This window comes from Faecalibacterium sp. Marseille-Q3530 (assembly GCF_017377625.1).
GTDB lineage: Bacteria > Bacillota > Clostridia > Oscillospirales > Ruminococcaceae > Faecalibacterium > Faecalibacterium prausnitzii_E.
Window position 1 is genome coordinate 230,687 of sequence record NZ_JAFREH010000001.1, and the last position, 115,343, is coordinate 346,029.

At 60.9% G+C, this 115,343-nt stretch carries 98 protein-coding genes and 1 riboswitch (2 of these 99 running past the window's edge); of the genes, 32 read left to right on the forward strand and 66 right to left on the reverse strand.

The window, feature by feature from the left end; translation table 11 throughout:
- A protein-coding gene (locus tag J3350_RS01010) for a hypothetical protein (protein ID WP_207685394.1) crosses the window boundary here: on the forward strand, positions 1 to 105 show its 3' portion. The gene continues 147 nt to the left of window position 1, outside the view; the window shows 105 of its 252 coding nt (coding positions 148-252); its start codon lies beyond the left edge, outside the window; it ends in the stop codon at positions 103 to 105.
- Between the two features lie 99 nt (positions 106 to 204).
- On the opposite strand, the gene J3350_RS01015 is transcribed toward J3350_RS01010, so the two are convergent.
- The 16 genes from J3350_RS01015 to J3350_RS01090 form a co-directional block, all read right to left on the reverse strand.
- Entirely contained in the window at positions 205 to 618 is a 414-nt protein-coding gene (locus tag J3350_RS01015; RefSeq protein WP_242700072.1) for a PH domain-containing protein, read from the reverse strand.
- Positions 619 to 767: 149 nt separating this feature from the next.
- A complete protein-coding gene (locus J3350_RS01020) occupies positions 768 to 3,122 on the reverse strand; it encodes a glycoside hydrolase family 3 protein (RefSeq protein WP_207685395.1) in 2,355 nt (784 codons plus the stop codon).
- A gap of 270 nt (positions 3,123 to 3,392) precedes the next feature.
- Positions 3,393 to 5,168, reverse strand: a complete 1,776-nt coding sequence (locus tag J3350_RS01025) for a bifunctional UDP-sugar hydrolase/5'-nucleotidase (RefSeq protein ID WP_207685396.1) — start codon at positions 5,166 to 5,168, stop codon at positions 3,393 to 3,395.
- A 334-nt stretch (positions 5,169 to 5,502) separates the two neighbouring features.
- On the reverse strand, positions 5,503 to 7,275 hold the full coding sequence (locus J3350_RS01030) for an oleate hydratase (RefSeq protein WP_118551962.1): 1,773 nt from the start codon (positions 7,273 to 7,275) through the stop codon (positions 5,503 to 5,505).
- 228 nt (positions 7,276 to 7,503) lie between these two features.
- Positions 7,504 to 9,624, reverse strand: a complete 2,121-nt coding sequence (gene rnr, locus J3350_RS01035) for a ribonuclease R (RefSeq protein ID WP_207685397.1) — start codon at positions 9,622 to 9,624, stop codon at positions 7,504 to 7,506.
- A 233-nt stretch (positions 9,625 to 9,857) separates the two neighbouring features.
- Positions 9,858 to 10,106, reverse strand: a complete 249-nt coding sequence (secG, locus tag J3350_RS01040; RefSeq protein WP_097792492.1) for a preprotein translocase subunit SecG — start codon at positions 10,104 to 10,106, stop codon at positions 9,858 to 9,860.
- Between the two features lie 109 nt (positions 10,107 to 10,215).
- On the reverse strand, positions 10,216 to 11,805 hold the full coding sequence (locus tag J3350_RS01045; protein WP_207685398.1) for a penicillin-binding protein 2: 1,590 nt from the start codon (positions 11,803 to 11,805) through the stop codon (positions 10,216 to 10,218).
- A 59-nt stretch (positions 11,806 to 11,864) separates the two neighbouring features.
- On the reverse strand, positions 11,865 to 13,070 hold the full coding sequence (locus tag J3350_RS01050) for a hypothetical protein (RefSeq protein WP_207685399.1): 1,206 nt from the start codon (positions 13,068 to 13,070) through the stop codon (positions 11,865 to 11,867).
- Entirely contained in the window at positions 13,067 to 14,179 is a 1,113-nt protein-coding gene (locus tag J3350_RS01055; RefSeq protein WP_207685400.1) for a DUF58 domain-containing protein, read from the reverse strand. Before J3350_RS01055 ends, J3350_RS01050 begins: the two co-directional genes overlap by 4 nt.
- Complete coding sequence (locus J3350_RS01060) at positions 14,179 to 15,123, reverse strand: MoxR family ATPase (RefSeq protein ID WP_207685401.1); 945 nt, start codon at positions 15,121 to 15,123, stop codon at positions 14,179 to 14,181. The genes J3350_RS01055 and J3350_RS01060 overlap by 1 nt, the downstream gene beginning before the upstream one ends.
- 372 nt (positions 15,124 to 15,495) lie before the next feature.
- Positions 15,496 to 15,960: a tyrosine-type recombinase/integrase gene (locus J3350_RS01065; RefSeq protein ID WP_207685402.1), complete on the reverse strand. Its 465-nt coding sequence runs from the start codon at positions 15,958 to 15,960 to the stop codon at positions 15,496 to 15,498.
- 127 nt (positions 15,961 to 16,087) lie between these two features.
- On the reverse strand, positions 16,088 to 16,375 hold the full coding sequence (locus J3350_RS01070; protein ID WP_015538067.1) for an excisionase: 288 nt from the start codon (positions 16,373 to 16,375) through the stop codon (positions 16,088 to 16,090).
- 212 nt (positions 16,376 to 16,587) lie between these two features.
- Positions 16,588 to 17,880 (reverse strand): virulence-associated E family protein, encoded by a 1,293-nt coding sequence (locus J3350_RS01075; protein ID WP_242700073.1) that lies wholly within the window; start codon positions 17,878 to 17,880, stop codon positions 16,588 to 16,590.
- Positions 17,881 to 17,956: 76 nt separating this feature from the next.
- The gene (locus tag J3350_RS01080) at positions 17,957 to 19,177 is read right to left on the reverse strand and encodes a hypothetical protein (protein WP_370569252.1); all 1,221 of its coding nucleotides are present in this window, start codon (positions 19,175 to 19,177) and stop codon (positions 17,957 to 17,959) included.
- A 916-nt stretch (positions 19,178 to 20,093) separates the two neighbouring features.
- On the reverse strand, positions 20,094 to 23,402 hold the full coding sequence (locus J3350_RS01085; RefSeq protein ID WP_207685403.1) for a DEAD/DEAH box helicase family protein: 3,309 nt from the start codon (positions 23,400 to 23,402) through the stop codon (positions 20,094 to 20,096).
- A complete protein-coding gene (locus J3350_RS01090; RefSeq protein ID WP_207685404.1) occupies positions 23,402 to 25,345 on the reverse strand; it encodes an Eco57I restriction-modification methylase domain-containing protein in 1,944 nt (647 codons plus the stop codon). Before J3350_RS01090 ends, J3350_RS01085 begins: the two co-directional genes overlap by 1 nt.
- Before the next feature lie 174 nt (positions 25,346 to 25,519).
- Here J3350_RS01090 and J3350_RS01095 point away from each other — a divergent pair, with 174 nt between their 5' ends.
- From J3350_RS01095 to J3350_RS01105, 3 genes are all read left to right on the forward strand, one after another.
- A complete protein-coding gene (locus tag J3350_RS01095) occupies positions 25,520 to 25,822 on the forward strand; it encodes a helix-turn-helix domain-containing protein (RefSeq protein ID WP_118657350.1) in 303 nt (100 codons plus the stop codon).
- Positions 25,823 to 25,934: 112 nt separating this feature from the next.
- A complete protein-coding gene (locus J3350_RS01100) occupies positions 25,935 to 26,126 on the forward strand; it encodes a type II toxin-antitoxin system HicA family toxin (RefSeq protein WP_112114942.1) in 192 nt (63 codons plus the stop codon).
- Between the two features lie 140 nt (positions 26,127 to 26,266).
- Entirely contained in the window at positions 26,267 to 26,644 is a 378-nt protein-coding gene (locus tag J3350_RS01105) for a type II toxin-antitoxin system HicB family antitoxin (RefSeq protein ID WP_015538062.1), read from the forward strand.
- Positions 26,645 to 26,785: 141 nt separating this feature from the next.
- On the opposite strand, the gene J3350_RS01110 is transcribed toward J3350_RS01105, so the two are convergent.
- The 14 genes from J3350_RS01110 to J3350_RS01175 form a co-directional block, all read right to left on the reverse strand.
- On the reverse strand, positions 26,786 to 30,337 hold the full coding sequence (locus J3350_RS01110; protein ID WP_207685405.1) for an SIR2 family protein: 3,552 nt from the start codon (positions 30,335 to 30,337) through the stop codon (positions 26,786 to 26,788).
- A gap of 51 nt (positions 30,338 to 30,388) precedes the next feature.
- Complete coding sequence (locus J3350_RS01115) at positions 30,389 to 30,610, reverse strand: hypothetical protein (protein WP_207685406.1); 222 nt, start codon at positions 30,608 to 30,610, stop codon at positions 30,389 to 30,391.
- A gap of 289 nt (positions 30,611 to 30,899) precedes the next feature.
- Entirely contained in the window at positions 30,900 to 32,543 is a 1,644-nt protein-coding gene (groL, locus tag J3350_RS01120) for a chaperonin GroEL (RefSeq protein WP_097792501.1), read from the reverse strand.
- Between the two features lie 50 nt (positions 32,544 to 32,593).
- Positions 32,594 to 32,881: a co-chaperone GroES gene (gene groES / locus J3350_RS01125; RefSeq protein ID WP_055187788.1), complete on the reverse strand. Its 288-nt coding sequence runs from the start codon at positions 32,879 to 32,881 to the stop codon at positions 32,594 to 32,596.
- Between the two features lie 246 nt (positions 32,882 to 33,127).
- Complete coding sequence (locus J3350_RS01130) at positions 33,128 to 34,123, reverse strand: diacylglycerol kinase family protein (RefSeq protein WP_207685407.1); 996 nt, start codon at positions 34,121 to 34,123, stop codon at positions 33,128 to 33,130.
- A gap of 85 nt (positions 34,124 to 34,208) precedes the next feature.
- Positions 34,209 to 36,521, reverse strand: a complete 2,313-nt coding sequence (locus J3350_RS01135) for an ATP-dependent Clp protease ATP-binding subunit (protein ID WP_207685408.1) — start codon at positions 36,519 to 36,521, stop codon at positions 34,209 to 34,211.
- A 121-nt stretch (positions 36,522 to 36,642) separates the two neighbouring features.
- Positions 36,643 to 36,903, reverse strand: coding sequence for a TIGR03905 family TSCPD domain-containing protein (locus J3350_RS01140; protein WP_097792504.1), 261 nt, complete (start codon positions 36,901 to 36,903; stop codon positions 36,643 to 36,645).
- Between the two features lie 47 nt (positions 36,904 to 36,950).
- On the reverse strand, positions 36,951 to 37,796 hold the full coding sequence (locus J3350_RS01145; protein ID WP_207685409.1) for a PHP domain-containing protein: 846 nt from the start codon (positions 37,794 to 37,796) through the stop codon (positions 36,951 to 36,953).
- A 75-nt stretch (positions 37,797 to 37,871) separates the two neighbouring features.
- The gene (locus tag J3350_RS01150; RefSeq protein ID WP_207685410.1) at positions 37,872 to 40,148 is read right to left on the reverse strand and encodes a hydratase; all 2,277 of its coding nucleotides are present in this window, start codon (positions 40,146 to 40,148) and stop codon (positions 37,872 to 37,874) included.
- A 103-nt stretch (positions 40,149 to 40,251) separates the two neighbouring features.
- The gene (locus tag J3350_RS01155) at positions 40,252 to 41,448 is read right to left on the reverse strand and encodes an aspartate kinase (RefSeq protein WP_097792507.1); all 1,197 of its coding nucleotides are present in this window, start codon (positions 41,446 to 41,448) and stop codon (positions 40,252 to 40,254) included.
- Between the two features lie 58 nt (positions 41,449 to 41,506).
- A complete protein-coding gene (thrB, locus tag J3350_RS01160; protein ID WP_207685411.1) occupies positions 41,507 to 42,412 on the reverse strand; it encodes a homoserine kinase in 906 nt (301 codons plus the stop codon).
- Between the two features lie 19 nt (positions 42,413 to 42,431).
- Entirely contained in the window at positions 42,432 to 43,667 is a 1,236-nt protein-coding gene (locus J3350_RS01165; protein WP_207685412.1) for a homoserine dehydrogenase, read from the reverse strand.
- Between the two features lie 30 nt (positions 43,668 to 43,697).
- On the reverse strand, positions 43,698 to 44,138 hold the full coding sequence (locus J3350_RS01170; protein WP_055187772.1) for an ACT domain-containing protein: 441 nt from the start codon (positions 44,136 to 44,138) through the stop codon (positions 43,698 to 43,700).
- 165 nt (positions 44,139 to 44,303) lie between these two features.
- Positions 44,304 to 46,739, reverse strand: coding sequence for a transglycosylase domain-containing protein (locus J3350_RS01175; protein WP_370569244.1), 2,436 nt, complete (start codon positions 46,737 to 46,739; stop codon positions 44,304 to 44,306).
- A gap of 306 nt (positions 46,740 to 47,045) precedes the next feature.
- On the opposite strand from J3350_RS01175, the gene J3350_RS01180 reads away from it, so the two are divergent.
- Positions 47,046 to 47,417, forward strand: coding sequence for a hypothetical protein (locus J3350_RS01180; RefSeq protein WP_207685413.1), 372 nt, complete (start codon positions 47,046 to 47,048; stop codon positions 47,415 to 47,417).
- Positions 47,418 to 47,461: 44 nt separating this feature from the next.
- Here J3350_RS01180 and J3350_RS01185 read toward each other — a convergent pair whose 3' ends face one another.
- Positions 47,462 to 49,240 (reverse strand): Na/Pi cotransporter family protein, encoded by a 1,779-nt coding sequence (locus J3350_RS01185; RefSeq protein WP_097792511.1) that lies wholly within the window; start codon positions 49,238 to 49,240, stop codon positions 47,462 to 47,464.
- Positions 49,241 to 49,462: 222 nt separating this feature from the next.
- Positions 49,463 to 49,924 (reverse strand): CBS domain-containing protein, encoded by a 462-nt coding sequence (locus J3350_RS01190; RefSeq protein ID WP_097792512.1) that lies wholly within the window; start codon positions 49,922 to 49,924, stop codon positions 49,463 to 49,465.
- 416 nt (positions 49,925 to 50,340) lie between these two features.
- On the opposite strand from J3350_RS01190, the gene J3350_RS01195 reads away from it, so the two are divergent.
- Together J3350_RS01195 and J3350_RS01200 are read left to right on the forward strand one after the other, a co-directional pair.
- Complete coding sequence (locus J3350_RS01195; RefSeq protein WP_055187762.1) at positions 50,341 to 50,691, forward strand: Asp23/Gls24 family envelope stress response protein; 351 nt, start codon at positions 50,341 to 50,343, stop codon at positions 50,689 to 50,691.
- Positions 50,692 to 50,720: 29 nt separating this feature from the next.
- Positions 50,721 to 52,415 (forward strand): DAK2 domain-containing protein, encoded by a 1,695-nt coding sequence (locus J3350_RS01200; RefSeq protein WP_207685414.1) that lies wholly within the window; start codon positions 50,721 to 50,723, stop codon positions 52,413 to 52,415.
- A gap of 83 nt (positions 52,416 to 52,498) precedes the next feature.
- Here J3350_RS01200 and J3350_RS01205 read toward each other — a convergent pair whose 3' ends face one another.
- The 4 genes from J3350_RS01205 to J3350_RS01220 form a co-directional block, all read right to left on the reverse strand.
- A complete protein-coding gene (locus J3350_RS01205; protein WP_118551922.1) occupies positions 52,499 to 52,861 on the reverse strand; it encodes a type II toxin-antitoxin system HicB family antitoxin in 363 nt (120 codons plus the stop codon).
- A complete protein-coding gene (locus J3350_RS01210; protein ID WP_207685415.1) occupies positions 52,845 to 53,102 on the reverse strand; it encodes a type II toxin-antitoxin system HicA family toxin in 258 nt (85 codons plus the stop codon). The genes J3350_RS01205 and J3350_RS01210 overlap by 17 nt, the downstream gene beginning before the upstream one ends.
- 54 nt (positions 53,103 to 53,156) lie before the next feature.
- Positions 53,157 to 53,294, reverse strand: coding sequence for a hypothetical protein (locus J3350_RS01215; protein WP_207685416.1), 138 nt, complete (start codon positions 53,292 to 53,294; stop codon positions 53,157 to 53,159).
- A gap of 70 nt (positions 53,295 to 53,364) precedes the next feature.
- Positions 53,365 to 56,577 (reverse strand): PAS domain-containing hybrid sensor histidine kinase/response regulator, encoded by a 3,213-nt coding sequence (locus tag J3350_RS01220; protein WP_207685417.1) that lies wholly within the window; start codon positions 56,575 to 56,577, stop codon positions 53,365 to 53,367.
- Between the two features lie 459 nt (positions 56,578 to 57,036).
- On the opposite strand from J3350_RS01220, the gene J3350_RS01225 reads away from it, so the two are divergent.
- The 23 genes from J3350_RS01225 (at position 57,037) to J3350_RS01335 (ending at position 83,175) form a co-directional block, all read left to right on the forward strand.
- Positions 57,037 to 58,902, forward strand: coding sequence for an ABC transporter substrate-binding protein (locus J3350_RS01225; RefSeq protein WP_207685418.1), 1,866 nt, complete (start codon positions 57,037 to 57,039; stop codon positions 58,900 to 58,902).
- Between the two features lie 5 nt (positions 58,903 to 58,907).
- Entirely contained in the window at positions 58,908 to 61,883 is a 2,976-nt protein-coding gene (locus tag J3350_RS01230; RefSeq protein WP_207685419.1) for a response regulator, read from the forward strand.
- A gap of 91 nt (positions 61,884 to 61,974) precedes the next feature.
- Complete coding sequence (locus tag J3350_RS01235; protein ID WP_207685420.1) at positions 61,975 to 63,096, forward strand: AI-2E family transporter; 1,122 nt, start codon at positions 61,975 to 61,977, stop codon at positions 63,094 to 63,096.
- Positions 63,097 to 63,214: 118 nt separating this feature from the next.
- A riboswitch (cobalamin riboswitch) is annotated at positions 63,215 to 63,435 on the forward strand.
- Positions 63,436 to 63,609: 174 nt separating this feature from the next.
- The gene (locus J3350_RS01240; RefSeq protein ID WP_207685421.1) at positions 63,610 to 64,848 is read left to right on the forward strand and encodes a sirohydrochlorin cobaltochelatase; all 1,239 of its coding nucleotides are present in this window, start codon (positions 63,610 to 63,612) and stop codon (positions 64,846 to 64,848) included.
- 135 nt (positions 64,849 to 64,983) lie between these two features.
- The gene (locus J3350_RS01245; RefSeq protein ID WP_207685422.1) at positions 64,984 to 65,838 is read left to right on the forward strand and encodes an iron transporter; all 855 of its coding nucleotides are present in this window, start codon (positions 64,984 to 64,986) and stop codon (positions 65,836 to 65,838) included.
- Between the two features lie 63 nt (positions 65,839 to 65,901).
- Positions 65,902 to 67,038: an ABC transporter substrate-binding protein gene (locus J3350_RS01250; RefSeq protein ID WP_207685423.1), complete on the forward strand. Its 1,137-nt coding sequence runs from the start codon at positions 65,902 to 65,904 to the stop codon at positions 67,036 to 67,038.
- Between the two features lie 20 nt (positions 67,039 to 67,058).
- The gene (locus tag J3350_RS01255; protein ID WP_097792522.1) at positions 67,059 to 68,075 is read left to right on the forward strand and encodes an iron ABC transporter permease; all 1,017 of its coding nucleotides are present in this window, start codon (positions 67,059 to 67,061) and stop codon (positions 68,073 to 68,075) included.
- The gene (gene cbiD / locus J3350_RS01260; RefSeq protein ID WP_207685424.1) at positions 68,072 to 70,000 is read left to right on the forward strand and encodes a cobalt-precorrin-5B (C(1))-methyltransferase CbiD; all 1,929 of its coding nucleotides are present in this window, start codon (positions 68,072 to 68,074) and stop codon (positions 69,998 to 70,000) included. Before J3350_RS01255 ends, cbiD begins: the two co-directional genes overlap by 4 nt.
- Position 70,001: 1 nt before the next feature.
- On the forward strand, positions 70,002 to 70,760 hold the full coding sequence (cobM, locus tag J3350_RS01265; RefSeq protein WP_097792524.1) for a precorrin-4 C(11)-methyltransferase: 759 nt from the start codon (positions 70,002 to 70,004) through the stop codon (positions 70,758 to 70,760).
- Positions 70,757 to 71,752, forward strand: a complete 996-nt coding sequence (locus J3350_RS01270; RefSeq protein WP_207685425.1) for a cobalt-precorrin 5A hydrolase — start codon at positions 70,757 to 70,759, stop codon at positions 71,750 to 71,752. Before cobM ends, J3350_RS01270 begins: the two co-directional genes overlap by 4 nt.
- Positions 71,749 to 72,483: a precorrin-3B C(17)-methyltransferase gene (gene cobJ, locus J3350_RS01275; protein ID WP_207685426.1), complete on the forward strand. Its 735-nt coding sequence runs from the start codon at positions 71,749 to 71,751 to the stop codon at positions 72,481 to 72,483. The genes J3350_RS01270 and cobJ overlap by 4 nt, the downstream gene beginning before the upstream one ends.
- Positions 72,480 to 73,226, forward strand: coding sequence for a precorrin-6A reductase (cobK, locus tag J3350_RS01280; protein ID WP_207685427.1), 747 nt, complete (start codon positions 72,480 to 72,482; stop codon positions 73,224 to 73,226). The genes cobJ and cobK overlap by 4 nt, the downstream gene beginning before the upstream one ends.
- The gene (cbiE, locus tag J3350_RS01285; protein ID WP_207685428.1) at positions 73,214 to 74,416 is read left to right on the forward strand and encodes a precorrin-6y C5,15-methyltransferase (decarboxylating) subunit CbiE; all 1,203 of its coding nucleotides are present in this window, start codon (positions 73,214 to 73,216) and stop codon (positions 74,414 to 74,416) included. Before cobK ends, cbiE begins: the two co-directional genes overlap by 13 nt.
- The gene (locus J3350_RS01290) at positions 74,413 to 75,759 is read left to right on the forward strand and encodes a cobyrinate a,c-diamide synthase (RefSeq protein ID WP_207685429.1); all 1,347 of its coding nucleotides are present in this window, start codon (positions 74,413 to 74,415) and stop codon (positions 75,757 to 75,759) included. The genes cbiE and J3350_RS01290 overlap by 4 nt, the downstream gene beginning before the upstream one ends.
- Complete coding sequence (gene cobT, locus J3350_RS01295) at positions 75,756 to 76,820, forward strand: nicotinate-nucleotide--dimethylbenzimidazole phosphoribosyltransferase (protein ID WP_207685430.1); 1,065 nt, start codon at positions 75,756 to 75,758, stop codon at positions 76,818 to 76,820. The genes J3350_RS01290 and cobT overlap by 4 nt, the downstream gene beginning before the upstream one ends.
- Complete coding sequence (locus tag J3350_RS01300) at positions 76,814 to 77,335, forward strand: bifunctional adenosylcobinamide kinase/adenosylcobinamide-phosphate guanylyltransferase (protein ID WP_207685431.1); 522 nt, start codon at positions 76,814 to 76,816, stop codon at positions 77,333 to 77,335. The genes cobT and J3350_RS01300 overlap by 7 nt, the downstream gene beginning before the upstream one ends.
- Positions 77,332 to 78,084 (forward strand): adenosylcobinamide-GDP ribazoletransferase, encoded by a 753-nt coding sequence (locus J3350_RS01305; RefSeq protein WP_207685432.1) that lies wholly within the window; start codon positions 77,332 to 77,334, stop codon positions 78,082 to 78,084. The genes J3350_RS01300 and J3350_RS01305 overlap by 4 nt, the downstream gene beginning before the upstream one ends.
- The gene (locus J3350_RS01310; protein WP_097792533.1) at positions 78,081 to 78,398 is read left to right on the forward strand and encodes a bifunctional adenosylcobinamide kinase/adenosylcobinamide-phosphate guanylyltransferase; all 318 of its coding nucleotides are present in this window, start codon (positions 78,081 to 78,083) and stop codon (positions 78,396 to 78,398) included. Before J3350_RS01305 ends, J3350_RS01310 begins: the two co-directional genes overlap by 4 nt.
- Complete coding sequence (locus J3350_RS01315) at positions 78,392 to 78,991, forward strand: histidine phosphatase family protein (RefSeq protein WP_207685433.1); 600 nt, start codon at positions 78,392 to 78,394, stop codon at positions 78,989 to 78,991. The genes J3350_RS01310 and J3350_RS01315 overlap by 7 nt, the downstream gene beginning before the upstream one ends.
- Entirely contained in the window at positions 78,988 to 79,950 is a 963-nt protein-coding gene (gene cbiB / locus J3350_RS01320) for an adenosylcobinamide-phosphate synthase CbiB (RefSeq protein ID WP_207685434.1), read from the forward strand. Before J3350_RS01315 ends, cbiB begins: the two co-directional genes overlap by 4 nt.
- Before the next feature lie 11 nt (positions 79,951 to 79,961).
- The gene (locus J3350_RS01325; protein WP_207685435.1) at positions 79,962 to 81,014 is read left to right on the forward strand and encodes a histidinol-phosphate transaminase; all 1,053 of its coding nucleotides are present in this window, start codon (positions 79,962 to 79,964) and stop codon (positions 81,012 to 81,014) included.
- Positions 81,011 to 82,507: a cobyric acid synthase gene (locus tag J3350_RS01330; protein ID WP_207685436.1), complete on the forward strand. Its 1,497-nt coding sequence runs from the start codon at positions 81,011 to 81,013 to the stop codon at positions 82,505 to 82,507. Before J3350_RS01325 ends, J3350_RS01330 begins: the two co-directional genes overlap by 4 nt.
- Positions 82,504 to 83,175: a precorrin-8X methylmutase gene (locus tag J3350_RS01335; protein WP_207685437.1), complete on the forward strand. Its 672-nt coding sequence runs from the start codon at positions 82,504 to 82,506 to the stop codon at positions 83,173 to 83,175. The genes J3350_RS01330 and J3350_RS01335 overlap by 4 nt, the downstream gene beginning before the upstream one ends.
- Positions 83,176 to 83,313: 138 nt before the next feature.
- On the opposite strand, the gene glmS is transcribed toward J3350_RS01335, so the two are convergent.
- The 25 genes from glmS to J3350_RS01460 form a co-directional block, all read right to left on the reverse strand.
- On the reverse strand, positions 83,314 to 85,134 hold the full coding sequence (gene glmS, locus J3350_RS01340; RefSeq protein ID WP_207685438.1) for a glutamine--fructose-6-phosphate transaminase (isomerizing): 1,821 nt from the start codon (positions 85,132 to 85,134) through the stop codon (positions 83,314 to 83,316).
- Between the two features lie 541 nt (positions 85,135 to 85,675).
- A complete protein-coding gene (locus J3350_RS01345; protein WP_207685439.1) occupies positions 85,676 to 86,224 on the reverse strand; it encodes a hypothetical protein in 549 nt (182 codons plus the stop codon).
- Complete coding sequence (locus J3350_RS01350; RefSeq protein WP_242700078.1) at positions 86,221 to 87,078, reverse strand: DUF5685 family protein; 858 nt, start codon at positions 87,076 to 87,078, stop codon at positions 86,221 to 86,223. The genes J3350_RS01345 and J3350_RS01350 overlap by 4 nt, the downstream gene beginning before the upstream one ends.
- 192 nt (positions 87,079 to 87,270) lie before the next feature.
- Positions 87,271 to 88,473, reverse strand: a complete 1,203-nt coding sequence (locus tag J3350_RS01355) for a class I SAM-dependent RNA methyltransferase (protein ID WP_097792543.1) — start codon at positions 88,471 to 88,473, stop codon at positions 87,271 to 87,273.
- Positions 88,474 to 88,557: 84 nt separating this feature from the next.
- A complete protein-coding gene (locus J3350_RS01360; protein ID WP_207685441.1) occupies positions 88,558 to 89,100 on the reverse strand; it encodes a S1 RNA-binding domain-containing protein in 543 nt (180 codons plus the stop codon).
- Between the two features lie 74 nt (positions 89,101 to 89,174).
- Positions 89,175 to 89,480 carry a septum formation initiator family protein gene (locus J3350_RS01365; protein WP_097792545.1) on the reverse strand — a complete coding sequence of 102 codons (306 nt, stop codon included), beginning with the start codon at positions 89,478 to 89,480 and terminating at the stop codon, positions 89,175 to 89,177.
- Positions 89,481 to 89,525: 45 nt separating this feature from the next.
- A complete protein-coding gene (locus J3350_RS01370) occupies positions 89,526 to 89,984 on the reverse strand; it encodes a hypothetical protein (RefSeq protein ID WP_242700079.1) in 459 nt (152 codons plus the stop codon).
- The gene (locus tag J3350_RS01375) at positions 89,984 to 90,265 is read right to left on the reverse strand and encodes a YabP/YqfC family sporulation protein (protein WP_097792547.1); all 282 of its coding nucleotides are present in this window, start codon (positions 90,263 to 90,265) and stop codon (positions 89,984 to 89,986) included. The genes J3350_RS01370 and J3350_RS01375 overlap by 1 nt, the downstream gene beginning before the upstream one ends.
- Positions 90,266 to 90,375: 110 nt before the next feature.
- On the reverse strand, positions 90,376 to 90,621 hold the full coding sequence (locus J3350_RS01380) for an RNA-binding S4 domain-containing protein (RefSeq protein ID WP_097792548.1): 246 nt from the start codon (positions 90,619 to 90,621) through the stop codon (positions 90,376 to 90,378).
- Positions 90,622 to 90,786: 165 nt separating this feature from the next.
- Positions 90,787 to 91,056 (reverse strand): HU family DNA-binding protein, encoded by a 270-nt coding sequence (locus J3350_RS01385; protein ID WP_097792549.1) that lies wholly within the window; start codon positions 91,054 to 91,056, stop codon positions 90,787 to 90,789.
- Between the two features lie 31 nt (positions 91,057 to 91,087).
- Entirely contained in the window at positions 91,088 to 91,834 is a 747-nt protein-coding gene (locus tag J3350_RS01390) for a MazG family protein (protein ID WP_207685442.1), read from the reverse strand.
- A 186-nt stretch (positions 91,835 to 92,020) separates the two neighbouring features.
- Positions 92,021 to 92,455 (reverse strand): zinc ribbon domain-containing protein, encoded by a 435-nt coding sequence (locus tag J3350_RS01395; protein ID WP_097792551.1) that lies wholly within the window; start codon positions 92,453 to 92,455, stop codon positions 92,021 to 92,023.
- A gap of 171 nt (positions 92,456 to 92,626) precedes the next feature.
- A complete protein-coding gene (locus J3350_RS01400) occupies positions 92,627 to 93,565 on the reverse strand; it encodes a uridine kinase (RefSeq protein WP_207685443.1) in 939 nt (312 codons plus the stop codon).
- Positions 93,516 to 94,991 (reverse strand): coproporphyrinogen dehydrogenase HemZ, encoded by a 1,476-nt coding sequence (gene hemZ / locus J3350_RS01405; protein ID WP_207685444.1) that lies wholly within the window; start codon positions 94,989 to 94,991, stop codon positions 93,516 to 93,518. Before hemZ ends, J3350_RS01400 begins: the two co-directional genes overlap by 50 nt.
- A 15-nt stretch (positions 94,992 to 95,006) precedes the next feature.
- Entirely contained in the window at positions 95,007 to 95,612 is a 606-nt protein-coding gene (locus J3350_RS01410) for an MBL fold metallo-hydrolase (RefSeq protein ID WP_207685445.1), read from the reverse strand.
- Positions 95,613 to 95,622: 10 nt separating this feature from the next.
- Positions 95,623 to 96,084 carry a D-aminoacyl-tRNA deacylase gene (gene dtd, locus J3350_RS01415; protein WP_097792555.1) on the reverse strand — a complete coding sequence of 154 codons (462 nt, stop codon included), beginning with the start codon at positions 96,082 to 96,084 and terminating at the stop codon, positions 95,623 to 95,625.
- A gap of 3 nt (positions 96,085 to 96,087) precedes the next feature.
- Complete coding sequence (locus tag J3350_RS01420; protein ID WP_207685446.1) at positions 96,088 to 98,415, reverse strand: bifunctional (p)ppGpp synthetase/guanosine-3',5'-bis(diphosphate) 3'-pyrophosphohydrolase; 2,328 nt, start codon at positions 98,413 to 98,415, stop codon at positions 96,088 to 96,090.
- Entirely contained in the window at positions 98,416 to 100,548 is a 2,133-nt protein-coding gene (gene recJ, locus J3350_RS01425) for a single-stranded-DNA-specific exonuclease RecJ (protein WP_207685447.1), read from the reverse strand.
- Positions 100,545 to 101,885 carry a 5-bromo-4-chloroindolyl phosphate hydrolysis family protein gene (locus J3350_RS01430; RefSeq protein ID WP_242700080.1) on the reverse strand — a complete coding sequence of 447 codons (1,341 nt, stop codon included), beginning with the start codon at positions 101,883 to 101,885 and terminating at the stop codon, positions 100,545 to 100,547. The genes recJ and J3350_RS01430 overlap by 4 nt, the downstream gene beginning before the upstream one ends.
- A 10-nt stretch (positions 101,886 to 101,895) precedes the next feature.
- On the reverse strand, positions 101,896 to 103,491 hold the full coding sequence (locus tag J3350_RS01435; RefSeq protein WP_207685448.1) for an NAD(P)/FAD-dependent oxidoreductase: 1,596 nt from the start codon (positions 103,489 to 103,491) through the stop codon (positions 101,896 to 101,898).
- A gap of 64 nt (positions 103,492 to 103,555) precedes the next feature.
- Positions 103,556 to 104,857: a YbbR-like domain-containing protein gene (locus J3350_RS01440; RefSeq protein ID WP_207685449.1), complete on the reverse strand. Its 1,302-nt coding sequence runs from the start codon at positions 104,855 to 104,857 to the stop codon at positions 103,556 to 103,558.
- Positions 104,854 to 105,753 (reverse strand): diadenylate cyclase CdaA, encoded by a 900-nt coding sequence (gene cdaA, locus J3350_RS01445; RefSeq protein WP_097792561.1) that lies wholly within the window; start codon positions 105,751 to 105,753, stop codon positions 104,854 to 104,856. Before cdaA ends, J3350_RS01440 begins: the two co-directional genes overlap by 4 nt.
- A 15-nt stretch (positions 105,754 to 105,768) precedes the next feature.
- Positions 105,769 to 106,944 carry a 2-C-methyl-D-erythritol 2,4-cyclodiphosphate synthase gene (gene ispF, locus J3350_RS01450; RefSeq protein WP_223381846.1) on the reverse strand — a complete coding sequence of 392 codons (1,176 nt, stop codon included), beginning with the start codon at positions 106,942 to 106,944 and terminating at the stop codon, positions 105,769 to 105,771.
- A gap of 273 nt (positions 106,945 to 107,217) precedes the next feature.
- Entirely contained in the window at positions 107,218 to 108,900 is a 1,683-nt protein-coding gene (locus J3350_RS01455) for a phospho-sugar mutase (RefSeq protein WP_097792562.1), read from the reverse strand.
- A 122-nt stretch (positions 108,901 to 109,022) separates the two neighbouring features.
- Positions 109,023 to 109,373: a hypothetical protein gene (locus J3350_RS01460; RefSeq protein ID WP_207685450.1), complete on the reverse strand. Its 351-nt coding sequence runs from the start codon at positions 109,371 to 109,373 to the stop codon at positions 109,023 to 109,025.
- Positions 109,374 to 109,538: 165 nt separating this feature from the next.
- Between J3350_RS01460 and J3350_RS01465 the strand changes: the two genes are divergently transcribed.
- On the forward strand, positions 109,539 to 111,083 hold the full coding sequence (locus J3350_RS01465) for a YifB family Mg chelatase-like AAA ATPase (RefSeq protein WP_207685451.1): 1,545 nt from the start codon (positions 109,539 to 109,541) through the stop codon (positions 111,081 to 111,083).
- A 67-nt stretch (positions 111,084 to 111,150) separates the two neighbouring features.
- On the opposite strand, the gene J3350_RS01470 is transcribed toward J3350_RS01465, so the two are convergent.
- From J3350_RS01470 to J3350_RS01490, 5 genes are all read right to left on the reverse strand, one after another.
- Entirely contained in the window at positions 111,151 to 111,399 is a 249-nt protein-coding gene (locus tag J3350_RS01470) for a type II toxin-antitoxin system RelE/ParE family toxin (RefSeq protein ID WP_118551835.1), read from the reverse strand.
- On the reverse strand, positions 111,396 to 111,623 hold the full coding sequence (locus J3350_RS01475; RefSeq protein ID WP_207685452.1) for a hypothetical protein: 228 nt from the start codon (positions 111,621 to 111,623) through the stop codon (positions 111,396 to 111,398). Before J3350_RS01475 ends, J3350_RS01470 begins: the two co-directional genes overlap by 4 nt.
- A gap of 49 nt (positions 111,624 to 111,672) precedes the next feature.
- The gene (locus tag J3350_RS01480) at positions 111,673 to 113,115 is read right to left on the reverse strand and encodes a TrkH family potassium uptake protein (protein WP_097792565.1); all 1,443 of its coding nucleotides are present in this window, start codon (positions 113,113 to 113,115) and stop codon (positions 111,673 to 111,675) included.
- A gap of 12 nt (positions 113,116 to 113,127) precedes the next feature.
- A complete protein-coding gene (gene trkA, locus J3350_RS01485; RefSeq protein ID WP_370569253.1) occupies positions 113,128 to 114,543 on the reverse strand; it encodes a Trk system potassium transporter TrkA in 1,416 nt (471 codons plus the stop codon).
- 184 nt (positions 114,544 to 114,727) lie between these two features.
- Positions 114,728 to 115,003: a hypothetical protein gene (locus J3350_RS01490; RefSeq protein WP_207685454.1), complete on the reverse strand. Its 276-nt coding sequence runs from the start codon at positions 115,001 to 115,003 to the stop codon at positions 114,728 to 114,730.
- A gap of 179 nt (positions 115,004 to 115,182) precedes the next feature.
- On the opposite strand from J3350_RS01490, the gene J3350_RS01495 reads away from it, so the two are divergent.
- On the forward strand, positions 115,183 to 115,343 hold the 5' portion of the coding sequence (locus J3350_RS01495) for an MFS transporter (RefSeq protein ID WP_207685455.1). It continues 1,033 nt past the right edge of the window; 161 of the gene's 1,194 nt are visible here — the first part of the coding sequence; it begins with the start codon at positions 115,183 to 115,185; the stop codon falls past the right edge of the window.

Consider the following 115,343-nt stretch of genomic DNA (forward strand, 5'->3'; position numbering starts at 1 on the left):
GCCCCCAGAAAGGGCTTTGACATCACCGTGACCGACCCCGCCGACGTGACCGGCTTCCTGCGCTACATGCTGGAGGCAGGCCGGATGGACCGTGTGGCCGGCTGATCGTTCGCCATTCTCCGTTATTCGCATATTACAGCAAACGCAGAGCGCCCGCTCCGGGGTCAGAAGCCGGAGCGGGCGCTCTGCGTTTTTGTAACGGTGTTACAGGATGCAGCGGCTGATGGCGCGGGCCACATTCAGCAGCTCGTCCTGCCCGATGAACCCGAACTTTGCCTCGTGCTCATCCGCGAAGCAGACCGTCAGCTCAGAGGTCTGGAGCGGGTCGCCGAAGCCTGCGGTCTGGACGCCGAAGTGCAGCACCTTGCGGTACGGCAGGACGAAGATCTCCTGCCGGGTGCCGGTGACCCCCTGCATATCCACCAGAAAGATGCGGTGCGAGGTAAAGACCGCCTGGTCGCGCACGGTCTTGTACGCGCCCACGATGGTCTCGCCGTCCAGCAAAAGCGCCTGCACATTCTTGCAGATCTCCTTCTCCTTGATGCGAACGAGGTTCTGCATGGGCTTGTCCCGAAATTCCATAGTTCTATCCCCTTTCAGCGTAGTCGTTGGTTCCATTGTAGCACCCCCGGCGGGCTTTGACAAGCGGCACGGAACTCCATTCTACTTGTGAGCGAAAAAACTTTGAGCGTCCAGCAGGAGCTACCCGACATGCCAAGGGCTCTCCCTTCGGGAGAGGTGGCATTGCGAAGCAATGACGGAGAGGGTCAGTAGTTCAGACCGAACCCGCTGCGGTAATAGTTGCCGTCGGCGTCGCAGTAAGCGTAGCTGCCGCCGCGCACCCCGGCGAGGATGGCCGGGTCGATGTACAGGTCCTTATCGTAGCCGGGCACATCGTTGGGCGATGCGCAGATCTCACGCACCACACCGTCGATCTCCTGCTCGGTGATGGCGATGACGGCGGGGTCGGACACCATGGTCAGGCTCAGCTTGCCGGTGGGGGCAAAGTCGCCGCTGATGACGTCCACCTGTGCGTTCAGGGCGTTGTTCAGCGCCACCGTGCTGACGGTGTACTGGATGGTCAGCGCGTCGCAGTAGGGTTCCAGCTTGTCCAGCAGCCAGGGGTTGTTCACCACACAGGTGCCCACGACCTTGCCGCCGCGCGCATGGATGGCATCGGCCAGCTCCCGGATCTTCTCGACGTCCTTCAGGGTGGTCACCGTGACCTGCTTGCCGGTCTTCTTCTGGCTCTTGTTGATCTCGCGCTCGTCGGTGACGATCTCACCCATCTCAATGACGGGCATGGCGAACTGGTAGAACACCACGCCGTTGCTGATGGGCCGCACATGGAGGTACAGCACATCGGCCTCCTCCGGGGTGGCGACGACGGTGTATCCCTTCTTCTCGAAGGCCTCCGCCAGTGTCTTGCGCAGCGCCTCGTCGGCATCGGCAGAGCCCAGACCGGCACCCATGGCCTGTGCCATTTTGGCAAAGCCGGAGTCCACGCCCTTGAAGGTGACAATGCAGACCTTCTTCTCTTTGGCCAGCGGCAGAACACCGCCGTGGTTCTTGACCAGCACCACCGCCTTCTGGTTGGCTTCGTAGGCCTTCTTCTTGGCACCATCGAAGTTGTCCTGCCGGGCCTGGTCGGCCTGGTCGGGGTCCAGATAGGGGTTGTCCACACGCTTGGTGCGGAACAGGCTCAGCAGACGATTGTAGCTGGCGCGGTCGAGGTCGGCCTTGGGCAGCAGACCGTCCTCCACTGCCTTGATGATGTTCTCCGGGTCGGTGTTGCCGCCGATGACATCGGTACCGGCGGAAATGGCCTTGGCGTAGCGCTGGGGCACCGTCAGGTCCTCCACGCCGTAGATCTGCACGCTGGTGATGCCGGAGTCGGAGTTGATGTAGCCGTCAAAGCCCATCTTGTTGCGGGCCAGGTCGGTGAGCAGCTCCTTGCTGTATGCGCTGGGCACCGCCTCGGTGCTGGTCACCTCTCCCCGGTAGGTCTGGGGCACGGCGCGGCCATCGGCGGCGATGCGGGAGTAGTCGGGCATGATGGAGGACGCCTTGTAGTCGAATGCCCGCTGGAACGGGGGCAGATGGTACTTTTCCATCGAGCCGGGGGTGCGGTAGATGCGCCACTGACCGATGGGCACATGCGGCTCGAAGCCGTTCTCGGAGGGGGCATCGCCGGGGAAGTGCTTGACCGTCAGGACGACCGAACCCTCGTTCAGGCCGTCGTCGCCGTTCTGGTAGCCCTTGATGAGGGCTTCGGTGATGTCGCTGGTCACATCGGTGCGCTCGCCGTAGGTGCCGTTGGTGCGGGGCCAGCGGGGGTCGGTGGCCACGTCCACCTGCGGGCCGTACATGATGTGCAGGCCCTCAGCCTTCATCATCTTCCGGTCAGTGTCGGCCATTTCATAGACGAAATCTGCGTTGCCGTCTCCCAGCACCGCTGCACCGATGCCCAGAGAGTCCGGGTAGCCGATGTTGATGGGGTTGGTGTGCAGAGAGTACGGAATCGCCACGCCGCCCTTGCAGGCTTCGTATTCCAGCATCTGGGTGCCCGCATTGTGGTACAGTGCCACCATACCGGCCTCGCAGTGCATATCGCCGCGGTAAACGCCCGCCGTGATGTGCTTGTCCAGCACATCGGCGTCATCAATGCTCATGGTCATGCCGGGCAGCGGGCCGGGGATGGGCTTTTCGTCTGGGTCGTGGTGCTTGTAGATCTTGGACATTTCCAGCTTGCCATCGGCCCCAGTCGCCGCAGCGCGGGTGGGGACCACCGGGGTGTTGAACAGGGTGTTCAGCACAAGGCCAGCCTGCTGGTCCAGGCGCAGATGGGCCACCATATCCTTTGCGCGCTCTTCGGGGCTGAGCCGCCAGTCCTTATAAGGGACCAGCTCGCCGCTGTTGTCCATATCCTTGAAGTACAGTCCGTCCCTGACGATGACGCCGCAGGTGGTCACACCGATGTCGGGGCCGTTTTCGTTGTGGAAGACCACCGGCTCCAGGTAACGGTCGGTGATGCTCTCCCCCGCTTCCAGAGCATAGGGTGCCGGAATGACGCCGTCGCGGGCGTCAGCCCACTGGGCAGCGCTGGTGTATCGAATCTCCATCTTGTTTCTCCTTTTTCGTGCGCGGGAATGCGCAGCTGATATATCACTTGTTCTTTTTTATTATATCCCACGGCCCGATTGTTCGCAAGCGAACAACCCGTGCTTTTCTGAATTTCAGCATTGCTCACAAGGAACGCTCCCGGAATCTATGCAATTCCCCGAATCAGCGCAGCGCGTTCCCGCGCTCGGTCTGCTCCGCCGGGCACAAAAAGAGACCGCTGGCTCCGTCGATAACGGAAGGAGCACAGCGGTCTCTCTCGGTTCAGGGCATTACCAAATCATCTGGATGCGGCCTGCGCCGTAGGGATCTTCGTAGTTGAGCAGATAGCCGGGGTAATCGGCCAGCGGGCTGTTGGCACTGGAAAGGTGCGGCAGACCGTTCGCATCCACGCCGCCGAACATGGCTGCGTAGCTGGACATGACGAGGTAATCCTCCGAGACATAGTCCTTGATCAGCTCTGCGCCGTCGAACATGGCGAAGCCGTCGCCCAGGTTGCGCAGGGTGTAGTTCATACCAGCCAGCGCATAGGTGGCGTTCGGGTCCAGAGGTTTGTATGTGCCGGTGGTCTTGTCGTAGATCTCCACATTCGAAACACGCGGGGTCGTAGCACTGCCGACCCAGACATTCTTGTCGTCGGTCTGGACGGTGTTGGGGACCATGGCGTGGATCTCATACTTGGCACCGGCGACCTGCAGGAAACCGCCGTTCTCCTTGCCCTCGGCACCGGCGAAGCGGGCACCAAATTCGAGGGCATCCAGGATCTGCTGGCCGGTGACGGACATCAGGCAGGCCACATTGCCGAAGGGGCTGACGGTCTTGCAGGTCTTGAAGCTCCAGGGGCCTGCGTCCACATTTGTACGGATGCCGCCGCCGTTCATGATGGCGATGTCGCAGTGGAGGTCTTCGATCTCATTGAAGTAGGTATAGATGCCGTCGGCCACGAAATCGCCCAGGTTGGTCTCGCCGGAGCGGATGCGGCGTTTGCCGGTGGCGGGGTCGGTGATGTAGAACTTGGAATCGCCCACGGCGATCTCCTCGCCCAGCATATCGTCCACTGCGCTCACCCACTCGCTGGTGGCAGCGGCCACAGCGGCGTCTGCGCCATCGTAGCTGGGCAGCAGCTCGGTGGTGATGGAGCCATCGGCACCGATGGTCATCTTGCCGACATTCTTGAAGTAGGAGCCGGTCTGGGTCAGGGTGACGGCCTTGCCGGAAGCATCGGTCACCTGCTTATTCTCCATCACGGTGTGCGAATGGCCGTCGATGAAGGCATCGAAACCGGTGGTGTGTGCGATGACCTCTTCGCTGGTCCAGGGGGCGGACGAGGGGTCTACGCCCAGATGGCCCAGACCAATGATAGTTGTTGCACCCAGCAGCTTTGCCTTGTCGATGGCCTTCTGGACGGCCTTGTACAGCTTCTGGCCATCGTCGCCGCCGAGGATGTCATAGATGTACTTGGTCTGGCTGGCGTTCATGAAGTAGGCCGGGGTGGACTTGGTAAAGGTCTCCGGGGTGGTAACGCCCACAAATGCGATGCGCGCGCCGCCGATGGTGAAGATCTTGATGCTGGGCAGCACCTTCAGGCCGGTGCGCAGGTCCACCCAGTTGCAGGAAACATAGGGGAAAGCGGCTTCCTTCATGGCTGCCTTTGCGCGGGCCATGCCGTAGTCGAACTCATGGTTGCCGGGGGTGGCCAGGTCGTAACCGGCCTCGCTCATCAGCTTGATGATGGTCTCGCCATCATCCATGGAGCCATAGGCCGTGCCCTGGATGTGGTCGCCAGCGTCCACCAGCAGGACGTTCTGGCCAGCGTCCACATAGCTCTGCTTCAGTGCAGCGATACCGGCATAGGTCAGTTCGGGGGATTTTTTGTCGATGTAGGTGTGCACATCGTTGGTGTAGAGGATGGTAACAGCCGACTTTTCGCCCAGGAAGCAATTGGTCTCTTCGGCCGATGCGGCGGGTGCGCCGAGGGAGACTGCGGTCAGTGCAGTGGCAGCTCCGGCAGCCTTGAGGAAGCTGCGGCGGGAAATGAACTGTTTCACAGGAAATGACCTCCTTCAATTTACGGTACTCTCTTTTTTGCGGCCTCTCTGCCGCCGCCCGCACAAAAGCTCCCCAACGGGGAGCCGTGGTATGCAGCGCAGCCGCAGCGAGGTCTGCATTTCTGGATTAAGCATATCACAGAATGCCGCTCCGGGCAAGAGAAAACTGTAAAATCCGCGCAAATCCTTTTCACGAAAGTCGTACTATTTTGGAAATTTTCCGTAAAATCATACGAAAAAGGGCCGGCCCCTGCATCCTGTCTCAGGGTGCAGAGCCCGGCCGCATTCAGGGGGAGGTCCAAACTGGATCGGAGGAGACGTTTGAGAAAACGCCTTAAATGGCGTTGTACTCCTTGAGGAACTTTTCAAGGTCGGTGCCCTCGATCTTCTTGAGCACTTCCTTGAGGGCCACCCTCTGGATGAAGGGCAGGTCCATATCGGTCAGCTTCTTGCCGTCGCGGAGCTTGACGGTGGCGTCGATCAGGCAGCGGACATCATAGGTGCTGCCCCAGACCTCCGGCACACCGCGGTCAATGTCCAGCAGGGTGTAAACAGCCTCCATGCCGGTGCGCATCGAATACTCGGTGGTGAAGATGGTGTCGCGGCCGGTCTCGGCAAACTGGCCCAGGAAGGCGAAGTTGACGGCACCCTTCGGCACGATGTCGGGGCGGTCGCCGAAGGCGCGCGGCATGAAGAAGGCGTCGATATACGGCATCATGACCGGCACGGTGTTGGCGCTGTGGTCGGCCAGCTCGGCGATGTCCTCCGTGGGAACGCCCAGATGGTACAGCCACTCCATACAGATCTCACGGCCGGTGCAGTCGCGCATGGGCTTCTTCACATAGTCGCCGGGCTTGTCGCTGAACAGGCCGTAGACCCAGACGCAGAGCTGGTTCTTGGGCTGGTCACGGAACTGCTGCTGGCGGTTCAGCGTCCAGCTGAGCAGCCAGCTGGAATCCTTGACCGTGACGATGCCGCCGGTGACGGTGTGGCCGGTGAATGGGTCGCGCTTGCAGATCTTCTTGATATACTGCGGGATCTTGTCGTCCAGGGTGGTGATGGTGGCACTCTCCCAGTTGGACAGTTCCGGCTGCGAGCAGAACTTCTCCGGATGGCCGAAGGAGGGGTCCTGTGCGGCGATCTTCTTCCACAGATCCCAGCCGTTGCCCGGCTTGATGGTGGGGTCGAAACCGGCTGCCTTGTCCTGTGCGCCGATGGTGCAGCTCTCGACGCAGCCGCCGTTGGTGATGAAGAGCAGGTCGTTCTCGGTCAGCGGCAGCACCTTTTCCTCACCCTTGTGCTCCACAGTGATGGAACTGGCCTGCTTTTTGCCGCCCTCGATCCGGAAGCGGACGTCGGTGACCTTGGTCTCATACCGGAACTCCACGCCGTGGTCCTTCAGGTAGGTGACCATGGGCAGGATGATGGACTCATACTGGTTGTAGCGGGTAAAGCGCAGGGCGGTGAAGTCGGGCAGACCTCCGATGTGGTGGATATAGCGCTTGAGGTAGAGCTTCATCTCCAGTGCGCTGTGCCAGTTCTCGAACGCGAACATGGTGCGCCAGTACATCCAGAAGTTGGAGCTGAAGACCTCGTCGTCGAAGATGTCGGTGATCTTCTTGTCCTGCAGCTGCTCGTCCGGGGTGAAAAAGAGCTTCATGATCTCCATCGCGCCCCGGTCGGAGATGCCGAACTTGCCGTCGGTGTGGGCATCCTGGCCGCGCTTTTCGGTGGCACGGCAGAGGGACTTGTTGGGGTCTTCCTTGTTCAGCCAGTAATACTCATCCAGAACGCTGGCCCCCTCCGTCTCCAGAGACGGGATGGAGCGCAGCAGATCCCACATGACTTCGAAGTGGTTGTCCATCTCGCGGCCACCGCGCATCACATAGCCGATGTCGTACTTGTAGCCGTCGCAGGCACCGCCGGGCAGCGGGTCCTTCTCGATCACATGGATGTGGTCGCCCTGCATCTGACCGTCGCGGACCAGATAGCAGGCAGCGGTCAGTGCCGCCAGACCCGAACCGATGATATAGGCCGATTTATTGTCAACGCCTTCCGGCTTTTTGGGGTGTGCAAACGCTTCGTAGTTGCCACTGGAATAATACATAACGCAGACCTCCTGAAGTTTTGGTTCTTTCCGGGCGGCATTCCCGCTCGCCCTTTCGTTGTGCTTAGTATATCCCATCCCCTGTGACAGAACAACATACAAAAGATGACCAGTGTATAAACTTTATACAAAACTCAACCTTTGTCGGAAATATGGCAAAAGTGTGAAGCGCAAAAAAACTCCCGCCTTCCTGTGACAGAAGACGGGAGCGGATGAAATCCGTTCGGGTTACTGTTTTGCCTCCGGGGCGACCTCAAAATCGATTTTGCCGAGGTTGACGTCGGCGCGGACGATGGTGATCATCATGCTGTCGCCCAGGTTCCAGTTCTTGCCGGAGACCGGGTCAGACAGGCGGATGCCCTCGGTGAGCATGGTGCCGGTGGGGGTCAGGCTGGAAGCGGGCACGAAGCCCTCCACGCCGTTCTCCAGTTCGATGAACAGGCCGCGCTGGGTCACGCCGGAGATGATGCCCTCGTAGCACTCGCCCAGATGGCGGCGGGCATACTCGGCCTTGTAGCAGTCCTCGGCCTTGCGCTCGATCTGCACCGCGATGACCTCGCGCTCGCTGGACTGCTTGGAGGCCTGGATCGCAAAATCGGTGTAGCGGATGGCCATGGTCTCCTTGTCGGTGCCGCCGAGCAGATCGGTCATGATGCGGTGGATGGCCAGGTCCGGGTAGCGGCGGATGGGGCTGGTGAAGTGGGCATAGTCCTTCAGCACCAGACCATAGTGGCCCTTGGGCTTTTCTTCGTAGCAGGCCTTGGACATGCAGCGGAGCATGCCGGTATTGACGATCTGTTCAAATGCCGTGCCGCGCACCCCTTCCAGAATGGCACTCAGCTCCTTGGGCGTGGGCACCTCCTTGGCAAAGTGGTCGTTGATGCCGCAGGCCTGCAGCAGTGCATGCAGGCGCTCCAGCTTTTCGCCGTTGGGCTCCTCGTGGACACGGTAGACGAAGGGGATCTGCTTGACGCGGGCAAAGTGGGCCGCGCACTGATTGGCCAGCAGCATGAACTCCTCGATCATGGCCTCGCTCTCGCCGGAGGTGCGCTTCTTGACGTCGATGCAGTGGCCGTCCTCGTCGAGGATGAGCTTCACTTCCCCGCTCTCGAAGTCGATGCAGCCGCGCTCGGTGCGCAGGCGGGCACGGTGGGCGTACAGTTCCTTCATGGCGGGCAGCTGGTCGGCCACCTCGGCGTACTTGGCCTGGATCTCGGCATCGGCCGTTCCGGCCAGCAGGGCATTGATCTCTGCGTAGACGCCCTTGACCCGGCTGCAGATGACCGACTTCACGAAGCGGTAATCGGTCAGGTTGCCGTCCTTGTCCAGCCGCATCAGGCAGGAGAAGGCCAGGCGCAGCTCCTTCTCGTTCAGGGAGCAGATGCCGTTGGACAGACTCTTGGGCAACATGGGCACGACCTGGTCGGCATAATAGACGGAAGTGGCGCGGTTGAACGCCTCTTCGTTCAGCTCAGAACCGGGCTTGACGTAGTTGGAGACGTCCGCAATGTGGACGCCCAGCTCAAAGCCGCCCTCCGGAGTGCGGGTCAGGCTGATGGCATCGTCGATGTCCTTGGTCTCGGCGCTGTCGATAGTGAAGATGGGCAGAGCGCGCAGGTCCATGCGGCCCTTGCAGTCCTCTTCCGAAACGGTCATGCCCTCAAACTTCTTGGCTTCCTCGCGGACTTTGTCCGGGAAGCGGGTGTGGATATCGCGGGCGTAGAGCAACGCCTTGGCGCAGCGCTTGGCTTCATCCGAGCTGCCGAACCGCATGGCCACGCCGACGCGGTGGTCTTCCTGGCGGCTGCCGCGCATCAGGATCTCGACCGCCACCTTGTCGCCGTCTTTCGCGCCGCCTTCGCAGTTCCGCATCAGCTGCATGGAGATGGCCGGGCAGTCGTCCGGCACGAACTTCAGACGGCCCTCGATCCGGCGGGCCGTGCCCACCAGGTCGTTCTTCTCGGTAAGCACCGCGAGGATGGCACCCTCGTCGCTGCCCTCCACACGGGGATGCTCGAACTTCTCGACGAGGACCTCGTCGCCGGGCATCGCGCCGCGGGTGAAGCGGCCGGGGATGAAGATATCGCTGGTCTCATCTTCCAGCATGACAAAGGCAAAGTTCTTGCCCAGTTTGACTACTTTGCACAGCAGGGCCTTCTCGGCGCGGCCGGAGCGCACGGTGAAGAACACGCCCGAACGCTGGCAGACCACGGCCTCGTGCACCAGAGCATCCAGTGCTTCCATCACCTTGCGGTCTGCCCCGCGGTCGCCGCCGAAGCGGGCCTTCAGGTCCTTGACGGTGCAGGGCTGGTTCTGGATGGCATGCTCGATCTTATCGCGTAATGACATAGATTTTACTCCTTAACAACATTCTCAAAATTCTCCAGCGGAATCCTGAGTTTCCCACCTTCTGCCGGAGGCATCCGCACCCGGCAGTGTTTGCCCATTGGGCTTTTCTCATCCGATGCAGACCCACCCGGCCTGTCAGAGGCTCCCCTCAGAAGAAGAGCTGTCCGCAGCGCAGACAGAGAAATTTCAGACAGAAAAACAGCCCCGCCTTACACGGGGCTGTGCGCGGGTCCTCAAGCCAGACGGCTGGCGAACACACAGGCCAGGACGGCCACCACGAAGAAGACGACACCGGCGATGCGGGTCACCTTGGCCAGCATCTGGTCGGCAGGGGTCAGCCGTGCGTTGTTTGCGCCGTATGCGCCGCCGTTGATCGCACCGGACAGGCCCTGACCGTGGGTGTGCTGCATCAGGGTGAGGACGATGATGACGACCGAGGCAGCAAGCAGGATGGCGCCGCCGACGATTTCAATAGCAGACATGGATGGAACGCTCCTTTTATTGTAAATTTGATTGAATTTGATTGAGACTGCATACAAATACAAGAATATGATAGCATACAACCGCGCAAATTGCAAGATGGACTCTGCCTCATCGAGCCAAATTTTCCAGCATTTCGGCCAGAGCGGCAAAGACTGCGGCGCTGGAATGGGCAGGTTCTGTCTGGGCGTCCTGCAGAACCACGATGGTATACCGGGGCTGTTCCGCCGGAAAAACGCCCGCAAACCAGCTGTTTTTCAGCTCTTCACCCGCTCGGAACTGGCCGGTCTGGGCCGTCCCGGTCTTCCCGGCGGCGGTGGTCTCCGGCAGGGCCGCCTCGCGGCCGGTGCCGTTTGCCACCACGCCCGCCAGCAGACCGCGCAGCGTTTGCGCCGTCTGTTCCGAGACGACCGGCTCCGCCCGCCGGTGGGCCAGCGTTTCCAGCGGCTCCCCGGTCGCCTCGTCCAGCGTGTTCCGCAAAAAGAGCGGCATCCGCCAGGTGTCGGTGACCAGCGCGTTCAGCATCCCGGCCACCTGCACCGGCGTTGCCAGCAGCTCCCCCTGCCCGAAGCAGAAATTTGCATAGGCCCCGGACGAGGTCAGGGCTTCCGCCGTTGGCAGGATGCCCGCCGCCGTGCGGAAGCGGTCCGTCAGTTCCGCGGCCTGCCCAAAGCCCACCTGCTCAGCCAGCGCACGGACCCGCTCGGCCCCCAGCACCTGCCCCAGCCGGATAAAGTATCCGTTGCAGCTTTTTTCCAGTGCGGCGGCAAGGTCTACCTCCCCATGCGGGATGCCGCCCGCACAGCGGAACACCTGCCCGTCCACCTCGCACCAGCCGGGGCAGGTGTAGACCAGACCGGTCTCCCCTGCTTCCAGCGCGGCGGCGGCCAGCACCGGCTTGAACACCGACCCCACTGCGTAGCTCTGGAAGGCCCGGTTCAGCATCGGGCTGTCCGCCGCATTCAGGCTGGCAGCCGGGTCTGCCGGGTCATACCCCGGCACACTGACACAGGCGCGGACTTCGGCGTTTGCGGCATCCAGCACCACGATGCAGCCGGTGGTCATCATCCGACCCGCAACGGCTTCCGCCGCCCGCTGGACCGACCGGGAAAGAGTCAGCTGGACCCCCACGGCCCCGCTGTCGGCGTGGGTCTGTTCCGGCTCGCTCCGCAGACGCCCCTGCGCATTGACAAGGCAGGTCAGCGTGTCGCCCTCTCCGGTGCCGGAAAGTGCCGCATCAAACGCGGCTTCCAGCCCGGCGGCTCCCCTGCCGTCGCCGTCCACATACCCGATGAGCTGCACAGCCAGCGGCGCGGCCGCATAGCGCACGGCCACCGGCCAGCAGGAAATGCCCAGCGGCGAAACATCGCGGTCCACCGTGAGCAGGAACGGAGAGGCTGCGTTTCGTTTCTGGTACAGCAGCGCCTGCCCAGCCGCATCGGTACAGGGAAAGAGCCGGGTATAGTTTCCCCCGCCGGGCACACAGAGCGCTGTCCACTTTGTGCCAAAGCCCGTCAGAAGATGGCCCTCGCAGTCGTAGAAATTGCCCCGCCGTGCCGGGAGCGCCAGCGTCACCACGCTCTGCGCCGCCGCGCGGGCTGCATAGTCCGTGTGGGAGCACAGCCAGTACAACCGGCAGACCACCGCCGCAAAACACCCCACCAGCAGCGCATACAGCGCCAGCACCCGCCGTCCGGACATGAAAACGCCCCCTTTGGCCTTTTGAAACAGTGTGGGCCAGTCAGGGGGTGTTGATGCGGTCATTCGCAGATCTTTTTCACGAGCTCTGCCGCGCGGGCAGCGTCCTCGGCGGTAGCCGTTTCCGCATAGCGGGCGCAGAGGTAAATTTCGCGCAGTTCGGCCTCGGCAGCGTAGTCCATGCCGGAGGCACGGCCCATGATGTCCAGGCTGGTATCTCCGCGCAGGATGGTCAGGCCGTGGGCCTCGCAGTAGTCGAGATAGGCCCGGTATTCCCGCCGGACACGGGCGTTCGGGCTAAGGAAGAGCCCCGGCCACCGACGGCGGGTGCGCAGGGAGGTCCGGCGTTTCGTCATCGGGGCAGCACCGGTCGGTTCCGCCGCGCGGCCCCGGCGCAGGATGTGCCGCACCGCTAAAATCAGCAGCACCGCCGAAAAGAGCACCGCCACTCCGGCCAGCACCCGTGGGCCGTCCATCAGCAGGCCGCTCTCCTCGCCGATGGCGTCCCGGACATCGCCCGCTCTGGATTCATACAAATCGCCCATTGCGACCTGCCGGTTTGCGAACAAGGCCAGCACCCACGCAATGGCATACCACAGCTTTTGGAACACCACGACGATGCCGTAGGCCACCACATTGTTCAGCACCAGTTGCAACACCGGCACCAGCAGCTTGAAATACACCGCTGCGGCCAGAGCTTTCACCCCGTTCATCACGGCGCTGCGGCTGAGCAGAAAGGCCGCGCCGCTCAGCGCCGCCAGAAGCCCGCCGGATATCAGCAGGTAGGATGGCGCACTATACACCTCCGGGTCCTGCCGGGTCGTCCGAGTAAACCAGACCAGCGCAAGCGCCGCCGTGATCGCCATGGGCAAGGCTGTGGTCAGCACCGCGTCTGCGTTCCACAGCAGCATCGCCGCACCGAACAGCGGCCAGATGCGCAGCAGCCAGCGGAACCGCTCCCCCTGCTGCACTGCGGAAAGGCCGAACTCTTCCCGCACCGCCAGCAGCGTCACATAGCACACCGCCGGGAGATAGACGAGCTGATCCGCCCGTGCAGGCAGAAACGGCAGCGCCGCCGCACTGGCCAGCGCCAGCACGGTGCGCAGGGAGGGATTTCCCCGGAAACAGGCCGCCGCCGCAAAACAGACAGCGGGCCAGAGAAGCGCCCAAATTGTGGGATGCCCGCCGAAGCCTGCCGCAAAAGAGCCTGCAAAGGCGTAGTAGAACGCGAGGTCGCCCAGGATGCGGAGTCCATGTAGTGCTATCATACCGGTCCCTCCTCTCCGCATTGTTGCACACATTCCGGCGTGAGGACCAACAACCGGACCCCTGGCATCGGGTTCAGGCAGGCGCGGGCCTCTGCTTCCGGCTCTGTGGTCAGGAAGATGCAGCTCGTCTGCTCCTGCGCGTGATAATACCGGGCGCAGAACTCCCGGCAGGGCTGGGCGGTCTGCCCGGTGGCGCGGCCCAGCATTTCCAGCATGCGGCGGAAATGTTCTGGTCCGTACCCCTGCGGCACTTCCAGCGGCTTTTTCCACTCGTCGCCCGCCGTCACGGTCGCGTTCATCAGCAGGTCGAACGTTGCATTCAGCGCAAAGCGGTAGGACACCGCCTTTTCTTCCAGCATCCGGCAGACCGTCCGGGCCATGGAGTAGCACCGCTCCACCCGCTCCGGCTGGGTATAGCGCGACGAATCCGCATGGACCAGCACCACGACCCGTGGTTCGGTCGTGTAATCAAACTTTTTCACCATCAAGCCCCGCCCACGGACGCTCTGCTTCCAGGAGATGGCCCGCATCGGGTCGCCGCTGGGGTACTCGCGATAGCCTGCCGTCAGGATGGGGTCTTCGTAGAGGTAGCGGTTCACCGAGATGCCGCCCAGAAAGCCGCCCATCAGGCCGTCCAGTTCCGGCAGGTCGCATTCCCTGGGTGGAACGACGAGCTCATGGAAGCCCCGCTCTGTGCGGGATTGCGTCTTCAGGCCCAGCAGGTCGCCGCCGATCAGCTGTAGCGGCTCCAATACATAGCGGCCCCGCTGCCCGACGCGGACCGCGACTTTGAACGAAGCCTCCTGCTGCGGACGCAGCCAGGCCGTGCACCGCACAGTGTGCCCCTGCCCGGCGCAGTCTCTGGTCAGGTGGTCCATGCTGCACGGGGTGAGCTCCCGCCCCAGATGGAGCCGCAGGGCTGCAAATGACTTCCAGTGGGGGCCGCTGTTCCGTACGGTCAGCCGCAGGTTCACCGGCTGGTCTGCCTCGGCAAGGAAGTCCTCCGTTTCCAGCAGCCCCTGCAAATCGTCCAGACTGTGGACACAAGACTCCTGTTCCAGCCAGAAGAGTAGCCCCGCCAGCACCAGCGCAAATACGACCGCCGCCATCAGTGGTTCTCCAGCGGAACTTCAACATCGGATAGCAGCTTCCGCAGCCGCTGGGTTGCAGCTTCCGTGTTCATGCTGCCGCCCAGGACCACACGATGGCAGAGCACCGCCGGGGCCAGCCCCTTGACGTCCTCCGGAACAACGTAGTCCCGGCCCTGCAGAGCCGCGTAGGCTTGCGCCGCCTGATACAGCGCCAGCGCACCACGGGTGGACACCCCGCTCACGAAACCGCCCTGCATGCGGGTGGCCTCCACGATGTCCATCAGGTAGTTCTTCACATCGTCGGAGACCTTCACCTCACGGTAAGCCGTGCGGACATAGGCCGTTTCCTCCGGCGTGACCACCGGGTTCAACTGGCTAAGCACCGCCTGCGCCGACGGGCGGGACAGCACTTCCATCTCCTGCTCCCGGTTCATGTACCCCAGTGACAACCGCATGAAAAAGCGGTCCATCTGGGCATCCGGCAGCGGGAAAGTGCCAAAGGATTCCAGCGGGTTCTGGGTCGCCAGCACCATGAACGGCTCAGCCAGGCGGCTCGTCACGCCGTCCACCGTGATCTGCTTTTCCTCCATGGCTTCCAGCAAGGCCGACTGGGTGCGTGGCGTGGCGCGGTTGATCTCGTCCGCCAGCACAAAGTTGGTGAAGAGCGGGCCGGGCCGGAACTCGAACTCGCCGGTCTTCTGGTTGTAGAAGTTGATGCCCGTCAGGTCCGACGGGAGCAGGTCGGGCGTGAACTGTACCCGCCGGAAATCCCCGCCCACAGTCCGGGCAAAAGCGCGCAGAAGCATGGTCTTGCCGGTGCCGGGCTTGTCTTCCAGCAGGACATGGCCTCCGCACAAGAAGCTGACGAGGACTTTTTCAATGATGTCGTCCTTGCCCACGATGACCCTGGCACAGTTGGTGACGACCTTGTCCCGATAGGCGGTAAAAGCTGTTCGTTCCATAACGATACCCCTCTTTATTTTGATGAAACAGGTCTATTATATCACATTTTGCATCAGAGGGGCAGTGATTTGAAAAAAAGGAGGCGGAGCCTCCCACATGGGAAACTCCGCCTCCTGCGGTGTATAAATTTGATTGCGCGCGAAGCGGCTTAGTACATGCCGCCCTTCCAAACCACACTTTTGGAGCCGAATCACGAATATCGGGAAACGTAGGCTTTTGTAGAATTATCAAGGCCACAAGCCGATTTTTCCAGATTCTCCGTTTTTGCACGATTCACGCTTTTCTACGCAAATCTACGCCACTTACCGGGTGATTGGCGTAAGTTTTGGCGTAAGTTTCGGCGTAAGGAATTCCGCTTCATGCGTCGAAAATCACAGGTTGCCGGCGATCTGTTCAAAGGCCCTTTCAACCGATTCAAAGCTGCTGTGCGTGTAGACATCCAACGTCACACTGGCATTGGAGTGTCCCATCAGGTATTGCAGGCTTTTTACATCCAGCCCGGCCTGCTGAACATTGGTGCAGAAGGTGTGTCGCAGCACATGAGGTGTAATGCGCGGAACAGGTTTGCTGTACGCCTTCTCAAACTTTCCCTGCACGCCACGCATATAGTTTTCCAAGTGCATTGCCACCTTCGGCATTCCGGACTTGTCCAGAAAGAGGAATCCGCTGCAACCATCCACCAGCGCTTCCACTTTCGTGGACGCTCTGGCTTTTACTACACGCAACAGCGCTGCTCGAACAGTATCGGTATAACGATAGTCGTAGGTGCCGTTTGCTCTTTGGCTTTCGCCATCCTTCAAAACACGACCCTTGCTATCTTTGCGCTTTTCAGACATTTAGAAACTCCTTTCTGTGAAAAGCGCATCTATAAGGTCAGTGTCAGTATAACACATCAACCATGCGATTTCCACCCGCAGCGAATGAGAAAAGGACGGTTTCACATTTGCAGCTTTTGGCAGCCTCTCAAATAGAATATGCTTGCTCGACAAAGCAATCGAACAGGCGACGTTTAATCAGACGCTTGTTTCCCACCCAAAGGACGAATTTGCATTTATCTTCATTCGTAATTTCACGCAGTTTGTTGATGCCAATGCCGGAGTAAGCCGCAGCTTCTTCCAGCGTCAGATTGCTCTTTTCCCAAATCGGAACTTGTCGGGACTTGGTCCCTCCATCTTGCTGATGCAAGACCGTTCCATCGCTTAAAGTCCCCACCGGGGATTTCATTGCTTCGCAAACGCGAACTTCCTTCATAGGCAGACCTCCAATTCCTTGTAACCGAACGCCTGTAACCGGCCAGGAAAGCTCTCTTTTTCTGTACGCAGGACATTCGGTGGGCTTTATACTTCTTCTTCTCTTTTTAAGGTTACATGGTTACAGAAAGAGAAAAACGCAGCAGTCATGCGGCTTTTGAGCTGTAACTGGGGCGTAACCGAATCTGTAACCAGACGTGTAACCGCCGTTCATCAGAAGGGAAAGCCCATCTGCTTGGCTTCCGCATCCGTTATTTCGGAGAAATCTTCAGCCCCGGTTTCGGGGCTGGTTACGCGCTCCCAGCCTTTCTGAACGCCGTACTTCGGGTAACGCTTGGCGGTCTTGTGTGCCTGCCAGCCTTGGATATCGCCGCGCGAAATGCCGGTGTTCATGATCTCGCAGATCGCACGGGTCTCCCACTCTGCCGGGATATTAGTGTTGCCCAGTGCTTCCGCATAGAGCTGCTTGGAACACACCCGGTCACCTGCGTAGTCCTCCAGAAAGGCGTAGATCATGCCAGCCTGTGCATCCTCCTGCATGAAGTCCTGCTGATGGACTTGCAGCGTTTCCTGCATGGCAGGGCTGAATGCCAGCTTGTAATTACCGCTGTTGTAAATGGTCATGGCTTCTGCCCAGAGCTGGTCGATATAGGCACGGGAATCTTCCTCGTTGTCCAGAATATGAGCTTCGGCCAGTTCCGCATCCACCGGGACGGGGATAAAACGGCGGTTGCCTGTGCGGTCACGGGGCAAAAAATCCTGCCGATTGGTTGTGCCAGCAAAGACGCACTGGCGCAGACGGTCGGCAGGATGGGTCTCGTAGGGAACTTTATAGGTTTCCTTCTGCTTGCTGAGAAAACTCTTAATCTCCTCGATGCTTTTGGCATTGGCGGTGGCAATCATCTCCGACATTTCAATGATCCAGTGCCCTTGCAGCTTGCGGTACACGTTGTCATCGTCCAGCCGCCGCAGGTCATCCGAAAACCATTCATCCTTGACTGCCAGCAACCGGAAGAAAGTAGACTTCCCAGCACCTTGCCCGCCCACCAGACAGAGCATGGTTTCAAATTTACATCCCGGCTGGAACACCCGCTTGATGGCTCCCAGCAGGAAGATCTTCATGGCTTCGCAAGTGTATTCGTCCTCCGCAGCACCGAGAAAATGGTGCAAGACGTGGGCTATCCGTTCTGTTCCATCCCATTTTAGGCCGTTCAGGTAGTCCCGGATGGGGTGGTAGCGGTTCTCGTTGGCAACGATGTGGATGGCAGATTCAATCTTCTTTTCGCTGGAGATGCCGTATTTCTCCATCCGACGCAGGATATACTTCATGTCGGTGTCGCTCAGCGTCTTGCCGGAGCGGGGCCAGCCCACAGGCTTTACGATGTCAATGCGCTCGCTCAACAGATTCAGTCGAATGGCATCGGCAAGCACATGGTCGTTCTGCAAAATCGTGATGCAGTTTTGGATCGTCCGCTGGATTTCGCCATTGGAATGTTTGGACAGCATCTCTTTCACATCTCCAACGGTTCGGGGAGCACGTTCTTCGTTGACTTCTTTGTTCAATAAACATCACCTCGTACTATTATTGAAAGCGATTTTCTGACTTTTCCGCAGTTGAAAGTACAGATGGATTCCGCTGCGCCTGTTCTGCCTGCAAACGGCTCAACAGTTGCAGAACGGAATCCCGTGCTTTCTCCTTGACCTGTTCCTTGCCTTTCTGCCGAGCCTCCGGCTTCAGGAGTTTCTCCTGCAAGCGGGCAGCGGTGGTCTGCATGGTCTTGAGGAACTTGTCCAGCACGGTGTCCAACCGATGGGCGGCGTATTCTCTCGTGGTTTGCGGAGCCTTGCGTTCCGGGGACAGCACCCACTTTTTCGTGTCCTCGATCATCCGCATATCTTCCTTGCGGGTCTCGGTGCGCACCACATCGGTCACGACCTCCACCGCCTTGTCGTAAGCCGCAGCCGATACCTCGTCGATCAGCGTTTCCATGTCGTTGACCTTGAGGGTCAATTCGTCCAGTTTGTTCTGCTGGGCGGCAAGCTGCTCCTTCTGCTTGGCAAGGATGAAATCCTGCTTTTCCAGATATTTGCGGTTTCCGTACTCCGCTTCTTCTTCAAGATCCAGCCCATGCCGCTTGGCGATTTCAAACAGCATTTTCCGGCAGGCGGCATCAAAGGTGATCTTGCGATTGTTGCGGCGGCTGAGGGGCTTGTCCGGGTCGGGCAGATCGAAGCCTAACGCTTCCAACGCCTTTTCCTGCTGGGGTGCCACCTCGCCGTACTTGTTCTCGCAGTCGAACACATGACGCTCATGGATGTGGGGTGTGCTTTCGTCCAGATGCAATGCCCAGTCCAGCACATGAACGTGTTCGCCAAACTTGGCCTTGAACTCCTCAATGAACTCGGTGACGATGTTCAGCAAGTCCTCTGCCGAGGCGTGTTCATCCAGCGTTCCCAGCTGATAGATGGTTTCTTCCGGGCAGGTTTTCTTACCTGCAAGCAAGTCCTCTATGGTTCGATTGCGCTCGGTGTGGCGAATCTTCGCATTGCGGGCGTTCTGGTTCTCCACAAAGTGAGCGTAATGGATTTCATAGAACATCTTCTCCACATCGCTGAATGCGGCAGTCTGTTTATCCTTGTCGGATGCAGAACGGATGCCATGATAGCAGTCCCAGTAGATGTTACCTTTAGCTCGTTCCGAGTCGATGTGTTCACTGTTGGCAAGGTTGAAACTCCGGTCATTGTGCTTTGGGTTATAGGTGCCGTGGGTTCCGGCTCGTCCGTTGTGTCGTGTTAATTTCAGATAGACATCCCTCTTTTCCTGTATTTTTGTGTACGGCCACTCATGCTATTAGATCACAAGAGTAATACAATTCTTCCAAGCTAAGGGTCTTGCATTTCAAGACCGTGTCTTGAAATCTTCTCTCGGAATCGAGAGGTAGTCCTTTCAGAAAAGGATTTATGTGGTTGTCATACTGCAAAGAAAGTGACCTATCGCTCCTTCCCTCAGTGGGAGATCATGGCGTTTGTCGCTTTCCGCTTAGAAGAGTTTGCTTTCGCTCTGCAAGAAAAGTATAGCAAAGAAACTCATACTCGAACAGGAACTGTGAGTTCCTAATTTTCGGTGAAAGTAGGAAGCATCGTTCCCATTTCTTGTTGCATCGCTATTCTTTCTTTGCGGGGAATCACTAAGATGCTGCATCTCTGCAATTATTATAGCACCTGAAATCACTAAAGTCGTGGGCCTCGTAGGTCTATTATTGGCTTCCTAAGCGAACCTGTTTTGATTACTTTTTCCTGATTTTGGTATAAGGTTTAGAGGAGGCTTCTTTCATTTCAACAGCTTGCCGGGAGAGTGCGCAGCAGCGGAGCTGCTGGATCTGCCGCCATTTTGCGCCAGATAATACCCAGTAGGATATGACGCACAGCATCATATCACTGGGCAAGGCGTTCCCCCTTGACTCCCTTCAAAGGGCTGCGGTCTCGCCTGTCGGCTCGGTCGGTGCTTCAAAATACCTGCGGCCTTTTGAGGTCGCCACTGGCGACCCGCACCTCTGCACTCTTGCTCCGGGCAAACTGTCCTGAACGGACAGCTCGTCCGGCTCCGATGTAACGAGAACTGACAAATTCGTCCGTTTTCGTAATCGTATAGCACAAAAAGGCGGCCATCTGCACCCATGCAGACAGCCGCCTTTGGTTTTACGCTGTATTCTATTTTCTCAGTCTCTAAAAATCTTATCCAGTTCCCTTTCCATAGTGCCCGCCTTGGCAAATTCCAGCGTATCCGCCTGACGGATATGGTGGGCGGTGATGCTGTGATTCTTTGCAAAGCCCAGAATGTAGCTGATGGCAATGCGGTAGATGATCTCTGTCGGCGCAAGCCCATAGACCTGCTTGGCAAAGATATGTTCCAGCCGGGCGTTATCGTCCGGGAAGGCTTGCCGCATCTTCTCGCTGCGGTAAAGGCGCTTGACGATTTCCGTAATGTACAGGCCGGACTTCATGTAGGGGTCCAGGAAGGTCTTGCCGGGGTCATCGAAGCAGCCGGGATTTTCCTGTTCCAGCAGGTTCACCATCTTTTTCACCACCCACTTGGGGGTAAAGATCTGGTTGGTTTTCTGGGGCGGGATGTAATCGAAGATATCCTCGGTGCGGCTCTCGTCAAAGTAATCCGCCAGCTTGACCTTCAGGTTCAGAAATTCCTTCACCGAATCGTCAAACACCACTGGGTCGAACAGGTGACCTGCAAAGTGTTCTTCCTGTCCGGTAGTCTGGTTGATGTACGGTCCGCCGTCCCGCAAAAAGCGGAACTGCTCCAGCGTGATGCTGGTGACCTCCTGAAAGACCTTGTCCGGGATGATCTGATCAAAGTTTGCCAGTGTCACGGTCTCGTCACCGTAGGCCATGAGGAAGGACGGAATGGTGCGGGAAAAGCCCCGGAGATGGTCGCGGACGGTGTCCTCGTAGCCCTTTTTCTCCTGCTCCTTCTGGTTGGTCTCCACGGTGCGCACGATGGTCTGCTGCATTTCCTGCGCCGTCTGCTGGATGGTGGATTGCAACGTCTCCATCAGGGCGGCGGTGCTCTGCTGCTGCTTTGCGTCAAACTCCCGGTTCACCTGCTGGCGCTGCTGGGCAGTGGTGCAGCTTTGCAGCTGCTGGGTGCGCTGGGTCTCCAGCTGGCTCTGGTCGATGCGGTAGTTGTCCACCACCTTGTTCACCGCCACGTTCATTTTGGCTTTGGCGGTGCTCTCAAACCGCTTCTGGTCGGACAGCTTCAGATCCCGACCATACTCCTGCTTTGCCTGCTCCACCATAGGGGTGATGATCTCCTTGGTGATGCTCTTTTTCAGGGGTTCCAGATGCTCTTCTTTGGTAGGAGCCGGAGCATCTGTCAGGTCTTGCAGGGCGGTGTCCAGCGCCGGGGTGCTCTCGTAAATTTTTTCCCCGAACACATCTGCTGCCTTGCCGATGACGTAGCCCTCGTCCAAATCCACCTCGCCCTTGTCGTTCAGGGAGAGGTCTGCGCCGGTCTCCGGGGTGATCTGGATGGGCTTTGCCTTAGCTTCGCTGATGGGCTGGAAGTTTTGCAGAATGTCCAGCACCTCCTGCGGGGCACTGAACACGTTGGAAATGTTCTGGAACAGGAAGTTGCTCTGGAAGCCCATCCGCACCACTTCCTTGGATTTGATCTTCCGGGGGATGCTGAGGACTTTTTCTGCATCCAGCGGGATCATCTCCCCTTCCTCGTCCTCGCCGATGACCGGGAAGAAGTTGAGCAGATTCTGGATGTGCGCCTTGCGCTCCTCGGTGTCGCCCTTGCCGCTGGCGGTGTCCTGTGAAAGGTCGTTGGCGAACTGCTCGTAAATCAGCAGAGTGCGGGCGGGGTCAAAATCGAACACATAGGCGTTCTCTTTGCGGCGGAAGGTGCCGTTTTCGTGGAAAAGGCAGGGGTTCTGGGCACGGAACGCCGCCTGCATATAAAGCGCCGGGCTTTTCAGGTTTGAGAGCATCAGCACCGCCGACCACTCCGGGATGGTGACACCGGTAGTGAGCTGCCCCACCGACAGGGTGATGGTCTTTTCGTGATGGGCGATGGCGGCTTTTACCCGGTCAAAGCTCTTCTGGTTCTCGTCCGTGTCGTCCAGCTTGCCGTCACCGGCGGCTAGGATCACCTCATAGTCCCGGAATACCGGGTGCGCCTGCAGCTTTTTCGCCAGCGCTCTGGCGCTGTCCACCCGGTTCAGCAGCCAGAAGGTGTGCTTCAGTTCGGCACGCAGCTCCGGGGTGGAAAACGGAAACTTGTTCTGGGTAGTCATGGCATCCAGAAAGCGGTCTACCTCGGCTTCGTGCTCAAAGCTGCCGTTTGGCTTCACCTTGAAGAACTCGTTCAGGTCAAAGGCAAATTCCTGCGTTTCGCCGTCGATCTCTACACCCTGCCGAATCTCGTCCCGGATGATCTCGGACATCTGGTAGGTGTAGAGGTTGAGCATGGGGAGGTTAGCGTAGGGGTTCTGCTGCCCCGGTGCGCCCTGCCAGTTCCGCTTGGCGGCTTGCTCGTCGGCGTAGGTCCAGTTGAAGATGGCATCCCCGGCAAACTTGTCGTTCGCCAGCGCCTTGAAGGGCGTGCCGGACAGGTGCAGCGTGAAGCGGCGGTGGATGCGGTCAAAAGCAAGGTCGGTCTTGTAGGTGTCCACACCCTCGTGGGCTTCGTCGATGACCAGCACATCCCAGTTCAGCTCGGTCAGGTGGCGCAGCTTGTCGTACTCGCCGCCGAAATACCTGGAGCCTTTCATGTCCTGCAGGCTGACGAACTCAATGCGCTTATACAGTTTCTCGCCCTGTGCGGCGGCATCCAGATAGCCCTGCTCGTCCAGCACATGGGGCTGCCCGGCAAGGGCATCCACATGGCTGACGAACAGATAGCCGGACTCCCTGCCCAGAAAGCGCACATAGTCGCTGTACCAGCTATTGGCGATGGCAGGACGGTTGGTGACGATGAGCACCGTCTGTGCATCGACCTGCTTGCAGAAATCGTAGACGGAAAGGGTCTTGCCAAAGCGGGGCTTGGCGTTCCAGAGGTATTCCCCGCCGGGGTGGCTCTGGTAATAGGTCTTGGTATCATGGACAGCCATCGCCTGCTCCTCCCGCAGGGTGTAGGCGATGGCGGCATCCAGCTGCACGCGGCCCCGGTTCATGCGGAAATCCTGAAAATACCGCCGGGACTGCTGCCCATCCAGATGGAACCACTCGTTTTTGCGGTCGTTCTCCACGTTCAGCTTGCGGAGATAGGCGTGGAAATCGTGGTCGGTGAACACCTCGCCGCTGCCGTCATCGTAGACGGCATTGCCCCGCCACTCCTCGTGGAACAGTACATCGGCGGTGTGGGTCTGCTGTTTCAGGCGTTTGTCCACCGACTGCTCGGTGTAGCCGATTTTTGTCCAGCCGTTGTGCCGGGCAATTTCCGGGGTGGTATAGGCGTAGATCATGGGCACCACCTGCCGGGCAGTGCGCAGGGTTATGCCAGCCATTATGCCATCTCCTTTATAATGCTTTGTATGAATGCCACTTCATCAGAAGTTAGTTTATACTTTGAAAACAGTTCTTCATCCGTCCACGCTCTTGAAAAATCTTGAACAGGAACAAAACTAAACATACCTTTGCTGATATGCTGTGTCATCGCCAAAATCGAAATCAAAAAACGCACAAATCGTGTTTTTAGGTATCTCATATAGTTATCTGCTTCAGCTTCTGTGTCAAATGCTCCTGCAACGAGATACGTTTCTGAACAAACTACTTTCGGCGGTTGCTTTTCCATTGTCGAGAGAATGCGGTATTGTCCGTTCTTGTCGGGCTGTCCTGCGTGTTCTGCCGTCAAATATGAAATAATGATTTTATAGCGGTCTATATTTTCTATACCCGTAGAAATCAAACTTCTTTTATATGGGCCTATCCCACCATTAAATCTCAGTTGAATATCTCCTGCTTTGAGCGGTTTCACATTTGTAGCAAGACCAAACGGCTTTCGGCTGGAAACTATCGTATCAAGCGTCTGCTCTCCTTTCAGACGCACCTTCTTAACTATCTCGGCAGCGATTGGATAACGAATAAATGTCGAAAACTCATTCAAATCACGGTATTCGGATGTCTTAACCCCATCTCGGTAATTTATGTAGTAGCATTTTCCCTCATGTGACTTGGCCCACACAAAATAGCATACACCACCAGCAACATCCACATTCGGAAAAACATCCAGCGAGTTAGGATAGTCAACGAGTACCGCCATTCGTTTGTCGTTTAACATCTGCTCTCGAAATTTATCCAACCCTTTACCACCAGAATACCATTTTGCTGGAATGATAAAAGACATTGCCGTTGGATTCAATGTCTTTGTTTCCTCAATGAATTTGTTATATACCGGCGTTGCGCTTGCGCCTGAACCTCCATCAACTTCCTGATACGGCGGGTTTCCGATGACATAATCAAACTTCATGCTGGTACTCCCTTCCTGAATGGTTTCAAAGTTCCGGGACGTTCCATGGCTGCCCTTACGCCAGTTTTTCACTTTGCAGGATACCGTGGGCGGCTGCGGCTCTGCCGCCCCGAACATGGAAAAGAGATCAAGCTGTTCTGTCTCCGGCTGGGGCTTGCCGCCGGGCACAGAGAGGTGCAAGCCGTCCATTTGCCACAGGTTCCAGCTGATGATGGTGGCGATAGGCTGTAACTCTTTTTTTGTGGGTTTGCGCTGCCAGCGTGCTTGCAGATGCTCTGCATAGGTCAGCAGAAGGTTGACCCGTGCCAGCAAAAGGTTATCGCCCTGATACTCGTAGCCGTAGGTGGACTGCACCGCATGGGTGGCATATTTGCGCCACTCGTCCTCTGTGGCAGCGTTCTCGCTTACCACACGCAGCTTGCGGTCCAGAATGCCAATGCGCCGGGCTACCGGGATCATCTCGCCGGTGGCGGCATCGTACCGGGACGCCAGAAAGGGGGCTTCGCCGCAGGTCACCTCCAAGCGGCGGCTCTGCACATACTGCACCCATGCCGGAGTCCTGCCCTTGCAAGCCGGGAACTGCACCGGCGTTTCCACCGTCTGCCAGCCTTGGGGCAACTCCACCGTGAACTGCCCGGCGCTCTCCCCTGCCCCCAGCCCACGGAACCAGTCGGCGTCCAGTGCGTTGTTCATCTTGTTGCAGACCCATGCCGGGCTGAACACCTCGCCTTTTTTGCGGGTGCGCTGCTGCTGGGTGTCGGTCTGCTTCATCATCCGGGGCAGCACCACCTCGTAGTGAGTCAGCCCAAGCTGCTGGGTGGTGATCTGGGATCTATCCGTCACCGGCTCGTACATCACCGTTTGCAGTTCTTCCGGCGGGTCGGTGGCCCAGATGATGTTTTTACCGGTGGAGCGGTCTTTTAGAAGTGTATCCAGCACCGCCTGCACTTCCGGTGCGTGAAAGTCGATCAGTTGTTCCAACGGGGATTCCCTCGCTTTGCCTTAGCGTTGCGGCGGAAGTAGCATCATTTCACTAGTTTCGCCCTATACTAGTATTATACTGCTACTTTCATTCATGTCTAGCATATTTACACCACTTTTTATAGAAAGTAGTAGTGCCACATATACTAGTAGGTAAAGAAGGGTGGGAAAACTATGTTCGGGGAACGGCTGGCTGAACTTCGCAAGTTAAATGATGACACACAGCAAATCCTTGCAGATAAGATTGGCTTTTCGGTCTGGGCTGTCCGTGCATGGGAGCAGGAAAAGAACTTGCCGCCAAGTGACGCACTGCTTGCCATCTGCAAGCTCTACGGCACCTCCGCCGACTACCTGCTGGGTCTGACCGACATCGACCCCTCGGACGAAGCCCGCAAACAGCGCCAGCGCCTGACCGAAGAAGAACAAAACGAGATGCACCGCTACGAAGAATATTTGCTCTGGAAACGCAAAAAATAAGCCGCCCAGCGAGACCGTAAGGTCGCTGGGCGGTTGTTTTTGCCTCTTGACAAATACGTAAAATACGTATACAATAAAGACGTAATCCTGAAAGAAAGGAGGGGCACCCGCCATGCCGATGACTCCCAAGCAAATGATTCGCTTGCTGGAGCAGAACGGCTTTGTTTTAGTCAGTGCAAATGGGTCACACTACAAGTACCATAACCCAACTACCAACAAAACCACTGTCGTTCCATTTCACGCAAAGGATCTGAAGCCCGGTACCGAGAAAAACATTCTCAAATTGGCCGGACTCAAAAAGTAAGAATATGATGATTGTAGACTTCATATTCTGAAACTGCAAAGCACTGCATAGACTATTCTACAATTTCCAACCAATAATGTAGGCCTGTTAAGTGAAGGTACATTGATTGTTTGTTGAATTATAAAAGGTGAGGTCACATTATGAACGCTATTTTCTATCCTGCAATTTTTCACCCGGAAGAAACCGGGTACTCTGTTGAGATTCCCGATATTGAGGGCTGCTTCACCCAAGGCGATACCATGGACGAAGCTGTCCGCATGGCACAGGATGCCATCGGCCTTATGCTGGAAGATTGCAAAGTCTGCCCGGAGCCTTCTGTCCCTTCTGCGCTTCACGTTGACCCGGAAGATTTTGTGGTGATGGTGCCTTTCGATATGGAAGAGTACGAAAAGCGGTACAGACCCGTAAAGAAAACCCTTTCCATTCCCGGCTGGCTCAACGATGCCGCCGAATCGGCACACATCAACTTTTCCGGTGTCCTTCAGGATGCGCTGAAAGAGAAACTCCATCTGGCGTAAGTATAGCTATAAGTACAACAACAGCCGCCCAGCAGTTGACCGCTATGGTCATGCTGGGCGGCTGTTGCCATTTAGAACAATCCCGCCATTTTAGAGTTCAGGTAAGAAATTCTCACATCCAGACATGGACACTTTGATTCATTATCGCTGGCCATTCCTGATTTCGGCGAACTCGTCCTTATCTTGGCTAACAGCACGCCAATCTTTTAAAATTTCTTGTCCATCTTTAGAAATTTTTCCAGTATCTATTTTTGTTGCAAGAATCACAGCCCATCGACGAATGTCGCCCTTCTCTGATGCCGTTGCCACTGTATCGTCCGAAGAAATTCGAGTTTGTTCCAATAGCTGAGAAAGACCTGTCAGTATAAGTTCCATCGAGTGTGTCGTTAATAGATCAGGACGATCTTCTGCTGCAAAGGAAACCGTTTGTAACGCAGCTGCCAGCTGCTTTGGAACGCCCCAGGCAATTTGCTGGGCAGCAATTTCTAATCCTGTGCAAAGTTCATCATCCGGAAGCAGCATTTTATCCGGATGACATATTGTTGTTGCAAGGACATTATAGCAGCTGTGCGCACGTTTGGTATCAGCAGATCGCAAAGACCGCTCTAAGTCTTTTTGGGATTCAAAATCCTGTTTCAGGAGTATTGACCAGTATCGTTTTATACCATGATGACTGATATGATGTGTGTCACATTGAGTTAGAATTGCTGTCAATACTGTACAGTCTTTTTCTGTCGGAGTCCATTGTGAACGAAGAGTAGTAAAAATCCAAAGAGCATGCAATATCTGATATATTTGAGAAACAAATGCCCCTTCATCGCCAAATGCATCAATTCCACGGCTGATATTGTCAGAAAGGTCAGCTATTCGTTCCTTACTAGCTTCAAGAATCCGGCTTGTTTCCTCTGACGTAAATGCATCTACACGAAAAAAAGAAACATTTACAAGTTCATTAAAAACATCGTTATCATCCGGAAAACAAATCACCCCAGGTGTGTTTTCCTCAATCTTATTTGTAATAGACTGACAAAGGTATTGAATTTCGTCTCTCTCATACTGGGATGGGAAATGCAAGCAAACAGTATCCAGCCAGTTTTCATGAAGATGTGGTTTTCCATCCTTCCAGATAAAATCTCCCAACCATTTTTTCTGCTCAGATGTCAACAGTCCCTGTTCTCCACAACAGAGCAAGCGGTTTAAAGCACTTAAACCTTTATCATTCGATTGAGACAAAACAATTAACTGTTCAATTTCTTGGCAGGACTTTTCCGACTCAGCTTTGAATCCTTTTGATTGTGTTGAAAGCACTCCAAATGGATCTAGCAAATCACGATGAATCCTAAGTCGTTCTAGATTAGGCAGAGGATAAGTTAGCAACTGCAAAAGCAGTTCATGATGCAACTCAACAGGATAAAAAGGAATCAGTCTTTTTACAAGTGATGCAGCCTGCAAATAATGATCTTTTTGAGGAGAACAGTACAATTTCTTCAAAAAGACCAGAAGTTGCACCATCATTTCATCCGAACATTTAGAACACAGTTCAGATAGTGCCTCCAAAAGAACTGTAGCTGCTTCTGTCACAAAAGTATTAACGCCAACAGTCTTATGGTTGGTAAATTCTAATTCCGTACGTAAAACTGCATCTATATAAAATTGGCAGCATTCATCTGTTTCTTTTGGGGTCCATGTACTGAGAACACCACGTGTAAGCGCATTTTCTATAAACTTTTCTTCACCAGCCCTTACAACGGTCAAAATAGCCCATAGCGGACAATATAACGCAATACGTTCAGCTGCTCCACAAGCTGCCTTTGCGCCGTCCACATAATTCTCAAGGCGAAATGGTATACCTGTTTCCTCACGGAATTGAAGAAAAGTAAAAGCAACTATTCTTTCTTTATCTTCTCCTCCATAGTGTGTCGTAGACGAATTCACTCCAAAGTCAAAACGCGGTTTGGTTTCATGTGTTTGAAAAGGAACCCAGTGTGCTTCTAACCTTGATGTAAAATATTTATTTTCATCAGCCCAATCTACCTCATACTGCCTATGGATTGTTCGGCGATGCTCATCTACGAATGTGATATTCCTTTCTTCTGCACCAGAAGGGCGAACCTTTGAAATATAGCTTTGCAATTTCATCATAGGGCTCTCTAATGATACAAGGAAAGCATCCGGTCGAGTCTGATGTGAAATACGCTGCCGCAAATTGGAAAGAGAATTTTGTAAAAGTGAAAGTGCCGCATCATACTCACCAACTTCGGCACACAATCCTGATTTGCGTAACGCCCATAAAGTTTGATCCGGTGAAACGCGCCATTTTTTCAATTGTTGTTTCAATTTCTGAAATTCGTAGCGAAAAAGCGAATGTAAGCATTCTTCCCATCGAATTTGTTCCTGTTGCTCTGCCGTAAAATATGCTTTCATAGCAACCAGCTCTGCATATTTTATATTCCAATTTTCTCCGTCACCATATTCTCGAAAAGAACGAAGCAACGAAAAAAGAATAGCGCATTTTTCCGAGCTACGCACATCAGAATTTCTGGCAAGAATTTTTTGATACAAATCAATATCCGAATCCAAAAGAGGCACTAAAGTCTTTTCGTTCAGCCAGTTATATTCATACAGATAAGTCATCTCATTTTCTGTACCAGCATCTTTTTGTGCGCAATGATGCGCCAAAATCGCATGAGCTGTAGAGAGAAGATGTCGTAGTTTTATTCTATTTGAAGCAGAAAGCGTCAAAACTTTTGGACAGCTATCATGATTTTTTCGTAACACCGGAAGGGCTTCTTTTATAGAAGACGTCCGATCTAACTTTTCATCAAAAAAATGATGTGTTTTCCAATTCTGACCAGTTACACGAAATTCACTATACTCATTCCAAAGATAATCCAAAGCCTGTTCATAAATAGCATAAGGAGACTCGGCAGAAAAAATCTCGGATAGATCAACGACAATAATATTCCGCCTATGCAACCACTCTCGCCGAACATCTGAAACAGATTCATGGCTTAAAAAGTACAGATACGGGGCATTTTCTGCGCCAAGATTATCACGAATCCAACCAATCCAATTATTGAAATTAGGATCATTTCCTGAGAATCCAATCATGCAGAGAGTATTTTCCAGCAATGACTGCTGCACGGTATTCACAAATGGGGCAAATTTTTGAGGGTATGTCCGATAATCCTCTGCCGTAATAATAAATGGGCGTTGCGAAGGAAACGAACCGTGAAGTTTAATAAGCCTTGTTGCACCAGAACTGCCAACAAGATCATCCTTGTTGGTTACCAGCGTAAATGTTTTCTCTACAAGAGTTTCTCCAGCACGCTCAAGAAGCGTATCGTAATTCGTTGTAAAAACATCGCTCCAAGGCAACCGCAAAAGTTTTTCATACAAAGGTGATGGACGATAATCGGCATCTTTTATACTATCTAGAAGAAGGTGATCTAATTCACTACGACCATACGCAATTTCCACACTCTCAGCCAATGCGAGAGGGTCGCTCTGATCGGAATCTCCCAGCTTTTCTCTGAATTTTTGGGCTAATCCATCCCACAATGGAATGTTTGGAACGTCAGATGTTACTTTATCAGCATTACGGCTAAATCCCGACCCAACAAAAAGAGCCGCATGGTGTTCCTGTAAATGCTGGCTAATAAGCTCAAGATAATGTTTAGCAGTTGCGCTCATCAAGATAACCTCCATTTTGTTTTTCACAATCTAGCCACTATAACGCTCCAATCATTGTGGCATGTTTGAATTACGGTATTGCTCTTCAATTTCTTTTATGTTGTAATCCATCAATCCGGGAACGCCCATCTCGCCGCCGCACTCGTTGCAGAATGCTACCGTGATTTCAAAAGTACACTCCTTTTCCCGGATGGTCTGGTTGATTTTGATTTTCTTCAAGGTGTAGCTCGTTTCTCTGCGGCATTCTGTGCAGAAGTCTCTCTGGTTTTCCATGGCGGCGCGCTCCCTTCCGGTTTTACATTCTTTTTTATTATTGTATCCCTACCTTTGTTTTTCGTCAACAATAAAGCCGCTGACAGTCTGCCGCTCGCAGAATCCATCAGTGGGTTTCATGAGTCTTCAAATCCCCTAGACACAAAAAATCGGCACCCGCTTTTCAGCGAGTGCCGATTTTGTTACCCTATCATGCGCTTTGATTTTTGGCGTAAGTGGCGTAAGTTTGGCGTAAATCCGCTTTTGCGCGCTCCAAAAATCAAGGATTCATGCGGTTTTCAGGCAGTTATTAGTACATGCCGCCCATACCGCCCATGTCGCCGCCGGCAGCTGCGGGAGCAGCCGGGGGTTCGGGCAGATCAGCGACCAGGCTCTCGGTGGTCAGCACCATCTCGGCGACGGATGCTGCGTTCTCCAGAGCGGAGCGGGTGACCTTGGTCGGGTCGACGATGCCAGCAGCGATCATGTCGTCCACGAAGACCTCGTTCTGTGCATCGAAGCCGTAGTTGGGCTTGTTGGCAGAGACGATCTTGTCGATGATGACACTGCCTTCCAGACCGGCGTTCTTTGCGATCTGGCGCAGAGGTGCTTCCAGAGCCTTCAGGACGATCTTTGCGCCGGTGCGCTCGTCGCCTTCCAGCGTCTCGCACAGCGCACGGACAGCGGGGATGGCATTGATGGGAGCGGTGCCGCCGCCGGCAACGACGCCTTCCTGAACGGCTGCCTTGGTAGCGTTCAGAGCGTCCTCGATGCGGAGCTTCTTGTCCTTCATCTCGACCTCGGTCGCAGCGCCGACCTTGATGACGGCCACGCCGCCGGCCAGCTTTGCCAGACGCTCCTGCAGCTTCTCGCGGTCAAAGTCGCTGGTCGCAGCCTCGATCTGGTTGCGGATCTGTGCGATGCGGGCTGCGATGGCGTCCTTATCACCTGCACCGCCAACGATGGTGGTGTTCTCCTTGGTGACCTTGACCTGGCGGGCATGGCCCAGCATCTGGACGGTTGCGTCCTTCAGCTCATAGCCCAGATCAGCGGACACGACGGTGCCGCCGGTCAGGGTCGCAATATCCTGCAGCATCTCCTTGCGGCGGTCGCCGAAGCCGGGGGCCTTGACGGCGCAGACGTTCAGGGTGCCGCGCAGGCGGTTGACGATCAGGGTGGACAGAGCCTCGCCCTCGATGTCCTCAGCCACGATCAGCAGCTTCATGCCGTTCTGCATGACCTGCTCCAGCAGGGGGACCAGATCCTGAATGACGCTGATCTTCTTATCGGTGATGAGGATGGCGGCGTTGTCCAGGTCGGCGACCATCTTGTCGGTATCGGTGACCATATACGGGGTCAGATAGCCGCGGTCGAACTGCATGCCTTCGACGATCTCGTTGTAGGTCTCAGCGGTGGTCTTGTTCTCCTCGATGGTGATGACGCCGTCGGAAGTGACCTTTTCCATTGCCTCTGCGATCAGGCGGCCGATCTCCGGGTCACCTGCAGAAATGGTGCCGACACGTGCGATGTCGTTGGCATCCTTGACCTTCTGGCTGTGGGCCTTGATGGTCTCAACGGCGGTGTTGACTGCCTTGCTCATGCCGCGGCGGATGTCCATCGGGTTTGCACCGGCAGTGACGTTCTTCATACCCTCGGTGACCATTGCCTGTGCCAGAACGGTTGCGGTGGTGGTGCCGTCGCCTGCTGCGTCGTTGGTCTTGGTTGCGACCTCACGCACCAGCTGTGCGCCCATGTTCTCGAACTCGTCCTTCAGCTCGATCTCCTTGGCGATGGTCACACCGTCGTTGGTGATGACGGGGGCACCGAACTTCTTGCTCAGCACCACGTTGCGGCCCTTGGGGCCCAGGGTGATCTTTACCGTATTTGCCAGCGTGTCAATGCCAGCGCACAGTGCCTTGCGGGCGTCCTCGCCCTGCTTGATCTGTTTAGCCATAATCCAATCGCTCCTTCAAAAGCTCAATTTCTTACAGTAGAGGGGGAAACTCAGTCTTCCACAACGGCCAGGATATCGCCCTGACGGACGATGGTGCACTCCTCGCCATCCACCTTCACTTCGGTGCCGGAATACTTGCTGGTGAGGACCTTGTCGCCGACCTTCACGGTCATCTTGACTTCCTTGCCGTCCACGACGCCGCCGGGGCCGACTGCGATGACCTCGCACACCTGGGGCTTTTCTTTGGCGCTGCCAGTCAGGATGAGGCCGCCCTTGGTGGTCTCCTCGACCTCAACAGTCTTGATAACAACACGGTCTGCAAGAGGAATGATCTTCATAGTTCTTGCCCTCCTATTATAAAAATAAAATGAAAACATCGTTGTGCCCGGAGGCTCTGGTTTACCGGCTTCCGGTTGTTTAGCACTCCTTTTCTCTGAGTGCTAAGTGTATTGTACTCATCTTGCCCGCAAAAATCAAGAGGTTTCGGAACTTTTTTTGTTAAATATTTATGACGATTTCAAAATCCCTCCGCACCACGTAAAAATCCCTGTGCGGAAGTCCATTCCGCACAGGGATCTTTGCAGTCATTCTGTCACATCGGCCGGTGTGCTGCGCGCTGCACAGAACCGCTCATAGGCAGGCTTCGGCAGCAGGATGCGGCCTGCCAGCGGCTGAAGCGAGGCCGTCACTTCGCCGCAGGGGGCGCACTCGCCGTCCGCCGTGGCCACGATGGGCCCGCGCCCGTCGGCCGGGCGGAGCGACACACGCTTTGCGCGGCGGTAGATGAAATACGGTTTTGCCGCCTCAGTCAGCTGGCCATTCACGAAGTGGCGTCCGTTTTTGTACATGCTCAGCAGCTTGGCAATGGTCAGCCGCCCGACCTTGCGGACGATGAAGACATCCAGCCAGCCGTCGTCGGGCACTGCCTCCGGCCCGGCCAGGAAGCCGCCGCCATACGCCTTGCCGTTGCAGATGGCGCACATCAGGCAGTCCACGGTCAGGGTTTCCTCGTCGATGGTGAAGGTCAGCGTCCGGCCGATGCGGCCGCACAGCTGCTCCACGATGGAGAGCAGATACGCCGCCTCTCCGCCGCACAGCGGGATGCGCCGGAACTTCGGGATCCCATAAGCCACCTGAGCGTCCAGGCCCGCCGCGCAGATGGTGGCGGACAGACCCAGGTTCGTCTGGAGCAGGTCGATGGTCACTTCCCCGCCTGCCAGCTGCGCGTCCAGGTCTGCAAACTCTTCCTTTGTGCCGTAAGTGCGCAGAAAGTCGTTGCCGCTGCCGTAGGGCAGGCATCCGACCGCCGCACCGGGGATGCCCTGCACCCCGGTCATCGCCTCCATAAAGGTGCCGTCGCCTCCGGCGGTATAGATGCGGAGGGGCACACTCTCCGCTGCGGCCTGCTGTGCTGCTGCGCGGGCCAGTTTCCGCGCGTGCCCGGCGTATTCTGTGACGTGGATCGTGACCTCTTCCGGGGCAAGGCCCGCCCGCCGGGCAGCGGCTTCGATCTGCGGAATGAGCTGGGACGTACAGTCCTGCTTGCCCGCAGCGGGGTTCAGTAAAAATAAGGTGCGCATGGCGTCCTCCTGCAATTTCGATTACCTCTATGATAACAGAAATCGCAGGAGTTTCAAGGGGGTCTTTCGGCAGAGCAGCGGATCGTCAGCCGGTGGTCTGCCCCACGGCTGCTGTTTCCGTTTGGAGCAGCGTCACCTGCCCATCGGCTGTGCAGTCGGCCGTCCAGTGCTGGCCGGTGTGGGCGGCACCGGCGGCGATCTGGTCGGCCAGGGCCTGTTCGACGGCGCGGTCCACCTGCCGCCGCAGTTCGCGTGCCCCATAGGGCGAACGCGCCCGCGCTGCCAGTGCCGGGCCTACGCGGGACGTATGGCTCAGCTGATAGCCGCTGTGGGCTGCCCGCTCTTCCAGCTGGCCCAGCAGCTTTTCGGCGATGGCACACAGGCTGTCCTCGGCCAGCGGGCGGAAGACGATCAGCTCATCCAGCCGCCCGACCAGCTCCGGCCGGAACCACTTTTTCGCCTCTTCAATGGCCTGTGCCGACTGCTTTTCGAACACGGCCTCGCTGCCCGCTGCAAAGCCCAGCGGCGCGTTCTGCCCCGCCAGAAAGCGCGCGCCCAGATTGGACGTCAGCAGCACGATGGTGTTGCGGAAATCCGCCTTGCGGCCCATGGCATCGGTGAGCTGGCCGTCCTCCAGAATTTGCAGCAGGATGTTCTGGATGTCCGGGTGTGCCTTTTCGATCTCGTCAAACAGCACGACGCTGTAAGGACGGCGGCGGACGGCCTCGGTCAGCTGCCCGCCCTCATCGTGGCCGAGATAGCCCGGCGGCGCACCCAGCAGTCGGGCCGTGGTGTGCTGCTCCTGATATTCCGACATATCGAACTTGAGCAGGGCTTTCTCACTGCCGAACCAGCTGCGGGCCAGCGCCTTGGCGAGGGCCGTCTTCCCCACACCGGTCGGCCCCAGGAAGAGCAGCGCTCCGATGGGCCGCCCCGGCTCCCCCAGCCCGGTGCGGCTGCGCCGAATGGCACCGGCCACCGCCGCCACCGCTTTCTGCTGGCCGACGATCTCCGCGTTGAGGCGCTCTTCCAGCCGGTCGAGCCGCTCCCGCTCCTTCTCCCCCACCCGCTCGGCGGGGACGCCGCTGGCCTGCGCCACCACGCGGGCGATCTCCTCCCGCGTCAGTTCCGGGTCCCGGATGCCCTCCCGCTCGGCGCGGATGCGGGCGGCGGCACAGGCCTCGTCCACCAGGTCGATGGCCTTATCGGGCAGGCACCGCCCCGGCAGATACCGCACCGAAAGCTCCACGGCCTCCTGCAGGGTCTCCAGCGGCAGGCGCACATTGTGGTAGCGCTCGTAGCGAGGGGCCAGCCCTTCGAGGATGGCCACTGCCTGCTCCGGCGCAGGCTCTTCGATCTGCACCCGGCCAAAGCGGCGTTCCAGCGCGGCATCCTTCTGGATGTGGGTGCGGAACTCCTGATTCGTGGTCGCACCGATGAGCTGCAGCTCCCCGCGGGCCAGCACCGGTTTGAGGATGCTGGCCGCGTCAATGGCACCTTCCGCCGCACCGGCCCCGACAATGGTGTGGAACTCGTCCACGAACAGGATGGCCGTGCCGTCCCGCACCAGTTCTTCCAGCAGGTTCTTGAAGCGCTCTTCAAAGTCGCCGCGGTATTTTGTGCCCGCCACAAGGCTGGCCATATCCAGCGCCAGCAGGCGGCGGCCCTGCAGCATCCGGGGCACCTCGCGGGCTGCAATGCGCTGGGCCAGCCCTTCGGCCAGCGCCGTTTTGCCCACGCCCGGCTCCCCCACCAAACAGGGGTTGTTCTTCTGGCGGCGGCACAGGATCTCCACCATTCGGTCCAGTTCCTTTTCCCGGCAGAACACCGGGTCCAGCTCGCCATCGGCGGCGCGGCGGGTCAGGTCGCGGCAGTATTTGTCGCTGGCGCGGCTCCCGCGCGGCATGGCCGAGGCGCGGGGCTGGCTGGGCAGGATGAACTGCCCCGAAAGCTGGCGGCACTCCCGCACGGCATCCGTCAGCTGGACGCCCATCGATGCCAGCAGCACCCCGGCAGCGCAGTCGGTATCCTCCAGCATAGCGCAGAGCAGGTGTTCCGGCTCAGCGCGGGGCTGGTGGGCATTCTGCGCCCCGATGAGGGCATAATCCATGGCCCGGCGGAGGTCCGGTGCCAGCGCACGGCGGTCCAGATGCTGCACCGGGCCGGGGCGGTCCTCGGCCAGCTGCCGCCGGACGGCCAGCTCGGTGATGTTCTTTCCGGCCAGGAACCGCCCTGCCGCGCCCCGGTCTGTCTGGAGCATGGCGAGGAGAAGGTGGCCGGTATCTGCCTTTTTGCAGCCAAAGCCGCCCGCCAACTCCACTGCCTCGTCCAGCAGCAGCCCCGCCTCCCGCGAAAAGCCCTTGTATCTGCCCATGCCGAATGCTTCCCAAATGCTCATTTGCCTGCTCCCTGTCGTTTGATATGACTCAGCAGAAGTATAGCCCCATCGGGCCGGAAAAAATCAGCAAAAAAGGCCGAACCGCACAAAACATGCAGTTCGGCCTTTGGAACACGGCAGATTACAGCTCTGCCAGCGCCTTTTTCAGGTTCTTTGCGATCTGGTCGGGGCAGCTGGTGGGGCGGGGGCCGCAGGTGGTGCCCTCCATCCGCTCGATGGCGTCCTCTGCCTTCATGCCCTTCAGCAGGCGGCTGATGCCCTTCAGGTTGCCGTTGCAGCCGCCAACGACCTCGATGGACTCGATGGTGTGGTCGTCGTTCAGGACGATCTTGGTCAGCTTGGAGCAGGTGCCCACATTGGGGAACTCGAACGATTTGCTCATATCGGAAACATCCTCTCTTTTTACATTTGGGTGTTTTTATTATACTATTATTTCCGCTTCTGCGCAAGCGCTTCGATCCGGGCGATCTGGTCGTCCGGGGTCGTGCAGGTGCCGACCGGGTGGGGGTGCTTGTGGTTCGAGCCGTGAAAATCTGTGCCGCCGGTGCGGATCAGGCCGTACTGCGCACACAGGGCGATGCACTCGGCGCGGTCTTCCGGGCTGTTGCGGGGGTGGTCCACCTCGATGCCGTCCACCATCCCCTCTTTGACCAGCTCCCGCAGCAGCGGCATGCTCTTGTAGACGGTCGGGTGGGCAAACACCACGACGGCTCCCGCCGCTCTGGCCGTGGCCAGCACCTCCTGCACCGGCGGATACTCCGGCGAGTGCAGCACGATGCCGCGCGGTTCCCAGCCGAACAGCCGGTGGTACTCCTCGCCGTAGATGCCCTCGGCCAGACCCAGCTCACACAGCGCCTGCATGATGCCGCTCTTGAACAGCACCCCGCTGTCCTTTGCATATTCCAGCGCCTGCTCGGTGCGGAACTGCGGGTAGATCTGCTCGATCTCCCGCGCACTTTGCAGGCAGCACTCGTTCCGGCGCTGGCGCATGATGTCGCAGTGGCGGATGAGCTCCGGGCTTTCCGGGTCGGGCCAGAAGGTCAGCAGGTGCACCCGGTGGTGCCGCTCGTAGTCGTAACCGGTCAGCTCAGTGGCCGGGATGAGCCGGACGCCGTCCTGGGTGGGGTGTTCGTAACAGTACCGGACGCTCAGGAGCGTGTCGTGGTCGGAGATGGCCATGGTGTCCAGCCCCACCCGCGCTGCCATCTGGGGCAGGCGTTGGATGGGGACGGAGCCGTCCGAACAGGTGGAATGATTGTGAAGATCGCCGGGCATTGTGTTTCCTCCCATGAAAGCCCAAAAAGCACCCGTCCCAAAAGGGCGAATGCTTTTTCGGCATCGTATCAATACTTAGTGCTTATAGAAATTGATGAGGCAGCCGTCGGCCAGGATCGGGCGTTCGTCCGCAGTCAGCGGAGCCATATACAGGGTGAACGGCTTGACGGCCCCGCCCAGCACATAGGCGGGGATGTTCTGCAAGTCGCCCTTGAGGGCCTCGCGGATGTTGGGGATGAGGATGTAGTCCCCCAGCCCGAACGGGGTGGCCCCGGCCAGCTGGAAGGGCAGCATGCCCCAGTTGATAAGGTTGGAGCGGTAGCGCTTGGTGGCATATTCCACCGCAATGTTCGCCCCGGCCCCCAGCACACGCTGGCAGGACGCCGCCTGCTCACGGGCCGAACCGTCGCCGGGCTTGACGGCGAAGATGGTAGACGAGAGCTGCACATCCTCCCAGGTCAGCTGCTCACAGCCGGGCACGGCGCGGATCTGTTCCAGCAGGGCCGCATCCCCCTGCCCGGCGCGGCGGGCGGCTTCTTCGGCCTGCACGGCCTTGGCGCGGCCCACATAGGCGGGGTCCTTGCGGCTGAGGGTGAACTCCGCCAGACCCAGCGGGTTGGAGCGGTAGGACGAAGTCTCGCCGGAGGGGATGAGCTCATCGGTGGTGGTCACCGGGTCGGTGATATAGGAAGCCACCTTGAGCAGCAGGTTCTCGCCCAGCGGGGCGATCTCCGGCCAGTCCTTGATGTTTGGGCCGAACTTGAGCAGTGCGTCGTAATCGCCGTGGCCGAAGCCCTGATAGACTCTGGTCTCGTAGCTGGACGGGTCGTAGTGGTACTCCGGCACGGTAGGGTCGTAGTCGATCTCAGTGGCCGGTGTCAGGATGCCGCCGTTGACCGTAGTGGCCGCGATGCTGCGGGCATCCATCAGCGCCACCCCGGCCAGCTGCCCGCTGCCGGGCTTGGAGCCCTCGCGGCTGGGGAAGTTGCGGGTGGTATGGCGGATGGACAGTGCCCCGTTGGCGGGCACGTCACCGGCACCGAAGCAGGGGCCGCAGAACGCGGTGCGGATGGTGGCACCACTGGCCATCAGGTCGGTCAGGACGCCGGTGCGGGTCAGCTCCATCATGATGGGCTGGCTGCCGGGGTAAACGCTGAGCGCATAGTCGCCGCATCCGCCGGTGTGGCCCTTGAGGATGGAAGCAGCCTCATAGATGCTGTCGAACAGGCCGCCTGCGCAGCCCGCGATGACGCCCTGATCCACCCGCAGTTTCCCGTTCTCGATCTTGCTGCACAGGTCCAGCTTCACGTCCCTGCGGCCCACGAGCTTCTGGACATTTTCCTCGCAGTCATGCAGGATGTCGTGCAGGTTGGCGTTCAGTTCCTCGATGGTGAACGCATTGGACGGGTGCATGGGCAGTGCGATCATCGGGCGAATCTTCGACAGGTCCACCTGCACCACACCGTCATAGTACGCAAGGTCTGCGGGCTTGAGGGGCTTGTAGTCCCCTGCCCGGCCGTGGGCTGCGAGGAAGTTCCGGGTCTTTTCATCGGTCTCCCAGATGGAGGACAGGCAGGTGGTCTCGGTGGTCATGGCGTCGATGGCGTTGCGGGTATCCTGCCGCAGCGAAGCGATGCCGGGGCCGACAAATTCCATCACCTTGTTCTTGACGTAGCCGCTCTTGAACAGCTCGCCCACCAGTGCAATGGCCACATCGTGGGGGCCGCAGCCCGCAGGCAGCGCACCCGTCAGATAGATGGCGACCACGCCGGGGCGGGCCACATCGTAGGTGCGGCCCAGCAGCTGCTTTGCCAGCTCACCGCCGCCCTCACCGATGGCCATAGTGCCCAGCGCACCATAGCGGGTGTGGGAGTCCGAACCCAAGATCATCTTGCCGCAGCCCGCGAACCGCTCGCGCATGTACTGGTGGATGACCGCCAGATGGGGCGGCACGAAGATGCCGCCGTACTTTTTGGCTGCGGACAGGCCGAACCGGTGGTCGTCCTCGTTGATGGTGCCGCCTACGGCGCACAGGCTGTTGTGGCAGTTGGTGAGCACATACGGGATGGGGAACTTTTCCAGGCCCGATGCGCGGGCCGTCTGGATGATGCCCACAAAGGTGATGTCATGGCTGGCCATGGCGTCGAACTTGATTTTCAGGTTCTGGTCATCGCCGCTGGTGTTGTGTGCCGTCAGGATGCCGTAGGCCATGGTGCCCTTGGGGGCATCCGCCACAGCGGCGGCATCAAAACCCTGCGCAGCCAGTGCCGCCGGGGCGTCTGCATCTGCGTTGACCCATGCGCCGCGCACATAGTACGCGCCGCCCGTGCTGCATTTGATGGATTCCAACATTTTCCTTCGCCTCTCTCTATCAGACCGGGGCTTTTCCCGCCTTTCCCTGCGGACGCCCTGGAGCCGGAGCCCTTACACCGCGGCTCCGCACTTCCGATGGTTCTTAGTCGAACAGCATCTCGTGGATGGCGCTGACGGCCTTGTCGGCGTCGTTGCGGTCGATGATGCAGGAGATCTTGATCTCGCTGGTGGAGATCATCTTGATGTTGATGTTGTTGTTCGACAGTGCCTCGAACATCTTGGAAGCAACGCCGCTGTGGCTCTGCATACCGGCGCCCACGATGGAGACCTTGGCGCAGGTCTCGTCACAGGTGGCGTTCTGGAACTTGCCGCTGTCCTTCAGCACACGCAGTGCGGTGTCTGCTTCGCCCTCGGAGCAGGTGAAGGAGATATCCTTCTTGCCGTCGCGGCCGGTGGACTGCAGGATGATATCCACGTTGATGTTCTTCTGGGCCAGCAGGCCGAAGATCTTGAAGCTCGTGCCCGGCTCATCGGGAACATTCAGAATCGTAATAACAGCAACGTCGGTGTCCTTTGCGACGCCCTTGATCAGCATACCTTCCATTTTCGTAACCTCCTTGACGACCGTACCCGGAATCGGGTTCAGGCTGGAAAGCACTTCCAGCTCCACGTTATACTTTTTGGCCAGCTCCACGCTGCGGTTGTTGAGCACCTGTGCGCCGAGGGAGGCCAGCTCCAGCATCTCGTCGAAGGTGATCTCCTCCAGCTTGCGGGTGTTGCGCACCTTGCGCGGGTCGGCGGTGTAAACGCCCTCCACGTCGGTGAAGATCTGGCAGCGGTCTGCATGAAGCGCCGCCGCGATGGCAACGGCGCTGGTGTCGGAACCGCCGCGGCCCAGGGTGGTGATGTCATCCAGCTTGTTCAGGCCCTGGAAGCCTGCCACGACGACCACGCGGTTGCGCTCCAGCTCGGAGGAGATGCGCTCGGTCTCCAGCCGGGTGATGCGAGCCTTGGTGTAAGCACGGTCGGTGCGGAAGCCTGCCTGCCAGCCGGTCAGGCTGGTGGCATGGCAGCCCAGCTCGTTCAGGGCCATGGCCAGCAGCGAGATGCTGATCTCCTCACCCGCTGCCAGCAGCATATCCATCTCACGTGCGGAGGGGTTGTGGGTGATCTCCGCTGCTTTTGCGATCAGGTCGTCGGTGGTATCGCCCTGGGCGGACACCACGACCACCACGTCATTGCCTGCGTTGTGGGTATTGGCCACGATGCGGGCCACGTTGAAAATACGGTCCCGGTCCTTCACGGAAGAACCGCCGAACTTCTGTACGATCAACGCCATAGTTTGTCACTCTCCTCTTCTTCTGCCCTGCTTTTCTGCGCAGGGCGTACGCCTAATATCATTCCACGGTTGCGCCGGTATTATCTGCATCCAGGCGCAGCAGCGTAAATGCTTCACATCCGTCCAGCCCTTCCAGCTGTTCGAGGCCTGCCTCCAGGCCCTTGTAAAATTCCTCTGCGTCGGCGCGCTCGGCCACCGCCATCACGGTGGAACCGGCACCGGACACATACACGGCCTTTGCCCCGCACTGCTTTGCCAGCGCGAAGGCTTCCTTCGAGCCGGGCATCAGCGGCATCCGGTAGGGCTGATGCAGCTTATCCTCCGTTGCAATGGCCAGCAGCTCGTGGCGGCCCTCACAGAAGGCCGCAGGCACCAGCGCTGCGCGCGACAGGTTGTAGACCGCATCCTTGTGGGAGACCTGCTTCGGCAGGGCTGCGCGGGCGGCCTCGGTCAGGAGCTTGTAGTCCGGCACGATGGCCGCGAAGCAGAGGCTCTGATCCACATCCCGCTTGACGGAGTAGACCACGCCGTCCTCGTAGACACTGCTGGTCAGGCCGCCGAGCAGGGCCGGTGCCACATTGTCCGGGTGGCCCTCGATGCTGGTGGCCAGGGTCAGCAGCTCCTGGGTGTTCAGGATATCGCCCAGCATCCGGTTGGCCCCCAGCAGGCCCGCAATGATGCAGGCCGACGAGGAGCCCAGACCACGTGCCATGGGGATGGGGTTGGTCTGCACGATGCGGAGCGGCGGGATCTTCTTCCCCACCTTGTCGAACAGGCCCTTGGCCGAGCGGTAGACCAGGTTGGACTCGTTGCGGGGGATGCGGGTCCCATCCGCTGCCGAGATGTCCAGCTTCTCGCTCTCTTCAAAGGTCACGGTATTGTACAGGGTCACCGCCAGGCCCAGGGCATCGAAGCCGGAGCCGACATTGGCGCTGGTGGCCGGGACAGAGACTTTGATCTTCATGATGGCTGCACCTTTCCTTTTATGCTTCCTCCGGCAGACGCTTGAGCAGCAGCTTCACGCTGCCGCCCACGGCCTCCACCTTCCGGGCTGCTTCGGCCAGCGCTCTGGCGTCGGCCTTCTCCACGAAGTACGAGCAGCCGTCGAACCGCTCCTCCACGACCTTTCCGGTGCCGTAGATGGCCTCCACCACAGCCGGTGCAATGCCTGCCACACGCACATAATATGCGGCGGGCGCGGGGTCGGTGAGCATCCCCTCCACCGGCTCGGCAGGCTGCCAGAACAGGCTGTCGTGGACCTTGGAGCCTTCCTTGATGGCATCCACCACATCGGCCACCACGGCGCTGGCGGTGGGCAGCTTGCCCGCGCCCTTGCCGTAGAAGATGACGTCGCCCAGCATATCGCCCTTGACCAGAACGGCATTGAAGACGTCGTCCACGCCGGCCAGCTGGTTCGACCGGGGCACCAGGCAGGGCTCCACGCCTGCGGCCACGCTGCCGTCGCCGCCCCGCTTCATCCAGGCGATGAGCTTGATGACGCAGCCCAGTTTCTCCGCCGCCGCCACATCAGCGATGGTAATCTCGCGGATGCCGCGGGTGGGGATGTTCTGGGGGTAGATCTGGTGGCCGCAGACCAGCGAGGACAGGATGGCGATCTTGCGGCAGGCATCGCGGCCGTCCACATCGTCGCCGGGGTCTTTGGTCTCGGCATAGCCAAGCTCCTGTGCGATCTTCAGCGCCTCGTCAAAGCCCAGATTCTCGTGGATCATCTTGGTCAGCATGAAGTTGGTGGTGCCGTTGACGATGCCCTCCACCTCAGTGATGACGTTGGCCGCGAGGCACTGGTGCATCGGGGTGATGATGGGGGTGCCGCCGCCGACCGAGGCCTCGAACAGGAAAGCGCAATCGTGCGCCTTGGCCAGACCCAGCAGCTCGGCACCGTAGGTGGCCACCATCTCCTTGTTGGAGGTGCAGACGCTGCGGCCGCTCTCCAGGCAGGCTTTCACATACGGGTATGCGAACCGGGTGCCGCCGATGGTCTCGACCACCACCTTGATCTCCGGGTCTTCCAGAATGGTGTCGAAGTTCTTGATGAAGAGATGCGCGGCCGGGTGGCCGGAGAAATCCTTGGGGTCGAGGATGTACTTCACCTCAACGGGCTCCCCTGCCCGGCGGGAAACACCCGCTGCATTGCGGCACAGCACCTCGTACACACCGCTGCCAACCGTGCCAAAACCTAAGATCGCGATCTTTGCCATGGTAAACCCTCGTTCCTCTCTCTTAGTTGTTTACAGATTGTATCCACAGTGCACACCGACGACCATCCGCTGTCGGGAGAGCTTTTCGGTCAGTTCCTCCGGGGTCATCTGCATCGTGTCGGTGCGGATGGTGACAGCCACCAGCGCAGCGCCATTTTCCGGCGTGGACTGGTTGATGGTCACGATGCTGGCTCCTGCGGCACTGATGCCGGCCAGCAGACTTTGCAGCGCACCGGTCTCGTCCCGCAGGGTGGCCATCACGGTGATGACCTCGCGGCCGTTTTCGGAGTCAAAAATGCAGTCTTTGTATTTATAGAAAGCACTGCGCGACAGGTCTACGCTGCGGGTCGCAGCCGAAATGCTGCGCGCCTCCCCGCTGGCCAGAAGCTCCTTGGCCTTGACGACCTTCAGGAAGACTTCCGGCAGGACCTGTGCATCCACCAGATAAAAGCGGCGTTCCAACTTGTTCACCTCACAAACACAAGTGTTCTTGCAGAGAATATAATAACATCCGGCCCCCTGCATTGCAAGAGGCCGGATGTGTTTTTGTCAGATTGTCCAGTTTTGATGCGTGAAGTGGCGCATCGCCTTGCCGGAATGGCACCCATCCCATGGGAAAAAGTATGAGTTTTGCGCTCAGTCGGTGTCGAGACCGGAAGTGTCCGCCGGGATGGTGGTCTGGTCGGCTGCGGGCTGGGCCGCCTGCGTCACGCCCGAAGAGTGGGAGTAATTGCAGGTATCGGGCAGGTCGTCCGCACGGTAATAACCAGTAGCGCGGCTGGGGCAGTTGGGGCCTGCCAGCAGACCGCTCTGGGTGCAGTAGGCGCGCTCCACCACGCCGTCTGCCGCCGGGAACGCCTTATAGGGCAGGTTCTTCTGGACCTCTTCCATATAGGCCTTCCACGCCGTGACGCAGGTGCGGGTCTTGGCCTGATTCTTGCTCAGGGTGTTGGTCATATCATACGGCGCATCGTAGCCCCACCACACAGCGGTGACGTAATACGGGGTGCCGCCCACGAACCACAGATCCTTTTCGTCGCTGGCCGTACCGGTCTTGCCGAAGGACTCCATGCCGTTGGAGTTGGGGTAGCGGCCGCTGGCCGTACCGACGTTGGAGTACAGGACGTTCTTCAGCAGGCGGTTCATGACATAGGCCGTCTGCGGGGTCAGGGCCTGATAGCTGGTGGAGTTGTTTTCCAGATAGATGTTGCCGTCACGGTCCAGCACACGGGTGTACAGATGCGGGGTGGTGTACTGGCCGTCGTAGAAGATCTGGAAGGCTGCGGCCAGCGCCGTGGGCGTGACGCCGTGGGTCTGGCTGCCCATGACCATCTGGGCAAGGCCGACGTCGCTGGAGGGGTCCAGCGTGTCCAGCTGCAAGGTATTATAGACGAAATTGAAGATGTTGCTTGCGCCCACCAGGTCGCCCACGCGGATGGCGATGGTGTTCAGCGAGCGGGCCAGACCGTTCCACAGCGGCAGGTCGGAGTTGTCGCCGTAGTTGCCGCCATAGTTGCGGGGCCAGCTGCGCCATGCGTTGGGGTAGGCCTTCAGCTGGGTGTCGGACATGCCCATCAGGCCGTTCTTTCGGCAGTACTCCTCATCGCGGATGACCATATCCTGCTTGAGGTAGAGGGGCGAGTTGTTCAGCATGGTGGACCAGTTGACAAGGCCGTACTCGATGCCCAGAGCGTAGGCGCCGATGGGCTTGATGGTCGAACCGGTCTGCCGGGTGACGCTGTAAGCACGGTTCAGGGAGAGGCTCTTGGTCTTCTTGCCCAGACCGCCCACCATGGCCAGCACATTGCCGTCATAGTCCAGGGTGACCATGGCCGCCTGGGTGCGGACATTGCGGTAATAGTAGACCGTGCCGTCGTCGCCGGTGCGGGTCTTGGGGGTGCCGTCCTCGTTCATCACCTGCACATCGTCGTCCGAGATGGAGGTGACTTCTTCCTCATGCCAGCCTGCCGGGAAATAGGCATCGTCGGTGTTGAGCATGAGATTCTCCATGGCGGTCTGCATCTTGGGGTTGACGGTGGCTTCGATGGTGTAGCCGCCGGTGTAGAGCATGTTCTGGGCCGTGGCTTCGTCCACGCCCTCCTTCTCCATGATGTCGCCGACCACCTCGTTGAACAGAGCATCGGTGAAGTAGCTGGTCACGGAGGAGGTGTTCTTCTTGCTGGTATCCTCCGCCAGCACCAGCGGCTGGGCAGCGGCGTTCCGGTAGTCATCCTCCGAGATCACGCCCTGCTGCCACATATTATACAGGATGAAATTGCGGCGGTGGATCAGGTTTTCGGGGTTCGTATAAGGGTTGTAGTTGGTGGGGTTCTTGGTGATGGACGCAATGGCCGCGCACTCCCACAGGGTGAGCTGGCTGACGTCCTTGTTGAAGTATTCGTTTGCCGCCGTCTGGACGCCCTGGATCGTGCCGGTGAAGCTGATGGTGTTCAGGTAGGCTTCCAGAATGGTCTCCTTGGAGTAGGTGCGGCTCAGGCAGAGGGCGCGGTAGATCTCGCGCACCTTGCGCAGGGCACCCCCGATGCCGCTGGCGCTCTTGTCCGAGGTCAGGTTCTTGATGAGCTGCTGTTCCAGCGTAGACGCGCCCTGCTTGGAGCTGTAGATCGGCAGCACATACTCGTTGACCATGGCACCGATGGTGCGCTTGAAGTTGACGCCCGGCTCATTGTAGAAATCTTTGTCCTCGGTGCAGATGAACGCATACTGTAGGTTGGTGGGGATCTGCTCCAGGTCTGCCCAGACACGGTGGCTGTTGGAGGAACGCAGGGTGGCGTACTCCACCTGTGCCCCGGTGTCGGGGTCGGTGGCCACCACCGTGCTGGACTGGCTCAGCTCGATGTTATCCAGATTCAGCAGGTCGCCGTCGTTGGCCGTGGCCTGCACCGCGTAATAGACCATGCCCACCATCAGCAGGCTGCCCGCCATGATGCCCAGACAGATCAGCATCGCGAGGGTGCGGCCCAGGAACCGCAGCAGGGGGTGCCTGCTCTTCTCCTTCGGCTCCTTGGGGGGCTTCCCGCTGGGAGCCGGGTCCCGGCGGCTGTTGTTCACATTGACTTGACGTCCCACGGAAGGCTGGGGTTCTCTCTTTGCCCCGCTCTGGTGGATCTTTCTTGGTTCGATATGGATCGCCTCCTGACCGGCCACTGGGCCGATGATTCGCTGGTTATACGACAAGCTGCCCCGCCCGGTCCGACCGGCAAAAGAGCAGAATTTTCCCCGGATAGAGGTAGTATAGCACATTTTGCCCTGCAAAGTACAGCATTCTGCTGTGAAAATTCTGTTCTTCTGTCTGGAAAACTTTCTTTTTGCGCATACTACCGTTTGAAACTTTCCCTGCAAAGGAGTGATTTCCCTGTGCGCAAGCTCGTTCTCTGTCTGTTTTATGCGCTCTGCGCCTTTGCCATCGCGTTCAGCCTGTTCTGGATGGCCCTCCCCCGGCTGACGCTGCCCTCCCCTGCCCCGCAGGACGAAGCGCCGGACTCGGTGCCGCTGAGTCTGGCGGCGCAGGCCCTGCCGGAGCGGACGGCCCTCTACTACCTCTGCGACGAGGGCGGGATGCTGACGGTCTATGCCTGCGGGGCCGACGGGGAACCCGCCGACCGGTTGGAGGAGACTGGCATCTACGTCAACCTTCTGCCCGAAAACGACGCCCTCCGCATCAAGCAGGGCCTTGCGGTCTACAGCGAGACCGAGCTGCGGACCGTGCTGGAGGACCTGGGAGAATGACAGAGACCCTCCCGCCGGGGAGGGTCTCTGCTGTCATCGGTGCATTACGCTTCCATGGCTTCCAGCGGCACAAGGTAGTCCTTGCAGCACTGTTCGTAATGGAGCGAGTATTCCTTGGTGGGGTTGTGGTGCATCAGGCTCTTCAGGGTGTGGGAGTCGTAGTCCTCGCCCTGGTTCATGCCGATCAGACGGGCCGCGATGTTGGAGCAGTGGTCGGAGATGCGCTCCACATTGTTCAGCACATCCAGGAAGACGACGCCGGTGTCGATGGAGCAGATGCCGTTCTTCAGGCGCTTGATGTGCTGGTCGCGCAGCTTTTCGACCATGATGTCGATGACCTCTTCCAGCGGCTCCACCTGGCGGGCCAATGCGACGTCATTGTTCTCAAAGGCGTCATTCGTCAGGTCCAGCACACGCTCCATCGCGCCGGTGAGGAGCTTGAGCTCCTCCTTTGCGTGGTCGCTGAAGGACGCTTCCTTCTCATAAAGCTCCTCGGATTTTTCCATGATGTTGACGGCATAGTCGCCGATGCGCTCGTACTCGGTGACGAAGTTCAGCAGCTCGGTCACAGCATGGCTCTCGTCGTCGCCCAGCTCCTGGTCGGTCATCTTGATGAGGTAGTTGGAGATCTCGACCTCCATCCGGTCGATGAGGTTCTCCCGGACGTTCACCGCACTCACGACGTCTTCGTCCATCTTGAGCAGCAGCGGAGCCGACAGGTTCACGTTGCGGGCAGCGCGGCGGGACATCTTAACCACTGCGTTCTTGGCCTGCTGCAGGGCAACGGCCGGGCTCTTGAACAGGCGCTCGTCCAGCACAGGCATACTGAGTTCCTGCGCTTCCTCGGCGCTGTCGGGCACGGTGAGGACAGCCAGCTTCGACAGCACACTGCTGAACGGCAGGAAGAGGAGCATTGCCGCCACGCTGGACATGGTGTGGATGTTTGCGATGGAGCTCTTGTTCATCACATCGCCCCAGACGGGGATGCCGATGGTGTAGCGCACCGCATAGATGGCCGCCAGCAGCACCACGCTGCCGATGATATTAAAATAAAGGTGGATCAGCGCGGTGCGCTTGCCATCCTTGGAGGAGCCGCCGATGGTCAGCAGCGGGGTGAAGGCCGTGCCGATGTGGGCACCCAGGATGATGGGGATGGCCGAGCCGAAGGTGACAAGGCCGGTGCTGGACAGTGCCTGCAAGATACCGACCGATGCCGAGGACGACTGGATGATGACCGTGACCACCACGCCCACGAGAACGCCGAGGATGGGGTTGGTCATGCTGACGAACAGGTCCTGGAACGCCGCACTCTCCCGCAGGGGCGAAACGCCGGTATCCATCAGGTTCATGCCGGTGAACAGGATGCCGAAGCCCAGCATGATCTGGCCGATGTTCTTTTTCTTGGCGTTGCGCAGGAATACATAAAAAATGCAGCCAATAAACGCGACCACCGGTGCGAAGGTCTTGGGCTGCATCAAGGTCAGCCACAGGCTGTCGCCGGAGATATCCGCCATGCGGATGAGCTGGCCGGTGACAGTCGTACCAATGTTCGCACCCATGATCACGCCTACCGACTGCGTGAGGGTCATGATCCCGGAGTTGACAAGGCCGACACAGATGACGACCGTGCCCGCCGACGACTGGATGACGCCGGTGATAAGGGTGCCGAAAATGACGCCCTTGATGGTGGAAGAGGTCAGCTTTTGCAATACGCCCTGCATCTTGCCGCCCGCCAGCTTCTCCAGGCCGGCGCCCATGATCGACATGCCGTACAGGAACAGCGCAATACCGCCCAACAGAGAGGTGATGTGTGTGATATCCATCTCGATACTCCTAAAAATGTTCTTCCTTTTCTTTCTGAACAGACAAAGGACGGCCGCCGGGCTCTTTCTGCCTGAACGCCGTCCTTTTTATTATAGCATCGAGCGGCCTGTTTCAACAAGCCTTATTTTACATGTTTTTTGCGTTTTTGATACATTTTCGCGCATTTCGCCGGGTTTTGCCACAGTTCTTTTCGCAGATTTTACATGGATTTTACAAACGATTCAGTTTGCCGCAGCTGACGCCATTTCCCGCCGCCGGGCCGGTTTTGCGGCGGACTGCTCAGCGCGGGTCTTATCGTAGCAATACCGGATGATGGCCTGCCGCCGGACGATGCCGATGAACATGCCCCGGTCGTCCACCACCGGCACAAAGTTCTGGTTCATGGCCGCTTCGATGAGCTGGTCCATACTGGTGCTCACGGTCACGGCTTTGTAATCCCGCTTGTGGGCAAAGCTGGAAATGGGCACGTCCTCGGCGGCTTCCAGGTCCAGGCCATGGTATTTTTTCAGCCCCCAGAGGATATCCCCCTCGGTCAGGGTGCCCACATATTCGCCTTTGCGGTTGAGCACCGGAATGGATGCGTAGCGGTTGTTCTCCCATTTTTCCAAGGTCTGCCGCAGGGTGAAGTCATCGTAGACATACATCAGGTCCTGCTTGGGGGAAAGGAAAAACAAAATGTTCATCATCAGCTCTCCTATCGAAAAACAAATTCTGCCGTTGTGGGCGCAGCGCCCCGTCTCTCTGATTTGATTTTAGCACTTTTTCACAGCAAGTTAAAGGGAATAATCATACTTTTTAGATTTTATTCACAGTCATTTTTCGCTCTTTTTCAAAACATGCGGAAAAACCATGCACTCTGGCGCATTTTGTGCTATACTAAGCAGAAAGGAACTGCCCACCGGGCCCTCTGGCACTGCGGCCCTGTTCTCAGGATACCCACTGCGGCGCTCGAAATCGGGTGCAATGGGGTATGTCCGGCACAGGAGTTGCAATTTTCCGCTGTACACCGGGCCGCTAAAGAGGTATAATAAGCGTGTAAGATTCCTTTCCCGGTTCGCCGGGCCAAATCAAATAATCTGATAAAAGGAGCAGAGCGACTATGATCACTTCCCGTTTCCCGCTGGGAGATGTCAGCTTCTCCGCCGAGTATTTTTCGACGCTCGTGGGCGAAGCAACCAAACAATGCTACGGTGTGGCCGCAATGACCCCCCGCGATCTGACCGACAAGGTGCGGAGCATGGTACACGGCGCTGATTTTTCTGCAAAGGGCGTCCGCGTCACCCAGGAAGAGGGCCGTCTCGTGATCGAGCTGCACATCGCCGTCAGCTATGGGCTCAACATTTCGACCGCTGCACGCAGCATCTCGCACCGCGTCAAGGACGAGGTGGAGCAGGCTACCGGCCTCAAGGTCGCCCGCGTGATCGTCTCCGTGGACGACGTGATCGCCTGATCGGACAAGAGAATAAGGAGAAAATTCAAATGATTTCTGGTAAGATCCTGCGCGACGCGATTATTTCCGGCGCAAACAACATCAACAACCAGCGCTCCCGCGTGGACGAGCTGAACGTCTTCCCCGTCCCGGACGGTGACACCGGCACCAACATGGGCATGACCGTGGGCGCAGCCGTCCGTGAGCTGGAAGCTCTGGACGACAGCTGCACCGTCGGCGAGGCCGCCAAGACCGCTGCCTCCGCCATGCTGCGCGGTGCGCGCGGCAACTCCGGCGTCATCACCAGCCTGCTGTTCCGCGGCTTCTCCAAGGCGCTGGAAGGCAAGAAGGAAGCCGGTGCAGACGACCTCGTTGAGGCTCTGAAGAAGGGCGTCGAGGGCGCTTACAAGGCTGTCATGAAGCCCACCGAGGGCACCATCCTGACCGTTGCCCGCGTGGCCTCCGAAGAAGCAGCTGCCTGCGATGCCAGCGAAGTCCCCGCTCTGTGGGACGTGGTGCTCGCCGCCGGTCAGAAAGCACTGGAGGACACCCCCAACCTGCTGCCCGTCCTGAAGAAGGCCGGCGTCGTGGATGCCGGCGGCCAGGGCATCATGGTCATCTTCGAGGGCATGGGCAAGGTCTTCCACGGTGAGCCCATCGTCGTAGGCGGCGAGGCTGTCCCCAACAAGGCCAAGCTCTCCACCGAGAACGCCGGCCGCGGCGTCTTCACCGATGACCTGATGAAGGTCGAGGACATCAAGAACGGCTACTGCACCCAGTTCCTCATCAACAAGAATGAGGGTGCCAGCGCCGCCAAGATGCGCGCTTTCGCGGAGTCCAACGGCGACAGCGTCGTCTGCATCGAGGACGATGACGTCATCAACCTGCACGTCCATACCGCCGACCCCGGCAAGATTCTGAGCGAGGCCATCAAGTACGGCTACCTGACCAACTTCAAGATTGAGAACATGCACGAGCAGTTCCTGGCCCGCCAGAAGCAGGGCAAGAGCCTGGAAAAGCAGGCTTCTGCCGAAAAGAAGCCCGACCCGACCTCTGAGTTCATCTACGCCGCTGTGGATCCCAGCCGTGATTACGGCTTTGTGGCAGTTGCTGCGGGCGAGGGCCTGAAGGCCGTCTTCACCGACCTGGCGGCCGACGCCGTCGTCTCCGGCGGTCAGACCATGAACCCTGCCACCGAGGATATCCTCGCCGCCATCCAGAGCGTCCCGGCCAAGACCGTCTTCGTTCTGCCCAACAACAAGAACATCATCATGGCTGCCGAGCAGGCCCAGAAGCTGGCCGACCGTCAGGTCGTCGTTCTGCCCACCCGCACCGTGCCCATGGGCATCACGGCACTGCTGAACTTTGACCCCTCCGCCAACGTTGAGACCAACACCATCAACATGATGGCTGCGGCCGACAAGGTCTCCACCGGCCTCATCACCTACGCCGCCCGCGACAGCGAGTTCGACGGCAAGCGCATCCGGAAGGGCGAGATCATGGCTCTGGAGAATGGCAAGATCGTGGCCACCTCCAATGACCTGACCAAGGCCACCTACCGTCTGGCCCGCGGCATGTGCAAGAAGGACTCCAGCTTCGTCACCATCATCTCCGGCTGCGATGTCTCCGACGAGGATGCCGAAAAGGTCACCGAGATCGTCAAGGCAAAGTGCCCCAACCACGTTGAGGTCAGCCACATCCGCGGCGGTCAGCCCGTTTATTATTATATGATCAGCGTGGAGTAATTTTCACTCCTGCGCTTGCAGAACACAGAACAAGCCCCCTGCATCCATCCCGGATGCAGGGGGCTTTGTGGTTCTGGAAACCTTTATTTCACGTACATCGCATCATTTTTCGCGAGGAGGTAAACGCAATATTGATTCATGCTGATCCCCTCTCGCTGCGAATGCTCGGCAAGCGAGCGATGCAGACTGCGCGGAAGCCGCAGTTTGAACTGCCCGGAATATTCCTCCAGGCTATCCGGCTCATGGATCTCGATCCCCTCTTCCAGCGCTGCTTCCAGCCATGCTTTTTTTGCGTCCTGTGCATTTGCGATCGCGCGTTCGACCGTTTCGCCGCAGGTAATGCAGCCCGGCAAGTCCGGATAAGAGACAACAAATCCCCCCTCATCCGGGTCCTCCACCAACTCCATCCGGTAAGGCATCTTCAAATACTCATTCAGCGTCTTCATCGTTCTTCGCCTCACTCTCCACGATCTGCCGTACCATTTCCACGTAAACTTTCTTGATAGGTTCATGTTTGGGGATCGTAATGGGCATACAGCCTGCTTTCCGGAAGGTGTAGTGGCTGCTCCCGCTTCTGGGGGCTGTCATGTCGTAGCCATAGCTTTCCAACACTTTTCGCAGTTCGTCGAACCGCAAGTCCTTCGATAAGGCGCAGATGCGCGCAAGCAACTTATCCCATTTTGACATTCCGAATCCCCCTGTTCCCATTATACATGGTGTCACATATGGTGTCAAGCATTTTTAGAAGAAACTCACCTGGCTGCTCTCCGGCAGGTCGCCGAGGGCACGACGACCATACCGCCGGGGTGCTGGGCGGGTAGGTGCCGCGTGGGATGGATACGCCTTTTCTTTGGGCAGATAGCCGAACTGTTTCAGCATGTCCTCGGTGGTGCGGTAGATGGCGTCGTTCGGTTCAGCCCTTTTCCATTGTTCTTTTTCAGCAGCTCACTCACAGCCACTGTTTCAGCACGTCGTTCAGCTTATTCAGGTCCAGCGGTTTTGCGATATGTTCGTTCATGCCGGTGTTCTTGGCCAGCTGCACGTCCTCGGCGAAGGCGTTCGCCGTCATGGCGATGATGGGCACTTTGCCCCGGCTACCCGGAAGGGAACGGATCGCCGCCGTTGCTTCGTAGCCGTTCATGACCGGCATCTGGATGTCCATCAGGACGAGGCTGTACCAGTTTTCCGGGGCCGCCGCGACCTTTTCGACGGCGATCTTTCCGTTTTCGGCCGTTTCGACCGTCACGCCGGTCATGCCCAGGATCTCGGTCGCGATCTCGCGGTTCAGGTCGTTGTCTTCCACCAGCAGGAGCCGCTTGCCCGTGTAGTCCGTTTTTGCAAAGTCTTCCAGATAATTCCGGGCGTTTTTCTCTTTCTTGCCGGAGGTGAACTGCCGCAGGGTCGCCGTCAGGCGGGAGCGGAACAGCGGTTTTGCTATAAACGCATCCACGCCCGCCGCTCTGGCTTCTTCTTCGATCTCGCTGAACTCGAAGGAGGTCAGGATGATGATCGTGACGTCTTCCCCGACGCATTCCCGAATCCTTCTGGCTGTTGCGATGCCGTCCATCTCCGGCATCTTCCAGTCCAGGATCACCGCAAAATAGTCGCGGCCTGTCTTGTGCCGCGCCGCGCAGCGTTCCACGGCTCCTTTGCCGGTCAGGACCCATTCGCCTGCGATGCCGATCTCCCGCAGGGTATCGACGGTGCTTTCGCAGCAGGTCTGGTCGTCGTCCACGACCAGCACCGGCAGGTCGAACAGTTCTTTTTCCTGCTCTTTCTCGTCTTCCTGCAATTTCAGATAGACCGTGACCGTGATCTTCGTGCCCTTGTTGGGGGCGCTTTCGACCTGAATGTCGCCATTCATCAGGTTGACGATGTTCCGGGCGATGGCCATGCCAAGACCGGTGCCCTGCACCTTGGTCGTCCGGTGATCGTCCGCCCGGCTGAACGGCTCGAACATGATCTTCTGAAATTCCGGCGTCATGCCGATGCCGTTGTCCTCGATGGAAAACTCGTAGCAGCCCAGCTCCGAGAAGCCGTTCGGCTTTTCCTTGATGGAGAAGGTGATGCTGCCTCCATCCGGGGTGTACTTGATGGCGTTGCTCATCAGGTTCACAAAGACCTGCTGGATGCGCAGGCTGTCGCCGCAGACAGCCTCGTGCTCGATGTGCTCCACGTGGACTTCGAGCTGATGGTGGTGCTCGTCGATTGCCGGTTTTGTGAGGGTGAGCAGGTTATCGACCAGCTCCGGCAGGCTGAAATCCTCCTCGGCAAGGCTCATCCGCCCGCTCTCGATCCGGGCCATGTCCAGCACTTCGTTGATCAGGCCCAGCAGATGGCGGCTCGCCTTGGTGATCTTGCCAAGGCATTCGACGACTTTGTCCTGATTTTCGATGTTGGCCCCCGCAATGGCCGTCAGGCCCACGATGGCGTTCATCGGCGTCCGGATGTCGTGGGACATATTGGAGAGGAAATCCGTCTTGGCGCGGCTTGCGTTCTCGGCCACGCGGTACGCTTCCTTCAGTGCCTTATGGGATTCGATCTCGGCCTTTTTCTCCTGTGACACATCCATCGATGCCAACAGTGCTTTGACCAGCTTCGTGCCGTCCCACTCCAGCGGGATGAAGGACGCGATCTTATAGGTGTTTTCGTCCAGCGAGCAGTATTCAAATTTGTAGATGTCGTTCTCGCCCTGCAAATTCCTGCGGATATTTTCCGGCGAGATTCTAGCATCCAATGCGTCCAGCGATTCCAGTGTCTTATACTTTGCAGCTACCTGCTCCACAAAATCATGGTAGGTTCCGGTCGGCGCGTATATCATTTCACCTTGCAGGTTATAGAACCGATAGCGGTCATTTTCCAGATCGCAGACGACGAAGCGGTCCAGCAGGCGCACCATGCTTTGGATCAGCAGCTCCATGGATGCGTTGTCCGAGGCCATCTGCATCCGCTGTGCCGTCTCTGCTTTGGACTCTGTGATGTCCCGCAAAAAGATCATCGCATAGTCCGAGTCCCCGATCTCGCCGCGCATGACCACATTGCTGACCCATCGTTCCTCCCCATTCAGAACGATGCGGCAATCCTGGCACAGCTCGGTCTCAAGCCCCTTCAATTTTTCGGTGATGTAGGCGCGGTCGTAGAAATCCGTGACCTTCTGTTTGTCCGGTTCGACCACATAGTTGTCCACAAAGAATTTGATCAGCTCGTCCCATGTCTGGCTCTGCTCAAAGGCCGTCATCAGGGAGGCCTCCACCTTGAAGGCATCAAAGGTGTTCTGTTCCAGATTCACATAATATTCGCAGAGGTTCGCGTTGGTGAACGCGCGGTGGAACGCTGCCGCCCGCTGCGCCTGCATCCGGCTTTGCTTTTCTTCCTCAATGTTGCGGATGATGCCGGTGACGCGGCTGGCCGTGCCATCCAGACGGCGGATCACTTCTGCCGAGGTCCGGAACCACTGGTATGGGCCGTTTTGCAGCTTCAGCCGGTACTCCATGCTGAACTTTGTGGTGTTGGTCTTGTCGGCCACCGTTTCCAAAAGCAGCGTCATCACCCGGTCTTTGTCCTCCGGGTGCAGAAGCTCCGACCACGCATCCAGCTGGTTCGGGAAATCCAGAGCGTCATGGTACCCCAGGATCTGCCGGAAGGCATGGCTCCAGCTCACACGGACGATCCGGCCCGTTTCATCGCATTCAAAGGTCCACGGTGCCGAGTGGATGGACTCATTGACCAGCGCAAGGTCTTCATACGCCCAGTTCACCTGCACCGACAGCACCCAAAGCGGCCTGCCGTCTGCGTCCACGGTATCTTCCTTATAAAGACGCACGTAGGCCGGTGTTCCATCGGCTGTGAGGATCTGGCCCTCCCCTGCGCCCCGGATCTGACGAAAGCGCTCCGGCTCGAGGAAGCTGACATTTTCCCCATAAAACAGGTTCTTCAGCGAACCCTTCGTCTGCTCCATCAGGGACGCATAGCTGTGGTTCAGGTTATGCAGCAGCAGTTCGCTGACCGACAGGATCGGCAGGCCCGCATCATAGTACCCGGTCATGGTCCCGATGCCGCCATTCTGATGGATCGTGTTCTGCATCACCTGAAGCACGTTCTCTCCCAATTTTTCCGTATCGGATGTATAGATCTCATCCGTAAGTCGATTGTTAAACTTCATTTTCATCCTCGCACATGTTCGAATCTGCCGTGCGTTCCGGCCTCGCCAGACGGCATACAATGACAATTATAGTATACAACCGTCCAGTCACCCGTTCAAGCCATTTTTCCAATCAGGTAAACATTTCTCCGGTGCCCCGCGCTCCCCCATTTTTCGGGCAGATTGCAACAAAAGTCCGGAATTTTCCGCAAAGGGTTCCATTTTTCATTGCTTTTTCCTAAAAACACGTTAAGATTTCTTGAAATGCCGTTGTCGGGGTGGTAGAATGGTCTTATGTCTCGATCATGCTGCGCCTTTTTTCCGGCTTTCGAACGGCTTTTTGCCAGAGTGCCGGGCAGGCCGCACGCAGGGAGGCGGCGTCATTCCCGTGGGGTGGGCTGTATCATCATACAAGAATCCGGGCCAGCCCGCTGCACTGCGGCGGCTGGCAGCGGGCCGTGAGGAAGAGGAACATAAAAAATGAAGAAGAACACACTGCACAGCCTGTTTGCCCTGCTGACCGCCCTGGTGATGGCAGTCTGTCTGCTGACCGGCTGCGGCGCAGCGGACACCGAACAGGTGGAAGCACAGGAAGACGCCGAGACCATTCAGGTATATCTGTGGACTGCCGCCCTGTACGACACCTACGCCCCCTACATCCAGGCCCAGCTGCCGGACGTGAACATTGAGTTCATCGTCGGCAACAACGATCTGGATTTTTACAAATTTTTGCAGCAGAACGGCGGTCTGCCGGATATCATCACCTGCTGCCGCTTCTCACTGCACGATGCAGCGCCCCTGAAGGACAGCCTGATGGATCTTTCCACCACCAACGAGGCGGGTGCCGTCTACAACACCTACCTCAACAGCTTCAAAAATGAGGACGGCAGTGTGAACTGGCTGCCGGTGTGCGCCGACGCCCACGGCTTCGTGGTCAACCGCAGCCTGTTTGCGCAGTATGACATCCCGCTGCCCACCGATTACGCGAGCTTCGTTTCGGCCTGTCAGGCATTTGAGAAGGTGGGCATCCGCGGCTTTACCGCCGATTACGCCTACGATTACACCTGCATGGAAACGCTGCAGGGGCTTTCTGCTGCCGAGCTGACCACGGTGGACGGGCGCAAGTGGCGCACCGCTTACAGCGACCCCGCCAACACCACGCGAGTCGGGCTGGACGATACCATCTGGCCGGGTGCCTTCGAGCGGATGGCACAGTTCATTCAGGATACCCACCTCACGGCAGACGACCTGAACCTGTTTTACGATGACGTGATGGACCTGTTCCGGAACGGAAAAGTGGCCATGTACTTTGGCAGCTCTGCCGGCGTGAAGATGTTCCAGGATGAGGGCATCGACACCACCTTCCTGCCCTTCTTCAGCCAGAACGGCGAACCGTGGATCATGACCACTCCCTATTTCCAGGTGGCGCTGAACCGTGACCTGGAGCAGGACACGGCCCGCCGCGCAAAAGCCATGAAGGTGCTGGACGTCATGCTCTCCGCGGAGGCACAGAACCGGATCGTCTCGGAAGGGCAGGACATTCTGAGCTACAGCCAGGACGTTCCCCTGCGCCTGACCGATGCCATGAAGGACACCCGCTCTGTGGTGGAAGAAAACCACATGTACATCCGCATCGCCTCCAACGATTTCTTTTCCATCTCCCAGGACGTGGTCTCCCAGATGATTGCAGGCAAGCTCACGGCAAAGCAGGCCTATCAGGCGTTCAACGCCCAGCTTCTTGCAGACGAGGAGCCTGCTGCGGACGAGGTCGTGCTGACCTCTGAGAAACGCTATTCCAACGTGTTCCACAAAGACGGCGGCACCGCCTCCTTCTCCGTCATGGCGAACACCCTGCGCGGCCTTTACGGCACCGATGTGCTGCTCGCCGCCGCAAACAGCTTTACCGGCAGTGTGCTGCAGGCCGACTACACCAAACAAATGGCAGCTTCCATGATCATGCCGAACGGCCTGCGGGCTTACCAGCGCACGATGACCGGCGCGGAACTGAAGGAGACCGTCCGCGCCTTTGTGGAAGGCTGCGAGGGCGGCTTTGTGCCCTTCAACCGCGGCTCCCTGCCGGTGGCCAGCGGCATCGCACTGAATGTTCAGGAGAGCAGCGGCCTCTACACCCTGACCGGCATCACCCGGAACGGCCAGCCGCTCCGGGATGACGACACCGTGACCGTGACCTGTCTGGCCACGGCCAGCCAGATGGCACCGCTGTTTTCCGGCGAAAACGGCGCGTTCCCCTGCCTTGACACGCCGGTCAAGCAGGCCTGGCGCGAGGCTCTCTCCGGCGGCGGCGTGGTGCTTGCAGAGCCGGAACACTACATGACACTGAGGTGAACAGAATGCCAGACGAAAAGCACGAACCCAACCGAAACGGCCATTTCCGGCAAAAATTGCTCTCTGCTGCTGCCATCCTTCTTCTGGTCTTGCTGGCAGCCAGTTTCAGCATTCAGTATCTCTCGTTCGTGTCGCAGACCATCTATCAGGAAAGCACCTCGCATCTGGAAGAATTGCTGCACAAATCCAACAATATGCTGAAAGAGATGGTGCGCAAGAACGTGAGCTATCTGCACCTGTACAACAGCTTTCTGGAAAGCACCTCGGACGCGGACGCAATCCAGGCATATATCGAGAAAGCGCAGCAGGACATCGGATTTGCCGGCTTCTACTTCCTTTCCTATGACGGCAACTACATGACTGTGACCGGGGAAACAGGCTACCTTGGCTTGCAGACAAATCTGGACGAAAAGCTCGCCGATGGCGAAGATATCGTGATGAACACAGCACTGCCCGGCAAGACGCAGATGCTTGTGTTCATCTGTCCCGAAACACAGGGCAGCTACCGGGGCTTTGCCTACGATGCCGTTGCCATCTCTTATTATAATGATGCGGTGCTGAAGCTGCTGGACAACTCTGCGTTTCAGGGCAACGCCAGCAACTATGTGATCTACTCGGATGGACGGGTCGTCATCGACAATTCCGTAAACCGCAAGAAAACGATCTACAACTTCATTGCGATGCTGCGCGACTCTTCCGACCTTTCCGAGGAGGAGATCCTTACGCTTTCGGATGATTTTGCGCAGGGCCGCAGCGGAAACCGGAAGTTAACGCTGGGCGACACCCGTTATTATCTGGTCTACGAGGGCACGGCGGTGCAGAGCTGGACGATGCTGGGGCTTGTGCCGGTCAACATCGTCAACGCCAGTCTGGACAAGCTGTGGTTCCGCACGGCACAGATCGTAACGGGCATCACCGTCGGTCTTGCCGCCGCCATCATCCTGCTCATCCTGCGCCGGAACCGCACCACCCTGCACCGGAAGAATACCGAGATCCTGTACCGTGACGAGCTGTTCCAGAAGCTCTCGCTGAACGTGGACGACGTGTTCCTGATGCTGGACGCAGAGACCTCCAAGGTGGATTACGTCAGCCCGAACGTCGAGCGCCTGCTGGGCATCCCGTGGAGAGAAGTCCGCCAGGATGTCTTTGTGCTGGACAGGCTGCACCCGAAAGGCTCCCCGGCGCACGGCAAAAACGTTCTGGAAGGGCTTCTCAGCGGGCAGCAGCGCGAATGGGATCTTGAGTATGAGCATCAAAAGACCGGGGAGCGCCGCTGGTTCCATAACATCGCCATAGGCAGCGAGGTAGAGGGCCGGACGAAGTACATCCTGGTGCTGTCGGACCGCACCGCCGACAAACAGGCGAATCAGGCCCTCTTGGAGGCCGTTGCGGCCGCCGAAACCGCCAACCGCGCCAAGAGCACCTTCCTTTCCAATATGTCCCACGATATCCGCACCCCCATGAATGCCATCATCGGCTTCACCACACTGGCGGTCAGCAACATCGACGACAAGGAGCGGGTGAAGGATTACCTCACCAAGACCCTCGCTTCCAGCAACCACCTGCTCTCCCTCATCAACGATGTGCTGGACATGAGCCGCATCGAAAGCGGAAAGATCCATCTGGAAGAGACCGAGGTCAACCTCTCGGATGTGCTGCACGACCTGAAGACCATCGTCAGCGGGCAGATCCACGCAAAGCAGCTGGATCTGTATATGGACGCCATGGATGTGACCGACGAGGACGTCTACTGCGACAAGACCCGGCTGAACCAGGTGCTGCTGAACCTGCTGTCCAACGCCATCAAGTTCACCCCAGCGGGCGGCATGGTCTCGGTGCGGGTGCGGCAGCTTGCGGGCCCGATGCACGGCTGCGGGCAGTATGAGTTCCGCATCAAGGACAACGGCATCGGCATGAGCCCGGAGTTTGCCCAAAAGATCTTTGAACCCTTTGAGCGGGAGCGCACCTCCACGGTCAGCAAGATCCAGGGCACCGGCCTTGGCATGGCCATCACCAAAAACATCGTGGATATGATGGGCGGCACCATCGAGGTGCAGACAGAGCAGGGCAAGGGCACCGAGTTCATCATCCGTGTGCCGCTGCGCACGCAGGCGGAACACCGCCCGGTGGAAAAGATCACCGAGCTGGAGGGCCTGAAGGCGCTGGTGGTGGACGACGATTTCAACACCTGCGACAGCATGACCAAGATGCTGGCCAAGGTGGGGATGCGCTCGGAGTGGACCCTCTCCGGCAAGGAGGCCGTGCTGCGCGCACGGCAGTCCATCGAGATGAGCGATGCCTACCATGCCTACATCATCGACTGGCGTCTGCCGGATATGAACGGCATCGAAGTCACCCGCCAGATCCGCAGCCTGAACGACGACACCCCCATCATCATCCTGACCGCCTACGACTGGTCTGACATCGAGGTGGAGGCAAAGGCCGCCGGTGTGACGGCGTTCTGCTCCAAGCCCATGTTCCTCTCCGACCTGCGCGAGACCCTGATGAGCGCCCTCGGTCCGAAACGGACGGACGCCACGCAGGAGCTTCTGCCCGAAAAAGAGGAAGGCTTCAAGGGCCGCACCGTCCTGCTGGTGGAGGACAACGAACTGAACCGCGAGATCGCGCTGGAAATTCTGCGCGAGTACGGCTTCCAGGTCGATACGGCCGAAAACGGCGCGGTGGCGGTGGAAAAAGTCCGCACCAGCGCACCGGACCGCTACGATCTGGTGCTGATGGATGTGCAGATGCCGATCATGGACGGCTACACCGCCACCCGGCAGATCCGCGCTTTGGAGGACCCGGCGCTGGCCGGGATTCCCATCCTCGCCATGACGGCCAACGCCTTTGACGAAGACCGCCGCAACGCACTGGCAAGCGGCATGAATGGCTTTTTGTCCAAGCCGATCATCGTCGGCGACCTGGTGCAGGAGCTGCACAAGATCTTATCAGATGCGCGCTCCCCTTTCCCGCCGTCTTGACAAGCCCGGCGCATCTGGTACAATACAACAAAGGCTCTGCGGCGGCCTCTTTACAGCTTGCGGCCGTACACTCCGGGAAAGGAACTTCATCATGGATTCGAACACCAAACGCTCTCTGCTCGTCACCGTTGTGGGGGTAACACTTTTTGTTGCACTGCTGCGGTTTTCGGATGTGCTCGCCTTTGCGGCACGTCTTGTGGATCTGGTGCTGCCCATACTGGCGGGCGGCATCCTGGCACTTTTCATCAATGTGCCCATGACCGGGCTGGAAAAGCGGCTGAAGCAGCTGTTCCGCAAGGCCAAAAAGCAGCCACCGGACAAGACCCTTCATCTCCTCAGCTTTTTCATCACGCTGGTCGGCATCGTGCTGGTGCTGGTGCTTGCGCTGACCCTGCTGGTGCCGGAACTGGTCAAATCGTTCCACAGCCTTTATCTGCAGATCGAGTCGAACATCCCCCGCTGGACCGCCTACCTCAGCGCACAGGACGCCGACATGGGCTGGCTGATGCACTGGCTGGAGGGCATCAACTGGGAGCAGCTGCTCCACAAAGCCGCCGACAGCATCGACAAGGTGCTGGTCAATGCGGTGGGTGCCGTATCCGCCACGGTGAACGTCATCGTGACGGCCTCCTTCGCCCTCATCATCTCCGTCTATCTGTCGCTTGGGACGGAGAGCCTTGGCCGACAGGCCCATACGCTGGTGTGCGCGTATCTGAAGCCCCGCCACGCCGCCGGGCTGCTCCGGTTCTGCCGCCTGTTCCGGCAGTCCTTCGCCAATTTCCTGACCGGCCAGTGCAGCGAGGCGGTGATCCTTGGCGTTCTTATGGCCTTTGCGTTTTCCGTTTTCCAGCTCCCCTACGGCAGTCTGGTGGGGATGCTGACCGCCATCTGTGCCATCATCCCCTATGTGGGTGCCCTCATCTCCTGCGTGGTCAGCGTGTTCCTTGTGCTGCTGGTGGACCCGATGCTGGCGGTGCGCTGCCTCATCGTTTACCTCGCGGTTCAGTTCATTGAGAACCAGTTTATCTACCCCCGTGTCGTGGGCAAATCCGTCGGGCTTTCGCCGCTCTACACCCTGATCGCCGCCATGATCGGCGGCAACCTCTTCGGCATCCTCGGCATCATCTTCTTCATCCCGCTGACGGCGGTGGTCATCGAGCTTGTGAAAGAGGATGCCTGCCGACGCCTGCAAACCAACGGGAACCAATCATGACCCCCAGCCCCCGGAATGCGCCCGCCGCGCTCCGGGGGCGTTTTTGTCGGCCCGGCCCTGTTTGCCGGGTTTCTTTTTTCTTGCCTTTTCCCCCGGTGTGTGCTATACTTTTCCTCGAACTGAATAGAAAACAGCAGGTGCGTTCCGCCCATGCCTCCGGGCAGCGGCAGGAACGTTAAAAGGGAAGCGGGTGCAGATCCCGCACGATCTCGTCACTGTGATAAGGGAGTCTACTGTCCGGGTGCTTTGGGCACCGGCCACTGAACCGTCCGGTCTGGGAAGGCGGCAGCAGGCGTTGAACTTTCAGTCAGGAAACCTGCCCGCTGTTGGTACGGGGGCATCTGCCCCAGATCACGAGGAATTGGTTGTACCAAAAAGCCCGAACCACTGTAAGGGGTCTTTTTGTTTTGCCGTCCCGCAAGCAAAAAGGCTCTTTTTTCGTTGTTCGGGTCCTCTTTCCTGTGCCCTTCTGTTCAGCGCCGCAATATTTCAGACAGGAAAGGAAGCTCACACATGAGAAAACGCACTCTCCACAAGACGGCGGCCGCCCTGACCGCCCTGGCACTCTGCGCCGGTGTTCTGACCGGCTGCGGCGGGGCCGCAAGCTCCACCGCTGCCTCCAGCACGGCAAGCTCTGCCGCTGCCAGCAGCGAAGTTTCGAGCGAGGAGGCCGATGAATTGGCCGCAAAGAATGTCGCAGACCTGATCGATGCCATTTACGTGCAGGAGCGCACCGATGACACGGACGCCCAGTGCGCTGCCGCCAAGGCTGCCTGGGACGCCCTGACCGACGCCCAGAAGGAGCTGGTGGAAGGCGAAGAGGCCGACCCCGACTACTTTGGCCGCGACACCGGCGATGCCTCCAAGGATGACCCCCGCAACGCGGACGACATCGGCGAGAACGAGCTGCTGGTCGTCAGCTTCGGCACCTCCTTCAACGCTAGCCGCGCCGCCGACATCAAGGGCATCGAGGATGCTCTGCAGGCAGCCTATCCGGACTGGTCTGTCCGCCGCGCCTTCACCGCTCAGATCATCATCAACCATGTCCAGGCCCGCGACGGTGAGAAGATCGACAACATGCAGCAGGCCATGGACCGCGCTGTGGCCAACGGCGTGAAGAATCTGGTCGTCCAGCCCACTCACCTGATGCACGGTGCCGAGTACGACGAAATGATGGAGATGATCGACAGCTACCGCGACAAGTTCGAGTCCGTCGCGGTGGCCGAGCCCCTGCTGGGTGAGGTCGGCGCAGACGCCGCCGTCATCAACTCCGACAAGGAAGCTGTCGCAAAGGCCATCACCGCTGCTGCCGTGAAGGATGCCGGTTTCGACAGCCTGGATGCCGCCGCTGCCGAGAAGACCGCATTCGTCTTCATGGGCCACGGCACCTCGCACACCGCAAAGGTCAGCTACAGCCAGATGCAGACCACCATGCAGACCCTCGGCTATGACAATGTCTTCATCGGCACCGTCGAGGGCGAGCCGGAGGAGACCGCCTGCGAGAACGTCATCGAGGCCGTCAAGGCTGCCGGTTACACCAAGGTCGTTCTGCGCCCGCTGATGGTCGTTGCCGGTGACCATGCCAACAACGATATGGCCGGTGCGGATGATGACTCCTGGCTGAGCCAGTTCAAGGCTTCCGGTGCATTCGAGGAAGTGGACACCCAGATCGCCGGTCTGGGCGAGATCTCCGACATCCAGCAGCTCTACATCGCACACACCAAGGCTGCGATTGAGTCCCTGAACGGCTGATATCGTGTGCCCCAATGCCCGAAGGGAGTGATCTTTTCGGGCATTTTTTATGGAGGATGCCCCCGCATGAGGAGGCACCCTCCCCCATGGGCAGTTCTCTGCCCGCTCAAATCTGATCGCGAGGTATTTTGATCTATGCACTGCAAACAGTTTCTTTCCCTGTCCGTCGCTTCCCTGCTGCTGGCTGCTGCCCTGACCGGCTGCGGGGCGGCCTCTTCCACTGCAAGCTCTGCCGCAGGCTCGGAGGCCGCTTCGTCCGTGGCCTCCTCTGCTGCTGCATCCGAGACCGCTGCCGCCGCTCTGCCGGACGGCGTCTATACCGCCGAATTTGACACCGACAGCGGCATGTTCCACGCGAACGAAGCCTGCGACGGCAAGGGCACCCTGACGGTCGAAAACGGCACGATGACCTTCCACGTCAGCCTCGCTTCCAAGAAGATCGTCAACCTGTATGTCGGTATGGCCGCAGACGCCGACGCCAACAAAGCCGACTGGCTGCTGCCCACCACCGACACCGTCACCTACTCCGACGGCACCTCCGAAGAGGTCTACGGCTACGACATCCCCGTCGCCGCCGTGGACGAGGACTTCCAGCTGGCTCTTCTGGGCACCAAGGGCAAGTGGTACGACCACACCGTCAGCATCCGCAATGCGGAACCCAAGGCGGAAGCGGCGGCTGAGACGCCCGCCGACGGCGAATACAACGTCCAGGTCGTGCTGGAAGGCGGTTCCGGCCGCGCCACGGTGGACAGCCCCGCTGCGCTGACCGTAGCCGACGGCAAGATGACCGCCACCATCGTCTGGAGCAGCCCCAACTACGACTACATGATCGTGGACGGCGAGAAGTATCTGCCCACCAACACCGAGGGCAACTCCACCTTTGTGATCCCCGTTGCCGCGCTGGGCACGCCCCTCTCCGTCACGGCCGACACCGTGGCCATGAGCACCCCGCACGAGATCGAATACACCCTGACGTTCACGCTGGCGTAACGGCTTCCCCCCCTCGTGGGGCAGCTGTTGTCCGCGCACCTTCGAAGGCGCAAGGCTGATACCATGAAACTGACCAGACAACAATTCTTAAAAGCGCTCCCCGCCTCTGCGCTTTTGCTGGCGGGCTGTGCGGCAAAGCAGACGGCCCCGGCCAACACGGAAGCGCTGGTGTTCGACCACGCCTATCCGCTGGACTACGCCCGGCAGTTCACCGCCGACTGCTACGAAGGCGGCTCTACCCTGCTGACCCTGACCGGGTCGGGGGAACAGTTCCTCGTCCTGCCGGAAGATGCCGCCGAGGTGGATGGCCTGCCCGCCGGGGTCACGGCTCTGCGCCAGCCGGTGCAGAATATCTATCTCGTCTCCACCTCAGTGATGGACCTGTTCCTCCATCTGGACGCGCTGGACTGCATCACCCTCTCCGGCACCCAGGCTGCCGGCTGGCATCTCGACGAAGCCAGAGCCGCCATGGAGGCCGGGCGCATCGCCTACGCGGGCAAGTACAGCGCCCCGGACTATGAGCAGATCCTCGCTTCCAACTGCGGCCTTGCCATTGAGAACACGATGATCCTCCACACACCGGAGGTCAAGGAGCAGCTGGAACGGTTCGGCATCCCGGTGGTGGTGGAGCGCTCCAGTTACGAGAGCAGTCCGCTGGCCCGGATGGAGTGGATCAAGTTCTGGGGCATCCTGCTGGGCCGGGAGACCCTCGCCGAGCAGGTGTTCCAAAAGCAGGTGGAGCGCATCCAGCCGCTTCTGGAACAGGCCCCCACCGGCAAGTCCTGTGCGTTCTTCTCCATCACGGCCAACAACCTCGCCAACGTCCGCAAGGGCGGCGACTACGTGGCCCAGATGATCGGGATGGCCGGGGCCGATTATGTGTTCTCCGACCTGACCGACAGCGGCAATAACCTTTCCACCATGAACCTCCCGCTGGAGGATTTCTACGCCGGGGCAAAGGACGCCGATGTTCTCATCTACAACAGCACCATCGAGGGCATGGTCACCACCATCGACGAGCTGGTGGCAAAATGTGCTCTGCTGGCCGACTTCCGGGCCGTGCAGAACGGGAACGTCTGGTGCACCACCCAGAGCTTTTTTCAGCAGAGCATGGCGCTGGCCGATTTTGTGATCGAGCTGCACCGCGTTCTGACCGAGGACGCCCCCGACGGCCTGCAATTCCTGACACCGGTGACGTAACTTCCCCAGAAAGGACCCGCATGACTACCAAAAAACGCCTTCTCTTCTCCTATGGCATCCTGGCCGTTCTGCTGGCGGTGCTCTTTGCCGCCAACCTCTTCTGGGGCAGCGTGGCACTGACGCCGGAGGCCGTGCTTTCGGCCCTGCTGGGCCGCGGGCAGGACGCGCTCTCGGTGCGCATCATCACCCAGCTGCGTCTGCCCCGCGCCGTGATGGTCGTGCTGCTGGGCGCAGCGCTCTCGGCGGCGGGCTATCTGTTGCAGACCTTTTTCGCCAACCCCATCGCCGGGCCCTTCGTCATGGGCATTTCCAGCGGGGCCAAGCTGGCGGTAGCGCTGGTCATGGTGGTGTTCCTGAACCAGGGGCTGCTCACAAGCTCCCTCACCCTCATCCTGGCCGCGTTCGCGGGGGCCATGGCGGCCATGGCCTTTGTGCTGGCGGTCTCCCGCCGGGTGCAGCGGATGAGCATCCTGGTCATCTGCGGCGTCATGATCGGCTACATCTGCTCGGCCATCACCGAATTTGTGGTGGCCTTTGCGCAGGACTCGAACATCGTCAACCTCCACAACTGGTCGCAGGGCAGCTTTTCCGGCATGACCTGGGGCAATGTCCGGGCGGCGGCGCTCGTAGTCCTGCCCGCGCTGGCGGCAGCGTTCTGCCTGTCGAAACCCATGTCCGCCTACCAGATGGGCGAGGCCTACGCCCAGAGCGTCGGCGTCAACGTCAAGCGGTTCTCCCGCACACTGGTGCTGCTCTCCAGCCTGCTGGCCGCCTGCGTCACGGCCTTTGCTGGGCCGATCTCCTTTGTGGGCATCGCGGTGCCGCACCTCGTCAAGCAGCTGCTGGGCAGCGCCCGGCCGCTGTTCGTCCTGCCGGGCTGCTGCCTGGGCGGGGCGGCGTTCTGCCTGCTGTGCGACCTCATCGCCCGCAGCCTGTTCGCCCCCACCGAGCTTTCCATCAGCGCCGTGACGGCGGTGTTCGGCGCACCGGTGGTCATCTGGCTGCTCATCCGCCGGAATCAGGAGGGTGCACGATGAACGAATTTTCCTGCGAGGCACAGGACCTCGCCGTCGGCTACGGCAAAGCACCGCTGGCCGAGCATATCGCGCTGGGCGTCCGACCAGGGCAGATCCTGACCCTCATCGGGCCGAACGGCGCGGGTAAATCCACCCTGCTCAAAACACTGGCGGGCCAGCTGGCGCCCATGGGCGGCGCAGTGCTGCTGGACGGACAGAATCTGACCGCCTACACCGGCAGCGCCCGCGCACAGCGGCTCGCCCTCATGCTCCCCCACACCCGCCGCACCGAGCTGACCACCTGCTTCGAATTTGCCGCAGCCGGGCGCATCCCTTACACCGGGCGGCTGGGCCTCCTCTCCGAGGCCGACCGGCAGGCCGTGCGCGACGCGCTGGCTCTGGTGGGGGCTTCCGCTCTCGCGGAGCGGGACTTCAACTGCATCAGCGATGGCCAGCGCCAGCGCATCCTGCTGGCCCGCGCCATCTGCCAGCAGCCGGAAGTCATCCTATTGGACGAGCCGACGTCTTTTCTGGACATCAAGGGCAAGATCGAGCTGCTGAGCATCCTGCAAACACTGGCCCACACGCAGCACCTTGCCGTCCTCGTCAGCCTGCACGAGCTGGACATGGCGCAGAAGATCGCGGACGCCGTGGTCTGCGTCTCCCCGCAGGGCGTCTCCGGCGTTCTGACGCCCCAGGAGGCTTTTGCGCCGGAGAACATCCAGACCCTCTACCGCCTGAGCCGGGAGCAGTACGAAACGCTGTTCGGCCCCCCGAAGCCTGCGAAACCCAGATTCGAGCACTACGTCCGCAGCGGGCAGAAACTGCTGCGCTGCGGCTACACCACCGGCACCTGTGCGGCGCTGGGCGCTGCGGGCGCGGCCCGGCTGCTGCTGACCGGAAAGGCCCCGGAGACGGTGGCGCTGCGCACACCGAAGGGCATCGTCGTGGAGGTAGCCCCGCTGTTCTGCCGCCGCGCCGGGCCGGGGGCTGAATGCGCCATCGAAAAGGACGGCGGCGACGATGTGGATGTGACCACCGGCCTGCCCATCGTCGCCACGGTGGAGCTGCTGCCTGGCACCACTGAAGTCCGCATCGCGGGCGGGCCAGGCGTAGGCCGGGTGACCCGGCCGGGGCTGGACCAGCCCGTAGGCGAAGCCGCCATCAACCACGTCCCCCGCCGGATGATCGCCGAGGCCCTGCAGCGGGAGGCCGAGACGGCATGCTACACCGGCGGCTTTGCCGTGACCCTCTCCATTCCGGGCGGCGAAGAGGTGGCCCGGCGCACCTTCAACCCCCACATCGGGGTCGCGGGCGGGCTGTCCATCCTCGGCACCAGCGGCATCGTGGAGCCCATGAGCCAGCAGGCCATTCTGGATACCATCCAGTTGGAGATGAACCAGGCAGCGCTGCGCGTCCAAACCGAAGCCAGGCCACGGCGGCTCATCCTGGCCCCCGGCAACTATGGGCTGGACTACCTTGGCACGGCCTACCCGGAGTTCGCTTCCATCCCGGTCGTCAAGACCTCCAATTTCATCGGCGACACGCTGGATATGGCCGCTTCTGCCGGGTTTGAGGACGTGCTGCTCGTGGGTCATGTGGGCAAGCTCTGCAAACTGGCGGGCGGCATCATGAACACCCACTCCCACACGGCGGACTGCCGCACCGAGCTGTTCTGCACCCACGCCGCCCTCTGCGGGGCCAGCCGGGAGACCTGCCGCGCCCTGTTCGAAGCCGCCACCACCGACGCCTGCCTCGACCTTCTGGATGCGGCAGGCCTCCGCGCCCCGGTGCTGGAAAGCCTGCTGGCAGCGGTGCAGCTCCATCTGGACCGCCGCGCCGCCGGGGCGTTCCGGGTGGGTGCCATCCTCTTTTCGAACCAGCACGGCCCGCTGGGCCAGACTGAAACGGCGGCACAGATCCTAAACGACTGGAAGGAGCGATAATATGGTACATTTTGTTGGTGCCGGGCCAGGCGCGCCGGACCTCATCACCCAGCGCGGCGCGGCCCTGTTGCAGGGGGCCGACTGCATCATTTATGCAGGCAGCCTTGTCAACCCGGCCCTGCTGGGGCTGGCAAAGCCGGGCTGCGCCATCTACAACAGCGCCGAGATGACGCTGGAGCAGGTGCTCGGTGTGCTGCGGCAGATGGAAGCCGCCGGCAAGACCACCGTGCGGCTCCACACCGGCGACCCCTGCCTGTTCGGAGCCATCCGGGAGCAGATGGATGCGCTGGACGCCGACGGGATCGCCTACGATGACACGCCCGGCGTTTCCAGCTTCTGCGGCGCGGCGGCCGCGCTGAACGCCGAGTATACCCTGCCCACCGTCAGCCAGACGGTCATCATCACCCGGATGGAGGGCCGCACCCCGGTGCCCGAACGGGAAACGCTGGCCCGCCTTGCTTCCCACGGGGCCACGATGGTCATCTTCCTCTCCATCGGCCTCGTTGACAAGGTGCAGGAGGCTCTGCTGCAAGGGGCCTACACCCCCGGAACGCCTGCCGCTGTGGTCTACAAAGCCACCTGGCCGGAAGAAAAGATCGTGCGGTGCAGCGTGGGAACGCTGGCCGAAAGCGTCCATGCAGCGGGCATCACCAAGACCGCGCTCATCGTGGTGGGCGACTTCCTCGGCACCCGGTATGAGCGCAGCCGGCTCTACGACCCCGCCTTCACGACGGAGTTTCGCAAAGGAGCCGACGCATGAGCCGCGCCTATGCCGCCTTTACTGAGACCGGGCTGGCGCTGGCAGAAACACTGGCGCGCGCGCTGCCCGGCCCTGTGACCCGCTGCGGGCACGGCGGGCCTTCCCTGGCGGAGTGGACCGCCGCCGCGTTTGCCCAAAACGAGGCCCTGATCTTTGTGGGGGCCGTGGGCATTGCGGTGCGGGCCATCGCGCCGTTTTGCCGCAGCAAGGCCAGCGACCCGGCGGTCGTGGTCGTGGACGAATGCGGACACTTTGCGGTGCCGCTGTTGTCCGGCCATCTGGGCGGCGCCAACGATCTGGCGCGGGCCATCGCCGCCCTCTGCGGGGCCGTCCCGGTCATCACCACGGCTACCGATGCCCACGGCCTCTTTGCCGTGGACGAGTGGGCAAGGCATCAAAACTGCCGGGTGCTGGAACCCGAACGCATCAAGACCGTCAGCGGGAAACTGCTGGCCGGGGAGCCGGTCTTATTCTGGTCGGAGTTTCCCATCGCAGGCCCGGCCCCGGCCGGGGTGCGCGCGGCACCAACGCCGGAAGCTGCCGACTTTGCCCTGACCCTCTCCCCTGCCGGAAATGCCCTGCATCTGACCCCGCGCATCGGGGTGCTGGGCATCGGGTGCCGGCGCGGGACGACGGCAGAGCAGCTGGAAGCCGCCTTTTCCGCCTTCTGTGCCGCCCACACACTGGCCCCGCAGTGCATCGCAGCCGCCGCCAGCATCGACCTGAAACAGAACGAGGCCGGGCTTCTTGCGTTCTGCGCGGCGCACCGGTGGGGCCTCTCGTTCTTCTCTGCCGAAGCGCTGCAGACCGCCCCCGGCAGCTTTACCCCTTCTGCCTTTGTCCGGAACGTCACCGGTGTGGACAATGTCTGCGAGCGGGCAGCCGTTTTGGCGTCCGGCGGGAGCATCCGCATCCCCAAACAGGCGGGCGGCGGCGTGACCTTTGCGCTGGCCCTTTCCCCCTTTGCCCCAGATTGGAGGGTTTCTTCATGACGAACACCGTTTTTGTGGTCGGGCTTGGCCCCGGCGGCCCGCAGTTTCTGACCGCACAGGCGCAGAGCGCCTTAACACAAGCCGAGGTGCTGTGCGGCTATACGGTCTATCTGGACCTTGTGCGCCCCTATTTCCCGGAAAAAGAATATTACTCCACCGGCATGACCCAGGAGATCGACCGCTGCCGCTGGGCGCTGGAAACGGCCCGGCACGGCAAAGTCGTCGCGCTGGTCTGCTCCGGCGACGCCGGGGTCTACGGCATGGCAAGCCCCCTGCTGGAGCTGGCTGAGCAGTTCCCGGAGGTCGCCGTGGAGGTGGTGCCCGGCCTGACGGCGGCTCTCAGCGGCGGGGCCGTGCTGGGTGCCCCGCTGGCCCACGATTTCTGCGTCATCTCCCTGTCGGACCGGCTGACCCCCTGGGCCGTCATCGAGCGGCGGCTGGCGGCAGCAGCGATGGGCGATTTTTGCGTCGCACTGTATAATCCTTCTTCCAAGGGCAGGCCGGACTATCTGGCCAGAGCCGTCCGCATCCTGCTGGACCACGGCAAACCGCCGCAGACCGTCTGCGGGCTGGTGCGGAACATCGGGCGCGAGGGACAGACCCACCGCATCCTGACCCTGGCGGAACTGGAAACCGCCCCGGTGGATATGTTCACCACCGTCTTCATCGGCAACACCGCCACCCGGCAGCTGAGCGGAAAGATGGTCACACCGAGGGGGTATCGCGCATGAAGATCGTCGTGTTCAGCGGCACCACCGAGGGCCGTCTGTTCTCCCGCCAGCTGGCCGCGCAGGGGGCCGAAGTCCTCGTCAGTGTAGCGACCCCGCTGGGAGCCGAAGAGCAGGGCCGGCTGCAGGGTGTCACCGTCCATTGCGGGCGGCTGACGCCGGAGGAAATGACCACCCTGCTGCAGGGGGCCGCCCTCTGCGTGGACGCCACCCATCCCTATGCGGTGGACGCCACCAAAAACATCCGGTCTGCGTGTAAAACCGCCTGCATCGAATACCACCGCCTGCTCCGGGCCGAAAGCCCGCTCCCGGCGGGGAGCATGGTCTTTCAGTCGGCCGCACACGCGGCAGAGTTTCTTGCAAACACCTGCGGCAATCTCCTGCTGGCCACCGGGGCCAAGGAGCTCGCGGCCTTTTCCGGCATCGAGCCTGCCCGCCTGTTCCCCCGTGTGCTGCCCACCCCGGAGGGCATCGCAGCCTGCGAGGCCGCGCACATCCCCCACAAAAACATCATTGCGATGCAGGGCCCCTTCTCCTATGCGCTGAATCGGGCCCTGCTGGAGCAGTTCCACATCCGCTTCCTCGTCACGAAGGACGGCGGTGCAGCAGGCGGCTTTGCCGAGAAGGCACAGGCCGCGCAGGACACCGGCGCACAGCTCATCGTCCTCCGCCGCCCCGCAGAGCAGGGCGAAACGGCGGAGCAGATCCTGACCCGCTGCAAGGAGGTGCTGACATGGTCACACTGATTGGAATGGGGGCCGGGCTGTCCGGCTCCCTGACCGCCGAAGGGCTTGCGGCCCTGCAACAGGCCGACCTCATTTTAGGCGCCCGGCGGCTGCTGGAGCACCTGCCGGACGGCTGCACCGAACACCGGAAGGCGCTGTACAAGCCGGAGGAGATCCTGACCTGCCTTGCGGAGCATCCGGAGGGAGACACAGCCCTGCTTTACAGCGGCGACACCGGATTTTATTCCGGGGCTTCCGGGCTGCTGCCCATGCTGCGGGCCTGCGGCATCTCCTGCCGCGTCCTGCCCGGCCTCTCCAGCGTCCAGCTGCTCGCGGCGGCGGTCGGCCGCCCCTGGCAGGACTGGAAACTCGTCTCCGCCCACGGCTGTGCCTGCGACCCGGTGGCCGAGTGCTTGACAGCGGATGGCCGACCGGTCTTCTTCCTGACCGGCGGCTCCGAGACCCCTGCCACCCTCTGCCGCACCCTGACCGCCGCCGGGCTGGGGCAGGCCCATGCGCTGGTCGGCGAACAGCTCGGCACACCGGAGGAGAAGATCTTCTTCGGCACCGCGCAGGAAGTTTCGCAAAAAAGCACGGCATCCCTGAGCGTTCTGCTCATCGAACATCTGCCCCAGCCGCCCCGGCGCTGTGCCGGGTTCCCGGACGAAGCCTTTCTCCGGGGAGATGTTCCCATGACGAAGCAGGAAGTCCGCGCTGCCGCGCTGGCAAAGCTGGCCGTCCGCCCCACGGACACGCTGTGGGATGTGGGGGCCGGTACCGGCAGTGTCAGTGTGGAACTGGCCCTTGCCGCCCCGCGCGGGCGGGTCTATGCCGTGGAATGCGACCCGGTGGCCTGCGCTCTCATCCGGAAGAACCGGGAGCGCTTCGCAGCCTGGAATCTGACCCTCATCGAGGGGAAAGCCCCCCAGGCGCTGGAAGCTCTGCCCGCCCCGGACGCCGTCTTCCTCGGCGGCACCAAGGGCAGCATGGAGGCCGTGGTGGACGCTGTGCTGGCCAAAAACCCGCAGGCCCGCCTCTGCATCTCCGCCATCGCGCTGGAAACGCTGAGCGCCGCCGTTGCGGCCCTGACGGCGCGGGGTCTCACCGCCGAAGTCACCCAGATCGCCGTCAGCCGCACAAAACCGGCGGGCCGGCTGCATCTGCTGATGGCCAACAACCCCATCTTCCTCATCACAGGTGAACGCCAATGATGCAATTTCTCGTCGCAGCGCCCTGTTCCGGCAGCGGCAAGACCACCCTGACCTGTGCGCTGCTGGCCGCGCTCAAGCGGCGCGGGGCCGACCCCTGCGCATTCAAGAGCGGGCCGGACTACATCGACCCCATGTTCCACCGGGCCGTGCTGGGGGTCGAGAGCCACAACCTTGACCTCTTTTTCTCCGCACCGGATACCGTGCGCGCCCTTTATGCACAGGGTGCCACCGGGCATGGGGCGGCGGTGTGCGAGGGGGCCATGGGCTTTTACGACGGTCTGGGCGGCGTGACCGACACGGCCAGCGCCTGGCATCTGGCCGACACGCTGGGCCTGCCGGTGCTGCTGGTCGTCCCGGCCAAAGGGGCCAGTTTGACCCTGGCCGCGCAGATCAACGGGCTGAAAACGTTCCGCACCCCCAGCCGCATCGTCGGCGTTCTGCTCAACGACTGCACCTCTGCTTTGTACAAGATGCTCAAACCGATGCTGGAACGCGAGACCGGCCTGCCGGTGCTGGGGCATCTGCCCCGCCTGCCGGAGGCGTCCATCGAGAGACGTCATCTGGGGCTGAAGACCGCCGGGGAGATCGCCGGGCTTCAGCAAAAGATCGCCCTTCTTGCGGATGCGCTGGTGCTGGACTGGGTGCAGCTTCAGGCCCTGACCGACCGGCCTGCACCGCAGGCTCAGCCTGCCGCCCGCGCCCCGGCGCGCACCCGCATCGCCGTTGCGCAGGACGAAGCCTTTTGCTTTGCCTATGCCGAAACACTGGAGGCCCTGACCGCCGCCGGGGCCGAGCTTGTCCCATTCAGCCCCCTGCACGATGCGGCCCTTCCGCCGGAGCTTGGCGGGCTGTATCTGCCGGGCGGCTACCCGGAACTGTACGCAGGGCCGCTGAGCGAGAACCGCTCGATGCGGGCTTCTGTGCGGCAGGCCGTGGAGCATGGTCTGCCCACCGTGGCCGAGTGCGGCGGCTTCCTCTATCTGGGGCAGACACTCGAAGACACCGACGGCACCGTCTGGCCCATGGCGGGCGTCCTGCCGGGCAGCGGCTTCCCGGTCGGGCGGCTGGTGCGGTTCGGGTACGCGGAGCTGACCGCCCGCGCCGACAGCCTGCTGTTCCGCGACGGAGAGTCCTTCCCCGCCCACGAGTTCCACCACTGGGACTCGACCGCGAACGGCACAGCGTTGACCGCCGCAAAAGCCAACGGCCGCAGCTGGGCCTGCAGCTTTGCCAATGAACATCTCTATGCGGGTTTTCCGCATCTGTACTGGGCAGGCACCCCCCTGCCCCGGCGGTTCGTGGAAGCCGCCGTACTCAATCACCAGAAGGAGCAGACCCCATGACCGAACCGGAACTGAAACAGCTTCTCACCGCCATCACCCCGCCCAGCGAGACCGCCCGCGCGGCCGCACACGCCCACTGGGCCAGCCTGGCCAAGCCGCTGGGCGGGCTGGGCGCACTGGAGACCCTGCTGGAAGATGCCGCCGCCCTGACCGGCACGGCGCAGCTCGCCTTTGACCGCCGGGCCGTCCTCGTGCTCTGCGCGGACAACGGCGTCGTGGCCCAGGGCGTGAGCCAGACCGACCAGAGTGTGACCCGCGCCGTGGCCGAAAACCTTGCGGCGCAGCGGACGAGCGTCTGCCAGATGGCAAAAACGGCCCGCTGCGAGGTCGTGCCGGTGGACATGGGCATGGCAGGCGCCCCGGTGCCGGGCGTCATCCCCCGCCGCATCGCCGCCGGAACGGCAGACTTCACCCAAGGCCCCGCCATGACCCGCGCCCAGGCTGTGGAGGCCATCGCGGCGGGCATCGAACTGGTGCGGGCACAGAAAGCGCAGGGGTGCCAGCTGCTCGCCACCGGCGAGATGGGCATCGGCAACACCACCACGTCCAGCGCTGTGGCGGCAGTCCTGCTCGGCCAGCCCATCGAGGTCATGACCGGGCGGGGCGCGGGCCTTTCCGACGCCGGGCTGACCCGCAAGCTGGACGCCATCCGGCGCGGCATCGCCCACAACCAGCCCGATGCTGCCGACCCGCTGGACGTGCTGTCCAAACTGGGCGGCTTTGACATCGCCGGGCTGTGCGGGGTCTTCCTTGGCGGCGCACTGGAAGACCTGCCCATCCTGATGGATGGTTTCATCAGCGGGGTGGCAGCCCTGTGCGCGGTGCGGCTCTGCCCCGCCGCCGCCAAGGCCGTGTTCGCCAGCCACTGTTCCACCGAGCCTGCGGCCCGGCTGGTGCTGGAAGCGCTGGGCAAGGCCCCGCTCCTGACGGCGGGGCTCCACCTCGGCGAGGGCACCGGGGCTGTGGCCTCGCTTCCGCTGTGGGATCTGGCACTGGCGGTCTACGACCACTGCTATTCCTTTACGGAGGGCGGCATCCCGCCGTATACCCCCCAATGCTGACGCTGGTGGTCGGCGGCGCAGCCAGCGGAAAAAGCGCGTACGCCGAACGTCTTGTGCTGCAGACCGCGCTCCCGCGCTATTACCTTGCCACGATGCAGGTATGGGACGCCGAGTGCGCCGCACGGGTGGAAAAGCACCGCCAGATGCGGGCGGAAAAGCAGTTCGAGACGCTGGAGTGCCCCCTGCATCTGGGCACGGTGCGCCTGCCCGCGCGGGGCACCGCCCTGCTGGAAGACCTCGGCAACCTGACCGCCAACGAACTTTACGACCCCGCCGGGGCGGGCGAAGCCGCCGCTTCGGCCATTCTGGACGGTCTGGACCGGTTGGCCGCGCAATGTGAACACCTCGTCGTCGTTTCGAACGAAGTGTTCAGCGGCGGGGCAAACTACGCGGGCGACACCCACCGGGATCTGAAGGCTCTGGCGCAGGTCAACAACGCCCCTGCGGCCCGTGCCGATGCAGTGGTGCGGGGGGGGTGCGGCATCCCGGTCTATTATAAAGGAGGCCCGTCATGATCGTTTTGCAGACCATTGCCGTGGCATTTGCCATGTTTTCAGCCATCCCGGTGCCGCAGTTCGACTGGAACGAAAAGAACATGCGCTACGCGATGTGCGCGTTCCCGCTCATCGGCGCGGTGTGCGGGGCCTTGTGGTGCCTGTGCGGAGCACTGCCGCTCCCGGCACTCGTCCGGGCGGGCGGGTTCTGCCTCGTCCCTGTCTGGGTCACAGGCGGCATCCATCTGGACGGCTACGCCGACACCTGCGACGCCCTTTCCAGCTACGGCGGCAGGGAAAAGAAATTGGAGATCTTGAAAGACCCCCACTGCGGGGCCTTTGCCGTCATCCGGCTGTGCAGTTATTTTCTGGCTTATTTCGCGCTGTGCACGGCCGTGCAGTTCACGCCGCGCATCGGCCTTTGCTGGACGCTGGCGCTGGTGCTGGAACGGGCGCTTTCGGGCCTTGCCATCGCCTCCTTCCCGCTGGCCAGGAACACCGGCCTTGCCCACACGTTCGCTTCTGCGGCAGACCGCAAGGCCGTTTGCAGCGTCCTGCTGGTGCTGGCGGGCCTGCTCTGCGCTGCGCTGGTGCTGCTGGGCGGCGGGGCGCTCGTCCTTGCGGCGCTCCTTGTTTTCTGGCGCTATCGTGTTGTTTCTGACCGGCAATTCGGCGGCATCACCGGCGATCTGGCCGGATGGTTCCTGCAGAAAGCGGAGCTTTGGATGCTGGCGGCACTGGCCGCCTGCCAATGGGGAGGGCTGTTATGATCTTCATCACCGGGCCGCTGTACAGCGGCAAGCGCACCTTTGCGCAGAACTTTCCCGGCACCCGCATCACCGATGTGCAGGAGCTGGCCGCAGCGGCGGAGGATCTGGAACGCCTTGCAGACCGCCTCGCCGCATATGACCTCGTCCTCGCCACCGAGGTGGGCGGCGGTGTCGTGCCCATGGACGCAGCCGAACGCGCCGCGCGGGAAGCCGCCGGGCGGCTGGCCTGCCTGCTGGCCGCGCGGGCCGACTGCGTGGTCCAGATGTTCTGCGGCCTGCCCACCGTCCTGAAAGGAGAACTTCCCCCATGCTGATCTATCTTCTGCGCCACGGCCTGACCGCCTACAATGCCGAAAAGCGCTATCAGGGCCAGCGGGACATCCCGCTCTCGCCCGAAGGGCGGGCCCAGCTCCGCCAGGCCGACCTCCGGCCCCGGACGGTCTACATCACCCCGCTCTGCCGCACCCGCCAAACTGCCGAGGTGCTCTTCCCGGACGCCGACCTCGTGGAGGTGCGCGATTTGCAGGAGATGTGCTTTGGCAGCTTTGAGGGGCGGAATTTCATCGAGATGGAGCACGACCCGGATTACCTCGCCTGGGTGAACGCCAACTGCGAAAGCCCCTGCCCCGACGGTGAGACGAAGGCGGTCTTCTCCGAGCGGGTCTGTAAGGCGTTCTCCGCACTGGTGGACCAGGCCCTTGCCGACGGCGAGGAGACCCTCGTCATCCTGGCCCACGGCGGCACCCAGATGGCCGCTATGGAGCGCTATGCCCTGCCCCATGCAGATTACTACCACTGGTGCGCCCCGAATGCGGGCGGCTATCTGCTGGATGCCCGCGACTGGGCCGAACAGCGGGTGCTCCACCTCGTGCGCACCGTGCAATACACAAAGGAGGCGGCAGAATGATCGGAGCAGCCGTTTTGGGCGGGTTCGTGCTGGATCTTCTCTTTGGCGACCCGGCGTGGCTCCCCCACCCCGTGGTGTACATGGGCAGGGCCATCTCGGCGCTGGAACAGCGGCTGCGGGCCCGCCTGCCCCGGACGCCGCAGGGCGAACTGCTGGGCGGTGCCATTCTGGCGTTCTGCCTGCCGGTGGGCACCTTCCTGCTGACGAGCCTCGTCTGCCTGGGGGCCGCAGCGCTCAGCCCCTGGCTGGGCCTGGCCGTGCAGATGTTCTGGTGCGGGCAGGCGCTGGCCGCAAAGGGGCTGGCGCAGGAGAGCACCCGCGTTTACCGGGAGCTCATCAAGCCGGACCTGCCCGCCGCCCGCCGGGCCGTGAGCCGCATCGTGGGGCGGGACACCCAGAATTTGACGCTGGAGGGCGTGACCAAAGCCGCCGTGGAGACCGTGGCCGAAAACGCCAGCGACGGCGTCATCGCGCCGCTGCTCTATATGCTGCTGGGCGGTGCCCCGCTGGCCCTGACTTACAAGGCCATCAACACGATGGACAGCATGCTCGGCTACAAAAACGAGAAATATCTTTATTTCGGCCGCGCCGCCGCAAAACTGGACGATGTGGCGAACTATCTGCCCAGCCGGATCGCCGGGCTGCTCTGGGCCGCTGCGGCGGCGCTTACCGGGAACAGCGCTTCGGGCGCGTGGAAGATCTGGCGGCGGGACCGCCGGAACCATGCCAGCCCCAACAGCGCCCAGACCGAAAGCGCCTGCGCCGGGGCTTTGGGCGTCCAGCTGGCGGGGCCCGCCTGCTACTTTGGCGAATATTATGACAAACCCACCATCGGCGACCCTCTGCGGCCCATTGAGCCGAAGGATATCCGCCGCGCCAACCGGATGATGTATGCCGAAAGCCTGCTGGCACTGGCCATCGGGCTGGCAATCCGGCTGGCGGTCTGTAGATTCATGTAAGGAGACGACCCATGGAAAACTTGGTACACGGCGGCGACTGGGCCGGATACCGGGCGCAGTTCGGGCGGGATGCGCTGGACTTTTCGGCCAACGTGAGCCCGCTGGGCCTGCCGGAGGGGGTGGCAAAGGCCATCACGGCGGCACTCCCCACCGCAGACCGCTACCCGGACCCGCTCTGCCGGGAACTGCGGGCAAAGCTCGCCCTGGACGAGGGCGTGCCCGCAGACCACATCCTCTGCGGCAACGGCGCGGCCGACCTCATCTTCCGGCTGGTGTGGGCCAAAAAGCCCCGCCGGGCGCTGGTCACCGCCCCCACGTTCGCCGAATATGCCGCCGCACTCGAAACCGTCGGCTGCACGGTGGAGCGCTTCATCTTGCAGGCGGCAGACGATTTTACGGTGCCGGAAGCGTTCCTCTCCGCCATCGACGACCGGGTGGACCTCGTCTTCCTCTGCCAGCCCAACAACCCCACCGGCCAGCTCACCCCGCCGGATCTCGTGGCCCGCATCCTGCAGCGCTGCACCGCCTGCGGGGCGCTGCTCGTGCTGGACGAATGTTTCCTCGATTTTCTGCCCGACCATGCGCAGCTGACCGCAAAGCCGCTGCTGGGCAGCGGCGATCTTCTGATCCTGAAAGCCTTCACCAAGCTGTACGGCATGGCAGGCGTCCGGCTGGGGTACGCTCTGAGCGCGGACACGGCCCTGCTGGACGCCATGCAGCACACCGGCCAGCCCTGGGCTGTTTCCAGCCTGGCGCAGGCGGCGGGGCTGGCCGCACTGGACGAGACCGCCTACGTGGAGCAGGTCCGCGCCCTCATCGCGGCGCAGCGGCCCCTGCTGGCCTCCGGCCTGCGGGCCCTGGGGCTGCGGGTGCTGGACGGGCGCGCCAATTATCTGTTGTTCCAAGGCCCCGAAACGCTGGGCGAGACCCTGCGTCAGAAGGGCGTTGTCCTGCGCAGCTGCGCAAATTATCCGGGCCTTGACGGCAGCTGGTACCGCACCGCCGTGCGCACAGCGGCGGAAAACGAGCAGCTGCTCCAGACCCTTTCGGAGGTGTTTTCATGAGCAAAGCCCGGTGCATCATGGTCCAGGGCACGATGAGCGGCGCGGGCAAAAGCCTGCTGTGCGCGGCGCTCTGCCGCATTTTTGCGCAGGGCGGCTACCGCGTGGCCCCCTTCAAAAGCCAGAACATGGCGCTGAACAGCTTCGTCACCCGCGACGGGCTTGAAATGGGCCGGGCGCAGGTGGTGCAGGCCCAGGCAGCCGGCATCGAGCCGGATGTCCGGATGAACCCCATCCTCCTCAAACCCAGCAGCGATGTGGGCAGTCAGGTCATCGTGAACGGCGAGGTGCGGGGCCAGATGCCCGCCGCTGCCTACTTCAAGATGAAAAAATCGCTCATCCCGGACATCCTCGCCGCCTACAACAGCCTGGCTGAGGATGTGGACATCATCGTCATCGAGGGGGCCGGCAGCCCCGCCGAGATCAACCTGAAGGCCGACGACATCGTGAACATGGGCCTTGCCCGGCTCGTGGACGCACCGGTGCTTCTGGCGGGCGACATCGACCGGGGCGGCGTTTTTGCCCAGCTGTACGGCACCGTAGCGCTGCTGGAACCGGACGAACGCGCCCGCATCAAGGGGCTCATCATCAACAAATTCCGGGGCGACGTCGAGATCCTGCGCCCCGGCCTTGCCATGCTGGAAGAGAAGACCCATCTGCCGGTGCTGGGCGTCGTGCCCTATCTGAAGGTGGACATCGAGGACGAGGATTCGCTCTCCGAACGGCTGGACGCCGACAAAGCGGTCAAGCCGCTGGACCTCGCCATCGTCCGGCTGCCCCACATCTCGAACTTCACCGATTTCATGCCGCTGGAGCAGCACCCTCTGCTCGGTGTGCGGTATGTACAAAACGCGCGCACCCTCGGCACACCCGACCTGATCCTGCTGCCCGGCACCAAGAACACCATCGACGACCTGCTCTGGCTGCGGCAGTCCGGTCTGGAACCGGCCCTGCTCAAGCTGGCTGCGCGGGGCACCCCGGTCTTCGGCGTCTGCGGCGGGTATCAGATGCTGGGCGAAACGCTGGCCGACCCCATGGGCAGCGAGAGCGGCCGTCCGCAGACCCTGCGCGGGCTGGGTCTGCTGCCCACCCGCACCGTCTTTACTGCGCAAAAACGCCGCACCCAGACCCGCGCCACCGCCGTGGCCGGGCCGTTTGCCGGGGCCGCGCTGACGGGCTATGAGATCCACACCGGCCGCACCGAGGTGCAGGGCCTCCCCTTCTGCACCCAGGCCGATGGCCACCCCGAAGGCTGTGTGCAGGGCGATGTTTTCGGCACCTATCTGCACGGCCTCTTTGACACTGGCGAACTGACCGAAAAACTCGTGGAATTTTTGTGCAAACAAAAGGGCATCCGTCCCGAAAGTGCCGCGCTCATCCCGATGGAGCAATACCGCCAGCAGCAGTTCGACCGGCTGGCCGACGGGGTACGCAGCGCTCTGGATCTGGATGCCCTCTACGCCGCAATGGGCCTGAACGGAAGGAGCCGCACATGACACCGCAGCATCATCTCCCCGCCGACATCGAGCGGACGAGCCTTTCCATCATCACCGCCGAGCTGGAAACGCTGGGCCTGACCCCGCCGCCGGAAACGGCTGCGGTGGTCAAGCGGGTCATCCACACCACGGCGGATTTCGATTACGCCCGGAATCTGCGCTTCACGCCGGGCGCCGTCGCCGCCGGAGTCGCCGCCCTGCGGGCCGGGACGCCCATCGTCACCGACACCAACATGGCGCTGGCCGGCATCACACGGCCCGGCCTTGCCAAAGTGGGCAGCGCGGCGCTCTGCTACATGGCCGACCCGGAGGTCGCCGCTGCCGCCAAGGCCGCCGGGACCACCCGCGCCGTGGCCTCCATGCACCGGGCCGCGCAGGAGCATCCGGGTGCCATCCTGGCCGTCGGCAATGCTCCCACAGCCCTTCTGACCATCGCCGAAGAGATCGAGGCCGGGCTGCGGCCCGCGCTCGTCATCGGGGTGCCGGTCGGTTTTGTGAACGTGGTGGAGAGCAAAGAGATCCTCTTCGCCGCCTGCGAAGCCCACGGCGTCCCCGCCATCGCCGCCATGGGCCGCAAGGGCGGCAGCAATGTCGCCGCCGCCATCTGCAACGCGCTGGTCTACTCTGCCGCCGAAATGCTGGACCCCACCGCGAGAGGGTGGAAATAGGCTGAAACACGCAAGGCCGCTCCCCTGCACAATGCACGGGAACGGCCTTGTTTGCTGTCCATTCAAAACGCCTCCGGACGGTCTGCGCGCCCTCCCGGTTCCATGGGAGGGGCACACTCCATCCGGAGGCGTCTGTCTTTATTCCACGGTCACGCTCTTGGCCAGGTTGCGGGGCTTATCCACGTCGCAGCCACGCAGCACAGCCATATAGTAGGCGAACAGCTGCAGCGGCACGATGAGCTGCAGCGGCATGAGCAGGTCGTCGTAATCGTCCAGACGGACGACATAGTCTGCCACACCGTCCGGCACCACAGCGTCTTTCGTCGTGAAGAGCAGGACCTTCGCGCCCCGGCTCTTGGTCTCCTTGGCGTTGGAGATGGTCTTTTCGTAGACCTTTTTCTGGGTGGCCAGCGCGATGACCGGCACACCGTCCGTGATGAGGCTGATGGTGCCATGCTTGAGCTCACCGGCAGCGTAGGCGTCCGAGTGGACGTAGCTGATCTCCTTCAGCTTCAGGCTGCCTTCCAGCGAGAGCGAATAATCGAACCCGCGCCCGATGAAGAAGCAGCTCTGGGTGTTGACGAACCGGCTGGCCAGGTACTTGATCTGTTCGCAGTCGGCCAGGCGGGGCTTGATGACCTCGCTGGCGCGGAGAAGCTCTGCGGTCAGGCGGCGGGTCTCAGCCTCGGTCTGGGCACCGCGCGCATAGGCCAGCCGCAGCGCAAAGAGGTACAGCACACACATCTGCACCATGTAAGCCTTGGTGGAGGCCACCGCGATCTCCGGCCCGGCGTAGGTATAGAGCACATAGTCTGCCGCGCGGGCAATGGAGCTGCCCACCACGTTGACGATGGCCAGCACCGGCACGCCCCGGCTCTTTGCCAGCTTGAGAGCCGCCAGCGTGTCGCTGGTCTCACCCGACTGGCTGATGATGATGACCAGATCGTTTTTGTTCAGGATGGGGTCGCGGTAACGGAACTCGCTGGCGATGTCCACTTCGGCGGGGACGCGGGCCAGCGCTTCGATGGCCGACTTGCCCACCATGCCCGCGTGCATGGCCGTGCCGCAGGCCACCAGATGGACGGTGCCGATGCCCCGCAGCTTTTCATCCGACAGCTCCGGGATGCGCAGGTCGGGCAGGCCGTTCTCCACGCGGGGGCTGACCGTTGCCGTGATGGCGGCGGGCTGTTCGTTGATCTCCTTGAGCATAAAGTGCGGATAACCGCCCTTTTCCGCCGCTTCCATGTCCCAATCGGCGGTCAGGACCTCCCGCTCCACCGGCTCGGCGAACTCGTTGTAGAAGCGGATGCCCTCCCGCGTCACGACGGCAAGGTCGCCCTCTTCGAGAACGCTGTAGCGGCGGGTATACTTGAGCAGGGCCGGGATATCCGACGCCACGAAGTTTTCCCCTTCGCCCCAGCCGACGATGAGCGGGCTCTCCCGCTTGACGGCAAAGACGGTATCCGGGAAATCCCGGAAGAGCACGGCCAGCGCGTAGCTGCCGCGCACCATGCTCAGAGCCTCGTGGATGGCCTGCAGCGGCTCGCCCTCGTAGCAGCTGTCGATGAGCTTGACCAGCACTTCTGTGTCGGTCTCGCTCTCAAAGGTGTAGCCCTTTGCGATAAGCCGCTCCTTCAGGATGCCGTAATTTTCAATGATGCCGTTGTGCACGATGCTCACACGCGGCGTCGAATGCGGATGGCTGTTCACATCGCTGGGTTCGCCGTGGGTGGCCCAGCGGGTATGGCCGATGCCGCAGCCGCTCTCGGCCAGGGCCTGCAATTCCAGCTTTTTGCGCAGCTCGGCCAGGCGGCCCTTGCTCTTGACCACGCGGATGCCGCCGTCCAGTGCCAGCGCGACACCGGCGGAGTCATAGCCGCGGTACTCCAGCTTTTCCAGACCATCCAGCAGAACGTTCTGCGCGTTGCGTTTGCCAACATAACCAACAATGCCACACATACAAAATACCTCCAGACCGACAGCCCGGCGCTCAACATGCGCACAGAACAGCTGTCAGCTTCTCTTCCAGTTTATGTTCTTGTATGGCTTGCGTGAAAGGGGATCTGTTACGGTATTGCTGCCGCTTTTTGCCCCTTGCTGCGATCGGTATAGCCTGTTCGACCGGAGAAACATCCGCCGAATCGTTCGATGATTCCTCTCCTCGTCACCCTCACGGCTGTCACCCGCGTGGCCCGGCGCTTTGTGTCAACAAAAAGCCCACATTCCTTCTTTCAATGCCCTCTCAGTCTCGCTGCGCTCGCCAGCTCTCCCAAAGGGGGAGCCCTTGGCATTTCGGGCAGCTCCTGCTGTTCGTATGGGTCTGTTCTGTCGTAAAGCAGCGGCCCCCGCTCTCTCTGGCAGCTGTTGCTGACCTCGGTCGCGGAGCCCGGATGCTTTTTCACAACGCAATATCTTTCTCATCCAGCACGGCCAAAACCGGCCTGCCAATGGCTCTCCCTTTGGGAGAGCTGGCAAAGCCTGATGGCTTTGCCTGAGAGGGTCACCTTCCCAGCATCTTATGCAGCCTTGGCTGCCAGACTAGGCGGTAGACCTGCAATAGATTATGGATGGCCCGGTCGTAGAGCAGAAAGGCCACATTGCCCATGGCCAGTGTGCTCAGTGAGACGACCCACGCTGTGGTGCGCAGCTCCTGCGAGATGCTGCCCGCCGGAACGAGCAGCAGCACCAGCCCGTACATCGCCGCCAGCGCCCCATTGCAGAGCAGCAGCTTGCACACGCCCCGCAGCAGCTTCGGGCGGATGCGTTCGAACTTCGGCTTGACCAGCGGATAGTACCCCAGCAGAAAGACGAAGACGAGAGCCACCTCTTTGTCCGGCACGAACAGCAGGCTGAGCAGGCTCACCGCGCCGTAGGCCGTAAGGGCCATCTTCATGCCGCACTCCATGCAGACCGTGGCGATGAGCAGGCTGGCTGCGGCCGGTGCGATGAACATCAGCACCGGCACCACGGCCCCCAGCAGCATCAGCGCGACGCTCAGCGCCGCCGCCATGCCGCAGTAGGCCATAGCCCAGCTGCTGCGGCCCTTCACGGCAGCTCCCAGCGCACCGGCTGGTTCTCGGCGTCCAGCGGGTCCACCGCATGGCGCAGGCCGAGGATCATAATGTTGTCGATGAGCGATTTGTTCAGCTTGACGTCCAGCATCCCGTAGGCGCGGACCAGGTCGTTCGCTGCGGCCAGCGCCTGCCGCCGGGCATTTTCCATGGCAGCATCCTTCTCATGGATGCCATTGACCAGAAACACATTGTACCGGCCCACCTTGCGGTCCTCTTCCACCCGGCTGGCCTTATCCAGCAGGTAGAACACCCGCCCGATGCAGCTGCCGATGTAGCGCATGCTCTTGCGCTGGCTGGGGTCATCGGTGGCGAGGGTGGAGTAGAGCGCACCGTAGATGTTGCTCATCGGCTCCGCCGCCACGCTGTAGTTCTTCGCGTTCAGGTTCATTTGGACCACGGCCTGGGCCTGTTCCTGCCCAAACAGACGTTCCAGCGCAGGGTTTTCGTTCACTGCCTTCTCGTAGGCGCGGCGCAGGAGAGCGTGATCCACCGCGCGGAACAGCTGGTTCCGGAGTGGCAGCTCGTCCCAGCGGCGGTCCTGCAGCTTATGCCAGCCCATCATCACTTCCACCTGTGCCGCCAGGCGGATGCCCTGGGTCTGGCACATCATCTGCCTGTAGCAGAGTGTGCCGGGCAGACGCTGGTTGACGCAGGTGGCCGACCGGCCGGCCAGACTGTCCGCCAGAAGCGCGAACAGCACACCGTTGTGTTGCAGCAGCCGACAGGAGTAGAACCCGTAGCTGCGGCTCATCTGCCAGCGCACCCCCCGCAGATACCACAGATATGTGTTATAATCGCGGATGGTAAGCTCCGGAAGATAGGGTCTCATGCGCCCTTCCATTGCCGTCCTCCCTTTCCAGCAGCCTCGCGCTGCATGTTCTTACAATAATACAAGTATACCTTTTTTCGGTCTTGGATGCAACTGACGAAATGTAAAAGATTCGCACCTTGTCAGCCCCGGAAAAGCAACAGCCGCACCAAACTTTCCCGTTCAGTGCGGCTAAAAAAGTATTACTTTTGCTTATTTTTTCTCGAAACGGCCGGTGGAACGCTTGCCGTCAAAGCCCTGTTTGGGCATGGGCTTCGCCTTGTGCTCAAACTTCGGAGCCTCGTAGTACATATACAGCTGGCAGGGGATCATGCCGTTGTACATCTTGCGGCGCTTGTTGGCCCGTTTGCCGTAGTGGCTCTCGAACTCCATGTCAGCGGTGATGGCGTAGACGCCCGCGCAGGGGTGGGCTTCCATCTGGCGGCCCAGCGTCCGGGCCAGCTGAGCGGCCCCCTCGATGGTGCTCATCCGCTCGCCGTACGGGGGGTTGGTCAGGACGATGGCTTCGGGTCTGGCCTCAAAGGCCGCCACATCGGCCACCTCGAAGTGGCAGCGCTTTTCCACACCGGCCAGCTTGGCGTTGGCGTTGGCCAGCGCCACGGCGGCGGGGTCGATGTCGTAGCCAAAGGCTTCAAAACCGACATCCAGCTTGGATTCGGCCAGAGCCTTCTGGCGCTGCTCCGCCCAGATGGACGCAGGCACGAAGCTGTACCGCTCGGCGGCAAAGCGGCGCTTCAGACCGGGGGCGATGTTCATAGCCTTCTGGGCTGCTTCGATGAGCAGGGTGCCGCTGCCGCAGAAGGGGTCTTCCACAAGGCTGTCGCGGCGGACACGGCCCAGGTCGGCGATGGTCGCCGCCAGCGTCTCGCGGATGGGGGCCTCCATGGCGTTGCGGCGGTAGCCGCGCTTGTGCAGACCGTCGCCGGTGGTGTCCAGCATGATCTCGCAGACGTTCTTGCGCAGCATGAAGCGGATCTTATACTCCGCGCCGGTCTCCGGCAGAACGGAGGTGTGGTGTTTGGTCATCAGCCGCTTGACCACGGCCTTCTTGATGATGCTCTGGCAGGCGGGCACACTGGTCAGCTGGCTGTTCAGGGACGAACCGGTGACGGGGAAGGCCGCATCGGCGGGGAGCAGTTCCTCCCAGGGGATGGCGTACACGCCATCGAACAGTTCATCGAAGGTGGAGGCCGGGTAGGTGTTCAGCAGCAGCATGACGCGCTCAACGGTGCGCAGGTTGAGGTTTGCGGCTGCGATCATCTCCGCACCGCCCTCAAAGGTCAGACGGCCATCGCTGACCCGGATGTTCTCCGCGCCGATGCGGCGCAGCTCGAAGTTGGCCGTGGACTCGCAGCCGAAGAAGCAGGGCGCGATCAGTTCAAATTTTGCAGGCATTTAGCGTTCCTTTCTTGCGCCGGGGCGCAGTTCACAAAAACAGGCCCGTCCCGGCTGGGGACAGGCCCGATCAGTTCATTGGGTTCAGCGGCCGCGGCGGGAGCGCGGGGCATAACCGCCGCCACGGCGGTTGTTGGTCTCGTGGTCCAAGTCGGCCATCTTCTCTTCGCTCTGGCTCTTGAAGCGGCTCATCATATCCTCAAAGCTCAGGTTGTCGCTCCTAGCGGGCGCCTTGGGCTGCCAGACGCGGGGCGCAGCCTCGCGGGCCGGGCCTCTGCCGCCCTCACGCGGGGGGCGTCCGCCGCCGCGGGAACCGCCAAAATGTCCGCCCTCACGCGGGGCACCGCTGCGCGGGCCGCCGGGGCGGGGGCCTCGGTCCGTGCGGGCCGGGCGCGGCAGCAGCCGCTTGATGGACAATGCGATCTTGCCATCCGGTGCCACCTGGATGACCTGCACCTTCACGGTATCGCCGTCGTGCAGGACAGTGTTGATGTCCTGCACATATTCATTGGACACTTCGGAAATGTGGACCATGCCCACCCGGCCCTCCGGCAGCGCAACAAATGCGCCGAACGGCTTCACGCCGGTCACACGGCCTTCAAATACGTTCCCTACCTCAATCGCCAAAACTCAATACTCCTTGCTCTCTTTTTGGGTGGCTGTTCCGGGGCGGGCCGCAGACCCTCCCGGAGGACCCGCCCTCAGTTGCCGGTCACATCCACAAAGATGCGCTCGTTGGGGGCGGCGTAGTTGTAAGAATCACGGGCGACCCATTCGGTCACGTCATCCGCGTCGCCGCTGAGGATGCGCTGCAGCTCCTCGTTTTTGGTCTGCTGCTGTTCGATCTGCTCGTTCAGGGTCTGCAGCTCGGCACGTTTGGAGCTGATGGCCACCTGATTGGAGATGTATGCTGCCAGCATACTCAGCAGCAGCAAAAGAAAGAACAGCCGGAACACCGTGCGCAGCACCGTGTTCTTTCTGCGTTTTTTGCGGCTCGGATTCGTCATAACTCAGTGCCCCCTGAAATCAGCAGGCCCGATGCGCCTGTGGTCTTACTTTGATACGTTAGAATTATACAACATCCGCTGTGGTCTTGGCAAGTTCTTTTTTTGTTTTTTTGCGTTCCTTTTTGCGTTCCGGCGTTCTTTGGCACGTTTTGAACGCACTTTTCGGGCCAGCAGCACCGGCGCGAGGAGCCGCCGGGCTCCTTGCAGCGGAAGCCCCAGCACAAAGAGCACACCCCGCACCGGCCCGCGCAGCACACGTTCTGCCGCCCACGCGCCAAAGACGGCCGCCGCCAGCTGATACCACCGCAGCACCCCGCCGAAGCTCAGCGACGCCGCATAGGACTGCAGCCCCAGCAGCAGCGCCCCCACGAGCAGCACATCCGGCAGAAAGGCTCCCCGGCCTTTTTCCGGGAACAGCGCCCTTGCCCCGCCCAGAACGGCCCCCAGCAGAACGCAGGCTACTGCCTCCTGCCCGATGAGCCCCGCCGGAAGTGCCGGGGCCATCAGCGCAGCAGACGGCGCAACAGGCCGCCCGGCGTCCGCTCGGCCGTATATTCCAGCGCGTCGATGCGGCCGGTCAGGCGCACCTCCCCGCTCTCCAGGTCGAGGCTGGTCACGTTCAGCTCGGCTCCGGTCAGGTGCAGCACCCCTTTGCCCGTTTCCATCGCGGCGCTGTCGGCATCGCACCGCAGCACCCGCTTCACACCGGTCACCGTCAGTTTGCTGCGGCCTTCCAGGATCAGGTCGTGGGGCGGAGCGGGCGTTTTTTCGGCGGTCTTGTTCATGGCACAACTCCCCTTTTTCTCACTGTATGAAGGGCAGGGTACCGTTATTCGTTATTTGACTTCCTGTTCCAGATTTCGGAACAGCTCCGAATCGAATACACGTTTCCGTCTTATTCCGAAAGGATCTCGTACATCTCCCGCGCGACATCCTTGGTGCGGGGCTCCACATCGGAGAGCACACGGACTTTGATGGGGCGGTTGCCGAAGGTGACCTCGATGAGGTCGCCCGCCTTGACGGCCTGGCTGGCCTTGGCGACCTTGCCGTTGATGAGGATGCGGCCTGCATCGGCCACCTCGTTTGCCACGGTGCGGCGCTTGATGAGCCGCGAAACTTTCAGGTATTTGTCCAATCGCATGATCGTATCTTTCCGCCCGTTTCTGCAAAAGCGCACAGGCTCCCGCAGCAAGGGGCTTTTTCGTATTCTGCTCGTGTTCTGCTCGTGCAAAGCCGACAGGCTTTGACGGAGAGGGGTAACAAAAACCGCCGGAACCAGCTGCGGCCCCGGCGGCAAAGATCGAACTTACAGGGTGTCCTTCAGAGCCTTGCCCGGCTTGAACACGATGCTGCGGGAAGCAGCGATGGTGATGGGCTCGCGGGTGCGGGGGTTGATGCCCTGACGCTCGGCGCGCTCACGGATCTCGAAGGTACCGAAGCCGGAGATGGTGATCTTCTCACCCTCTGCCATGGCCTTGCCCAGTGCCTCGAATGCAGCGTTGACAGCCAGCTCAGCGCTCTTCTTGCTCATTTCGGTGTTTGCCGCAACCTGTGCGATCAGATCAGTCTTGGTCATAGTAGTAAAACCTCCACAAAATTTGTACTCATCATTTTCTATCTATCGGAGCAGGCGTTTCGGCCTGATACCCGTTCGCTCCCACCTGTGGGGCCAGCAGCTCGTCCCGAAACCGCTTCGAGGCAAAGGTCAGTGCTTCTTCGGCATCCACACCGGCCAGCCGGATGGCGTTGACCGCTGCGAACAGCAGCTCTCCCGCCCGTGCGGCGGCATCCTCCGGTGCAGCGGCGTCCCAGTTCTGTTCTGCCGCCCGCAGGGCAGCAGCCGCGCATTCCTGGTCCACTGCACCGAGGCCATGGCCTGCGGCGCGCTTCTGCAGTTTCTGAGCATACATCAGAGCAGGCAGGGTGGCCGGTACGGTGCCCAGCTCATCGGCCAGCGTCCGGCGTCCCTTTTCCTTATTTTTGAGCGCATCCCAGCTGTTTATACCGGCATTTTCCGCCGCAGAGGAGGCAAAGATGTTCGGGTGACGGAACACCAGCTTCTCGCACACCTCACGGCAGACCTGCTCAAAATCGAACCGGCCCCGCTCCTCCTCCATGACGGCATGGAAGGCTACCTGCATCAGCACATCGCCCAGCTCTTCCCGCAGCATCGCGGGGTCGTCTGCATCCAGGGCTTCCAGTGCCTCATACGTTTCCTCCAGAAAATTTTTCCGGATGGACTGGTGCGTCTGCACCTTGTCCCACGGACAGCCTGTTTCGGGGTCGCGCAGGATGCGTAGGATCTCGATGAGGTCCTCTGCCGTATAATGCTCCCGCTCCGGCCAGTCCAGCATGGGCAAACGCTCCCTTCTGCTCCAAAAGTAGGGCTTTATTGTATCGCAGAATCCGCCATTTTTCAAGGGGACAAGCGCATTTCCTGGTTTTTCGCTTCAAATGTTTCCAGATTTTTCACACTTTGGTACAAAAGCGGGCGGTATCCCGCACGGACACCGCCCGCTTCGGGCTGTTTCAGTTTCAGGTCACAGCTGCGCGCCGCACTTGTTGCAGAACAGTGCATCGTCCGAGACCGGAGCGCCGCACTGCGGGCAGGTCTTCTTTTCCTCCGCAGCAGGCTGTGCGTCGATGGGGAACTCGATGGTCACGCTGTCCGCCGGTGCTTCGGGTTCCGGGGCAGCTTCCGCTGCGGGCGTCCCGATGCTCTCGCGCAGAGCGGCCAGATTTTTTTCGATGGCATCGATCATCTCGATGTACTTATCCACAAGGGGCTGGTTCTCCTCGTTGCCCTTGGCCAGACTGTACACCAGCGCACCCAGCTGGCGCTGTGCGCGGGCGAGCTTGGTCTGCTCGTTCACGATCTTTGCCTGCGTCTTGCCGCGCTCGGCCAGATCCATTGCTGCATTTTTGCCTTTTTCGGCATATTCCAGACCCATTTCCTTGATCTTGTTGAAATCCATAACAGACACCTCTCTCAGCGGAAGGGTACTTCCCCTCCTGTGCTTTCAGATGATGGTTTCATTATAGCGCACTCCACCTCTGATTGCAACGAATTTGCCGCAAGTTTTACAGTTTCGTGCGGATTTGGAAACAGATTTTTCGCATTTACACAAACTCCGGACAGCCCTTCGTCAGTTCGCCTCGCTGCCGTAGAACTCCCGCAGCATACTGTCGGCAGGCAGCAGGTCCAGCGGCAGGGGGGCCACATGCTCGAACCGGCGGGCCGTCTCGTCCCACAGCTCGGCATTGTGGCCTTCCAGCACGAACTGGCGGCGCACCTTTTGCAGCAGATGGGCGATGAGGCCCATCTCGTAGGTGAAGGAGGTATCCAGCAGGAAGTCTGCCGTGGTCTTGAAGCCCTTGATATACCGGGTCTCGCCGTCCAGGACGCGGTCCCACATGGCAAGGGTCTTTTCGGGGCTGCGGCCGCGGGCGGCGGCATCGCGCAGGGTGCGGCGGCACAGGCGGATGTCCTGGGTGTTGATGACCCGGCGGCCGTCGATGCAGTATTCCTCCCGCAGACCGGCATAGATGCGGTAGACTTCCTCACCGGGCACAAGGCTGGTCAGCTCCGGGTTGAGGGCATGGATGCCCTCCACGATGCAGACGCCGCCCTGCAGGTCCACGGGTTCGGTCGCATCCGAGCGCTTCTCGCTGGTGAAATCGTAGATCGGCAGCACGGTCTTTCCTGTCTCGCTCAGCTCGCGGAGGCACTGCCGGATGAGGGGCAGATCCATGGTGTCGGGGTTCTCGTAGTCCAGTGTACCGTCCGGCATCCGGGGGTAGAACTCCGCGCCCCGGAAGAAATTGTCCAGACTGACCACATGGGCCGGTGTGCCCTGCCGGATGAGTTCTTCGGCCAGCTTGTGGGCCGAGGTGGTCTTGCCGCTGGCCGACGGGCCGGTGAGCATGACGATCTTGGTGCCGGAAAAGCGGACTTTTTCGGCCGCGTAGCGGACCCGCTCGCGGTAGCTGCGCTCGCTCATCTCCGCCAGCGCTTCCGGGCTGCGGGCGGCAATGTTATAAAGGTCGATCTCCACCAGACGTTTCGGGACCCAAATCGTGATCATAAAAATCAGCCACTCCTTTTTTCCGTTCCAGAACCTCCGCAAAGCGCTGGATGTATTCGGTCGGATACTTAAAGTTGAAGATGCGCTGCATCCGTTTTCCGCCGTCGGCCACCAGCTTGGTGCTGCCGCCCGCGCCTGCGGAAAGGATGGTCTGGACTTCCTCCATGATATAGATGTTGTAATATCCCTCGTGGCCCGGCTTGCACCAGCCCACGTTTTCCAGATTTTGCAGGGTGTTCTTCTGGCGGTAGAGGTAGTAGGGCCGATAGCCCGCCTCTGCCAGCAGATGGCAGCGTTCCAGCATGGCGGCCACATCGGCGTAGTCGTTCTCCCTCTGGTCCTCGATGACAATGCGGGAGGCCCGCTTGAGGGTCAGGGTGTGGACGGTGATGTTCTCCGGGTCGAGCGCGATGGCCTGCCGCAGGCTGCGCTCAAAGCCCTCCACGGTGTCGCCGGGCAGGCCCGCGATGAGGTCCATGTTGATGTCGTCGTGGCCCGCCCGCCGGGCGTCGGCGAAGCAGTCCAGGATGTCCTGCGCCGAGTGCCGGCGGCCGATGCCGGCCAGCACCTCGTCCGAAAAGGTCTGGGGGTTGATGGAGATGCGGGTCGCCCCATACTCCTTGATGACGGCCAGCTTTTCGGCGTCGGTGCAGTCGGGGCGGCCTGCCTCCACCGTGTATTCCACGACGCGGGAAAGGTCAAAGCACTGCCGCACGGTGCCCATCAGCTGGCGGAGCTGATCTGCCGAAAGGCTGGTGGGCGTGCCGCCGCCGATGTAGATGCTGCACAGCTTCAGCCCGGCCTGCTCTGCCTGCGCCCGGATCTCCTCTACCTCGCGGCAGAGGCAGTCCACATAGGGCTGCACCAGCTTGCGGTCCCGGTCGAGATTGCAGCTGACGAAGCTGCAATAGCTGCACCGGGAGGGGCAGAACGGGATGCCGATGTACAGGCTGTAGGTCTTCGGCTCGCTGCCCAGGCGCAGGATCGGCTCCTGCAGATCGGCAATGGCTCTGGCCATCTGGTATTTCTGCTCCGAGCAGTCGAACCGGCCCAGGAAAAAGCGGTCGATCTCCGCTTCGCTCCAACCGGCGGCGCGCTTGTCGTGGATGAGTCGGACCGGGCGCACACCGGTCATCTTGCCCCAGGGCGGGCGGATGCCCGTCCAGCGGCGCAGCAGGTCATAGGTCAGGCTGGCAAGAGCAAAGGCTTCGGTCTCGCCGTCCGGCCCCGGCAGCGGGGCGGAGACGGCCTCCTGTCCGCCGTGCTCCCGCACCAGCGCCAGCAGACCGTCCGGCTTCCGCTCGGCCCACACACAGTCCTCCCCGGCTTCGGGCGGAGTCAGGGTGAGCGGTGCCATTGGGTAAAACAGCCGGACCAGATGCTCGACCTCGTAGCCGGATGCAAGCCCTGTGATATAGATCTTCATGTGTTCCTGCCTTTTTTATGCGTTCCGCAGTGCGGCTTTGATATAGTAGTTGGTCTCCAGCTCCTCGCCATAGGTCGAGAAATCCCCGTGGCCGGGCAGAAGCTGGGTCTCTTTGGGGATGGGCAGGCCCGCGAACTTGCGCAGGCTCGCCTCCAGCTTGCGGTCGCTGCCGCCTTCGAGGTCGGTGCGGCCGATGCTGCCCTGAAAGACCGTATCGCCCACAAAGAGATATTCGCTGCACAGCAGCACCACGCTGCCCTCGGTGTGGCCGGGGGTGTGCCATGCGGTGAAGGTCAGCTCATCCACCGAAAGGTTGGCCCCCTCTTCATAACCGAAATCGGCGCTCTTCAGGGGGAAGAGCTGGGTCCCGGCGCAGTCGGCGGCTTCGCACCAGATCTTTGCGCCCCACTCGCGGCTCAGCACACCGGCGCTGCCCACATGGTCGTAGTGGCCGTGGGTGCACAGGATGTGCGTCAGTACGGCGCCGTGGTCCCGCAGGATCTTATCGTACTCCTGCACCCCGGCCGCCGGGTCGATGATGACCGCATGGCCTGCCTTGGTGAGCAGCAGAAAACTGTTGGTGTAAAACGGCGCAGAGCCGAGAAGATGAAATGCCTGCATGTTATCCCTCTCAATCCTTCTTTTTCCACTCGTCGGTGTCGATGACGATGGTGCAGGGCCCCTCGTTGACCAGAGCCACCTGCATATCCGCCCCGAACTCTCCGTGCCGGACCTCCCGGAGGCCCTGTTTGTTCATCTCAGCCAGAAACAGCTCGTAGGCGTCCACTGCAAGCGGGGCTTTGGCTGCGTGGATGAAACTGGGCCGGAAGCCCTTTCGGGTGTCCCCATACAGGGTGAACTGGCTGACCACCAGCGCCGAATACCCAAGGTCTTTTGCGCTGAGGTTCAGCTTGTCGTTCTCATCCTTGAAGATGCGCAGGCCCGCGCACTTTTCGGCCAGTTTGGGCACGATGTCCAGCGAGTCGGTGTCGCGGACGCCCAGCAGGATGACAAGGCCGGGGCCGATGGCGCGGGGCTCGCCCCCATCGACCCGGACACTGGCCGACGAAACGGCCTGAATGACTGCACGCATGGTTTAACTCCTTGTGACCTTGAGCACATCTTTGACCTTGGACAGGCGGGCCACCACCCGGTTGAGATGCTCGGTGTTGTTGATGCCGATGGTCAGGCTGACCACGGCGCAGTTGTTTTCCACTTGACGGGCGTTCATCGTGTAGATGGGCACCCGGATGTCGGCCAGAGCGCTCAGCACGTCCCGCAGCAGTTCGTTGCGGTCCAGCGCCACGATCTCAAGGCCGGCCTTGTAGCTGTCCTTGACGCTGTCGGCCCAGTACGCCTTGACCCAGCGGGGGGCGTTGGTGGGGTCCTTCATGCTGGAAATGGCGTTGGCGCAGCTCTGCTTGTGGATGGAGACGCCGAACCCGCGGGTGATGAAGCCCACGATAGGGTCGCCGGGCAGCGGCGAGCAGCACTTGGCGAACTTGATGGGGGTGTTGTCGAACCCTTCCACCACGACGCCGTCGGTGGCATGGACCTTGCTCAGGTCCACTTTGGCCAGCTGTTCGGTCTTGCCTTCCTCGGCCTTGAGCTTCTGCCACTCCTCTTTCAGCTTGGGCAGGCAGTTGGCGATGGTGATGCCGCCGTAGCCGATGGCCGCATACAGCTCCTCGGCGTTGTTCTGGCGCAGGCGGCGGCAGCAGCTGCCGATGAAATCATCCAGCTCGTCGTCCGGGATGAAGATCATCTCGCGGCGCAGCTCGCGGGCCAGCGCATCGCGGCCCTGCTGGATGTTCTCTTCCCGGCGCATCTTCTTGAACCAGTTGCGGATCTTGCTCTTGGCCTCGCTGGTGCGCACGATCTTGAGCCAGTCGCGGCTGGGGCCTTTGTCCGCCGGGCCGAGGATGACCTCGATGATCTCGCCGGTGGAGACGATGTGGTCGATGGGGACCATCCGGTTGTTCACCTTGCAGCCCACCATCCGGTTGCCGACGGCAGAGTGGATGGCATAGGCGAAGTCGATGCAGGTGGCACCGGCGGGCAGGTTGATGACATCGCCCTTCGGGGTGAAGGCGAAGACCTCCTCCGGCAGCAGGTCGCTCTTCAGGTCGTGCAGCAGGTTGCCGGAATCCTCGCTGACGCGCTGATTTTCCAGCAGCTGGCTGACCCAGGCCAGACGCTCATCGAGCTTGTCGTGGCCGTCCAGCCCCTCTTTGTACTTCCAGTGGGCCGCAACGCCGTACTCGGCCTGTTCATCCATCTTGCGGGTGCGGATCTGGACTTCGAAGGGGATGCCCTCGTGCCCGATGACGGTGGTGTGCAGGCTCTGGTAGCCGTTGGGTTTGGGGGTGGAGATATAATCCTTGAAGCGGTTGGGCAGCGGGTGGTACATATCGTGGATGAGGCCCAGAGTGCTGTAGCACTCGGCCAGGGTATCCAGAATGATGCGGACCGCATAGATATCGTAGATCTCGTCGAAGGACTTGTTCTGCATGATGGTCTTGCGGTAGATGCCGTAGATGCTCTTGACGCGGCGCTTGATGGTCGCACCCTCGATGCCGCTCTCTTCCAGCCGCTGCTCGATGACGCCGGACACGCTGGCCAGAAACTCCTCGCCCGCGCGCTCGCTCAGCATCTTGCTGATCTCGTTGTAGCCCACGGGGTCCAGATAGTGCAGGCTGCGGTCTTCCAGCTCTTCCTTCACGTTCAGGATGCCCAGACGGTTGGCGATGGGAGCATAAACCTCCATCGTCTCGCGGGCCTTGTCGCGGCGCTTCTGTTCGGGCCAGGCATCGCCGGTGCGCATGTTGTGCAGCCGGTCGCAGAGCTTGATGATCATCACGCGGACGTCGCGGCTCATGGCCAGCAGCATCTTGCGCAGGTTCTCGGCCTGCAGCTCTTCGATGTTGGAGAACTGGATCTTGGTCAGCTTGGTGACACCGTCCACCAGCAGGGCCACCTCCTCGCCAAAGGCGGCCTTCAGGTCGTCCAGGGTGGTGGGGGTGTCCTCGACCACATCGTGGAGCAGGGCGGCGGCGATGCTCTCAGTGTCCATGCCCAGGTCCAGCACCAGCCGGGCCACGGCCAGCGGGTGGCAGATGTAGGGCTCGCCGCTGCGGCGGCAGACGCCCTTGTGGGCATTGTTGGCCAGGTCATACGCCTTTTGGATCATCTCCATATTGTAGGCTTTGCCGCTGGCCTGGATGGCCTCCACCAGCTTTTCCCAGGTGATGATCTCCGGGCGCACCTCACTGGGCAGCGCCCCTTCGGGGGCATTGGCAGGCAGAGCCGTGGCTGCGACCGTCGCCACTTCCGGCGGGTTGCTCACGGCCTGATGCAGGTGTGTTTTTGCGGAATAGGAATCCTCCGGCTTGACCGGGTCCAGCATACTTTTTCCCTCTGGCATTTACTCTTCCTCCAGACATTTCAAGATCGGTGCGTCGGCAAGGTTCTTCTTGCCCTGTGCGGGCACCAGTTCCCAGAACTTTGCCCCGCCGCATTCCTGCACCGCGATGAGCCCTACCTGTTCGAGAGCGGTGAGCGCGACCAGGATCTTGCCGGTGTTCTGCTCCCCCAGCTTTGCGAACAGGGGCTGCAGATCCTCAGCGTGCCAGCGCCGGGCCTGCAGTTCACGGTACACTGTGATGATATCGCTCCGCTTGGGCGCCACGGCTGCTTTCTGTTCCGCCGTGAGCGGGGTGCCGCGCCGGAGCGCCTGCACCAGCGCCGTCTGCTCGGCGGCCGCATTGCCCAGCCCCGCCGGGTGCAGCTCCAGGATGCGGCCCGAAAGCTGTGCCCCACGCGGCGCATCGTAGACCGAAAGGTTCAGCGCGGCGTCCACGACATCGCCCATGGCATAGGGCAGCTGCTCCGGGTGCATCCCGAACCAGACGGCATATATGCTGGCGCTGCCCTGCCGCAGGCGCAGGCGGCAGTGCCTGCCTTCTGACACCGGGTAGATGCCATCGATAACGGCCTTTTCCAGCACAAAAACGGGGGTGGGGTTCTCGGCTCCATAGGGAGCCAGCTGTTCCAGCCGCCGGACTGACTCCACGGTGATGCGGTCCAGATGGATGGACAGGTCGCATTCCAGCGGCGGCGTGAGGAGCACGGGGCACTCCCGCGCGGCCCACTCGTTCAGGCGGCGGCGCAGCTCGTGCAGGTTCTCTTCCCGCACCGAAAGGCCTGCCGCCATGGCGTGGCCGCCGAAGCGGAGCAGGATGTCCTCGCACGAGGCGATGCAGGCGTGCAGGTTGAAGCCCTGTACACTGCGGCCGCTGCCCTTGCCCTCGCCGTGCTCATCCACCGAGACGACGATGACGGGGCGGCCGGTCTTTTCCACCAGCCGGGAGGCTACGATGCCGATGACGCCGGGGTGCCAGTCCCGGCCCCAGATGAGGATGACCCGGTCTTCGAGGATGGCGGGTTCCGCATCCAGCTGCTCCTGCGCAGCCCGGACGATCTCCTGCTCGGTCTCCTGCCGGGCCACATTGATCTCGTTCAGCTTATGCGCCAGCTCCTCGGCGCGCTCTTCCTCCTCGCAGAGGACGAGCTGCAGCGCGGTGACGGCGTTGTCCATCCGGCCCGCCGCGTTGATGCGGGGCGCGATGGCATAGCTGACGTTCTCGGCCGTGATGGGCCTGCCCGCCAGACCGACCTCTTCCAGCAGGGCCGAAAAGCCCGGCCGGTCGGTCTGCTGCAGCAGTTTCAGGCCCGCCTTGACGAGGGTGCGGTTCTCGCCGGTCAGCGGCATGACGTCCGCCACGGTGCCCACGGCGGCCAGGTCGCCGCAGTAGTCCAGCATCTCTTCCGGCGGGCAGCCGTCCAGCGCCGCACAGAGCTTGAAGGCCACCCCCGCGCCGCACAGGCCCTTGAAAGGGCTGTGATCGTCGGCGCGGCGGGGGTCCACGACGGCCACTGCGTGGGGCAGGGTGTCGTGGGGCAGGTGGTGGTCCGTCACGATGAGGTCCACGCCCAGCGAAGCCGCAAAGTCGGCTTCTTCCAGCGCGGAGATGCCGTTGTCCACCGTGACGATGAGCTGACAGCCCTTGTCGTGGATGGACTGGACGGCGTTTTTCGAAAGGCCGTAGCCGTCGCCCTCGCGGCTGGGCAGCATGCACTTGACGTTTGCGCCCATCCCCTTGAGGTGCTGGTACAGCAGGGCCGTGGCCGTCACGCCGTCCACATCATAATCGCCGTAAACAACGATGGTCTGTTCTTTGTCGATGGCTTCGAGGATGCGGGCACAGGCTTTGTCCATGTCCGTCAGGAGCATGGGGTCGCTCAGCTCTTCCTCGCCCGCCAGCAGCGTCAGCGCCTCGGCGGGGTCGGTGATGCCGCGCGCGGCCAGGACGCCCGCCAGCAGGCCCGCTTCCTTCTGTTGTGCCGCCAGCGTGGCGGCGTATTTCTGCTCGCTCCAAGGCTCGTCGTCCAGAGCGTTCTGCTCCAGTTCTTCGGTGTTCTGTTCCGCAATGGCGGCGGTCAGCTCCTTGAGGGCGGTGCGGTCAAATTCTTTTAAGGTCCATGCCCGGCAGGTCATCGCAATCCCTCCCCGGTCAGGCCGTCGTTGGCCAGCATTCCCTGCAATGCCGCAATCTCGCTGGAGACATCCAGCGCCACATCGCTCAGCAGATTATCGTAGAGGTTGTCATACGCCTGATTGAGCGTATGCAGGATGCCCGCGATGTCCCGGCGGATGCTCTCGGCATTATCGCCTTTCTGGCCCTGCACATCGTTGTAGGTGTGCAGCAGCTTGAGGGTGGTCGGGATATAGTATTCCGCGAACCGCCGTGCTTTCGGCAGGCTTTCGGGGTGGGCTTCCAGCCAGTCGCAGATGGCCTCGGTGGTCTTCTGCATGTGGGCCAGCTCCTCCACGCCCTGTGCATCCTGCATGAGCTGCTGCTCCTGCGCCAGCACTTTGGCGAAGCGGCGGGTCGTTTCGAGGTTGAGCGGGGTCTCCTGGGGTTCCGCCCGCGGTTCGGTCTTGGGTTCCGGCTCTGCCTGCACGGCGGCTCTGGCCTCCTGCGCGGCGCGGTAATCCTCCGCCGTCAGATAGAGTGTTTCCGCTTTTTCATCCAGCCATCCGTTCAGCCAGCCTTTGCGGATGTATTTTTGCAGCTTCTTCAGCATTTTTTTCCGGTTCTGGTGGACGAGGTCGGCCAGCATCCGGACCGAAAGGCCCTTGTGGTAGTCGGTGGTGTCCGCAAGATCGGCGAACTGCCCCAGCTGCTTTCCGGCTTTCACCCAGGCAGAACCGCAGGCCGTCATCCAGCCAAAGCCCGCCGTGACAAGGGCCAGCACGCTGCCGACGATGCCCAGCGCGTTGTAGGCGGTGTTCATAACGTAGTCCGTGCCCGTCATCAGGATGCCGCCGTCCTCCGTAGCCGTCATCACAACGTCCGGCGACACAACGCCCAACCCAATGAGGCAGCCCAGCGTCCCCAGCCCGAAGATCACCATGAAGGTGATGCCCACGGCCAGCAGGGCTGCACCGCCGTTCTGGCGCTTTTTGCCGTCTGCACGCAGCAGGTCTACTGGGGTCTGCTCCCCTTTCAGGCCAAAGATCTGTCTGGCCCACTGGGGCATCCCGCCCGCGTTCTGAGGCCCGGTTTTCTGTGCCTCCTGCTGGGCTTTGTAGTATTCGTTCCGGCTGTTCCGGAGGGCTTTTCCCGCTTCCGAGATGCCGAAGTTGGCCGCATGGACGGCTGCTTTTCCCACATCCCAGACCCGGTCTCCGATCTCCATGCCCCGGCCCTCGAAGCCATAGCGGAACGCATCGGACATGGTGTCGCCAAACTCACGCAGCTGGTCTTCCAGTTCCCGCTGCACCTGCTGGCCTTCGGTCTCCTTCATCCTATCGTTTTCACGATCGTTCATCAAAATCTTCTCACCCTTCTGCCGGACGATACCGGCCGATGATCGCGCGGGCGACCCGCAGGCCGTCCACGGCGGCGCTCATGATGCCGCCTGCATAGCCCGCGCCTTCTCCGCAGGGGTACAACCCTGCCAGCTGGGCCGATTCCAGATCTTCTTCCCGCTTCAGCCGCACAGGGCTGCTGGTGCGGGTCTCCAGACCGGTCAGGACCGCGTCCGGCGCGGTGTACCCGGCGATCTTGCGTTCATACGCCCGCAGACCGGCCCGCAGGGTGTCGGCCAGCTCCCCAGGCAGCAAAGCGCCCAGGTCTGCCGCCACGACGCCCCGGTCGTAGGTCGGCTCCACCGTGCCGATGTGCAGTTCTCCCCGGCCTTCGAGGAAGCTCCGGACGTTTTCCGCCGGGGCCGCATAGGCTCCCCCGGCGCGGCCCGCCTGATAGGCGTTGGCTTCCAGCTCCCGCTGGAATGCGATGGCCCGGCGCGGGTCATTGCCGAAATCCTCGGCTCCCACGCTGACCACCACCGCCGCGTTGGCGTTTTTGCCGCTGCGGGCGTGGTAGCTCATGCCGTTGGTCACCACCCGGCCCACCTCGCTGGCCGAGGCCACCACCTGCCCGCCGGGACACATGCAGAAGGTGTAGACACACCGGCTGCCCACATGCTGGGACAGCTGGTATTCCCCGCGCGGCAGCGCCGGGTGGCCCGCCGCCTCGTGGTAGAGGCTCTTTTCGATTGTACTTTGCAGATGCTCCGCCCGGAAGCCCACGCTGAACGGTTTGCACTCCAGCACAAGGCCGCTGTCCATCAGCATTTCAAAGGTATCCCGCGCCGAGTGGCCGACCGCGAACACCAGCGCCTCGCACGGGAAGCTGCCCTGCGTGGTCTGGACGCCGACGAGCCTGCCGTCCTTCCGCACAAACCCGGTCAGAGCCGTGTTGAAATGCACCTCGCCGCCCAGAGATTCGATCTCTTTCCGGATGGAGGTGATGACGCCCCGGAGCAGGTCGGTGCCGACATGCGGCTTCTGCTTCCAGGCGATCTCCGCCGGGGCACCATGCTGCAAAAACACTTCGGTGACAAAGCCGCACAGCGCATCGCCGATGCGGGTGGTCAGCTTGCCGTCCGAAAAGGTGCCTGCGCCGCCCTCGCCGAACTGGATGTTCGCGTTCTCGTTGAGCTCGCCGGTGGCGGAAAAATGCTCCACCGCCTTCACCCGCTCGTCCAGCGCCGGGCCGCGCTCCAGCACGATGGGCCGGTAGCCCTGCCGGGCCAGCAGCAGCGCCGCGAACAGCCCCGCCGGGCCAAGCCCGCAGACGATGGGCCGGTGGGCCAGCGGCTCGGTGCCGTTCTGGACGGAAAAATCGGTCCTGCTGCGGAGAGCAACGCAGGGCGAGGCCCCTGCAAATGCAGATTCCTCACCCTCGTCCTTGAGCGTTACCGCAACGGTATAGACCAGTCTGGGCTGGCCGTGGCGGGCATCCACCGACAGCTTTGCCACACCGAGATGGGCGGCTTTGCTGCGGGGGATGCGGGCCAGGTGCAGCGCTTTTTCAAAGGCCTGCGGCTCCCCGGCGGAAAGGGGGAGCCTGATGTCTCTTACCAAAATCATACGATGATTGCTTTCTTTTTCATTGCCGCCCCCTGCATACAGTATGGACGGAGCGGGCTGCGTTTTAGTTGCTCTCGATCTTGCACTGGATGACATAGCTGCCCAGCGCGAAAATTTTGCCGTCGGACGGCACATACAGTCTGCATGCGATGTTCTGCTGGCCGATGGCCACCGCGAAGTCGTCCGCGTCGATCTCAATGACGACCTGCTCCGGCGTCAGGGCCTCCATCGCGCCTGCCGGGCCGCAGAGGGTCACGTTCATCAGCCGCTCGGTCTCCACCGTCAGGGTATAGGTGGAGGGCAGGTTGACCACCTGCACACACGCGGCGGGCAGATTCAGGGTCTTGGTCTCCAGTTTGGAGGAATCGAAGCTGACGGTGATGGTGGAGATGTTGTCCAGCAAGCGGATATCGCTGGGCAGCTCGATGGGCATTTCATAGACCTTGTTCAGCGAGAAGGTGGACAGGTCGATGGTGCCGACGGACAGGGTGGACAGCTTGTCGATCTGGCTGGCCGGGCCCGCTACGTTCAGGGTCTTCTTGCTCAGCGTGTAGGTCAACACCGAGTCGTCAAAGTCGCGCGGGGCGTTGATGAAGCTGACGCTGACGGGCAGCGTGGCCATCTTGTAGACCTGCAGCGTGACCTCCACGCTCGACTCTTCCAGCGTGGTGTACGCGAACTCGACTTCGCTGCCGCTGTTGGTGTAGAACCGCAGGGCGGTATCGAGGGTGACGGATTCCGTCAGCTCGCCGTTGTGGGTCACCTCGGCGGTGCAGGTGGTCACCTTGTCGATCTCGGTGCTGGGGCCGGAGAGGGTCACGCTCTCCTTCGAAAGCTCCGTTCCATACAAAATATACCCATCGGCAATGGTCAGGTAGTTGGTGGTCACCGTGATGGGGACCGTCTTTTCCTCCACCACATCAAAGACCACGTCCACGCTGTTGTCGCCGCCCTCGATGGAGACGGTGACGCCGTTCAGCAGGCCGTTGACGCCCCGCACCTGCAGATGCAGGGTCTTCTCGCCGCTGTCGCGCACACCGGACCAGTCCGGGTAGACGACGAAATCGGATGCCGTGAGGCTGCCGATGGCGTAGCCGTCGCCGGAAACTTTCAGGGTGACGTATTTTTCCGGGGCGCTGACGATGCTCAGGCCGCGGGAGGTGTACGCGGCAGAATCGTAGGTGAAATCCACCGGCACATTGGCGATGGTCTTGGTGGTGCCGGGCTGGACCACGATGGTGACGACCATCCAGGCCACGATGGCACCCACGATGGCCAGCAGCAACCGGATGCGGCGGTCATCCAGGATGCTCTTGCTGTGCTGGATGGCAGGCTTTGTGCCGCTCTTGTTCGGCTCGTTGCTCATGACTGCTCGTCCTCCTCTTTCTGGTTCACCCAGCTCAGCAGGCGCTTGACTCTGCCCTTCCAGCTGTTGTCGGTCTTTTCGCTGGCGGTCTCCTTGGGGATCATCTCATCCACCAGACGGGTGTACAGGGTCTGGCGGTCAAAGTGGCGGATGAGGACGCCGTTCTTGGCCATGGAGATGATGCCCGTCTCTTCGCTGACGACGATGGCGATGGCGTCGGAGTTCTCCGCGATGCCCAGACAGGCGCGGTGGCGGGTGCCCATATCCTTGCCAAGGTCCAGGTTATTGGACAGCGGCAGCACACAGCCCGCTGCCTTGATGCGGCCGTTCTCGATGATGGCGGCACCGTCGTGCAGGGGGGTGCCCTCGTAGAAGATGGTGCCCAGCACTTCCAGGTTGACCGCGCTGTTCACCGGTGTGCCGGTGCGGACGATCTCAGAAAGATTGGTGCTGCGCTCCAGCACGATGAGCGCACCGGTCTTGGTCTCGGAAAAGCGCTCGGCGGCGTCGCAGATGGCGATGATGGCGCTGCGCCAGGCCCCCTTGAAACTGGGGTCGTTGTAGCGGCCCTTCACGTTGAAAAGCTTCGAGGCCCACTGGTCGGTCTGGCCCATCCGTTCCAGCGCACGGCGGATCTCCGGCTGGAACAGCACGACCAGCGTCAGCAGGCCGACCTGCAGCAGCGAGTTGAGCAGCCAGGTGACCGTGCGCATGTTGAGCACGTTCGCCACCAGATAGACGGCCAGCACCAGCAGGGCACCCTTGGCCAGCTGCCCGGCGCGGGTGCGGTTGATGATGCCCAGCAGCTGATAGATCAGAAACGCGATGATGATGATATCCAGAAGGTCCGCCAGCTTGAACGTCTGGAAATTCGCGATGATCGAGTTCAGAGTCATGAAAGTTTCTCCTGCTTACAGCGTTTCGATCAGAGCCACCGCATGGACGGCGATGCCCAGCCCCTCGCCGGTAAAACCCAGATGCTCTTCGGTGGTGGCCTTGACGCTCACGGCGTCCAGCGGCATCCCGAAGGCTTCGGCCAGCTTTTCGCGCATGGCGGGGATGTAGGGAGCCAGCTTCGGCTTCTGGCAGAGGATGGTGGAGTCGATGTTCTCGACCTTCCAGCCGTTCTCCCGGACGATGCGGGCCACATGGCGGGCCAGCATCAGGCTGTCAGCCCCGGCATATTCGGGGTCGGTATCCGGGAAGTGCTTCCCGATGTCGCCCAGCGCCGCTGCGCCCAGCACAGCGTCCATGACGGCGTGGGCCAGCACGTCGGCGTCGGAATGGCCCAGCAGGCCCTTCTCATACGGGATCTCCACACCGCCCAGGATCAGCTTGCGGCCCTCCACGAGACGATGAACATCATAACCATGACCAATGCGCATAGGTTCTCCTTCCTTCTGCTGCGGGCGGGGCAGGTCCTCCCGCGTGGTGATCTTCAGATTGGCGTAGTCGCCCTGGGTCAGCTGCACCGGGCGTCCGGTCAGCTCGAACAGGCTGCAATCGTCGGTGACGAGGCGGGCCTTTTCTGCGTCCAGCTCTTCCAGCGCAGCCAGATAGGCGGCACGGTCGAAGCACTGGGGGGTCTGCACCGCATACAGTGTGCTGCGGTCGGGCGTTTCGGCCACCATGCAGGCCTCCGGCACGGTCTTGCCGTCGCCGCGCACAGCCCGCTTGACGGTGTCCTTCACCGGGACCGCCGGGGCCGCAGCCCCGCAGGCCGCTGCGGCGTAGACGGCCGCCTCGATGACGGCTTCGCTCACAAAGGGGCGGGCTGCATCGTGGACGGCCACGAGGTCGCCGTGCGCCGCCAGCACACCGTTCTTCGCGCTCTCGGCGCGGGTGGCCCCGCCGGGCACTACCTGCACCGGCTTTGGGCAGGCCGCAGCCTGCTGCTCCAGAAAGGCGCGGTTCTTACCCGCCACCAGCACGATCTCATCCACCAGCGGGCACTCCGCAAAGGCGCGGATGCTCCGCTGTACTACGGTCTCCCCGCCCAGATCAAAGCTGAGTTTGTCGAACCCCATCCGGGTGGAGGAACCTGCGGCCACCAGGACCGCCGTCACACGTTTTTCCACTTCTGACACCTACCCTGTCTTCCGTTTTTCGTGCCTTCCAGAAAGCACAGAATGATACATTGAATATTATAGCGTATTGCCCGGCAAACTGCAACTGCACCGGGCAATAAAAAATGGAGCCGTTGAAGAAACTCCCCCCAGTCACGGCTTCGCCGCGCCAGCCCCCTCTGGGAGAGGGCCTGAACGCTGCGGTCAGCTATGAAGCCTCCCTCTGTGAGGGAGGTGGCATCGCACAAGCGATGCCGGAAGGAGTCCTGCAACAGCTCCAAAAATCGTTTGCTTTTACTTCAGGATCGGCTCAATGGCAGCAGCCAGAGCATCCTTCTGGGCCTGTGCCTCAGCCAGGTCCTTGCCCAGGGTGGTGAAATAGGTCTTGATCTTCGGCTCGGTGCCGGAGGGACGGACCACGACGGTAGCGCCGTTCTCCAGCGTGTAGATCAGGACGTTTGCGGCGGGCAGGCCGGTCTCTTCGGGCTTCTTGTAGTCGGTGACCTTGACGACCTTGTGGCCGGCCAGCTCGGTCAGAGGCTCGTCGCGCAGCTTCTGCATGATGGAAGCCATCTTCTCCATGCCGGTCAGGCCGGGGAACTCGAAGCTGTCTACCTTGTTCAGATAGCGGCCATACTGTGCGTAGATCTCCTCCAGACGCTGCTTGATGGAGGAACCGATGCTGCGGTAGTAAGCAGCCATCTCGCAGATGAGCATGGAGCCGATGACGGCATCCTTATCGCGGACGTAGGGGCCTGCCAGGTAGCCGTAGCTTTCCTCGAAGCCGAAGATGAAGCGGTCCACCTCACCGGCAGCTTCCAGGTTGGCGATCTGGTCGCCGATCCACTTGAAGCCGGTCAGGACGTTGCGCATCTCCACGCCGTAGTGCTTTGCCACAGCATCGGCCAGCGGGGTGGAAACGATGGACTTGACGGCCACGGGGTTCTTGGGCATGGTGCCCTTCTCGATGCGGCCGGCGCAGATGTAATCCAGCAGCAGAACGCCCATTTCGTTGCCGGAGACCAGCTCATAGCTGCCATCCGGGCACTTCATGGCGATGCCCACACGGTCGGCATCGGGATCGGTCGCCAGCATCAGGTCGGCGCCGGTCTCAGTGGCCAGGTTCAGGCCCAGCTTCAGGGCCTCGAAGATCTCCGGGTTGGGGTAGGAGCAGGTGGTGAAGTAGCCGTTGGGGTACTCCTGCTCCGGCACGATGGTGATATCGGTGATGCCCATATCGTTCAGCACATGGGTCACAGGCACCAGACCGGAGCCGTTCAGCGGGCTGTACACCAGCTTCAGACCGGCCGTCTTGCACAGGCCGGGGCGGACCTGACGTGCCTCGATGGCGTCGTACAGAGCCTTCTTGCAGTCATCGCCGACAAAGCGGATGAGGCCCTGCTCCACGCCCTCGGCGAAGGAGATGTACTTTGCGCCGGTCAGCACATCGGTCTTCTGGATCTCGTCGTAGACGATGGCGGCGGCGTCATCGGTCATCTGGCAGCCATCCGGGCCGTAGGCCTTGTAGCCGTTGTACTTGGCGGGGTTGTGGGATGCCGTGACCATGATACCGGCGTTGCACTCGTAGTAGCGGGTGGCAAAGCTCAGGGCCGGCACGGGCATCAGGGCATCATAGATGCGCACCTTGATGCCGTTGGCTGCCAGAACACCGGCCGCCGTCTTTGCAAAGATGTCGCTCTTCAGGCGGCTGTCATAGCTGATGGCAACGGTCTGATTGCCGCCCTGGGTCTTGACCCAGTTGGCCAGGCCCTGGGTGGCCTGACGGACGACATAAATGTTCATGCGGTTGGTGCCAGCACCCAGAACGCCGCGCAGACCGGCGGTGCCGAACTTCAGGGCCACCGCAAAGCGGTCCTTGATCTCCTCGTCATTTCCCTCGATCCTGGCCAGTTCCGGCTTCAGGTCAGCGTCTTCCAGATCCGCTGCCAGCCAGCGCTTATACTCATCCAGATACATATTACACACACCTTACCTTTATTGTTTTTGCCAAGGGGTAGTTTTTCCAAACCTACTTATACTATAAACTCTTGGCTCGTCTGTGTCAATTCCATATTATGTAAGAAGTTTTGCCAAAGAAATCATACAAATACCACAAATCGCTTCCCAAGATCCGCATTTTGGGGCGTTTGCACCGTGTCCGGCGGCGTCAGCAGACAAAATGGCTGGTGCAGGTCGTCCAGAATCTCCAGCCACTGGCCGGGGCCGATGCCGTTTTCACACAGGTACCGCATCACCCGCATGGCCTGCGGAAAATTCCCCGCCGGGCACAGCACCCGGCTGACCATGCAGCTCCCGCTCTGTTCCTGTGCCAGTTCCAGCACGATGCCCATCTCGATGCGCCGGGCAGAGTAATACAGCGTGTGGGCATGCTGCAGCCCCTCCAGCTCCGAATAAGAGCGGACATACTGACAGAATTCCTTTACGATCATGGTCTTTCCTCCCTCATTTCACTCATTGACATTATCAATACCCCAAACTATAATGAAAATCAAGATGATAATCTGTCGAAATTCGAGTCCTGACGATTTCTTAGCCGTTTCTTTGCCAAAAATTGGGAACTTGCCTTCATTCGGTGGTTCCCTGAGGAGGATCTTATGTACTCTGTTCTGAGAAGTTACGGCCTGAATGGCCTGACCGGCTTTGCTGTGGCCGTCGAAGCCGACATCTCCGGCGGGCTGCCTGCATTTTCGCTGGTGGGCCTGCCGGATTCCGCCGTCCGCGAGAGCGGCGACCGTGTCCGTGCCGCCGTCAAGAATCTGGGCTTCAAGTGGCCGGACCGGCACATCACGGTCAACCTGGCCCCTGCCGATGTCCGCAAGACCGGGCCGGTCTACGACCTGCCCCTGCTGCTGGCGGTGCTGACCGCCTCCGGCCAGCTGGAAACCCCGCCGCAGGATACCGCCTTCCTCGGCGAACTGGCGCTGGATGGTACGCTCCGCCCGGTGTCCGGTGTGCTGCCCATGGCGCTGGCCGCTGCCGCCGACGGCATCCGGGCCCTGTACGTCCCCGCCGAGAACGCCGCCGAAGCAGCCGAGGCGGGCGGCGACGCGATGAAGGTCTACCCGGCCCGCACCGCGCGGGAGGTGGTGGACGCGCTGCGCGGCCTCTCCCCCATCGCCCCCACAGTGCCCATCCCCTTCGCCCCCGCCGAGAGCTGGAACAATGCCCCGGACCTGGCAGACGTCATGGGCCAGCCCCTCGCCCGCCGGGCCATGGTCATTGCCGCCGCAGGCGGGCACAACGTGCTTCTGATCGGCGCACCCGGCACCGGCAAGTCCATGCTGGCCCGGCGTCTGCCCGGCATCCTGCCGCCGCTCAGCCGTGAAGAGGCTGTGGAGACGACCAAGATCTACTCCATCGCCGGGCAGCTGCCCAAAGGGCGCGGGCTCATCACCCATCGGCCCTTCCGCAGCCCGCACCACTCGGCCAGTGCTGCTTCTCTGGCTGGCGGCGGGGCCAATTTCCGCCCCGGCGAGTGCAGTCTGGCTGACTGCGGCGTCCTGTTTCTGGACGAGCTGCCGGAGTTTTCCCGCGAGAGCCTCGAAGTGCTCCGCCAGCCGCTGGAAGACGGCCAGATCACGGTCAGCCGCGCCGCTGGCAGCGCCACCTACCCCAGCCGGTTTCAGTTGGTAGCCGCCATGAACCCCTGCAAGTGCGGCTACTACGGCCACCCCACCCGCGCCTGCACCTGCTCGCCCAGCGCGGTGCGGCAGTACCGCAGCCGGGTATCCGGCCCACTGCTCGACCGCATCGACCTCTGCGTCGAGATGGACCCCGTCGCCTTCGATGAGCTTCACGCCTCCTCCCCTGCCGAGAGCAGTGCCGCCCTGCGCCAGCAGGTGCTGAAGGCCCGCCAGATCCAATCCCGGCGTTACGCCGCCCCCGGCTTCGAGGGCGTCCGCTGCAACGCCCAGCTCACGGCCGGTCAGGTGCGCCGGATCTGCCGGATGACCCCCGGTGCCGAGCAGCTCCTCCGCGCTTCTTACGACGCGCTGGGCCTCTCTGCCCGCGCCCATGACCGCATCCTCCGGGTGGCCCGCACCGTCGCCGACCTGGCTGGAAAGCAGCTCCTCGACGAAGATTCTGTGCTGGAAGCCTTGCAGTACCGCGCACAGGAAAAAGTCGATCTGACGTTCTGAACGTTGCTGCATTTGCTGCACACAAAAAGGACTGCCACTCAAATGGGTGACAGTCCTTTTGCTTTTCTTACTTGTAAATATCGCCGCGATTTCCCGCATCGGTCACACGGACTGTGATGATTTCTTCTTCCACGGTATACAGAATGCGGTAGTCACCGACACGCAGTCGGTAGAATCCTTCTGAACCCGCCATCGGCTTGATATCCCCTGCAAATGGAAGCTGTGCAAGTGCCTGCATGATTCGCTTTTGCTGTGCAGGCTGTTGTTTGCGAATAAACTTTGCCGCCCACTTTTCCACTACGATGTGATACTTCATAGTGCGATCCCCAGTTCCTGTGCAAGCTCTTCCAGCGGAACCGCATCATGCTTGTGCGGGTCAGGATTCTCCTGGTAGTTTTTCAGGAGCTGCTCACAGTAGGCATCGTCCGCCTGGTCTGTTGTCTCATCTGCTATCAGTCCCTGCACATAGGCCAGCACATAGGCCAGCTTATAATCCGGCAATGCCGCCGTCAGTTCATTCAGTTGTTCCCGAACGCTCATGAAAATCACCTCTTTGCTTCAGTATATCACGGTTCCGCGTCGATTTCAATCAGAATCTCCTCCACGTATCGGGCAGAAAGAACACCAGCATCGGGAAGATCTCCAGACGGCCGGCGAGCATGTCGAAGATCATGACGAGCTTGGCGGGGTTGGAGTAGCTGCCAAAGTTCATCATGGGGCCGACCTGATTCAGGCCGGGACCAATGTTGTTCAGGGTGGCGGCAATGGCCGTGAAGTTCGTCACCATGTCGAAGCCGTCCAGACTGATGAGCAGGAAGGACGCTGCAAAGATGAAGATGTACGCTGCCACATAGACGTTCGTTGCACGAATGGTCTCGTGGTTGAGCAGCTTGCCGTCCATCCGGACCGGGGCCACCACCTGCGGGTGAAGGGCCTGCTTGAGCTCCTTTTTCAGGGTCTTGCCCAGGATCAGGATGCGGCTGACCTTCATGCCGCCGCCTGTACTGCCCGCACAAGCACCCACGAACATCAGCATGACCAGGATCTCTTTCGAGAGGGTGGGCCACAGGTCAAAGTCGCAGCTGGAAAAACCGGTGGTCGTGATGATGGAGCCCACCTGGAACGCCGCCTGCCGCAGCGCCTCGCCGAGGCCGTTGTACATGCTGTAAATGTTGCAGGTGATGATGCCGACTGCCACGGCGATGATGAGGAAATAGGCGCGCACCTCTTCGCTGGCGGCTGCGCGGCGGAACCGGCGCATCAGCAGCAGGAAGTAGGCGTTGAAGTTGACGCCGAACAGGATCATGAAGATGGTCACGACCCACTGGATGTAGGGCGAAAAACTGCCGAAGCTGTCGTTCCGGAAGCCAAAACCGCCGGTGCCCGCTGTGCCAAAGGCCGTGAGCAGAGACTCAAACACCGGCATCCCGCCGAACAGCAGGAACACGAACTCAATGACGGTCAGACCAAAATAAATGCCGTAGAGGATCTTTGCTGTGGACTGCACCTTCGGCACCAGCTTATCCACCTGGGGGCCGGGGCTTTCGGCCTTCATCAGGTTGACGTGGGAGCCGCCGGTCAGCGGCAGCAGGGACAGCAGAAAGACCAGAACGCCCATGCCGCCCACCCAGTGGGTGAAGCTGCGCCAGAACAGGATGCCCTTGGGCAGGTCTTCCACACCGGGCAGGATGGACGCGCCGGTGGTCGTGAAACCGGACACCGTCTCGAACAGGGCATCCACCGGGTTCGGGATGCAGCCGGTCAGGACAAAGGGCACCGCGCCCACCACACTGATGAGCAGCCAGCAGAGCGCCGTGGTGGCAAAGCCCTCGCGCATATAGAAGATCTGGCTTTTGGTCTTGATGCGGTGGAGCAGTGCCCCCAGCGCCGCGCTGAGCGCCGCTGTGAACAGGAAGACGCCCATCACGAACCACTCGCCATAGCACAGGCTGGCCGCAGCGGGCAGCAGCAGCAGAGCGCCCTCCGTCAGCAGGATGTAGCTCAGCAGCCGCAAAACGATCGCATAATTCATGCCGCGCCTCCGTCAGTCTTCCACGATGTCCCGCAGGTCGTGCAGGCCGTGTTCCAGCGTGACCACGATGACGTTGTCGCCCACCTGGATCTGGTCGCCGCCGCGAGGGATCTTGATCTCATTGCCGCGGGTGATGCAGCACAGCAGGGTGTTCTTTTTGAGGTGCAGGCGGCTCAGGGGCACCCCCGTGGCCCGGCTCTCCTCATGGACCGTAAATTCCAGCGCTTCCACGCGGTCGTCCAGGATGCGGTAGAGCGTCTTGATGTTGCTGCCCGCCTCGTTCTGCAAGGCGCGGACGTACTGGACGATGTAGTCGCAGGTCATGTACTTTGGGTAGACGATGCTGCCCAGGTCCAGCCCGGCCAGAATGTCGTCAAATTCCAGGCGGTTGATCTTGGTGACCAGCTTGCCGTTGGAATGCTTTTTGGCAAACAGGGTCAGCAGAACGTTCTCCTCGTCGATGTTGGTCAGGGCCACGAACGCCTCGGTGGATTCCAGCCCTTCCGAGAGCAGGAACTCCCGGTTCGAGCCGTCCTCGCACAGGATCTGTGCTTCGGGCAGGGACTCGGCCAGCACATTGCAGCGCTCCGGGTCCCGCTCCACGATGCGGACGCGGACATGGTTTTCCAGCAGCTCCTGGCTCAGATAGAAGCCAATGGCACCGCCGCCCACGATCATGGCATTGCGCACCGGGCGCACCGCCAGATGGATGCGCCGGAAGAACGCGTGCGCCTTCTCCTGCGTGGCCAGGAAGGTGACCTGGTCGCCGGTCTGCAGCACAAAGTTGCCGTTGGGGATGATGACATCGCCCGCGCGCTCCACGGCGCAGACGAGGATATCGCTCTTCAGGCGGGTGGGGATCTCATGGATGGCCACGCCGTCGAGCTCCTGCGCATCGGTCAGAGTAAACTTGATGAGCCGGACGCGCCCGTCCGCAAAGGTGTCGATCTTGCTGGCGCCGGGGAAGCGCAGCAGGTGTGAGATCTCACGCGCTGCCGCCATTTCCGGGTTGATGATGGCCGAGATGCCGATCTGCTTCTTGATGAAGTCCAGCTCGTGGCTGTACGACGGGTTGCGCACACGGGCGATGGCGTGGCAGTGGCCCGCCTTCTTCGCGAACATGCAGCACAGCAGGTTCAGCTCATCCGAGCCGGTGACCGCGATAAACACGTCGGCTTCTTCAATTCCGGCTTCGGACAGGGTGGTGATGGAGGAGCCATTGCCCACAATGCCCATCACGTCGTAGGACTCGCTCAGGTGCTCCACGCGGGCCTTGTTCGTGTCGATGACCGTTACGTTGTGGTCCTCCTCGCTGAGCTGCCGCGCCAGCGCTGTGCCGACCTTGCCGCCGCCCACCAGAATGATCTTCATAGTCGAAAATTCCTTTCCTTTTCTTCCCCTGTGGGAAGTGTATTGCCAAACGAAAATACAGATTTAGTATAGCACAGTTCGACGGATAGTTCCACTGTTTATGCGGTTTTCTGGGGTTTCCCAACCGTTCTTGCATTTTGTGTGGAAATGTGGTATAGTCGATTCAACGATTTACTGGAAGGAGGGTGCACCTGAATGGTCGGAACTGCTGCGTGGTTTACTCGAAATCCCGCGTCGTAGATTAAGCGTTTCCGGCTCGAAGTGCGCCCATTTTTAGGGGATATCCCTCTCTGTCTGCTGTGTAGCCAGCTCCCCCGAAGGGGAAGCCATTGGCATACCGGGCAGGCCCTGCGGAACACACAGGTCTTTTTTGCGTGAACGTGCGGGCCTTGTCCTCATTGGCAGATATTCCTTCCAGCAAAGCGTGGAGCATAAATTTTGCGCTGCACAGCTTTGCTGTGCGTTTTTTCTTTTCCAAACGCAGTTTTGATACAACCTCTCCGTCAATGCTTCGCATTGCCACCTCTCCTTGTAGGAGAGGCCTTGGCAGTCCACACCGCGTGTCCGGTTTCGCCAGAGGCTCTCCTACCAGGAGAGCTGTCGAGCGTGAGCAAGACTGAGAGGTTGTACGAAGGATCATCAAAAAGGCGCACTTTCTATTTTGACATCGATTTGTTCAATAGAAAGGGTGTTCCCATGAACCATCAACTCAACCTGAAAAGACAGCTCCGTTGTATTTATCTTTCCGATTTCTTCTCCGGCCTGCGCATCACGGATGCGGTCTGGGTGGCCCTGCTGGCCGCGCGGGGCTTCTCACTGCTGGAGATCGGTCTTGCCAAAAGCATCTATTATACGGT

Coding starts and splice junctions, on each gene's coding strand:
- J3350_RS01065 (WP_207685402.1), bottom strand. CDS start 15,960: ATGTCTGAAAAGCGCAAAGATAGCAAGGGTCGTGTTTTGAAGGATGGC.
- J3350_RS01245 (WP_207685422.1), top strand. CDS start 64,984: ATGCACTGCAAACAGTTTCTTTCCCTGTCCGTCGCTTCCCTGCTGCTG.
- J3350_RS01140 (WP_097792504.1), bottom strand. CDS start 36,903: ATGAGCAAATCGTTCGAGTTCCCCAATGTGGGCACCTGCTCCAAGCTG.
- glmS (WP_207685438.1), bottom strand. CDS start 85,134: ATGTGTGGCATTGTTGGTTATGTTGGCAAACGCAACGCGCAGAACGTT.
- thrB (WP_207685411.1), bottom strand. CDS start 42,412: ATGAAGATCAAAGTCTCTGTCCCGGCCACCAGCGCCAATGTCGGCTCC.
- J3350_RS01185 (WP_097792511.1), bottom strand. CDS start 49,240: ATGGATATCACACACATCACCTCTCTGTTGGGCGGTATTGCGCTGTTC.
- J3350_RS01465 (WP_207685451.1), top strand. CDS start 109,539: ATGTACTCTGTTCTGAGAAGTTACGGCCTGAATGGCCTGACCGGCTTT.
- J3350_RS01190 (WP_097792512.1), bottom strand. CDS start 49,924: ATGAACATTTTGTTTTTCCTTTCCCCCAAGCAGGACCTGATGTATGTC.
- J3350_RS01300 (WP_207685431.1), top strand. CDS start 76,814: ATGCTGACGCTGGTGGTCGGCGGCGCAGCCAGCGGAAAAAGCGCGTAC.
- J3350_RS01055 (WP_207685400.1), bottom strand. CDS start 14,179: ATGGCGGCGGTCGTATTTGCGCTGGTGCTGGCGGGGCTACTCTTCTGG.
- cbiD (WP_207685424.1), top strand. CDS start 68,072: ATGAACGAATTTTCCTGCGAGGCACAGGACCTCGCCGTCGGCTACGGC.
- J3350_RS01490 (WP_207685454.1), bottom strand. CDS start 115,003: ATGCGAAGCATTGACGGAGAGGTTGTATCAAAACTGCGTTTGGAAAAG.
- J3350_RS01105 (WP_015538062.1), top strand. CDS start 26,267: ATGAACGCTATTTTCTATCCTGCAATTTTTCACCCGGAAGAAACCGGG.
- J3350_RS01420 (WP_207685446.1), bottom strand. CDS start 98,415: ATGCCAGAGGGAAAAAGTATGCTGGACCCGGTCAAGCCGGAGGATTCC.
- J3350_RS01355 (WP_097792543.1), bottom strand. CDS start 88,473: ATGCCTGCAAAATTTGAACTGATCGCGCCCTGCTTCTTCGGCTGCGAG.
- J3350_RS01075 (WP_242700073.1), bottom strand. CDS start 17,880: ATGCTGTCCAAACATTCCAATGGCGAAATCCAGCGGACGATCCAAAAC.
- J3350_RS01100 (WP_112114942.1), top strand. CDS start 25,935: ATGCCGATGACTCCCAAGCAAATGATTCGCTTGCTGGAGCAGAACGGC.
- J3350_RS01395 (WP_097792551.1), bottom strand. CDS start 92,455: ATGGATTTCAACAAGATCAAGGAAATGGGTCTGGAATATGCCGAAAAA.
- J3350_RS01085 (WP_207685403.1), bottom strand. CDS start 23,402: ATGGCTGGCATAACCCTGCGCACTGCCCGGCAGGTGGTGCCCATGATC.
- J3350_RS01205 (WP_118551922.1), bottom strand. CDS start 52,861: ATGAAGACGCTGAATGAGTATTTGAAGATGCCTTACCGGATGGAGTTG.
- J3350_RS01385 (WP_097792549.1), bottom strand. CDS start 91,056: ATGACCAAGACTGATCTGATCGCACAGGTTGCGGCAAACACCGAAATG.
- J3350_RS01235 (WP_207685420.1), top strand. CDS start 61,975: ATGGATTCGAACACCAAACGCTCTCTGCTCGTCACCGTTGTGGGGGTA.
- J3350_RS01430 (WP_242700080.1), bottom strand. CDS start 101,885: ATGAACGATCGTGAAAACGATAGGATGAAGGAGACCGAAGGCCAGCAG.
- J3350_RS01315 (WP_207685433.1), top strand. CDS start 78,392: ATGCTGATCTATCTTCTGCGCCACGGCCTGACCGCCTACAATGCCGAA.
- cobJ (WP_207685426.1), top strand. CDS start 71,749: ATGACGAACACCGTTTTTGTGGTCGGGCTTGGCCCCGGCGGCCCGCAG.
- J3350_RS01150 (WP_207685410.1), bottom strand. CDS start 40,148: ATGTTGGAATCCATCAAATGCAGCACGGGCGGCGCGTACTATGTGCGC.
- rnr (WP_207685397.1), bottom strand. CDS start 9,624: ATGTCATTACGCGATAAGATCGAGCATGCCATCCAGAACCAGCCCTGC.
- J3350_RS01455 (WP_097792562.1), bottom strand. CDS start 108,900: ATGTATCTGGATGAGTATAAGCGCTGGCTGGCAGCGGATCTGGAAGAC.
- J3350_RS01365 (WP_097792545.1), bottom strand. CDS start 89,480: ATGACGAATCCGAGCCGCAAAAAACGCAGAAAGAACACGGTGCTGCGC.
- J3350_RS01115 (WP_207685406.1), bottom strand. CDS start 30,610: ATGGAAAACCAGAGAGACTTCTGCACAGAATGCCGCAGAGAAACGAGC.
- J3350_RS01240 (WP_207685421.1), top strand. CDS start 63,610: ATGAGAAAACGCACTCTCCACAAGACGGCGGCCGCCCTGACCGCCCTG.
- J3350_RS01310 (WP_097792533.1), top strand. CDS start 78,081: ATGATCTTCATCACCGGGCCGCTGTACAGCGGCAAGCGCACCTTTGCG.
- J3350_RS01095 (WP_118657350.1), top strand. CDS start 25,520: ATGTTCGGGGAACGGCTGGCTGAACTTCGCAAGTTAAATGATGACACA.
- J3350_RS01335 (WP_207685437.1), top strand. CDS start 82,504: ATGACACCGCAGCATCATCTCCCCGCCGACATCGAGCGGACGAGCCTT.
- J3350_RS01155 (WP_097792507.1), bottom strand. CDS start 41,448: ATGGCGTTGATCGTACAGAAGTTCGGCGGTTCTTCCGTGAAGGACCGG.
- J3350_RS01220 (WP_207685417.1), bottom strand. CDS start 56,577: ATGAAGTTTAACAATCGACTTACGGATGAGATCTATACATCCGATACG.
- cbiE (WP_207685428.1), top strand. CDS start 73,214: ATGGTCACACTGATTGGAATGGGGGCCGGGCTGTCCGGCTCCCTGACC.
- J3350_RS01135 (WP_207685408.1), bottom strand. CDS start 36,521: ATGAGCATTTGGGAAGCATTCGGCATGGGCAGATACAAGGGCTTTTCG.
- J3350_RS01225 (WP_207685418.1), top strand. CDS start 57,037: ATGAAGAAGAACACACTGCACAGCCTGTTTGCCCTGCTGACCGCCCTG.
- J3350_RS01380 (WP_097792548.1), bottom strand. CDS start 90,621: ATGCGATTGGACAAATACCTGAAAGTTTCGCGGCTCATCAAGCGCCGC.
- J3350_RS01030 (WP_118551962.1), bottom strand. CDS start 7,275: ATGTATTATTCCAGTGGCAACTACGAAGCGTTTGCACACCCCAAAAAG.
- J3350_RS01250 (WP_207685423.1), top strand. CDS start 65,902: ATGAAACTGACCAGACAACAATTCTTAAAAGCGCTCCCCGCCTCTGCG.
- J3350_RS01165 (WP_207685412.1), bottom strand. CDS start 43,667: ATGGCAAAGATCGCGATCTTAGGTTTTGGCACGGTTGGCAGCGGTGTG.
- cdaA (WP_097792561.1), bottom strand. CDS start 105,753: ATGACTCTGAACTCGATCATCGCGAATTTCCAGACGTTCAAGCTGGCG.
- J3350_RS01475 (WP_207685452.1), bottom strand. CDS start 111,623: ATGAGCGTTCGGGAACAACTGAATGAACTGACGGCGGCATTGCCGGAT.
- J3350_RS01440 (WP_207685449.1), bottom strand. CDS start 104,857: ATGAGCAACGAGCCGAACAAGAGCGGCACAAAGCCTGCCATCCAGCAC.
- J3350_RS01435 (WP_207685448.1), bottom strand. CDS start 103,491: ATGATTTTGGTAAGAGACATCAGGCTCCCCCTTTCCGCCGGGGAGCCG.
- J3350_RS01060 (WP_207685401.1), bottom strand. CDS start 15,123: ATGGAACGAACAGCTTTTACCGCCTATCGGGACAAGGTCGTCACCAAC.
- J3350_RS01045 (WP_207685398.1), bottom strand. CDS start 11,805: ATGTCCGGACGGCGGGTGCTGGCGCTGTATGCGCTGCTGGTGGGGTGT.
- J3350_RS01290 (WP_207685429.1), top strand. CDS start 74,413: ATGATGCAATTTCTCGTCGCAGCGCCCTGTTCCGGCAGCGGCAAGACC.
- J3350_RS01050 (WP_207685399.1), bottom strand. CDS start 13,070: ATGATAGCACTACATGGACTCCGCATCCTGGGCGACCTCGCGTTCTAC.
- J3350_RS01200 (WP_207685414.1), top strand. CDS start 50,721: ATGATTTCTGGTAAGATCCTGCGCGACGCGATTATTTCCGGCGCAAAC.
- J3350_RS01070 (WP_015538067.1), bottom strand. CDS start 16,375: ATGAAGGAAGTTCGCGTTTGCGAAGCAATGAAATCCCCGGTGGGGACT.
- J3350_RS01195 (WP_055187762.1), top strand. CDS start 50,341: ATGATCACTTCCCGTTTCCCGCTGGGAGATGTCAGCTTCTCCGCCGAG.
- recJ (WP_207685447.1), bottom strand. CDS start 100,548: ATGACCTGCCGGGCATGGACCTTAAAAGAATTTGACCGCACCGCCCTC.
- J3350_RS01215 (WP_207685416.1), bottom strand. CDS start 53,294: ATGCTGAAACAGTTCGGCTATCTGCCCAAAGAAAAGGCGTATCCATCC.
- secG (WP_097792492.1), bottom strand. CDS start 10,106: ATGTCTGCTATTGAAATCGTCGGCGGCGCCATCCTGCTTGCTGCCTCG.
- J3350_RS01480 (WP_097792565.1), bottom strand. CDS start 113,115: ATGAATTATGCGATCGTTTTGCGGCTGCTGAGCTACATCCTGCTGACG.
- J3350_RS01370 (WP_242700079.1), bottom strand. CDS start 89,984: ATGGCCCCGGCACTTCCGGCGGGGCTCATCGGGCAGGAGGCAGTAGCC.
- J3350_RS01410 (WP_207685445.1), bottom strand. CDS start 95,612: ATGCAGGCATTTCATCTTCTCGGCTCTGCGCCGTTTTACACCAACAGT.
- J3350_RS01020 (WP_207685395.1), bottom strand. CDS start 3,122: ATGGAGATTCGATACACCAGCGCTGCCCAGTGGGCTGACGCCCGCGAC.
- J3350_RS01350 (WP_242700078.1), bottom strand. CDS start 87,078: ATGAGACCCTATCTTCCGGAGCTTACCATCCGCGATTATAACACATAT.
- J3350_RS01230 (WP_207685419.1), top strand. CDS start 58,908: ATGCCAGACGAAAAGCACGAACCCAACCGAAACGGCCATTTCCGGCAA.
- J3350_RS01015 (WP_242700072.1), bottom strand. CDS start 618: ATGGAACCAACGACTACGCTGAAAGGGGATAGAACTATGGAATTTCGG.
- cobK (WP_207685427.1), top strand. CDS start 72,480: ATGAAGATCGTCGTGTTCAGCGGCACCACCGAGGGCCGTCTGTTCTCC.
- cobT (WP_207685430.1), top strand. CDS start 75,756: ATGACCGAACCGGAACTGAAACAGCTTCTCACCGCCATCACCCCGCCC.
- groL (WP_097792501.1), bottom strand. CDS start 32,543: ATGGCTAAACAGATCAAGCAGGGCGAGGACGCCCGCAAGGCACTGTGC.
- J3350_RS01460 (WP_207685450.1), bottom strand. CDS start 109,373: ATGATCGTAAAGGAATTCTGTCAGTATGTCCGCTCTTATTCGGAGCTG.
- hemZ (WP_207685444.1), bottom strand. CDS start 94,991: ATGAAGATCTATATCACAGGGCTTGCATCCGGCTACGAGGTCGAGCAT.
- J3350_RS01390 (WP_207685442.1), bottom strand. CDS start 91,834: ATGCTGGACTGGCCGGAGCGGGAGCATTATACGGCAGAGGACCTCATC.
- cbiB (WP_207685434.1), top strand. CDS start 78,988: ATGATCGGAGCAGCCGTTTTGGGCGGGTTCGTGCTGGATCTTCTCTTT.
- J3350_RS01110 (WP_207685405.1), bottom strand. CDS start 30,337: ATGAGCGCAACTGCTAAACATTATCTTGAGCTTATTAGCCAGCATTTA.
- cobM (WP_097792524.1), top strand. CDS start 70,002: ATGGTACATTTTGTTGGTGCCGGGCCAGGCGCGCCGGACCTCATCACC.
- J3350_RS01255 (WP_097792522.1), top strand. CDS start 67,059: ATGACTACCAAAAAACGCCTTCTCTTCTCCTATGGCATCCTGGCCGTT.
- J3350_RS01470 (WP_118551835.1), bottom strand. CDS start 111,399: ATGAAGTATCACATCGTAGTGGAAAAGTGGGCGGCAAAGTTTATTCGC.
- J3350_RS01130 (WP_207685407.1), bottom strand. CDS start 34,123: ATGCGCACCTTATTTTTACTGAACCCCGCTGCGGGCAAGCAGGACTGT.
- dtd (WP_097792555.1), bottom strand. CDS start 96,084: ATGCGTGCAGTCATTCAGGCCGTTTCGTCGGCCAGTGTCCGGGTCGAT.
- J3350_RS01210 (WP_207685415.1), bottom strand. CDS start 53,102: ATGTCAAAATGGGATAAGTTGCTTGCGCGCATCTGCGCCTTATCGAAG.
- J3350_RS01325 (WP_207685435.1), top strand. CDS start 79,962: ATGGAAAACTTGGTACACGGCGGCGACTGGGCCGGATACCGGGCGCAG.
- J3350_RS01375 (WP_097792547.1), bottom strand. CDS start 90,265: ATGAACAAGACCGCCGAAAAAACGCCCGCTCCGCCCCACGACCTGATC.
- J3350_RS01145 (WP_207685409.1), bottom strand. CDS start 37,796: ATGCCCGGCGATCTTCACAATCATTCCACCTGTTCGGACGGCTCCGTC.
- J3350_RS01270 (WP_207685425.1), top strand. CDS start 70,757: ATGAGCCGCGCCTATGCCGCCTTTACTGAGACCGGGCTGGCGCTGGCA.
- J3350_RS01305 (WP_207685432.1), top strand. CDS start 77,332: ATGATCGTTTTGCAGACCATTGCCGTGGCATTTGCCATGTTTTCAGCC.
- groES (WP_055187788.1), bottom strand. CDS start 32,881: ATGAAGATCATTCCTCTTGCAGACCGTGTTGTTATCAAGACTGTTGAG.
- J3350_RS01400 (WP_207685443.1), bottom strand. CDS start 93,565: ATGATCACGATTTGGGTCCCGAAACGTCTGGTGGAGATCGACCTTTAT.
- J3350_RS01330 (WP_207685436.1), top strand. CDS start 81,011: ATGAGCAAAGCCCGGTGCATCATGGTCCAGGGCACGATGAGCGGCGCG.